Raw genomic sequence first — 113,892 nt, 5'->3', positions numbered from 1 at the left:
AGCTTGCCGGTGATCATCAGCCCCCAGGTCGCCGCGTTCACGAACAGCGACGGCGCGTGGCCGACGTGCGAACGCCAGTCGCCCTTGCTGATCTTGTCGCGGATCAGCGCATCGCGCGTCGCGCGATCGGGAATGCGCAGCAGCGCTTCGGCGAGGCACATCAGCGCGACGCCTTCCTGGCTCGACAGCGAGAACTCGTGGATCAGCCCCTCGACGCCGCCGCCCGAGCTCTTCTCGCGCAGCGCCTCGACCAGCTTCGTCGCGAGCGCCTGCGCGTCCGCCTGCAGGTTCGCGGGCAGGCGCGCCTGGCCGAGCAGGAACGGCACGCATTCCGGCTCGGGGCGGCGGTACGCGGCCGTGATCGCCGCGCGCAGCACCGATTGCGGCTGCACGTTCTGCGCGAACTCGAGGAACGGATGCGGCGAGTTGTCGTCGTCGCTGTCCGCGGCTTGACCGTCGGCGAGCTCCGTCACGCCGCTGTGGCCCGACAGCTCGGGCGGCAACTGGCCGTGCTCGATCCGCTCGAGATACGCGAAGATCGCCTGCTTGATCAGCCAGTGAGGAGTGCGCTCGAGACGCGCGGCAGCGTCCTTGAGGCGCGAGCGGAGAAGGTCGTCGACTTTGACGCCGAGAGTCGTGCTTGCCATGGTGGGTTCGTGCGCCGGTGCGAGCCCGGCAATGTGGTGTAAGAGGATGCGCGAAATCCTACGGCACGCAATAAAAAGGTGCAACCAAATTGAGAGGTAGGTTGCACCCATAAGTTAGTCAATATAATCAGCCACTTATGCGGTTGCAACCTAGGGGTTGCCCGTGGTCGGAGGCTCGGTGTTTTCCCTGATCGGGTCGGTTCGACGCGCGTGGGCAACCTGCGGTGTATAGAGCCGCGAGGGAAAACGGGTTGCACTGGATGGGTGGGTGGGGGCGCACGCAGGGGTGGAATGGACCTCCGGCAGCGGGATCGCGGATCGTGCCGGGCGTGGGCGTCGGGCGTCGGGCGTCGGGCGTCGGGCGTCGGGCGTCGGGCCTCGGGCCTCGGGCCTCGGGCGGCAAGCGGTAGGCGGTAGGCGGTAGGCGGTAGGCGGTAGGCGGTAGGCGGCTGGCGGCTGGCGGCTGGCGGCTGGCGGCTGGCAATGTCCCACACCGGTCGCCGCCGCGCCGCTCAGATATCCAGCGGATCGACCTCGACGCTCCACCGCAGCACGCCCTTCAGCGCGCGCAGCTCAGGCTGCCATGCGCGCAGCGCATGCTGCAGCGCCGCCCGCGACGCGCTTTCGAGCAGCAACTGCGCGCGATGGACGTTCGCGACCTTCACGATCGTCATCGGCACCGCGTCGTACACGGTCACGCGATCGGCGCCCGGCAGCCCCGGCAACGCGGCCGCGGCCTGCTGCAGGAACGCGAGCGCCGCGTCGAGCGTGCGCCCTTCGGCGCGCAGCAGCGCCTGGTAGACGAACGGCGGCAGGTGCGCGTCGCGACGCTCGCCGAGCGTCGAATTCGCGAAGCCCACGTAGTCCTGCCGCCCGAGCGCGTGGTACAGCGCGTGACGCGGGTAGCGCGTCTGCACCATCACCTCGCCCGGCAGCCCGGCGCGCCCCGCGCGGCCGCTCACCTGCATCAGCTGCGCGAACAGCCGCTCGCTCGCGCGGAAGTCGTGCGAGAACAGCGCGGTATCGGCATTGAGCACGCCGACGAGCGACACGCGCTGGAAGTCGTGCCCCTTCGCGATCATCTGCGTGCCGACCAGGATGTCGACTTCGCCCGCATGCACATCCGAGAACAGCGCCTGCGCGCTGCCCTTGCGGCGCGTGCTGTCCGCGTCGATCCGCAGAATCCGCGCGCCCGGCACGGCCTCGGTGAGCGCCTCCTCGATGCGCTGCGTGCCGCGCCCGAGCGGCGCGATGTCGACGTTCCCGCACTCGGGGCACGACCGCGGAATGCGCGCTTCCCAGCCGCAGTGATGGCAGCGCAGCGCATGCTCGGGCTTGTGCAGCACGACATACGCGCTGCAGCGCGGGCAGCCGGCCACCCAGCCGCATGCGTCGCACGCGAGCTGCGGCGCGTAACCGCGCCGGTTCAGGAACACGAGGCTCTGTTCGCCGCGTTCGAGCCGCGCCTTCAGCGCCGCGACGAGCGGCCCCGACAGCCCGCCCATCGACGCACGCCCGCGCCGCCGCTCCTCTTCGAGATCGATCAGCCGCACGGTCGGCAGCGTCGCGTCGGCCACCGCGCGACGCGACAGCGTGAGCCGCGTGTAGCGCCCCTGCTCGGCCTGCCACCAGCTTTCGAGCGACGGCGTGGCCGAGCCGAGCACGATGGTGATGCCGAGCTGCTTCGCGCGCCACACGGCCAGGTCGCGCGCCGAATAGCGCAGCCCTTCCTGCTGCTTGTACGCGGGCTCGTGCTCTTCGTCGACGACGATCAGCGCGAGCGTCGGCATCGACGCGAGCACCGCGAGGCGCGTGCCCAGCACGATCCGCGCGCGGCCCGTGTGCGCGGCGAGCCAGTTGCGCGCCCGCTCGCCTTCGGCGAGCCCGCTGTGCAGCGTGACGATCGCGTCGTCGGCGAGCGCGCCCGCGAAGCGCGCGCGAAACGCGGCCTCGAACTGCGGCGTCAGGTTGATTTCGGGCACGAGCACGAGCGCCTGCGCGTCCGGCCGCGCGTCGAGCAGCGATGCGAGCGCATGCAGGTAGACCTCGGTCTTGCCGCTGCCCGTCACGCCGTGCAGCAGGAACGGCGCGAAGCCCTGCGCGGCGCGGATCGCGTCGAGCGCCTCGGCCTGCTGGTCCGTCAACGCCGGCGGCACAGCGCGTCCACCGGTTGTCGACAGGTTATCCACAGGTTTGGCCACAGGCGCATCGGCCCAACCGATTTCCTCGACGTCGACCCAGCCGCGCGCCGCCCAGTCGTCGAGCGTCGCGGCCGCCTTCGGATGCAGCGCACGCGCGTCGGGCAGCGTCAGCGAGCCGGTGTCGACCAGCGCCTGCGCGAGCCGGCGCAGCGCCGCGCCGCGCGCAGGCAACGCATCGGGCAGCGCCGCGCGGCCGGCTTCGGTCGGCCGGTAGCGCACTTCCGGCGCGAGCAGCCGACCCCAGCGCCCGGCGTCGCGCAGCGCCTGCGGCAGCGCCGGCAACGCGACCTCGCCGCGCCCGCGCTGATAGTAGTCGGCGGCAAACGACACGAGCGCGAGCCAGTCCGTCGACAGCGGCGGCAGGTCGGCACAGATCGCGTCGACCGCGCGCAGCCGCGACGGCGGCACATCGGTGTGAGTGGTGACTTCGCAGACGAGCCCGACGGCCTGCCGCTTGCCGAACGGCACCTGCACGAGCGTGCCGGGCACGGGCGCTGGCTGCACGTCGCAGCGGTAGTCGAACAGGGTCGCGAGCGGATGGTCGAGCGCCACGCGCAGGTAGGTGCCGCTCATCGACACGCTCCGGCAACGGCGGCACGCAAGGGACGGACGGCTTGCATCCGCGCCCGCATCGCGACGGCGAACTTAAAGTAAAACTTCAGATTCGGCGCTAAGTTTTGGATTCGCATTAGGAATCGCCGTATACCCTGCCCAGCCTGTGGATAACTTTGTTGAGAACTCGCCGCTCAACGGCCGCAACGCGCGCGGGGCCGTGCTTTCCGCTGTTTTTCGCCGCTTGCCGCGGTGCCCCGCGAAGCCTTATTCCATAAGGCTGCTATTCAAATTACCCAACCATAGCGAGACAAATTGACCGATACGGGGCTCTACCGCGCTGCAACGTGGAAAATGTGTATAAGTCAAGTCTTGACAAGCACCGAATCGACAACGGGAGCGGGGTTGCGTCGTGTTTAGTTTCAAAAACGAAACACCGTCATTCTGCAGTGCAGCATGACGGCGCTTGCGTTCAGCCCGCTGCTCCGCTACGGATCGCGCGGCTGTGGGTATGCACTTCGTCGACGAGTTCGGCGACGTGATCGGGCGACGTGAATTGCGAAATACCGTGCCCGAGGTTGAACACGTGGCCCGGATGGTTGCCGTAGCTGTCGAGCACCGCGCGCGCCTGTTCGCGCACCGCGGCCGGCGGCGCAAACAGGATCGTCGGGTCGAGGTTGCCCTGCAACGCCACGCGCCCCGCGACGCGCTCGCGTGCGGCGCCGAGGTTGACCGTCCAGTCGAGCCCGACCGCGTCGACGCCGGTCGCCGCGATCTCCTCGAGCCACAGCCCGCCGCCCTTCGTGAACGTGATCACCGGCACGCGCTCGCCGTCGTGCTCGCGCTTGAGCTGCGACACCACGCGGCGGATGTAATCGAGCGAGAAGCGCTGGTATGCGCCGTCGGCCAGCGCGCCGCCCCACGTATCGAAGATCATCACGGCCTGCGCGCCCGCTTCGATCTGCGCGTTCAGGTACGCGGCCACCGCCTGCGCGTTCACGTCGAGGATCCGGTGCATCAGGTCGGGGCGCGAATACGCCATCGACTTCACCGTGCGGAAATCGTCCGAGCCGCCGCCTTCGACCATGTAGCACGCGAGCGTCCACGGGCTGCCCGAGAAGCCGATCAGCGGCACGCGCTGACGGCCCTGGCCGTCGGTGAGCGCACGGCGGATCTCGCGCACGGCGCCCGTCACGTAGCCGAGCGTCTCCTCGATGTCCGGCACCGCGAGCTTCGCGACGTCGGCCTCGGTGCGCACCGGATGCGCGAACTTCGGCCCTTCGCCGACCTGGAAGTCGAGGCCGAGCCCCATTGCGTCGGGAATCGTCAGGATGTCCGAGAACAGGATTGCGGCGTCGAGCGGGAAGCGCTCGAGCGGCTGCAGCGTCACTTCGGTCGCGTAGTCGGGATTCTTCGCGAGGCCGAGGAAGCTGCCGGCGCGCGCGCGCGTCGCGTTGTATTCGGGCAGGTAGCGGCCAGCCTGGCGCATCAGCCAGATCGGCGTGTAGTCGGTCGGCTCGCGCAGAAGCGCACGCAGGAAGGTGTCGTTGAGCAGGTTATGGGCCACGGTAGGAGCGACAATGCGAAGGCAAAGCGGCATTTTACCGGAGCGCGGCCGCGCGGCTGCGTATGCCGATGCGATGGCGGCCATATGACGCGCGCGATGGCTCCGTTATGATCGGACGCTGATATCGAACCGAACGAAGGAGGAGACCGATGAAGACATTCGCCACGCTCGCCGCAGCCGCATTGCTGTGCTGCACTGCCGCGCACGCGCAGACCGCGGCCGGCACCGCCACGACCGCGCCGGCCGCCGGCTCGCGGCTCGACGACGTGCTCGCGCGCGGCGCGCTGCGCGTGTGCACGACGGGCGACTACAAGCCGTATTCGTACTACCGCGCGGACGGCCGCTTCGAGGGCATCGACATCGACATGGCCGAATCGCTCGCGAAATCGCTCGGCGTGAAGACCGATTACGTGAAGACGAGCTGGCCGAACCTCACCAACGACTTCGTCGCGAAATGCGACATCGCGGTGGGCGGCATATCGACGACGCTCGAGCGCCAGAAGCGCGTGTTCTTCACGCAGCCGTACGTGGTCGACGGCAAGACGCCGATCGTGCGCTGCGCGGATGCCGACAAGTACCAGAGCGTCGCGCAGATCGACCGGCCCGAGACGCGCGTGATCGTGAATCCGGGCGGCACCAACGAGCGGTTCGCGAAGCAGTTCTTCACGCACGCGAACCTGACCGTCTATCCGGACAACGTGACGATCTTCAAGCAGATCCTCTCCGGCAAGGCCGACGTGATGGTGACGGATGCGTCCGAGACGCAGCTGCAGCAAAAGCTGAATCCGGGCCTCTGCTCGGTGCATCCGGACAAGCCGTTCCAGTTCGGCGAAAAGGCGTACATGGTGCCGCGCGGCGACGTCGTGTTCCAGCAGTACGTCGACCAGTGGCTGCATCTCGCGCTGTCCACCGGTGAATATCAGGCGATTTCGGACAAGTGGTTGAAGTAATCGGACGCGCGTCTCGGCGGCCGATAACGGGCACCGACCCCGCAGTCGCCGGGTGCCGACATCTCGTCTGAGGTGGCGACCGGCATGCCGCCGTTACACCTTCCCTTCGCGCCGCCCCACCCGCCACCGGCGCAAAACCCGCCGGATTGGCCGATCGGCCGACTTTCGCGCGTTCCGATCACGTTTCAAAATCTTTCTGACGAATGACTCGTCATGCGCGGTATCGATCGCGCCGTGCACTTTCTCGCGTGAAAATCGGCAATTCATCGCGTCCGATACGCGTGAAAAACGCATCGTGCGCATGCCTTGAAAACGCGGCGGAAAATATGGGTAAAAATGACCTTTTTCAGGACCCCGAAAACAGCAAAAAATCCCGGAAAGCCTTATCTGGCGGGCGTTACAACCTGAAACACTTTGTTACCGCGACGGGTCATTAATTCGCCCACAATGGGCCTCAACGGTTTCAACACGGATGCGGTCTCGTGTGCCAAGTGTGAGCGGACGCGAAGCGCTGCGAGCCAGTCGGTCACGTACCGAAGCCCTTCCGAGGGGCATCCCTGTTGGAGTCGTTTCCGGCCCCCCGCCGGATCCGGTTTCATCTTTGGTCTCCTCGCGCTAACCCCGTAGCGTGTGGTTTTTAGCGGGCTAATAAGCCCGCTTTTTTTCGTCCATCGAAAACGTAGCGACCTGCCTAGGGCGGCCCGCAGGCCGCCACGTTTCTCCCGCATTTTCGCGCACCGTCCCGCTTCAAGCGGTCTTCTGCACGGCGAGCTTCAGCTCCTCGATCATCCGGTCGCGCATCACGAACTTCTGCACCTTGCCCGTCACCGTCATCGGTAGTTCGTCGACGAAGCGGATATAGCGCGGAATCTTGTAGTGCGCGATCTGCCCGTTACAGAACGCGCGCACGTCGTCCTCGGTCATCTGCTCGTCCGCGCGCAGCACGATCCACGCGCACAGCTCCTCGCCGTACTTCGCATCGGGCACGCCGAATACCTGCGCGCTCTGGATCTTCGGATGGCGGAACAGGAATTCCTCGATCTCGCGCGGATAGACGTTCTCGCCGCCGCGAATCACCATGTCCTTCAGGCGGCCGACGATGTTGCAGTAGCCGTCCTCGTCGAGCGTCGCGAGGTCGCCCGTATGCATCCAGCCGTCGACCAGCACCTCGCGCGTCTTCGCGTCGTCGTCCCAGTAGCCGAGCATCACCGAATAGCCCTTCGTGCACAGCTCGCCCGTCGCGCCGACCGGCACGATGTCGCCGGCCGGATCGACGATCTTCACTTCGAGATGCGGCTGGATGCGGCCGACCGTCGTCGTGCGCTTTTCCAGCGGATCGTCGGTCGAGCTCTGGAACGACACGGGGCTCGTCTCCGTCATCCCGTACGCGATCGTGATTTCAGAAAGATGCATCTGCGACACCACGCGCTTCATCGTCTCGATCGGGCACGGCGAGCCGGCCATGATCCCGGTGCGCAGCGTCGACAGGTCGAATTTCGAGAATTCCGGATGGTCGAGCTCCGCGATGAACATCGTCGGCACGCCATGCAGCGCGGTGCAGCGTTCTTCGGCCACCGCCGCGAGCGTCGCGACCGGGTCGAACGCTTCGCCGGGAAACACCATCGCGGCGCCCTTCGACACGCAGGCGAGCACGGCCAGCACCATCCCGAAGCAGTGATAGAGCGGCACCGGGATGCAGAGCGAATCCTGTTCGGTGAAACGCATCGCCATCGCGATCGAGCGCGCGTTGTTGACGACGTTGCGGTGCGTGAGCGTCGCGCCCTTCGGGCTGCCGGTCGTGCCGCTCGTGAACTGGATGTTGATCGGATCGTTGGCCGTGAGCGTCGCGCCGATCGCATCGAGCAGCGCGGAATCGACGGCCTGGCGGCCGCGCGCCATCACGTCCGCGAAGCGGAACATGCCGGCGGGGGCCGCGTCGCCCATCGACACGATCGTGCGCAGGCTCGGCACGCGCGCCGCATGCAGGTCGCCCGGCGTCGCGCTCGCGAGTTCCGGCGCGATGGTCTGCAGCATCTCGACGTACGCGGACGTCTTGAAGCGCTCGGCCGCGATCACGGCCTTGCAGCCGACCTTGTTCAGCGCGTATTCGAGTTCCGACAGCCGGTAGGCCGGATTGATGTTGACGAGCACCGCGCCGATCCGCGCGGTCGCGAACTGCGTGAGCAGCCATTCGCTGCGGTTCGGCGACCAGATGCCGACGCAGTCGCCCTTCACGATCCCGAGTGCGGCGAGCCCTGCCGCCAGCACGTCGACCTCGTTCGCGAACGCGCGCCAGGTCCAGCGCACCTGCTGCTCGCGGAACACGACGGCCGGACGGTCGGGAAAGCGGCCGGCCGTGTCGAGCAGGAACCGGCTGATCGTCGCTTCGGATAGCGGCACGTCGGTCGCGCCGCGCACGTACGACAGTCCGTTTTCGGGCGCGATCAGCGCCCCCTTGCCAAGGTCTGCTGCCATCGATGTCTCCGTCCGTTTTTGTCTGATCGGCCCGCGCGCGCCTGCTGCGCCCGCCTGCTGCGCGCGCCTCCGCCGCAACGACCGCGCGACGGGCGGCCTCACCGCGGATGATGCCGCGCTCCGCTGACGACACTCTGACATCGAATCGCGACGGACGGGTGAAATAGCACGACCGGACGACATGATCCGGCCCGCAAAAAGACAGACGAAAACGGCGGGCGAAAAAAAAGCAGCCCGAAGGCTGCTTTCTTTCGCGGGATACGCGGCGCGGCTCAGTGCCGGCTGCGGATCTTCGCCAAACGCTGGATCGCTTCGAGCTGCGCCATCGCGGTCGCGAGCTCGGATTGCGCCTTTGCGAGGTCGAGGTCCGACTTCGCGTTCTGCAGCGTTTCCTCGGCACGCTTGCGCGCTTCCTCGGCTTTCGCCGCGTCGAGGTCCTTGCCGCGGATCGCGGTATCGGCGAGCACCGTCACGGCGCCCGGCTGCACTTCGAGAATGCCGCCCGCGACGAACACGAATTCGTCGTTGCCGCCCTCGACTTCGATGCGCACCGCACCCGGACGAATCCGCGTGATCAGCGGCGTGTGACCCGGCAGAATACCCAGCTCACCCGTTTCGCCCGGCAGCGCGACGAATTTCGCCTCGCCCGAGAAGATCTGCTCTTCCGCGCTGACGACGTCTACTTTGATGGTTGCCATATCGAACTCCTGTCGATCGGAGTTAGCGCTTTAGCGCTTACTCCGATCCCATGCACGGCGGGTTGAGCGTATTGCGGTCGGTGCGTGTGGCTGGCGCATAAGTCACGACTGACTCATGCAACCAGCCGGCACGCGCCAGCATGCTACTTACTCAAGCCCTTACTGGATCTTCTTGGCCTTTTCGAAGGCTTCGTCGATCGTGCCGACCATGTAGAACGCCTGTTCCGGCAGGTGGTCGCACTCGCCGTCGACGATCATCTTGAAGCCGCGGATCGTTTCCTTCAGCGGCACGTACTTGCCCGGCGAGCCCGTGAACACTTCAGCGACGTGGAACGGCTGCGACAGGAAACGCTGGATCTTACGCGCACGTGCGACCGACAGCTTGTCTTCCGGCGACAGTTCGTCCATGCCCAGAATCGCGATGATGTCGCGCAGTTCCTTGTAGCGCTGCAGCGTCTGCTGAACGCGGCGGGTGATCGAGTAGTGCTCTTCACCGATCACGTTCGGGTCGATCTGGCGCGACGTCGAGTCGAGCGGGTCGACCGCCGGGTAGATACCCAGCGAAGCGATGTCACGCGACAGAACGACGGTTGCGTCCAGGTGGCCGAAGGTCGTCGCCGGCGACGGGTCGGTCAAGTCGTCCGCAGGGACGTACACGGCCTGAACCGACGTAATCGAGCCCTTCTTGGTCGACGTGATGCGCTCTTGCAGCTTGCCCATTTCTTCAGCCAGCGTCGGCTGATAGCCCACTGCCGACGGCATACGGCCGAGCAGTGCCGACACTTCGGTACCGGCCAGCGTGAAACGGTAGATGTTGTCGACGAAGAACAGCACGTCGAGGCCTTCGTCACGGAAGTGCTCGGCCATCGTCAGGCCGGTCAGCGCGACGCGCAGACGGTTGCCCGGCGGCTCGTTCATCTGGCCGTACACCAGCGCGACCTTGTCGAGAACGTTCGAGTCCTTCATTTCGTGGTAGAAGTCGTTCCCTTCACGGGTACGCTCGCCCACGCCCGCGAACACGGAGTAACCGCCGTGCTCCTTCGCGATGTTGTTGATGAGCTCCATCATGTTGACGGTCTTGCCCACGCCTGCACCACCGAACAGGCCAACCTTGCCGCCCTTCGCGAACGGGCAGATCAGGTCGATGACCTTGATACCCGTTTCGAGCAGTTCGGTCGACGGCGACAGTTCGTCGAACGCCGGTGCCTTCTGGTGGATCGAACGCGTCACGTCGCTCTCGATCGGGCCGGCTTCGTCGATCGGACGGCCGAGCACGTCCATGATACGACCGAGGGTCGGCTTGCCGACCGGCACCGAGATCGGCTTGGCCGTGTTCTTCACGGTCAGGCCGCGGCGCAGGCCGTCGGATGCACCCAGACAAATGGTACGGACCACGCCGTCGCCCAGCTGCTGCTGGACTTCGAGCGTCAGTTCCGAGCCATCGAGAATAAGCGCGTCGTAGATCTTCGGCATGCTGTCGCGCGGGAATTCCACGTCGATAACGGCGCCGATGCACTGTACGATCTTGCCTTCTACCAAAGCAGCAGTACTCATCGCTTTTCCTTTAAATACCTGATTCTTTACTCGCGCAAAGGCGCAGTTGTCGTCCCGGGCGCGCGCTTAAACAGCGGCTGCGCCGCCGACGATCTCCGACAGTTCTTTCGTAATCGCGGCCTGGCGGCTCTTGTTGTACACGAGCTGCAGTTCGCTGATCACCGTCTTCGCGTTGTCGGACGCGGCCTTCATCGCGACCATGCGCGCCGATTGCTCGGACGCCATGTTCTCCGCGACGGCCTGGTACACCAGCGCCTCGACGTAACGCACGAGCAGTTCGTCGACGACTGCCTGCGCGTCCGGCTCGTAGATGTAATCCCACGACGTCGACGGCGTGCCGTCATCCGCATCGAAGTGGTCCGACGACAGCGGCAGCAGTTGCTCGATCACGGCTTCCTGCTTCATCGTGTTGACGAAGCGCGTGTACGCGATATAAACCGCCGACAGCTTGCCTTCCGAGTACAGATCGAGCTGCGTCTTCACGGCGCCGATCAGCTTGTCCAGGTGCGGGGTGTCGCCGAGGTGCACGACCTGCGACATCACCTTCGCGCCGAAGCGGTTCAGGAACCCGAGGCCCTTGCTACCGATCGCGGTAGCTTCGACCTTCTGGCCCTTCTCTTCCAGCTCCTTGAACTTCTGCACCGTCGCACGCAGCACGTTGGTGTTCAGACCGCCGCACAGACCCTTGTCCGTCGTGACGAGGATGATGCCGGCCGTGTTCACGCCTTCGTTCGCCACCATGAACGGGTGGCGGTACTCCGGGTTCGCACGGCTCATGTGCGCGGCGATGGCACGGACCTTGTCTGCATACGGACGAGCGGCGCGCATGCGTTCCTGCGCGCGACGCATCTTCGATGCGGCCACCATCTCCATCGCCTTCGTGATCTTGCGCGTGTTCTGCACGCTCTTGATCTTGCCGCGAATTTCCTTCATTCCAGCCATAGCTTGCTCCTTTGCGCCCCGAGTTAGTGCTTTACTCGGGGCTCATGCATCGCTCACCGAAGCGGCGCGGGCGCATCAGCCCCCGCGCGGCCTCAGTGTGTCACTCGCGGATCAATAGGCACCGGACTTCTTGAAGGATTCGATCGCCGCGCGCAGCGCGCCTTCGTCGTCCTTCGAGAGATCCTTGGTGTCTTCGATGCGCTTGATGAGGTCAGCGTGGCTGGTCTTCAGGTTGTCGCGCAGGCCCTTCTCGAACGGCAGCACTTGCTTGACGTCGAGATCGTCGAGGTAGCCGTTGTTCGCGGCATACAGCGACACGGCCAGTTCCCAGACCTGCAGCGGCTGGTACTGCGGCTGCTTCAGCAGTTCCGTCACGCGGCGGCCGCGCTCGAGCTGCTTGCGGGTCGCTTCGTCGAGGTCCGATGCGAACTGCGCGAATGCGGCCAGTTCACGGTACTGCGCGAGGTCGGTACGGATACCGCCCGACAGCTTCTTCACGACCTTCGTCTGAGCGGCGCCACCGACGCGCGACACCGACACGCCGGCGTTGATTGCCGGGCGGATGCCTGCGTTGAACAGGTCGGTTTCCAGGAAGATCTGGCCGTCGGTAATCGAGATCACGTTCGTCGGAACGAACGCGGTCACGTCGCCTGCCTGCGTTTCGATGACCGGCAGCGCCGTCAGCGAGCCGCTCTTGCCCTTCACTTCGCCGTTCGTGAACTTCTCGACGTACTCTTCCGACACGCGAGCCGCGCGCTCGAGCAGACGCGAGTGCAGATAGAACACGTCACCCGGGTAAGCTTCACGGCCCGGCGGGCGGCGCAGCAGCAGCGAGATCTGACGGTATGCCCAAGCCTGCTTGGTCAAGTCGTCATAGATGATCAGCGCGTCTTGGCCGCGGTCGCGGAAGTATTCGCCCATCGTGCAGCCGGCGTACGGTGCCAGGTACTGCATCGCGGCGGAATCCGACGCCGAAGCGGCGACGACGATCGTGTATTCCATCGCGCCCGTTTCTTCGAGCTTGCGAACCACGTTCATGATCGACGAAGCCTTCTGGCCGATCGCGACGTAGATACAGATCAGGTCCTTGCCCTTCTGGTTGATGATCGCGTCGAGCGCCACCGCGGTCTTGCCGCACTGACGGTCGCCGATGATCAGCTCACGCTGGCCACGGCCGATCGGCACCATCGCGTCGATCGACTTGATGCCCGTCTGCACCGGCTGCGACACCGACTTACGCCAGATCACGCCGGGGGCGATCTTTTCGATCGCGTCGGTCAGCTTGGCGTTGACCGGGCCCTTGCCGTCGATCGGGTTGCCGAGCGCGTCGACCACGCGGCCGACGAGTTCCGGACCCACCGGGACTTCCAGAATGCGGCCCGTCGTCTTGACGACGTCGCCTTCCGAGATGTGTTCGTATTCGCCGAGAATCACCGCGCCGACCGAGTCGCGCTCGAGGTTCAGCGCGAGGCCGAACGTGTTGCCCGGAAACTCGAGCATTTCGCCCTGCATCACGTCCGACAGGCCGTGGATACGCACGATACCGTCGGTCACGGAGATCACGGTGCCCTGGTTGCGAACGTCTGCGCTCGCTTCAAGGCCCTGGATCCGGCTCTTGATCAGCTCGCTGATCTCAGAGGGATTGAGTTGCATTATTCGCTCCTGATAGTCAATTCTGTTGCGTGCCGGCGTGGCGCTCAGGCGGTCAAGGCAGCCTGCATCGATGCGAGACGCGCGCGAACCGAGGTGTCGAGCACTTCGTCGCCGACCGTCACGCGCACGCCGCCGATCAGCGACGAATCGACTTCGACCGTCGGTTTCAGCTTGCGCTTGAACTTGCGTTCGAGGCCAGACACGAGGCTTTCGAGATCCGAGCCGTTCAGCGGGAACGCGCTCACGATCTCGGCGTCGGCTGCGCCTTCACGTTCGTTCTTGAGCGCCTCGAACTGCTCGGCAATTTCCGGCAGCAGCGCGATGCGATGATTGTCGACCAGCATCTGCACGAAGTTCTTCGCTTCGGCGCCGGCCGCGACCGGCGACTTCACCGCCGCAAGCAGCAGCTCGGCTACTTGCGTGCGCGTCACCTTCGGGCTCGACGCGACCGACAGCACTTCCGGCAGACGCGCAACCTGGGCCAGCTCTTGCACGAGCGTGGACCAGGCGGCGATGTCACCTCCCTCGGCCACGCGGAACAGCGCTTCTGCGTAAGGGCGGGCGATGGTTGCAAGTTCGGCCATGATCAGAGCTCGGCTTTCAGTTGATTCAGCAGTTGGGCGTGGGCCGTTTGATCGACTTCGCGCTTCAGGATCTGCTCGGCGCCCTTCACGGCCAGCGAGGCGACTTCGCCACGCAGCGCTTCGCGCGCCTTCACGATTTGCTGTTCTGCTTCCGCCTTCGCCTGGGCGACGATGCGGGCGGCTTCAGCCTGGGCGTTGGCCTTGATTTCCTCGGCGACCGCCTGCGCACGCTTTTCAGCGTCGGCGATGCGCTGCTGGCCGTCGTTGCGGGCCTGCGCGAGTTCCTGGTCCACGCGCTTGTGCGCTGCGTCGAGTTCCGCCTTGCCCTTCTCGGCGGCGGCGAGGCCGTCGGCGATCTTCTTCGAACGTTCGTCGAGGGCGTTGATCAACGGCGGCCACACGAATTTCATCGTGAACCACGCGAGGACCAGGAACACGACCATTTGCGCAAACAGAGTTGCGTTGAGATTCACGGTGTTTCCTTATCTGCTATTCCGGAAAAATGAAACGGTAAGGCGCTCATCGAGTTGCATTCGATCAGCGCCCCAAGTCTCCGTTCCGCCCTGCGCCGGCTCACGCCGGACGCATATTTCCGAGGAACCTTAGCCTGCGACGAGCTTCGACAGGAGCGGGTTCGCGAACGCGAACAGCATTGCGACACCCACGCCGATCAGGAATGCAGCGTCGATCAGACCAGCCAGCAGGAACATCTTCGTTTGCAGCGGGTTGATGAGTTCCGGCTGACGTGCGCAGGCTTCGATGTACTTGCCACCCATCAGCGCGATACCGATACAGGCGCCGATTGCACCCAGGCCGATGATGATGCCGATACCGATGGCGGTCAGACCCTGGATGTTGGCGATGTAAGCTTGCATGATCACTCCTTTGTGAAAAGACTTGGAACTGAGATTTAAAAAACTAAAACGAAGACTCTTTCTTGCACGCCACGCTTAGTGCGTGTCGTGCGCCTGGCCGAGATACACCAGCGTCAGCATCATGAAAATGAATGCCTGCAACAGAACAATCAGGATGTGGAAGATTGCCCAGACGCTACCCGCGATCACATGACCAACGAAGCCGAGGAACGTTGCGTCGCCACCGAAGCTCCACATGCTGCCGAGCAGGGCGATCAACAGGAACAACAGCTCACCCGCGTACATGTTGCCGAACAGCCGCATACCGAGGGAGACGGTCTTTGCGAGATATTCGACGATGTTGAGCGCGAGGTTCGGGATCCACAGCAGCGGGTGGGCGCCGAACGGGGCCGACAGCAGCTCATGCACAAAGCCGCCCGCGCCCTTGATCTTGATGCTGTAGTAGATCATCAGGACGAACACGCCGAGCGCGATGCCGAGCGTGCCGTTCAGGTCGGCCGTCGGGACGATGCGATGGTGGGAAATCACGTCCGACAGACCGAGCAGGCCGATCACGCGGCCCGGCAGGTCGACCGGGAGGAAGTCGAGGGAGTTCATCAGCGCGACCCACACGAACACCGTGAGGGCGAGCGGCGCGATGAAGGTGCGATTGCCGTGGACGATGGCCTTCGACTGGTCTTCGACCATTTCGACGAGCATCTCGATCGCGCACTGGAAACGGCCCGGCACGCCCGACGTCGCCTTGCGAGCGGCCAGACGCAGCAGGAGGATCGTCACGATGCCGCAGACGATCGACCAGAACAGCGTGTCGATATTCCAGACGTGGATGTCGAAAATCGACGTCTGATGCGAGGTGGAGAAATTCTGCAAGTGGTGCGCAATGTACTCGGACGGATCCGGACCACGCGTGCCTTCGCTAGCTGCCATATCGTTAATGCCACCCAAATTGTCGAAAATCGTTTTGCCCCGTTCCGCAACACGCTATTGCGGGAACGGGCCGGTGCGGTTCGTTGTCGAAACCGCACGCTGCTTGTTCCTTACCGCCAGGCCAGCGCGATCCAGTACGTCTTCAGCACGACGAGGTACGTGACGAGGAACGGCACCCAGTGCACGCCGGCCCAGCCGAACGCCACTGCGGTGAACATCCCGACCGTCAGAGCCAGTTTCAGGGCTTCGCCCATCACCCAGCTCATCACGGTGGCCGAGCCACCTGCCTTCAGTCGTGCCACGAATACCGCACTGGGCACCCAGCCGATCGCTCCGCCCAGAAACGCGGATTGCGCAGCGGCGCCCGGCGACTTCGAAAACAGCCACCACGCCAGCGTTGCAACCAGGGACAGGACCACTTGCGCGAACACCACCTTGTAGGGGGTCACGCGCGAGGGCTTGCTCACGTTCGGACCGAACAGCCTTTCGGCCTCGGTCCGCGTCAGCGGAACGATGTTGTCATCTTCTTGCTGCTCGACATCCCAGTCATCGTCGGATTCACGCCGCTCGCCGGCCGCCGAAGCGGTGCGTTGCGTGCGCTGATCATCGTGCCTGTCGTTCGGCGCCTGACCCGCCATCGCAATCTTCCGCAGAATCCTTGAACCCGACCCCAAGCTTTCTGAAAGCTTTCAGGGGTGCCTAGCTAACAAATCCGGGCGATTGTAAGCGATAGTTGCAAGTGATTCAAGGCTTTAGACGCGACAAAAACCTGCATAAAACGACGCCTCATGATGTGAAAAAACACCCGATTCGACGACGTACGATGACAGTTGTAAGGTCGGTTTTTCGCACCGGCATTTCTTGCGTGAAAAAGTCCGGTGATGGAGGAAATGCGGGGAAACGATGGCCGCTGCGGGCCAGGAGGAAGCGGCGCGATCGCCGCCGGGAATTCGCTGCAATTCAGCGATCGGGAATGACTCGGCGCGACACACTGGAACAAGCAAAACGCCGCGACCGAACCACCGCGCACGGCGCGCGAAATTCGCCCGGATGCTCGCGCATCGATTCATCCAATCAGTTGTCACGCCGCCACAGATGTTCGACTGTGGATTGCAGCGCTTATCAACAGCCCTCGATCACCGCGAACGCTGTGCGCCCTGCCCGCCACCCGAACGGCACGCCTGTGCCGCATGCGCCGGCCTCGCTCAACCGTGCATGAGCAACCACGCGCCGAACGCCGCGCTCACCAGCGCGAACGGAATCGAAACGAGGTGGAACGGCAGCCACATGCGCGGCTCCTTCGCGAGACGCACCGCGATCAGGTTCGCGAGCGAGCCGATCGCGAAACCGAAGCCGCCGACCGATACACCGAAGGCAAGCGCGCGCCAGTCGTGCGTGAACTCCGACAGCAGGATCGCGGCCGGCACGTTGCTGATCACCTGAGACAGCACGGCGCCGGCGGCATAGACGCGCAGCGGCGAATCGAGTTGCGCGTGTGCAATCGCGTCGTGCACCACGGGCAGCGCAGCCGCGCTGCGCAACACGACGAACATCAGCACGAAGATCAGCAGCAGCAGCCAGTCGATCTTCAGGACTGCGTCACGTTTGACGGCGAGCAGCACGATCGCGACACCGACGAGGCCCGGCAGCGGATGGTGCGCATCGGCGAGCAGCACGAACGCGGCGAACAGCACCGCCGCGATCAGCGCGTGCATGCGTTGGACGGGAAAAGCGGCAGCGTCGCCGGACAGGTCGAGCGGCTTCGCGCGAAACATCAAGGCGGTCAGCACGAACAGCAGCGCCATCAGCGCGAGGGCGAGCGGCCCGAGCGCGACCACGAAGCGGCCGAACGACACGCCGCTCAATTGCCACAGGAAAAGATTCTGTGGATTGCCGAGCGGTGTCGCGACGGACCCCGCATTGACGGCCAGCGCGACGACGATCACGAGCCGCCGGAACGGCAGCGGTGTCAGCGCGCGCAGCGACACCATCAACGGCACGACGACAAACAGCGCGACGTCGTTGGTGAGCCACATCGACAACACCGCGGCGAAGCCGACGAGCAGCATCGCGAGCCCGCGCTCGGAATGCACGTGATGCACGATGCGATGCGCGAGCCACATCAGGCAGCCGGACAGCTCGAGCGCCTTGGTCAGCATCAACAGGCCCGCGAGCGTCGCGACCGTCTGCCAGTCGACGCGATCGGCAAGTATCGAAAATGGTTGCGGACGCACCCATTGCAGCACGATCAGGCCAAGCGCGAGCACCGACAGTACCGGTTCCTGCGCAAGCCAGCCGAGCCACCGGCGCGGCGCCGGTGTGCCCATCTGTTCCATGGGTTGCCCGTTACTCTTCGGTCGCGACGTTGCCGCGCAGTCGCGCGAGAATACCCTCGAGCGCGTCGAGGTTGCCGAAGTCGATCAGCACCTGCCCTCGCCCGCGACGGCCGAGCTTGATCTTCACCGTCGACGCGAGCAGGTCGGACAACTCCTCTTCGAGGCGACGCGTATCGCGACCGCCATCGTCCTTCGCACGCGCCTTCACGGCCGGCGCTTCCTTCGTCGTGTGCGCGACGAGCTTCTCGGTCTCGCGCACCGACATGCGCTTGTTGACCACCTGATGCGCGAGCGTGATCTGCGTGGCCGCATCGACGGCGAGCAGCGCACGCGCGTGCCCCATGTCGAGATCGCCGGCCAGCAGCATCGTCTGCACCGGCGACGCGAGATTCAGCAGGCGCAGCAGGTTCGATACCGCGCTGCGCGAACGGCCGACCGATTCAGCGGCCTGTTCGTGCGTGAAACCGAATTCGTCGATCAGGCGCTGGATGCCGTGCGCCTCTTCAAGCGGATTCAGGTCCTCGCGCTGGATGTTCTCGATCAGCGCCATCGCGGCGGCAGCCTGATCGGATACGTCCTTCACGAGCACCGGCACTTCATCGAGGCCGGCCAGGCGCGCCGCGCGGAAACGCCGCTCGCCCGCGATGATCTCGTATTTGTCTGATGAAATGGGCCGTACCAGGATCGGCTGCATCACGCCCTGGGCGCGAATGCTTGCCGCGAGCTCCTGCAGGCTGCCCTCGTCCATCCGCGTGCGCGGCTGGTACTTGCCGGCCTGCAGCTTGCCGAGCGCGAGCGTGTTCGGTGCCCCTTCGATCTTCACCGCTTCGGTGATATCGGCACTGCCGCCGAGCAGCGCTTCGAGGCCACGTCCCAAGCCCTTCTTCTTTGGTACCGCGTTCATGTCTTTCTTCCTCGCTTCGCTCATGTCCGGATCACGACACCTCGAACGCGCGCACGCGCTCGATCATCTCTGCCCCGAACTGGATATACGCCTGCGCACCGCGCGAACTGCGGTCGAACACGACGCCCGGCAACCCGTAACTCGGCGCTTCCGCCAGGCGCACGTTACGCGGAATCACCGCGTCGAACACCTTGTCGCCGAAGTGCGCTTTCAGTTGATCGGAGACTTGCTGCTGCAGTGTGATGCGCGGATCGAACATCACGCGCAGCAAGCCGATGATCTTCAGGTCGCGGTTCATGTTCGCGTGAACCTGCTTGATCGTGTTGACGAGGTCCGACAGCCCTTCCAGTGCGAAGTACTCGCACTGCATCGGGATCACGACGCCATGCGCCGCGCACAGCCCGTTCAGCGTCAGCAGCGACAGCGTCGGCGGGCAATCGATCAGCACGAAATCGTAGTCGTCGGCCACGTGCTCGAGCGCGGCCTTCAGGCGGCGCTCGCGGTTGTCGATGCTGATCAGCTCGATCTCGGCGCCGGACAGCTCGCGGTTCGCGGGAAGCACGTCGTAAGTGACACCTTCCGGACGCACGCGCGCGTCGGTCACCGACACGCCGTCGATCAGCACTTCGTACACGGTCGCTTCGCAGGCGGCCTTGTCGATCCCGCTGCCCATCGTCGCGTTGCCCTGCGGGTCGAGATCGATCAACAGGACTCGTTGCTCCTGCGCTGCAAGGCTTGCGGCGAGATTGACCGATGTCGTCGTCTTGCCGACGCCCCCCTTCTGGTTCGCAACGCAGAAGATCTTTGCCATCGTTGGTGTGTTCCCTTTACCTTCAAACAAACGGCGCGCTACTGCGCGCCTTCAATTCGCGTCGTCGACGGCCACTTCGAACAGATGCCGCTCCGCATCGAGCATCGGCACCGCCAGCCGGATCGTCTGCTTCACGCGGCTACCTTCCGGCAACCGCGCAATCTCGTCGTCCGGGTGAACGCCCTTCATCGCCCAGATCGACCCGCCCGGCGCAACCAGATGTCGAGCAAGTTTAACGAAGTCGGACAGGTCCGCGAAAGCGCGGGATACGATCATGTCGAATTTTTCCGGCACGTCGACACCCGGCTGCAGCGATTCGACCCGCCCGGTGACGACCGACAGGTTCGCGAGCTTCAGCTCCGCGCGCATCTGCGTCTGGAAGGCAGACTTCTTCTGCACGATATCGTTCAGCGTGATCTGCCAGCCCGGCTCGACGATCGCCAGCACGATACCGGGCAGCCCGCCGCCCGAGCCGACGTCGAGCACACGCGCCGCTGCACGGCCGCGCAGATGCGGGACGATGGAAAGCGAATCGAGAATGTGCTGGATCAGCATCTGCTTCGGGTCGCGGATCGCGGTCAGGTTGTAGACCGCGTTCCACTTGCCGAGCAGCGCGACATAGTCGAGCAGCTGGTTGCGTTGTGTATCCGTCAGCGTGAGGTCGAGTGCCGCCGTACCTTCGACGAGCATCTGTTCCAGTACGTCCCGATTAACCGCCGGCGCGCGACGCGCCGTCATTGTTGCGTCGGGACGCTGCCGTCCCCCTGCTCCGCGGCCTCTGCGGCCGTGCCGTTACGACGGCCCAGGCCGCGACGCTTCAGGTGCACCATCAGCAGCGAGATGGCCGCGGGCGTGACGCCCGAGATGCGCGACGCCTGCCCGATCGTTTCCGGCCGGAACTCGTTGAGCTTCTGGCTCACCTCGAACGACAGACCGCGGACTTCGCGGTAGTCGATGCCGTCCGGCAGGCGCGTGTTCTCGTTCGCGTCGTTGCGCTCGATCTCGGATGCCTGACGCTCGATATAGCCCTGATACTTGATGGCGATCTCGACCTGCTCCTTGATCTGCTCGAGCAGCACCGGATCGTCCGTCAGCGGCTCCGCAGGGCCGCACTCGCCGCCCTTCAGCCCGCACACGCCGTCGTAGCTCACGCCCGGGCGCCGCAGCAGCTCGGCGAGACTGTATTCGTGATCGATCGCCTTGCCGAGCAGCGCGGTCGCCTCTTCCGCCGGCAGCGTCTTCGGCGTGACCCACGTCGACTTCAGGCGTTCGGTTTCACGTGAAACAGCGTCGCGCTTCCGGCTGAAGGCGTCCCAGCGCGCGTCGTCGACCAGCCCCAGTTCACGGCCGATCTCGGTCAGGCGCATGTCGGCGTTGTCTTCGCGCAGGCTCAGGCGATACTCGGCCCGGCTCGTGAACATCCGGTACGGCTCGGCCACGCCGCGCGTGACGAGATCGTCGACCAGCACGCCCAGATAGGCCTGGTCGCGACGCGGGCACCATGCATCCTTCTCTTGCACGTAGCGGCCCGCATTGAGGCCGGCCAGCAGACCCTGCGCAGCCGCTTCCTCGTAGCCGGTCGTGCCGTTGATCTGGCCCGCAAAGAACAGCCCGTTGATCGCCTTCGTCTCGAGCGACGCCTTCAGTGCACGCGGGTCGAAGTAGTCGTACTCGATCGCGTAACCGGGGCGCAGGATGTGTGCATTCTCGAGGCCGCGCATCGAATGCACGAGCTCGAGCTGGACATCGAACGGCAGGCTCGTCGAGATCCCGTTCGGGTAGAACTCGTTGGTCGTCAGCCCTTCCGGCTCGAGGAAGATCTGGTGCGATTCCTTCGACGCGAACCGGTGGATCTTGTCCTCGATCGACGGGCAATAGCGCGGCCCGACGCCTTCGATCACGCCTGTATACATAGGCGAACGGTCGAGACCGCCGCGAATGATGTCGTGCGTGCGCTCGTTCGTATGCGTGACCCAGCACGGCAGCTGCTGCGGATGCTGCTCCGCGCGGCCCAGGAACGAGAACACGGGAATCGGATCGAGGTCGCCCGGCTGCTCGTCGAGCTTCGAGAAGTCGATCGTGCGGCCGTCGATACGCGGCGGCGTACCGGTCTTCAGGCGGCCCTGCGGCAGCTTCAGCTCCTTCAGGCGCGACGACAGCGACACGGCCGCCGGATCGCCAGCGCGACCGCCTGTGTAGTTGTTCAGGCCGACGTGGATCTTGCCGTCGAGGAACGTACCGGCCGTCAGCACGACTGCGCGAGCGCGGAAGCGGATGCCGATCTGCGTGACGGCGCCCACCACGCGGTCGCCTTCGACCATCAGGTCGTCGACGGCCTGCTGGAACAGCCACAGGTTCGGCTGATTTTCGAGCCGGTGGCGGATCGCGGCCTTGTACAGGATGCGATCGGCCTGCGCACGCGTCGCGCGCACGGCCGGGCCCTTCGACGAATTGAGGATCCGGAACTGAATACCGCTTTCGTCCGTCGCGGCGGCCATTGCGCCGCCCAGTGCGTCGACTTCCTTGACCAGATGGCCTTTGCCAATGCCGCCGATCGACGGATTGCAGCTCATCTGCCCAAGCGTTTCGATGTTGTGGGTCAGCAGCAGTGTCTTTGCGCCCATACGGGCGGACGCCAGCGCGGCTTCCGTGCCGGCATGACCGCCGCCGACGACGATGACGTCAAATTCTGTGGGAAAAAGCATGGTGGATTCCGTACGCAGAGCTGCGCACGAACCTATCAGAGAAATGTATGGGCCGAATTATAGCGGGTTCGCTTTTCACCCGAAGGCCGTCCGAATGGTAGGGTCTGTGCATTTCGGCATTTTTTTAGGTGGGGACAGGCGAATTGCCGCGCCGGGTCTGCTTCGGCGGTGCGTACGAGCGTTCAACGCACATCGTCCTGCCTGTGCAAAAGCCGGGTTGATAGTCGCGCCCGCAAGTGTGGAACCCTAAACTGACCCATGCCTGTGCCAAGCCCAACACTCCGACCCCGACACCCTGTGCCCTCTTCCTCACAGCATTTCTGTCGGTTGTCCCGGGACTTATCCACTGAAGTGCGACGCATCGTCGGCCTGTGGAACAAGCCTGAGCAGCGCCGCACAGAGCTTCCGACTATTCCGGCGCGACTTATCCCCCGGTCCCGAACCGGCGATGTATCGAGCCTCCTCGCGACCTCGCAAACAAAAACGGCGTGTTTCACGTGAAACACGCCGCCCGTTTCCCGCCCACCGCCCCAACAATCAAGCCGTCTTCTTCGCCAACCCGAGATATGTCTCGATCACACGCGGGTTCTGCGCGAGCTCGGCCGCCGGCCCTTCCAGCGCAAACTCGCCCGTCTCCAGCACATAGCCGTAGTCGGAGATCTGCAGCGCCGCCCGTGCGTTCTGCTCGATCAGCAGCGTCGCAACGCCGGTGCCGCGCAACGCGCTGATGATATGAAAGATCTCCTTCACGATCAGCGGCGCCAGCCCGAGGCTCGGCTCGTCGAGCATCAGCAGGTCGGGCTTGCCCATCAGCGCACGGCCGACCGCCAGCATCTGCCGCTCCCCGCCGGACAGCGTGCCGGCCGCCTGCCTGCGGCGCTCCTTCAGCCGCGGAAACAGCGCGAACACGTGATCGAGCTGATCGAGGAAATTCGCTTCCCCAGCCAGCTTGCGCCGATATGCGCCCAATATGAGGTTGTCCTCGACCGTCATCGTGCTGAACAGCTCGCGCTTCTCCGGTACGAGGCACATCCCGCGTGCGACGCGCTGCTCGACCGGCAACGCGCCGACATCGTTACCGCGATACACGACCGCGCCCGACGCGTGCCCCGTTACCGGCAGCGCCCCCATGATCGCGTTCAGCAGCGTCGATTTACCGGCGCCATTCGGGCCGATCACGCTGACGATCTGCCCCGCCCCGACCTTGATTGCGGCACCGTGCAGCGCCTCCACCTTCCCGTACCGCACCGCCAGCCCGCGCACTTCGAGAATCGGCATCGTCGTGTCCGTCATCACTCCACCCCGCCCAGATACGCTTCGAGCACGGCCGGGTCCTGCTGCACATCCTGCGGCAGCCCTTCCGCGATCCGCGTGCCGAACTCCATCACCACCAGCCGGTCGGTGAGGTTCATCACGAAATCCATGTCATGTTCCACGAGCAACACGCTCATCCCTTCGGCCTTCAGCCGCCGCAGCAGATCGGCGAGTTGCTGCTTCTCCTGGTAACGCAGGCCCGCGGCCGGCTCGTCGAGCAGCAGCAACGTCGGATCGCAGCACAGCGCCCGTGCGATTTCGAGAATCCGCTGCTGACCGAGCGCGAGGCTGCCCGCTTCGTCGTACATGTGCTTCTCGAGCCCGACGCGGCGGATCTGGCGCGCGGCTTCGGCCAGCAACTGCGCTTCCTCGTGTGCATTGAGCCGCGCGATGCTGCGCCACACGCCCGTATGACCGCGAAGATGGGCGCCGATCGCGACGTTCTCGAGCACCGTCATCGCCGGCAACAGCTTCACGTGCTGGAACGTGCGACCGATGCCGCGGCGGACGATCTGACGCGACGTCAGCCCGTCGATGCGCTCGCCACGAAACGTGATCGCACCGCCGGTCGGCTTCAGCACGCCGGTCACGAGGTTGAACGTGGTCGATTTGCCCGCGCCGTTCGGGCCGATCAGCCCGATGATCTGCCCGGCTTTCACGTCGAAGCTGACGTCGTTGACGGCCACCAGCCCGCCGAACTGCTTGCGTGCGTTGTCGACGACGAGCAGCGGCTCGCCGGCCACGGGCTTCGCGCGCTGCGGCAGCGGGTCAGCCTGCTCCGGCACATGCGCGCGCGGCCCGCGCGGGAACAGCTTCGCGACGAACGGCCATACGCCCTGGCGCGCGTACTGCAGCAGCAGCACCATCAGTACGCCGAACACGATGATCTCGAAGTTGCCTTCCGAACCGAGCAGCTTCGGCAGCAGCGTCTGCAGGTAGTCCTGCAGCACGGTGAGGATCGCCGCGCCGAGCACTGCGCCCCACACGTGCGACACGCCGCCCACCACCGCCATGAACAGGAATTCGATCCCGTGGTTCAGGCCGAACGGCGTCGGGTTCACCGCGCGCTGCAGGTGCGCGTACAGGAAGCCCGATACCGCCGCGAGCACGGCCGCGTAGACGAAGATCACCACGCGCATCCACGCGGTGTTCACGCCCATCGCCTCGGCCATCACGCCGCCGCCGCGCAGCGCGCGAATCGCGCGGCCCGGGCGGCTGTTGAGCAGGTTCTGCACCGACACGATCGCGGCCAGCACCACCGCCCAGATCAGGAAGTACAGGCTGCGGCCGCTTTCGAGCGGGATGCCGAACAGGTTCAGCGCCGGAATTCCGTTGATCCCGTCGTACTTGCCGAGCAGTTCGAGGTTGCCGAACAGGTAGAACAGCGCGAGGCCCCACGCGATCGTGCCGAGCGGCAGGAAGTGCCCGGACAGCCGCATCGTCACGGCGCCGAGCACGAGCGCGACGAGCGCCGTCAGCACGACGCCGACGATCAACGCGAGCCACGGCGACACGCCGTACCGCGTCGTCAGGAGCGCGGTCGCATACGCGCCGATGCCGACGAACGCGGCCTGCCCGAAGCTCGTCATCCCGCCGACGCCCGTCAGCAGCACGAGCCCGATCGCGACGATCGCATACAGGCCGATGTAGTTCAGCAGCGTGATCCAGTACTCGGGCACCTGCAGCGCGCCGGGCAGCACCGGCAGTGCGAACAGCACCACGAGAAACAGCCAGAAGGTCTTGTTGCGTACCATCGTCTTCATCGCGTCACTCCTCTTCCTCTTCCGCATGCGGCGTCACGAAGCTCCGCCACAGCAGCACCGGAATGATCAGCGTGAACACGATCACCTCCTTGTATGCGCTCGCCCAGAACGACGAATACGATTCGAGCACGCCGACGAGCAGCGAGCCGGCGGCCGCGAGCGGGTAGCTGACGAGCCCGCCGATGATCGCGCCGACGAAGCCCTTCAGGCCGATCAGGAAGCCCGAGTCGTAGTAGATCGTCGTCAGCGGGCCGACGAGGATCCCGGACAGCACGCCGAGCCCGGCCGCGAACGTGAACGCGAGCCGCCCGGCTTCGGTCGTGCCGATGCCGACGAGCTGCGCACCGAGCCGGTTCACCGACGTCGCGCGCAGCGCCTTGCCGGCGATCGTGCGGCCGAAGTACACGTAGAGCGCGCCGATCAGCACGAGCGCCGTGACGACGACCAGGATGCTCTGCACCGACACCGTCATGCTGCCGACCGCGAGCGACGCGTCCGAGAACCCGTTGGTGCGCGAGCCTTCCGCGCCGAACATCACGAGGCCGAGGCCGACCATCGCGAAATGGACGGCGACCGACACGATCAGCAGCAGCAGCGTCGTGCCTTCGGCGATCGGCTGGTACACGAGCCGGTAGACGAACGGCCCCATCGGCACGACGATCGCGAGCGTCAGCGCGATCTGCGCGAGCATCGGCATCGGCTGCGCGGCAAAGCTGCGCGTGATCGCGAACACCGCGAGCGGCAGCAGGATGTAGCGGCTGCCGAGCGTCGCGAGCGTGCGGCCGAGCTGATGGCGGCGTTCGCGATGCCGGATCAGGCCGCCGGCTTCGAGCAGGAAGCACGCGATGCCCATCACGAACAGCAGCCAGCAGGTGGCGGGGAATTTCTGCGCCTGCAACGCGGCCAGCGTCAGCGCACCGTAGGCGACGAATTCGCCCTGGGGAATGAAGATCACCCGCGTGACGGAAAACACCAGCACGAGCGCCAGCGACAACAATGCATAAATGGCGCCGGTCGTGATGCCGTCTTGCGCGAGGATCGCCGCAATCGAGAGATCCATACGTTTCGTGTATCGAGAGAATGCTGCGGAGAAACGAAAGGCGGAAACGGCCGGAGCGCGCGCGACGCGATCGGCACGTCGCGCGCCATGCGGCGGGCCCCGGTGGTTCCAGGCGGCACGGGTGCGGCCCTGGGGCACACTACCCTGCCGACGGCACACGCGGCGCCATTCGCGCCGCGCACGCCGGTTTCACGTGATGCTTACTCGGCCTGCAACTTCCACTTGCCGTCGACGATCTGCACCATCACGCGCGCACGCGTGTCGAAGCCGTTGTGATCGGTCGCCGTCATGTTGATCACGCCGTGCGAGACGGGCAGGTCCTTCACGCTCTCGAGCGACGCGCGCAGCGCTTCGCGGAACGCCTCGGTGCCCGGCTGGCCCTTCTTCAGCGCTTCCGGGATCGCCCGCTGCAGCAGCAGGCCCGCATCCCACGCATGGCCGCCGAACGTCGCCAGCGAACCGGCGCCGTACGCCTTCTCGTACGCGGCCTTGTAGCCGAGCGCCGGCTTCTTCACCGGATTCGAATCGGGCAGCTGGTCGGTCACGAGCACGGGGCCGGCCGGCAGGATCTCGCCTTCGCAATCCTTGCCGCACACGCGCAGGAAATCGTTGTTCGCGACGCCGTGCGTCTGGTACACCTTGCCCTTGTAGCCGCGCTCCTTCAGCGTCTTGGCCGGCAGCGCCGCCGGCGTACCGGAGCCCGCGATCAGCACCGCATCCGGGTTCGAGCCCAGCAGCTTCAGCACCTGCCCCATCACCGACGCATCGGTCCGGTTGTAGCGCTCGTTCGACACCAGCTTCAGCCCGTTCTTCGCGGCCGCCGCGTCGAACGTCTTGTACCAGCTGTCGCCGTACGCGTCGGCGAAGCCGATGAAGCCGACCGTCTTCACGCCGTGCTTCGCCATGTAGCCGGCGATCGCGTCGGCCATCAGCTGGTCGTTCTGCGGCACCTTGAACATCCACGCGCGCTTCGCGTCCATCGGCGCGATGATCTGCGCGCTGGCCGCGAGCGAGATCGTCGGCGTCTTGCCCTGCGACACGGGATCGAGCATCGCGAGCGAGTTCGGCGTGACGGACGAGCCGATGATCGCGTCGACGTGGTCCTCGTCGATCAGCTTGCGCACGTTCTGCACCGCGCGGCTCGTGTCGGAGGCGTCGTCGAGCACGATGTACTGGACGCTCTTGCCCGCGATTTCCTTCGGCAGCAGCGCGATCGTGTTCTTTTCCGGAATCCCGAGCGAGGCGGCCGGCCCGGTGGCCGACAGCGTCACGCCGATCTTGACCTGCGCCGACGCCGTGGCCGCCGCACACACGAGGCCCGCGGCAAGCAGGGCCTCCATCCATCGATTCATCTTCATTTTCGTTGTCTCCAAACGCTGCTCGAAAAAACCACGGGTCGCTCGGGCGACGCCCGGCCCCCCAAACAAGTTAATAATTTAACTATCTCGCCTGACCGCGCCTACGCTCGTTTTCCCGCGACACGCCGCCACGCGCCGCGCACCGATTGAAACGGCCGTTCGGCCGTCACGATGCGCAGCAGCGGTGTCGTCAGGATGAAGAAAGCGAAGAAATGAGGAAGCGCGCGGAAGAACGTTGCGCGCGCATCGATGGTCGGCACGCATGGCGAGCGATGAAACATCGGGAAGCCGGCCACTCATGCGAGTGTGAACGCGAATGCGGATGCAGATACGGATGCGAGCGCAACGACCCGCACTGGCGCCGGGACGCGCATACAGGCCGCGGAGCGGCTCGGGAATGCCGCGATGACCCGTCGCCCACCCCAAGACGAACAAACGGCGCCCGCCGCCTCTCCTGCCCCGATCCATTGTGCTGCGCTGCTCATCCAACCGTACTCCCTCTTCTGCATTGTGCTTGTAGGAGAACTGCCGACCGATTTTCCCGACCGCACGGTCGGCGAAAGCCGAGTGTAACGGACGCATTTCGCGCACGCCAACCGGGTAAGCCCGGAGCGCCTGTGCAGGATGGCGCATCGGCTGCGAACGGATCGCGGGAAAGGGAAAAACGGGGGACGCGGCGAAGCGCGGAAAAGACGCGGTGCGAATGCAAACGCGGAAGGTGGCCGTCACGCGGGCCGATGCACCATCGAGGGAATCCGTGCACGCAAATGAAAAAGCGCTGTTGGATTCCGTCCAACAGCGCTTTGGGGTCCGGGCACTTTGTGCCTCGATTGTCTCCTCGTTCTCCACCTGCAAATTCGTTTCGCGGTGCATCAGAACTAGGGTGAATCTTAAAGAGGCTTAAGCACCACGACAACTTAGCATTTACCCCTATGGTGCATCGCCGCACGAAAATGGGGCACCAGCCTGCCGCGCGACGCCGGCCCGAACCCGCTGCGACGCCCTTCCCGGGCGGGCGAGATGGTGCTTCGCATCAACGCGGGCGACGCGCACGGCATGCTCACGACGAGGCCCTGAGCGGCTTGATCCGCGCGACCATCTCGCCGACGATGCCGCGCCGGAATGCCAGCACGCAGGCGATGAAGATCAGCCCGGTGACGATCGTCGTCGATTCGCCGAGCGAATGGAACCACGCGACGCCCGTCGTCGACGCGAGCCATTCGCCGATGTCGCCGAGCCGGTCTTCCAGCGCCACGATCAGCGCGGCGCCCAAGAGCGGCCCGAACAGCGTGCCCATCCCGCCGACCAGCGTCATCAGCACGACGAGGCCCGACATCGTCCAGTGCGCGTCGGACAGCGTCTCGAAGCCGAGCACCAGCACCTTCAGCGAACCGGCCAGCCCCGCGAGCCCGGACGACAGGATGAACGCGAGCAGCTTGAAGCGGTCGGTGTCGTAGCCGAGCGAGATCGCGCGCGCTTCGTTTTCCTTGATCGCGACGAGCACCTGGCCGAACGGCGAGTGCACGATCCGCACGATGAACGCGCACGCCGCGACGATCACCGCGAGCACGACGTAGTACAGCGCGACGTCGTTCGACAGGTCGACGAGCCCGAACAGGCGCCCGCGCGGCACGCCCTGCAGGCCATCCTCGCCGTGCGTGAACGGCGCCTGCAGGTAGATGAAATAGACCATCTGCGCAAACGCGAGCGTGATCATCGCGAAGTAGATGCCCTGCCGGCGAATCGCGAACAGGCCGACGACGAGCCCGAGCAGCGTCGCGGCGAACGTCCCGACGAGCACGCCGAGCTCGGGCGTGAAGCCGAGCGTCTGGATCGCATAGCCGGTCGCGTAGCCGGCGGTCGCGAGGAACATCGCATGGCCGAACGACAGCAGCCCCGTATAGCCGATCAGCAGGTTGAACGCGGCCGCGAACAGCGCGAACGTGAGCACCTTCATCACGAACACCGGATACGCGCCGATGAACGGCGCGGCGAACAGTGCGGCGAGCAGCACGCCGTAGAGCACTTTTCTCTGCATCATTTTTCCTTGCCGAACAGGCCCGCCGGGCGGATCAGCAGCACGATCGCCATGATCACGAACACGACCGTGGCCGATGCTTCCGGATAGAACACACGCGTGAAGCCCTCGATCACGCCGAGCAGCAGCCCGGTGATGATCGAGCCGAGAATCGAGCCCATCCCGCCGATCACGACCACCGCGAACACGGTGATGATCATCGGCTGGCCCATCAACGGCGACACCTGGATCACCGGCGCGGCGAGCACGCCCGCGAACGCGGCGAGCGCGACGCCGAAGCCGTAGGTGAGCGTGATCATCATCGGCACGTTCACGCCGAACGCCTCGACGAGCTTCGGGTTCTCGGTGCCCGCGCGCAAATACGCGCCCAGGCGCGTCTTCTCGATCACGAACCAGGTCGCGAGACACACCGCGAGCGACGCGACGACGACCCACGCGCGATAGTTCGGCAGGAACATGAAGCCGAGATTGGTCGCGCCGGACAGCTGCGACGGCACGTCGTACGACTGGCCGGACGATCCGTAGACCGACCGGAACACGCCTTCGACGACGAGCGTGAGGCCGAACGTGAGCAGCAACCCGTACAGATGATCGAGCTTGTACAGCCAGCGCAGCATCGAACGCTCGACCGCGATCCCGAACGCACCGACGATGAGCGGCGCGAGCACGAGCATCGCCCAGTACGGCAGCCCGAAATACGACAGGCCCATCCACGCGAGCATCGCGCCCAGCATGAACAGCGCGCCGTGCGCGAAGTTGATCACGTTGAGCAGCCCGAAGATCACCGCGAGCCCGAGGCTCAGGATCGCGTAGAACGAGCCGTTGACGAGCCCGAGCAGCAACTGGCTCAGCATCGCCGGCAACGGAATGCCAAAGATTTCCATCGACTTAGCCGTCAGAATGAGTTTCGTTGCGTACGCAACGTTCATGCAGCGCGCATGCGGGCGGCGCAGCGGGCACATCGCTGCAGCCGCCACCGTGCGGCGCGCCCGTGCGCGCCGCTACGCGATGCTTACTTCCACAGCGCGCAGCGCGTTTCCTGCTTGGTGCCGAACGCCTGTTCGCCCGGAATCGTCGCGAGCACCTTGTAGTAGTCCCACGGCTCCTTCGATTCCGACGGCTTCTTCACTTCCATCAGGTACATGTCGTGGATCATGCTGCCGTCCTGGCGGATGTAGCCCTTCGCGTAGAAGTCGCTGATCTTGATCTTCTTCAGCTCGGCCATCACCTTGTCGGAGTCGGTCGTCCCGGCGGCCTGCACGGCCTTCAGGTACGTCGTCACCGACGAGTAGTCGGCCGCCTGCAGGCTCGACGGCATCTTCTTCATCTTGCCGAAGTAGCGCTGCGCCCACTGGCGCGACGCCGCGTCGCGGTTCCAGTACCAGCTGTCGGTCAGCACGAGGCCTTGCGTCGTTTCGAGGCCGAGGCTGTGCACGTCGTCGATGAACATCAGCAGCGCGGCGAGCTTCATCGTCTTCGTGATGCCGAACTCCTTCGCGGCCTTGATCGAGTTGATCGTGTCGCCGCCGGCGTTCGCGAGGCCGAGGATCTGCGCCTTCGACGATTGCGCCTGCAGCAGGAACGACGAGAAATCCGACGCGGACAGCGGGTGGCGCACCGCGCCGAGCACCTGGCCGCCGTTCGCCTTCACGACGTCCGACGTGTTCTTCTCGAGCGCCTTGCCGAACGCGTAGTCGGCCGTCAGGAAGAACCACGTCTTGCCGCCCTGCTTCACCACCGCCGAACCGGTGCCCTTCGCGAGCGCCATCGTGTCGTACGCGTAGTGGACCGTGTACGGCGTGCACTGCTCGTTGGTCAGCGTGTCGGCGCCCGCGCCGATGTTGATGTAGACCTTCTTCTTCTCGCCCGCGACCTGGTTCATCGACAGCGCGGTGGCCGAGTTCGTGCCGCCGACCAGCAGGTCGAGCCCGCCGCGGTCCATCCATTCGCGCGCCTTCGACGCGGCGATGTCGGCCTTGTTCTGGTGGTCGGCATAGACGACCTCGATCGGCTTGCCGAGCACCTTGCCGCCGAAGTCCGCGACCGCCATGCGGATCGCCTCGAGACCGCCCTGCCCGTCGATATCCGCGTAAAGCCCCGACATGTCGGTGATGAAGCCGATCTTCACGGTATCCGCCGCGTGGGCGGCGCCGGCGGTGAACGCGGCGGTCGCGAGCGCGAGACAGGCCTGTGCGAGGGTCTTCATTTTCATTGACGTCTCCTGTTGTTCTGATGCGTTGTGGTTGTTCGAGGGCCGCCACGGCTAGCGGCAAGGGAAACGGGGCGGCGTCACACTCCGAGCAGGTCGTGCAGGGTCGGCATCTTGCCTTCCAGTTCGGATGCGCGGAAATGCTCGACGATGCTGCCGTGCTCCATCACGTAGAAGCGGTCGGCGAGCGGCGCGGCGAAGCGGAAATTCTGTTCGACCATCACGATCGTGTAGCCGCGCGCCTTCAGCGCGACGATCATCCGCGCGAGCGCCTGCACGATCACCGGCGCCAGGCCTTCGGAGATCTCGTCGAGCAGCAGCAGGTTCGCGCCGGTGCGCAGGATCCGCGCGACCGCGAGCATCTGCTGCTCGCCGCCGGACAGCCGCGTGCCCTGGCTCTGCCGGCGCGACGCGAGGTTCGGGAACATCGCGTAGATCTCGTCGAGCGACATCGCGTGCTCGACCGGCCCGATCAGCGGCGGCAGCATCAGGTTCTCCTCGCACGACAGGCTCGAGAAGATCCCGCGCTCCTCCGGGCAATAGCCGATGCCGTAATGCGCGATGCGGTGCGTCGCGAGGCCGATCGTCTCGTGGCCCGCGACCTTGATCGACCCGCTGCGGCGGCCCGTGAGGCCCATGATCGCGCGCAGCGTCGTCGTGCGGCCCGCGCCGTTGCGGCCGAGCAGCGTGACGACCTCGCCGCGATGCACGGTCAGGTCGACGCCGTGCAATATGTGGGATTCCCCGTACCAGGCCTCCAGGCCCGTGATCTCCAGCGCAGGCGTACCGCTCTCGACGCCGCTCAATTCGCGTTCCTCCCGTTCGCTGTGCTTCATGCGTGCGCCCCCGCGAGCGCCGCATCGGCACTGCCCATGTAGGCCTCGATCACGAGCGGATTCTTCGATACTTCCGCATACGAGCCTTCGGCCAGCACCTCGCCGCGTTGCAGGACGGTGATCGTGTCGGAGATCCCCGCGATCACGTTCATGTTGTGTTCCACCATCAGGATCGTGCGGCCGCTCGCGACCTTCTTGATCAGCGCGGTCACGCGGTCGACGTCCTCGTGGCCCATCCCCTGCGTGGGCTCGTCGAGCAGCATCAGTTCGGGTTCCATCGCCAGCGTCGTCGCGATCTCGAGCGCGCGCTTGCGGCCGTAGGCGAGCTCGACGGTCGGCACGTGCGCGAAATCGGTGAGGCCGACCTGCGTGAGCAGGTCCATCGCGCGATCGTCGAGCCGCTTCAGCGTGCGCTCGCTGCGCCAGAAATGGAATTCGGTGCCGAGTGCCCGCTGCAGGCCGATGCGCACGTTCTGCAGCGCGCTCAGGTGCGGGAACACGGCCGAGATCTGGAACGAGCGGATGATGCCGCGCCGCGCGACCTGCGCGGGCCGCTCGTCGGTGATGTCGATGCCGTTGAAGACGATCTGGCCGGCCGTCGGCGTCAGAAATTTGGTGAGGAGGTTGAAACAGGTGGTCTTGCCCGCGCCGTTCGGCCCGATCAATGCGTGGATCGCACCGCGCCGCACACGCAGGTTGACGCCGTTCACGGCGGTGAAGCCCCTGAATTCCTTCGTCAGTCCGCGTGTTTCCAGAATCGTGTCGCCGAGAATCATGTTCCCTTCCGTACGAAGTCAGGCGAAGCACCGGGAAGCCTGGCGCGAGCGCCGCGAACAGGTCAGCGGATCAGCGGTCTGCCCCCGGGCGCCGTGGTACGCCTCGAGGGTGGTCTCCCGCGCCGACGCGTATGCACATTGCGCAACATTGTCGCGCCGTTGGTGCAGTGCAATCATCGGGATTTGCACTTATAGGGGTGACCGCCCTATCGGACGCGACTGCACGCGGTTTCTCGCCGTGCTTTTTTGACACGTGCATCATCATGCGTTGACCTGCTGCAGCACGTGGCATGCAAGCGCCGAAAAAAAACCGCGCAACGGCGCGGCTTGCACGGATCTTGCCGTCGAGCGGAAGCGCCGGCAGCTTGTTTCGCATAGCGAATCAGCGGGCGTTCGCATGACGGCCCGCTGGCGCACATGTCAGCGGGCCGTCATGCAGCCGTCGCCGCGGCCTCGGTTCGCACCGACGTCGTTTCGCGCGCCGCCCGGAGGTCGGCACGAATCATGTCGCTCGCGCGCTCGGCGATCATCAGCGTCGGCGAATTGGTGTTGCCCGACGTGATGAACGGCATCACCGACGCATCGACGATCCGCAACCCGGCGATGCCGCGCACGCGCAGCCGGCTGTCGACCACCGCGCGCGCGTCGTCGGCGCGCCCCATCCGGCACGTGCCGACCGGGTGGAAGATCGTCGTGCCGACGGCGCCGGCCGCGTCGATCAGCTCGGCTTCGGTCCGGTACTGCGGGCCCGGCAGGATTTCCTCGGGGCGGTAGCGCGCGAGCGCCGGCGCGGACGCGATCCGGCGCGTGAGACGCAGCGCGTTCGCGGCAACGTGCCGATCGTGATCGGTCGACAGATAGTTCGGCGCGATCGCCGGTGCGGTGCCCGGATCGGCGCTCGTGACGTGCACGCTGCCGCGCGAGCTCGGCCGCAAATGGCAGACCGACGCCGTAAAGGCGTTGAAGCCGTGCAGCGGCTCGCCGAAGCGTTCGAGCGACAGCGGCTGCACGTGGTACTGGAGATCGGGGCGCGTGAGTGCGGGATCGTCCGGATCCGATTTCGCGAACGCGCCCAGCTGCGACGGCGCCATCGACATCGGCCCGCGCTGCAGCAGCGCATATTCGGCGCCGATCATCAGCTTGCCCCACCAGTGCGCGGACAGCGTGTTGAGCGTGCGCACGCCGTCGACGCGAAACGCCATCCGCAATTGCAGGTGATCCTGCAGGTTTTCGCCGACGCCCGGCAGATCCTGCACGACGTCGATACCGAGCGCCTGCAGCCGCCGGCCGTCGCCGATGCCCGACAGTTCGAGCAGTTGCGGCGAATTCACCGCGCCCGACGTCAGCAGCACTTCCGCCCGCGCGCGCGCGACGTAATCGGTGCCGCCGCCGTGGTACTCGACGCCGACCGCGCGCCGCCCGTCGAAGATCACGCGCTGCGCATGCGCGCCGGTGATCACGGTCAGGTTCGGGCGCGCCATCGCGGGCCGCAGGAACGCCTTCGACGTATTCCAGCGCACGCCGCGCTTCTGGTTCACCTCGAAATAGCCGACCCCGGTATTGTCGCCGCGGTTGAAATCGTCGGTGGCGGGAATGCCCGTCTGCTGCGCAGCCTGCGCGAACGATTCGAGGATCTCCCAGCGCAGCCGCTGCTTCTCGACGCGCCAGTAGCCGCCCGCGCCGTGCGCGTCGCTCGCGCCCGCGTGGTGATCCTCGCTGCGCTTGAAGATCGGCAGCACGCTGTCCCACGACCAGCCGGCATCGCCGGTTTCCTGTGCCCAGTTGTCGTAGTCCTCGCGCTGGCCGCGCATGTAGATCATCCCGTTGATCGACGAGCAGCCGCCGAGCACGCGGCCGCGCGGATACGACAGCGCACGGCCGTTGAGCGCCGCTTCGGGCTGCGTCTTGTACAGCCAGTCGGTGCGCGGGTTGCCGATGCAATACAGATAGCCGACCGGGATATGAATCCAGTGATAGTCGTCCTTGCCGCCCGCTTCGAGCAGCAGCACGCTGATGTCGGGATCCTCGGTCAGGCGGTTCGCGAGCACGCAGCCCGCGGTGCCCGCGCCGACGATCACGTAGTCGAATTCGCCCTCGAGCGTGCGTTGAGTACTCACGGCGTGTCCCCTTCTTGCTTGTTGTGCACCGCGCGGCGCGATGCCGCGCGCATTTTCAGCATAGTGCGTCGCGTCGGGCGCCGCACTGGCGGCCCCAGCGCCACGACCCGATGAAGCGTACTCCCGCGCGCGGCCGCCGATCCAATGAGTTATGCTGAACTGCGTTATAAGCCGCGCTCATATCACGACGATGGATCTCACCCTGCTCCGCGCATTCGCGACGGTCGCGCGCGAAGGCAACCTGACGCGCGCCGCCGCGCAGTTGCACCTCACACAGCCGGCCGTCAGCCTGCAGATCAAGCATCTGCAGGAAACGCTCGGCGTCGCGCTGTTCACGCGCACGTCGCGCGGGCTCGCGCTCACGCGCGACGGGCAGACGCTGCTGCCGCATGCGGAACGCGCGCTCGCCGCGGCCGCCGACGTGCAGCGCGCCGCCGCCGCGCTGCGGCACGAGGTGCGCGGCCGGCTGCGGATCGGCACGATCCTCGATCCGGGGTTCCTGCGGCTCGGCGGTTTCCTGCGCGCGCTGGTCGAGACCCATCCGCAGATCGAGACCGCGCTGCGGCACGGGATGTCGGGCTGGGTGCTCGAACAGGTGCGCGCGCAGGCGCTCGACGTCGGCTACTACATCGGCCGGCCGGGCGACGACGATCCGCTCGACGGCGCGCTGTTCCACACCGTCACGCTCACGCATTTCCAGTACCGCGTGCTCGCGCCGGCCGGCTGGAAGGAGCGCGTGCAGCGCGCGCACGACTGGCGCGCGCTCGCCGCTCTGCCGTGGATCTGGACGCCGCCGGCGTCCGCGCACCACCGGCTGCTGTCGCGGCGTTTCGCGAAGGCCGGCGCGCAGCCGGTGAAGGTCGCCGAGGTCGACCAGGAGCAATCGATGCTCGACCTCGTCAAATCGGGGATCGGGTTGACGCTCGCGCGCGATTCGACTGCGCTGGCCGAAGCGCACGCGCACGCGCTGACGATCGTCGAACGCGTGACGGTGCCGACCGAACTGACGTTCGTGACGCTCGCCGAGCGGCGCGACGAGCCGGCGATCGCGGCCGCGCTGCGGCTGATCGAAGCGCAGTGGGCGATATGAGCGTGGCTGATGTCGATGCGGGCGGCCGCGCACCGGGCGTCGACGCCTGACGCACCGCCGGTCGCCCGTCTGCAACCGACGCCATGCGAGCAAGCGCATGCAGGCGACAAGGGATAAGGGAACCGGCGACGCATCCGGATCGCCCGCCCCGCGTCGTATCGCCGCGTCCGTGCCGCGTCCCGTCCGCTCGTCACGCCGCCTTCGCAGGCTTTTTGCTAGATTGTGCGTTCGCACACCGCGAGACCCCGATTGAAGGAGACCCGCATGGCCCGCAACATCGAGATCAAAGCCCGCGCCCGTGAATTCGACCGGCTGCGCGAACAGGCGGCCCAACTCGCGACCGAAGCGCCGTTGTTCTACCGCCAGCAGGATTTCTTCTACGACGTGCCGCGCGGCCGGCTGAAGCTGCGCCGCTTCGAGGACGGCACGCCGGCCGAGCTGATCTTCTATCAGCGCGATGACCGCGACGGCCCGAAGGCGTCGTACTACACGCGCAGCCCGGTGACGAACCCCGACGCGATGCATTCGCTGCTCGCGACCGCGCTGACCACGCGCGGGATCGTGACGAAGGAGCGGCACGTGTACCTCGCGGGCCGCACCCGCATCCATCTCGACCGCGTCGACGGCCTCGGCGATTTCATCGAGCTCGAAGTCGTGCTCGGCCCGGACGACGACGAAGCCGGCGGCGAAGCCGAAGCGCACGAGGTGTTCGCGAAGCTCGGCGTGGCGCAGGACGATCTCGTCGCGGTCGCGTACGTCGATCTGCTGAACGCCGACACCCAGCCCGAAACGGCCTGATCCGGCCCCACCGAAGGCGACGCCGCGGGGGCCGCCTTCAGCGCCAGCGCCACTACTGCCTCCCCGTCACGCGGCGCCGGGCGCCAGGTGCGCGAGCGGCAGTGCACCGTTGCGCTTGAAGGTCGTCAGCACGATGTTCGAGCGCACGCTGTCGACGCCCGGCACCCGCATCAGCTTCTTCATCACGAACTGCGACAGCGCGTTGAGATCCGGCGCAACGATCCGCAACAAATAGTCGGCATCGCCGACCACCGCATGGCATTCGAGCACTTCGGGCAGCACGTCGATCTGCTGCTGGAACTGCTCGATGATCGAATCGCCGTGATGCTTGAGCTTCAGGCTCGTGAACGCGGTCACGCCGAGCCCGAGCTTTTCGGGCCGCAGCATCACGCGGTAGCCTTCGATCACGCCGGCCGCCTCGAGCCGCTGCAGCCGCCGGCCGATCTGCGACGGCGACAGCGGCACCTGCTCGCCCAGTTGCTGATGCGTCGCGCGACCGAAGCGCTGCAGCACGTCCAGCAGCGCGAGATCGAAGTGATCGAGTTCCAGCATGAGCATTCTCCGCATTGATTCGCTATTTGATGCGCGATTATCGCATCATCCGGCAAATCGACGCCAACTATGCGCCCAATCCGCGCGCAGCCCGCTCTACACTTGCATGGTTCCAACCACAGCGTGCAGAGCCTGATCATGTCCACCGTCGTCACCGCGAAACTGCAGGAGCAGTTCGACGCGGGCCTCGAAACCCGCGCCGATTTCACCATCGACCAGCCGCTGCAGCGCTACGGCCAGGTCGACCACGCGGTGTGGCAGCAGCTCTATGCGCGCCAGTCGGCCCTGCTGCGCGGCCGCGCGTGCGATGCGTTCGTCGCCGGGCTCGGCAAGATCGAGCTGCCGGCCGATCGCGTGCCGTCGTTCGCCGACGTGAACCGTCAGTTGAAGCCCGCGACCGGCTGGGAAATCGTCGCGGTGCCGGGCCTCGTGCCCGACCGCGTGTTCTTCGCGCATCTCGCGAACCGGCGTTTCCCGGTCACCTGGTGGATGCGCCGTCCCGACCAGCTCGACTACCTGCAGGAACCCGACTGCTTCCACGACCTGTTCGGCCACGTGCCGCTGCTGATCGACCCGGTGTTCGCCGACTACATGCAGGCGTATGGCCGCACCGCGCTCGCGGTCGCCGACGACGAAGCGGCACTGGCGCGGCTCGCGCGCCTCTATTGGTATACGGTGGAATTCGGGCTGATCCGCGACCCGCGCGGCACGAACGGGCTGTCGATCTACGGCGCCGGGATCGTGTCGAGCAAGGGCGAAAGCCTGTACAGCCTCGAAAGCGCGGCGCCGAACCGGCTCGGGTTCGACCTGGAACGCGTGATGCGCACGAAGTACCGGATCGACACGTTCCAGAAGACCTACTTCGTGATCGACGATTTCGCGCAGCTGTTCGCGCTCGCCGACGTCGACGGCCGCGCACTGGCCGACCGGCTCGCGGCGCTGCCCGAATTCGCGGCCGGTGCAGTGCGCGAGACCGACCGCGTGCTGCATCGCGGCACGGGCGAAGGCTGGCCCGACGACGCCGACGCGTGACACGCCGGGCGCCGCGGTGCCGACCGCCGGCCGCCCGTCACCCTGTCCGCAACTATGAAACAATGAACGATGCCGGCTTCGCCGCGCGGCGCAGCCGCGCGCGGGCGCCGTTACCGAACGAGAGGTGCAAGATGATCCACAAGCTCACATCCGAAGAACGCAAGACCCGGCTCGAAGGCCTGCCGCTCTGGACGGCCGTGGCGGGCCGCGACGCGATCCAGCGCCGCCTGCGCTTCGCCGATTTCAACGAGGCATTCGGCTTCATGACGCGTGTCGCGATCAAGGCGCAGGAGATGAACCACCATCCCGAATGGTTCAACGTGTACAACCGCGTCGACGTCACGCTGTCGACCCACGACGCCGACGGCCTGACCGAACGCGACATCGAACTCGCGCGGTTCATCGACGGTGCCGCCGCGCACGCGCAACCGGGCGCCTGAGTCCCGCCTCTACCGCCGCGCATCTTTCGGTGCGCGGCGCGTCAACTTTTCATTTCGATGAACGTTTTCTAGGATGTACTGAGCGAAAGCCTTCAGCTTTCCAAGCCATCCTTAAGGCGCACGTAAGTCTCGTACGCTTTCCGCGCTTTGGGGTCCAATCCTTCCAGTTGCAGCGCGCTTTCGCGCTGTACAATCAGCAGCGCATACGGCTTGGAGAGCGCGCTGGCCTCTTCGCAGAGTTTGAGTTCGTCGCCGCTCGACGGCGAGCGGGCGCGCCAGAAATTGATCGCGGCTTCTAGGTCGTGGATCGAAATATCGGACATGATTGGATTTAATCGTTCGCTGGCCGCCATGCTTGATGTCAGGCGATGCGGCGCCCCTGTGGAAACGGCTTCGTGCTGTCCGCGTGCCTGAACCGCCAACCCATTGTACTTGAGCGAACTTCATGCGACTCCTTCTGATCGAAGACGACCGCCCCATCGCACGCGGTATCCAGAGCAGCCTCGAGCAGGCTGGCTTCACCGTCGACATGGTGCATGACGGCATTTTTGCCGAACAGGCGCTGGCACAGAACCGCCACGAACTCGTGATCCTCGACCTCGGCCTGCCGGGCATCGACGGGATGACGCTGCTCACGCGCTTCCGCCAGACCAACCGCCACACGCCGGTCATCGTGCTGACCGCACGCGACGAGCTGAACGACCGGATCCAGGGCCTGAACTCCGGCGCCGACGACTACATGCTCAAGCCGTTCGAGCCGGCCGAGCTCGAAGCGCGCATCCGCGCGGTGATGCGCCGCAGCGGCCCGCACAGCGACATGCCGCGTCCCGAAGTGTCGCTCGGCGGCGTCCGCCTGTCGGGCGTCGACCGCCGCATCTTCAACGACGACAAGCCGCTCGAACTGTCGCCGCGCGAATTCGCGGTGCTCGAGATGCTGCTGCTGCGTCACGGCCGCGTCGTCAGCAAGGCCCAGTTGCAGGATCACCTCACGCACTTCGGCGGCGATCTCGGCGACACCGCAATCGAAGTCTACGTGCACCGCGTACGCAAGAAACTCGAACAGTGCCGCGTCGAAATCGTCACGGTGCGCGGCTTCGGCTACCTGCTGCAGGAAATCCGCCAGACGGCGAGCGTCTGAGCGACGCCGCGCGCCGGCCGGCCACGTGCCGCCGGCGCATGCGTGCTGCTCCGCGTCGCCGCTCCCGGCGCACGACCGCGCCGCTCCCCGTGAGCGGCGCTTATCCATTTGCCCGTCGAAATGTCTCCTGATCCGGCTGTGACCACCAGCCTGCGCCGCTCGCTGCTCCGGCGCCTCGCCGCCCCGCTGTCGATGCTCGCGCTGATGAGCGGCCTGATCGCCTACTGGCTCGCGTGGCAATACACGCAGCACGTGATCGACCGCTCGCTCGCCGATCTCGCGACCGCCATCTCCAAGCAGATCCAGATCGCCGGCCCCGACGCGCAGTTCACGGTGCCGCCGCTCGCGCAGGCGATGTTCTCCGATCCGGCCGAAGCGCTGATTTACCGGATCAGCGACGGCGAGGAGGAACTCGCCGGCGATCCGAAGCTGCCGCTGCAGGGCATCAACGTACGCCGCATGCATCACGCGTACGTGTTCGAGGCCGAATACGACAACCGCGCGGTGCGGGTCGCGCAGGTGCGCGTCGACAACGTCGAAGGCGGCCGGCCGATGGTCGTCGAAGTCGCGCAGCCGGTGCGGCACCGCTACCGGATCGCGGCCGAATTCCTCGTCGCGATCATGATGCCGCTGCTGCTGCTGCTGCTCGCGGGCTGGGGCATCGTGTGGCGCGTCGTGAACCAGCAGCTGGGCCCGCTCACGCATCTCGCCGATTCGCTGAACCGGCAGACCCACACGTCGCTGGAACCGGTCGACGAAACCGACGTGCCGCTGGAGATCCGGCCGCTGACGAGCGCGATGAACGCGCTGCTCGGCCGCCTGAAGACCGCGCTCGACGCGCAGCGCAAGTTCATCGCCGATGCCGCGCACCAGTTGCGCACGCCGCTCACCGCGGTGAAGCTGCATGCCGAACAGGCGGCCGTCGCGCGCGACCCGCACCAGACCTTCGCCGCGGTGCGCGAGCTGCGCGCGGCCGCGGACCGCGCGGTGCGGCTGTCCAACCAGTTGCTGTCGCTCGCGCGTGCCGAGCCGGGCGAACAGGCCGCACGCTTCGTCGATGTCGATCTCGCGGCGATGGCGTTCGAGACGGGCGCCGAATGGGTGCCGCGCGCGCTTGCGTCGCATGTCGACCTCGGCTTCCAGCGCAGCGACGATGCGGGCGACGACGAGAAGCTGATCGTGCGCGGCAACCCGGTGCTGCTGCGCGAGGTGATCGCGAACCTGCTCGACAATGCGCTGAAGTACGTGCCGCTCGCGCGGCCGGACGGCGCACGGATCACGGTGAACGTCGCGCGCGCCGCGCTCGAGGACAGTCAGCCGGCCGCCGAGATCGTCGTCGAGGACAACGGCCCCGGCGTGCCCGCGAACCAGCAGGCCGACCTGTTCAAGCGCTTCTTCCGCGGCGACGCGCAAAGCGGCAACGGCGTCGAAACAGGCGCCGGGCTGGGGCTCGCGATCGTGCACGACATCATTGCGATGCACGGCGGCACCGTGTCGTACGAGGATGCACCGGAAGGCGGCTCGCGCTTCGTGGTGCGGGTGCCGCTCGCCGCGCGGACGGAGCAGCCGGCCAGCGAAACGCCGGCTGCGGCGCCGACGCACTGAGCGATGCGCGGCGGGCAGCCGCCGGCCCGTTGACCGGGCGGCCCGCCGGAGCAGGAATGGAAAGACGGCAGCGAATGACGGGCCGCCACGACGCGGCAACCGTCGGCTGAAACGACAGCGGCAGCGCGCGATGCGCTGCCGCCGGCCTTACTTCTTGCTCTTCTTGTCCTTCGAACCGGACGCGGACTTGCCGTCCTTCTTCTTTTTCTTCTTCCCGCCTTCGTCGGACGTCGCGAGCAACGTGCCGCGGCACGACGCCGCACCGCAGTGGCACGCGTATTCGCGCTTGAGCTTCTTCGTCAGCTTCGCGTCGATCACGAGGCCGTAGTCGTAGAACAGCTCCTCTTCCGGCCCGATGTCGCGCAACGCGTGGATGTACACGCGGCCTTTGACTTCCTCGGCTTCGCAGTTCGGCGCGCATGAATGGTTGATCCAGCGCGCGCTGTTGCCGTCGATCTTGCCGTCGATCACGCCGCCTTCGTCGAGTGCGAAGTAGAACGTATGATTCGGCTCGCTCGGGTCGTGCGGATGGCGGCGCAGCGCTTCCTTCCACGAGATTCGCTCGCCCTTGTATTCCACTACGCGCTCGCCGGCCTTGATCGGCGCCACGGCGAACACGCCCTTGCCGTGTACTCCCGAGCGGCGCACCGCGATCCTGCGTGAACTCATCGAACCAATCCTTGTGAAGACGACTTGAAGGGAAGCGGCCGCGATCGCGGCCGGGCGCCGCGCCAAACGAAAACGCGGCACCGGTCGGTGCCGCGTCGGGGCATGCGGCGAATCATCCGCATCCTACACGTTCGATATTGCTTCGTTCAACATCGCGCGCAATATTGCGCGATGCGCTCAGCGCTGGCCGAATGCGACGTCGCCGAACAGCGCCTTGTGCTCGCGCGGCTGCGAGCGCCAGTATTGCGGCGGCGCCGTCACCTGCGCGCCGAGTTCGGCCGCCGCGTGCCACGGCCAGCGCGGGTCGTACAGCATCGCGCGCGCCATCGCGACGAGATCGGCATCGCCGGCCTCGATCAGCCGGTTCGCATGCTCGGGGTCGTTGATCAGGCCGACCGCGATCGTCGGCATGCCGACCGCCCGCTTCACGGCCTGCGCGAACGGCACCTGGTAGCCGGGCGACAGCGGAATCTTCTGCAGCGGCGACACGCCGCCGGACGACACGTCGATCCAGTCGCAGCCGCGGCGCTTCAGTTCGTGCGCGAACGCGATCGTATCGTCGAGTTCCCAGCCGCCTTCGACCCAGTCGGTCGCGGACACGCGCACGCCGACCGGCCGGTCTTCCGGAAACGCGGCGCGCACGATCTCGAAGATCTCGAGCGGAAACCGCATCCGGTTTTCGCGCGAGCCGCCGTATTCGTCGGTGCGCCGGTTCGCGAGCGGCGACAGGAACTGATGCAGCAGGTAGCCGTGCGCCGCGTGTACTTCGATCGCATCGATGCCGAGCCGCGCGGCCCGCCTGGCCGACGCCGCGAAGGCTTCGCGGATGCGGTTCAGGCCCGCGGCATCGAGCGCGAGCGGCGGCGTCTCGCCGTCCTTGTGCGGCACGGCCGACGGGCCGTGCGGCAACCAGCCGCCGTCGGCCACCGGCACGAGCTGGCCGCCTTCCCATGGCGCCGCGCTCGACGCCTTGCGCCCCGCATGCGACAACTGCATCGCGACGCGGACCGGCGAATGCTTGCGGATCGCGGCCAGCACCGGCTCCAGCGCGGCTTCGGTCACGTCGTCCCACAGGCCGAGGTCGCCATGCGTGATACGTCCGTCGGGTTCCACCGCGGTCGCTTCGATGCACAGCAGCCCCGCGCCCGACAGCGCGAGATGGCCGAGGTGAATCATGTGCCAGTCGGTCGCTTCGCCGCGTTCGGCCGAGTACTGGCACATCGGGGAAATCACGATCCGGTTCGGAAGAGTCACGCCGCGCAGCGTGAACGGAGAAAACAGCGCAGTCATGGAAGCCGCTCGCCAGGAAAGGGAAAGAGCGGACGAGCGTAGCACGCACGCCTGAACCGTGCAGACGGCGCGATCGGCAGTAAGCGGATGGTCAGGTATGGCCGGCCGGATGCCGGCAGTGCGCGGAATGGGCGGTGTACGGCGATGCGCCGGCCCGCAACGGATGCAGGCCGGGCCCAACCTTCGCAGCGGGCGGAGCCGCCCGCGACGTCAGAGCCCGACGCTGCCGAGCCACTCCGCGAACATGTGCCGTGCGGCCGTCTCGAGCACGGGGCCATGCTGCGCGGTATCGGCACGCAACTGGCGCGCGTCGACGCCGGGCGTCGCGGCGATTTCGCCGGCGTTCGCGATCAGCCACGGTTCGAAGCGATCGGTACGGATCTCGGGATGACATTGCAGCGCCAGCACGTGCTGCCCCCAGGCGAATGCCTGGTGGCGGCAGGCCGGCGTCGACGCGAGATGGATCGCACCGCCCGGCAGGTCGAACGTATCGCCATGCCAATGCAGCATCGACGTCGTCGCGCCGTCGAGATGGCGCAGCGGCGACGCGCGGCCGGCGTCGGTGAGCGTCAGCGGCGCCCAGCCGAGTTCGTGCTGCGCGGCCGGATAGACACGCGCCCCGAGCGCCCGCGCGATGAACTGCGCGCCGAGGCAGACGCCGAGGATCGGCAGCCCCGCGTCGATGCGCTGGCGCACGAGCGCCAGCAGCGGCGCGATCGTCGGATACTGCGCATCGTCGTACACGCTGAGCGGCCCGCCGAGCACGACGAGCAGCGACGGCTCGAGCACGTCGAGCACCTCGACCCGCGACGATCCGACATCGACATAGCGCACCCGTCGACCGCGTTCGCCGAGCACCTGCTCGAAGCTCCCGAGATCCTCGAAATGCACGTGGCGGATCGCCACGACTTCAGCGTTCATCATCGGCCTCCCGGTCGATCGACGGACGTCAGCCTGCGAAGATCTTCCAGGTCTTCTTCTGCGTCGCCGCGTCGGCTTCTTCCTGCACCGGGCAGTCGAGACGCAGATCGCTGTCGGACATCGAGATGTCGAGCGCCGCGCAGTGATGCACGGTCTTCTTCGACAGCTTGCCCGGCTGGAAGTGGGCGCACGTCAGGCACATGCGCTGCGGCGGCGTCGCACCGGCCACCTGCAGCTCGCGCAGCGTCTTCAGCAGCGCGCGATACAGCGTGCCCTGCTCGTCCGCGCCGAGCTTGCCGACCGCTTTCGTCAGGAATTCAGGCCATTGCAGCGCCTTCTTCGCGGCCGTGCGGCCACGCGCCGACAGGCGTACGGCCAATGCCCGGCCGTCGTCCAGCGCACGGCGCTTCTCGACGAGCCCCTTCGTCTCGAGCGTGCTGACCGCATCGCTCGTGGTGGCCGCGGTGAGCTGCGTCTCGCGCGCGATCTCGCCGAGCCGCATCGGGCCCTTGCGCTGCAGCAGCAGCACGAGAATCTCGCCCTGCGTCGGCGTGAGGCCAGCGCCTTCCGCCCAATCCCATGCCTCGCTCCGCATGGCCGTGCTCAACCGCAGCAGGCTGTGGGTCACACGTCCCGAAGCCTGGTTCCCGTAAACGCCTTCGCTCATAGTCTTTTCGCTTTGCCGCCGCCCGGATGGCCGAGCGGCCGTAGTGTGGAGATCGAATCTATCTCAAAAACAGACGCACGCTCTCGAGTGCGTCAGCACGGCCGTCGCGAGGCACACGCGGCGGTCGCGTTCGCGGCGACCAGAGACACACGCATCGTTTCCGGTGTCCGCAAAGCCGACATTCTAAGCGAGAGCGGAAAATCGCACAGCTAAGTTATCCCCTGCACTCTGTGGAAAATCGCTGGATAACCGCATTTTTTCGTTGTGCGCGCAATGTCGCGCACCCGCGAAACGGGGCGCGCCGGCATTTTCCTGTTCGGATCGGCCATCGGCCGCACGGTAATGATCCACCGGGTTATCCCACCCGCAGAGCGTTGACTTTGCAGTGGAATATCGGGTTATCCACAGATTTTGAGGACGCCTGCCGATGATTTCGGCGCGACACGACGCCGACTGCCGTTCAGCGAATGGCAGTGCAGTCGATCCCGCAATCTGCAAAACATTTTTTCACCCACGCCAACGTAAGCACTGCTGCCGGACCGTCTCGTTCAGCGATTTTTCCTGTTTGAAAACGGTTCTCAACCACGATGCGTCGTTCACGCGCGCCTTCGCGAGCGCGCCGATCTCGTCGAGCGCCGCGCGCGAACCGAGCGCGGCCGCATGCGGCGCGATCCGGTCGAGCGTGTCGAGGATGTCCTCCGCGATCGTGCGGCGCTCGCCCGTCTGAGGATTCACGCAGGTGCCCTCGAGCCCGAAGCGGCACGCTTCGAAGCGGTTGAACGTGTAGACCAGGTAATCGTCCTCCGACAGCTTCAGCGGCCGGTCGGTCAGCAGGTAGCGAGCAAGTGTCTGGATGTAGCAGGCGATCGCCGCCGCGCGATCGACCGACAGCGGCGTGTCCATCACGCGCACCTCGATCGTGCCGTAGCCGGGCTTCGGCCGGATGTCCCAGTAGAAGTCCTTCATCGAGTTGACGACGCCCGTGTTCACCATCTTCGTGAAGTACTCCTCGAAGCTGTCCCAGGTCAGCACGAACGGCGCGCGGCCCGACAGCGGGAACGCGAACACCGAATTCAGGCGCGCCGAATGGAAGCCCGTATCGACGTTCTGCACGAACGGCGACGACGCGGACAGCGCGATGAAGTGCGGAATGAAGCGCGACATCGAGTGCAGCAGGAACAGCGCGCTGTCGGGATCGGGGCAGCCGATGTGCACGTGCTGGCCGAACACGGTGAACTGCTTCGCGAGATAGCCGTACAGCTCGGAGATGTACTGGAAGCGCGGCGCATCGTAGATCTGCCGGTCGCTCCATTGCTGGAACGCATGCGTGCCGCCGCCGGCCAGCCCGACGTTGAGCTGGTCGGCCGCCTTCACGAGCACGTCGCGGATCGCATGCAGCTCGCTGACGGCCTGCTCGTGCGAATGGCAGATGCCGGTCGACAGCTCGATCATGCTTTCGGTGATTTCCGGCGTGATGTTGCCGGGAAAGGTCTCGCCCTGGATCAGGCGCATCAGGTCGGATGCCGCTTTGGTCAGGTCGTAGTTGTGCGTGTTGACGACCTGGATCTCCAGTTCGACGCCGAACGTGAACGGCTCGGAATTGACGAAGGTTTCGAGTGCCATGGCAGGTTCCGGAATCAGTTGCTGTCGCTGCGTTCGCCGACCGCCGACAGGCAGCGGTAGACGACGAACGGGCTGACGAGCTGCAGGATCACGATCGAGCACATCACGATCGCGCGCAGGTGCGGGTCGAAATTCGGATAGAGCTGGTAGGTATCGTCGACGAGCAGGTACGACAGCGCGGACATCGGCGTGAGCGCGATGCCGAGCGCGACGCCCTGCTTCATCCCGAGACCGCTCGGCTTCGCGAACGCGACGACGCCGGCCAGCTTCGCGGCGAGCCGCGTAACGATCAGCACGATCGCGAGCAGCCCGCCGAGCGCGATGTCGCCCCACGTGAACGACGTGAGCGTCAGCACGAACAGCACCACCGTCAGCAGCCAGCCGGCCGTGCCGAAGTGCTCGGGCCACAGCTGCGGCCGCGCTTCGAGGTTCTTCACGATGATGCCGGCGAGCAGCAGCGTGAGCAGCGTCGACAGCTTCAGCGCCTGCGCGACGGCGATCGCGAGCATCACGAGCCCGAACAGCGCGACGAACGAATGCTCGTCGCGCATCGTCGCGTTCATGTGACGGAACAGGTAATTGCACGAACGCGCGACGAGATACGCGACGATGAACGAACCGGCGAGCAGGTAGAGCGGTTGCAGGATCGTCGCGAAAACGTTGCCGTACGCTTCCTGGTGCAGCCAGCTCGTCACGAGCTTGGTCAGCACGATCGCGTACACGCTGTTGAGCGCGGTGAGCGTGATCAGGCGTTGCGACACCTGCCCTTCCGCACGCAGTTCGGTCTTGAGCTGGATCACCATCGACGGCGACGTCGCGATCGCGATCGCCGACAGCACCAGCGCGACCATCCCCGATACGCCGAGCGCGAGCATCACGAACAGCACGAGCACGAACGTGAGCGTGGCTTCCGCGAGGCTCGACGCGACGAGCCACGGATTGCGCCGGATCCAGCGCAGGTCGAGACGGCTGCCGAGTTCGAACAGCAGCAGGCCGAGCGCGACGTTCATCAGCAGCCGCGAGGTTTCGTCGGTGCTCGTGTCGATCACGCCGAATCCGAACGAACCGGCAATCAGGCCGATTACGGCATAGCCGGTGATGCGCGGCAGGCGCCACGCGCGGTAGCACAGCTCGCCGCACAGGCCGGCTGCGAACAGTGCGAGCCCGGCCCAGAACACGGCATCCGGCGCGAGCGGCCAGTTGGGCAGGAATGAGAACGCCGACTTCATCGTGGTGACTTCTCCTTTGGAAGCAACCGCCAGCGACGCGGGGTCAAGCGTCAGAAATGGATGCGCGCCGGCTGGGTATCGCCCCGAATGTGATTGTTGTGCTCGACGATGGCGGTACATGGGGTCCGCCTGTTCCGCCACAGGGCGGAACGTCGTTCAGGTTGCCGATCTGGATTGTCGGCCTGGTGTGTGAACGGACTGCGCAGTCTCGAAGATTCAGATTCGAAATCGTGCCGACCGTTCCATTGAAGCATGTCCGGCGCTTGGCCGAACGAACGCGAAGGAAACCGATTGTGCCACAGCTTTTTCGCTCCGGAACCGATTGAATCGACTCGCGGCGCTGTGCGGCCCCCAGGTCTTTGGTTTCAAAGGTTTACTTGTATATATACGTAGTAGAAGTTAACAAAGGACGCACAGTTCTGTGGATAACTCCGGTTTACGCTGGCAGATCAAGGTGTTGGCGAAACCATAACCGGTTGCACAGGCTGTTCGTGCACAGACATTTGAGTTGAGCAACTTTCGGGCCGATTCACAGCTGTGCCGAGTTGCCCAGTTTACGTCCACTGTGATTACACACGAAGTGCGTGCGGATTTCGCAAGGTTATCCACAGCATTGCGTGGATAACCTTGCGCAGGAAAATCGGGAAACTGTGAGGAGGTGCACGCCCGGTCAGCCCGTCGAACCGACGCGGCGTGCGCGCAGTGCGCGGATCAGGAAGCGGGCGGGATCGACCGCGTCGGCGAGTTCGCGCTCGAGCGGCCACGGCTCGCCTTCGAGTTGCGAGGCGATCAGCTCGGCGCCGAGCGCAGCCCACACGAGGCCGCGCGAACCGAAGCCGAAGGCGCCGTAGAGGCCGGGCATGCGCGGCAGGTCGCGTGCCTGCGCACCGCCCAGCGCGCGTGCGTTCGCGGTGGCCTGCGCTTCGTCGGCGAGCGGGCCGACGAGCGGCAGGCGGTCGCCGACGACCCAGCGGAACGCCACGCGGCCGCGCAGCGTGGCGGGATCCGGCAGGTCGCCGATCAGGCCCGGCAGCAGGTGCCGCACGCGGTCGAGGTTTTCGGCGTGGCCGGCCGCGCGCATCGCGGGGTCGGTGTCGTCGGGTTCGAACGTGGCGCCGATCAGCAGCGTGCCGTCGTCGAGCGGGACCGCGTAACCGTCGCCGATCGTCGGGCACGGCAGCGGCGCCGTCGTGCCCGGCGGCAACAGCGTGAGCTGGCCGCGTACCGGTTGCAGCGCGACATGCTGCAGCCCGGCAAGACGCGCGGCGTCGCCCGCGTTCGCGAGCACGACGACGGGCGCATCGGCCAGCGTGGCGCCGGTATCGTCGAGCGCATGCCAGGTGTCGCCCCGCCGTTCGAGCCGTGCGACGCAGGTGGACGCAAGCAGGCGCACGCGCTCGCCGGCCGCCGCATATTGCGCGGCGCACAGCCCGGCCGGCCAGACGGCGCCGCCGTGCGGAAACAGCAGGCCGCCATGCGCGACCGGCAGATTCAGGTGTGCACGCGCGGCATCGGCATCGAGCAGCGTCACGTAGTCGGACGGCGCGCCGAACGCATCGAACGCGTCGCGCATCCGCGCGAAATCGTCGGCCGATTCGGCGAGATGGATCATCCCGTGCGTGCTGTGTGCGAACGCATGCCCTGCGCGTTCGAGGGCGCGCCAGCGTGCGATCGCGTGCAGGAAGCCGCCGCGCGTGAGCCGGCTCGCGACGTTGTCGTCGCGCGTCATCAGCGGGTGGAACACCCCGGCCGGATTGCCCGACGCTTCGCTCGCGATCCGTTCGTGCCGTTCGATCAGCGTGACGTCCCAGCCGCGCGCGGCCAGGCGTTCGACCACCGCGCAGCCGGCGAGGCCCGCGCCGATCACGATCGCACGGCGCGCTGCAACGGGCAGTGCACGCGGCGGCTCGTGCCGGCGCGCGCGCCAGCGCGGCGCATATTCGCCGACGAGACGATCGTCGACTTCGCGGCACGTGAAACCTGTTTCGCCGAGCGCGTGTTTCACGTCGTCGGACTTTGCATGCGTCGCAAACGTCGCGTGTTCGCCGGCGATTTTCGCGAGTGCGCGGACGCCGTCGTTCGATGCCGCGGCGCCGTCGAGAAAAAACGCATCGGCGCGCGCGACGAGCTTCTTCAACAGGTCGATCGCATCGCCGAACGCGAGCGTGAGCACCACGCGCCCTTCGTCGAATTCGAGCCGGTGCAGGCCCGGCACGAGTATCGGCCATGCATCGATCAATGCATCGACGTCTGCCGATATGGTTGTGTCTGCAACCATATGCGAAACCGCGCGGCGCAGGTCGTCGCGCGAGAACGGGTGCGGTTCGACCGCGACGACATGCAGCCGTTCGCAGCGTGCAGGATCGTCGCGCCACGCGGCCCATGCCGCAAGGAAGCCGGCGCCCGCGCCGAATTCGGTTGTGACGATCGTGAACGTTCGGCGGCGCTGCCAGCGCGCGGGCAGCCCGTTGCCCGCGACGAACGCGCGATGCGCGTGCGCGAGCGTGCCGGATGCACCGCGATGAAGCTCGCCGAACTCGGGCGAGACGAGCGTGCCGTCGTCGCGAAACGCGAGCGTGGCGGAAACAAGTCGGTCGGGCATGCGAAACAAAAAACGTGGCAGCCAAGCCTGGCAAGGGATTGCGGGAGGCCGTCCGAACGGCCGTTGGAAAAGGGCAACGGGGCGACGTACGGGCGGACCACGCTGCGTATCCTGTCCGGTTGGCGCAGGTCAAAAAACGGGCAATCGACGATTCATTCGGCGAAATACCGATGAAAATCTTTGAAACCCTTGTCGTTATTGGGTTTGCGCTGCGCTATCATAGCAACGCCGTACCGCGGGGTGGCCACCGGCAAGCCGGAGGGCGCGTCGCGCGGGCCAGGATTCGGCGCTGTGTCGTCGGAGTCTGACTCTCGACGGCACGGTTCGCGCACGTATAATCGGCGCGTTCGCGCTGTTCGTGTCAACCTAACCTGATAAAGGAACCTTAATGAACAAACAGGAACTGATCGACGCCGTCGCCGCCCAAACGGGCGCCAGCAAGGCTCAAACCGGCGAAACGCTGGACACGCTGCTCGAAGTCATCAAGAAGGCCGTGTCGAAGGGTGATGCGGTTCAGCTGATCGGCTTCGGCAGCTTCGGTTCGGGCAAGCGCGCAGCACGTACGGGCCGCAACCCGAAGACGGGCGAAACCATCAAGATCCCGGCAGCCAAGACGGTCAAGTTCACGGCTGGCAAGGCGTTCAAGGACGCCGTCAACAAGCGTTAAATCCGCGCCTGTTCCAGAAAAAAACCCGCCTTTCGGCGGGTTTTTTGTTGTGCGCGCGCGGCATTTTCGCCACAGTCCGCGCCGCTCTTGCAAAAGTTAACGGTTACTTTTACAAGCCGTTACAACGCGATCACGCGTGCACGATTTGCGTGTCGCCATGATCGTCGTCGTCGTGCGAATCGACATCCCACGCGGGGAACGGATCGTCGAACGCGGCCCATCCCGCCGCGCCGAGTGCGAACTCCGCATCGGTCAGCAGGCACGCGTCGAGTTTCGCGCGCCAGGCATCGGCGTCGAGCGCGATGCCGATCAGCACGAGTTCCTGCCGGCGATCGCCGACCGTGCGATCGTCGAGATCGCCCAGCCATTCGGTGCGGATTTCGGCGAGCAGCTCGTCGTCGTCCGGCCATTCCGCGCGATCCTGCGCCGCCCACCACAAACCCGCCGGCCCGTGCCGGCATACGCCGCCCGCCTGCGACAGCGAACCCGCGATGTCGTTGCGCGTCGCGAGCCAGAAGAATCCCTTGCTGCGCAGCACGCCCGGCCACTCCTGATGCAGCAGCGCCCAGAGTCGTGCCGGGTGAAACGGCCGGCGCGCGCGGTAAACAAAATTGCCGATCCCGAATTCGTCGGCTTCGCCGTGCACGTGCGCATGATGGTCGTCATGGCAGTCGGGGTCGTCGCAATGCGTGTGGCCGTGGTCGAGCGACGTGAGCCAGCCCGGCGCGTTCGCGGCTTCGTCGAAATCGAAGCGGCCGGTGTTCAGCACTTCGTCGAGCGGCACGTTGCCGAACGTCGACACGACCTGGTGCGCGCGCGGATTGAGCCGCGCGAGGATGTGCTGCAGGCGCGCGAGATCGTCCGCGCCGACCAGGTCGGCCTTGTTGATCACCAGCACGTCGCAGAATTCGATCTGCTCGATCAGCAGCTCGACGAGCGTGCGGTCGTCGTCTTCCGACGCGGCGATGCCGCGCGTCGCGAGTGCGTCGTCGGAGCCGTAGTCGCGCAGGAAGTTGTACGCGTCGACCACGGTGACGAGCGTGTCGAGCCGCGCGATGGCCGACAGCGACGCGCCGTCGTCGTCGACGAACGTGAAGGTTTCGGCGATCGGCATCGGCTCCGCGATACCGGTCGATTCGATCATGATCGCGTCGAAGCGGCCTTCGGCGGCGAGGTTGCGGATCTCGATGAGCAGATCGTCGCGCAGCGTGCAGCAGATGCAGCCGTTCGACATTTCGACGAGGCGCTCCTCGACGTGCGACAGCGCCTGCGCATCGCGCACGAGCGACGCGTCGATATTGACCGCCGCGAGATCGTTGACGATCACCGCGACTTTCAGGCCCGCGCGGTTCGCGAGGACGTGGTTGAGCAGCGTGGTCTTGCCGGCGCCGAGGAAACCGGACAGCACGGTGACGGGCAACGGCTGTTTCATTGCCGGATTCATGATGATATGCACCAACGGAAAAGATGAAAAAGCGGCCGCGGCGCCCTGCCGGGGCGCGATCGGCCCGCACGCGGGCGAAACGGCGGCGTCAGCCCGCATTGTGCATCAAACGCGCGCCGGCCGGCCGGCGCGGCGTCAGCCGGCGATGCGGCGCGGAATCACTGAGCGGCCTGCGTGGCCTGAGCAGCCTGGGTGGCCTGAGCGGGCGGCAGCAGCTTCCACTGCGTCAGGATCCCGGCGATCTGCCGCGCGTACTTGTCGCGCAGCGACGGCGTTTCCGAATGATAGGCGCCGACCGCCTGCCACGTGTTGCCGTAGCGGTTCATCTTCTGTTTGAGATGCCACGCGGCGATGTACACGTTCTTGCACGGTTCCATCAGCGTGTCGCGGCCGATCCCGTAGCGCGACAGCGTCGGCAGGTGGATCGAATTGATCTGCATCAGGCCGTAGTCGACCGAGCCGTTCGTATTCTTGTTCAGCGCAGCGGGCCGGTTGCGCGACTCCTGCCACGCGATCGCGCGCAGGATCAGCGGATTGACCTGCTGGTATTTGGCCGCTTCGTCGAAACAGTCCGCGCGTGCGTTGCCGCTGGCGAACCACGCGCCGGCGGCGATCAACGCGATCGAAGCGAACCGTCTGTTCATCGTGCGGAAAAGAAAGGGAATTGCGCGAAGCTCGGGAAAACCCGTGCCTGTTATTCGTGCGACGAGAAACGTGCCGCCCGTATCATACCGGCAGACCGCCGGATTGCGACAGGCAGGAATACGGCAGCCCGGTTATACCGCATTTCCGTGTCGGTTCATCGCGAAATGGGGGCGACGGCAGCGGCGACGGCCGGCATGCGGAGTGTGACGCCGATCCTTACATATTGCATACGATTCACCGGATACATGTCGTATGTGAGACAGTCTTCGGATCAATGTGATATTTCGGACATGAAAAACTGCTAATGTCGCCTCTTTCGGACTTGGATCCCAGCACTACCGCCGGAAGTGGCCTGAGCCGGCATCGACCCATTCATCCATGACAAGAAATCGCTTCGTTATGCGGCGTATCGCCACGACCCTGCTCGTGGCCGGCATCATCGTCTCGCAGGCCGCCTACGCTCAGGTCACGCTCAACTTCGTGAATGCGGATATCGACCAGGTCGCGAAAGCGATCGGCGCCGCGACCGGCAAGACCATCATCGTCGACCCCCGTGTGAAGGGGCAGCTCAATCTCGTGGCCGAACGACCGGTGCCGGAAGACCAGGCGTTGAAGACGCTGCAGTCGGCGCTGCGCATGCAGGGCTTCGCGCTCGTGCAGGATCACGGCGTGCTGAAGGTCGTGCCGGAAGCCGACGCGAAGCTGCAGGGCGTGCCGACCTATGTCGGCAACGCGCCGCAGGCGCGCGGCGACCAGGTGATCACGCAGGTGTTCGAGCTGCACAACGAATCGGCGAACAACCTGCTGCCCGTGCTGCGGCCGCTGATCTCGCCGAACAACACGGTGACGGCCTACCCGGCGAACAACACGATCGTCGTGACCGATTATGCGGACAACGTGCGCCGCATCGCGCAGATCATCTCGGGCGTCGACAGCGCCGCGGGCGCGCAGGTGCAGGTCGTGCCGCTGCGCAACGCGAACGCGATCGACCTCGCCGCGCAACTGCAGAAGATGCTCGACCCGGGCGCGATCGGCAACAGCGACGCGACGCTGAAGGTATCGGTCACGGCCGACCCGCGCACCAACTCGCTGATGCTGCGCGCATCGAGCGCGTCGCGCCTCGCGGCCGCGAAGCGCCTCGTGCAGCAGCTCGACGCGCCGAGCGGGGTGCCCGGCAACATGCACGTCGTGCCGCTGCGCAACGCCGATGCGGTGAAGCTCGCGAAGACGCTGCGCGGGATGCTCGGCAAGGGCGGCAACGACAGCGGCTCGTCGGCGTCGTCCAACGATGCGAACAGCTTCAACCAGAGCGGCGGCTCGTCGTCGAGCGGCAACTTCTCGACCGGCACGTCGGGCACCCCGCCGCTGCCGTCGGGCGGTCTCGGCGGTTCGTCGTCTTCGTCTGCATATGGCGGCGGCGGCTCGTCCGGCGGTGGCGGGCTCGGCACGGCCGGTCTGCTCAGCGGCGACAAGGACAAGGGCGACGACAACCAGCCGGGCGGGATGATCCAGGCCGACTCGGCGACCAACTCGCTGATCATCACCGCATCCGATCCGGTTTACCGGAACCTGCGCTCGGTGATCGACCAGCTCGACGCACGGCGTGCGCAGGTCTATATCGAAGCGCTGATCGTCGAGCTGAACTCGACGACGCAGGGCAACCTCGGCATCCAGTGGCAGGTCGCGAGCGGCCAGTTCCTCGGCGGTACGAACCTGAACCCCGGGCTGGGCCTGGGCAACAGCATCATCAACCTGACGGCCGGCGGGGTGGCCAACGCCGCTGGCGGGATCACCGGCGGCGGGCTGGCCTCCAATCTCGGGCAGTTGTCCCAAGGGCTGAACATCGGCTGGCTGCACAACATGTTCGGCGTGCAGGGGCTCGGTGCACTGCTGCAGTATTTCGCGGGCGTGAGCGACGCGAACGTGCTGTCGACGCCGAACCTGATCACGCTCGACAACGAGGAAGCGAAGATCGTCGTCGGCCAGAACGTGCCGATCGCGACCGGTTCGTATTCGAACCTGACGAGCGGCAACACGAACAATGCGTTCAACACCTACGACCGTCGCGACGTCGGCCTGACGCTGCACGTGAAGCCGCAGATCACCGACGGCGGGATCCTGAAGCTGCAGCTCTACACCGAGGATTCGGCGGTCGTCGCGGGTACCACGAGCGCGCAGACCGGCCCGACCTTCACGAAGCGCTCGATCCAGTCGACGATCCTTGCCGACAACGGCGAGATCATCGTGCTCGGCGGCTTGATGCAGGACAACTACCAGGTATCGAACAGCAAGGTGCCGCTGCTCGGGGACATTCCGTGGATCGGCCAGCTGTTCCGTTCGGAATCGAAGGTGCGCGCGAAAACCAACCTGATGGTGTTCCTGCGCCCGGTGATCATTTCCGATCGCGGCACCGCGCAGGAAGTCACGGCCAATCGTTACGACTACATCCAGGGTGTGACGGGCGCGTACAAGTCGGACAACAACGTGATCCGCGACAAGGACGACCCGGTCGTCCCGCCGATGCCGCTGGGCCCGAGCCAGGGCGGTACGCCGGCCGGCAACCTGTTCGATCTCGACAAGATGCGTCGCCAGCAGTTGCAGCGCCAGGTCGCGCCGGTGCCGGCCCAGCCGTTGCCGGAGGCCACGCCCGCGCAGCCGCAAAGCGTGCCGCAGCAGGCGGTGCCGCAACAGCCGCTGACCACCGCACCGGGAGCCTCGCAGTGAGCGACGTGCTCGCGTCTTCCGCCCACGACGGCGCGCCGGGTGAACGGCAGCCGCCGTCGCCGCTCGCCGCGCGCCTGCTGCCGTACGGCTTCGCGAAGAGCGGCCAGGTGCTGATCGCGCACCAGCTCGACGACACGCTCGAGGTGTGGATCAGCGAACGCACGAGCGACGCCGCGCTCGCGGAGATCGCGCGCAACTTCGGCTCGATCGCCGTGCATCGCGTGCCGGCCGACGAGCTCGCGCAGGCGATCAACCAGGCCTACGCGCGCCAGGACGGCAGCGCCGCGCAGGTGGTCGGCGAGGTCGAAGGCGAAGTCGACCTGTCGCGGCTGATGCAGGACATCCCCGAGGTCGAGGACCTGCTCGAATCGGAAGACGACGCGCCGATCATCCGGATGATCAACGCGCTGCTCACGCAAGCGGCGCGCGAACAGGCGTCGGACATTCACATCGAGCCGTTCGAGAATGCGTCGGTCGTGCGCTTTCGCGTCGACGGCACGCTGCGCGACGTCGTGCGCCCGAAGAAGGCGCTGCACGGCGCGCTGATTTCGCGGATCAAGATCATGGCGCAGCTCGACATCGCGGAGAAGCGCCTGCCGCAGGACGGCCGCATCACGCTGCGCGTCGGCGGCCGGCCGGTCGACGTGCGGGTGTCGACGCTGCCGACCGGGCACGGCGAGCGCGCGGTGCTGCGTCTGCTGGAAAAGGATGCGAAGCGCCTGAACCTCGAAGCGCTCGGGATGGGCCGCGACACGCTCGTCCAGTTCGACAAGCTGATCGCCCGCCCGCACGGCATCGTGCTCGTCACGGGCCCGACCGGCTCGGGCAAGACGACCACGCTGTACGCGTCGATGTCGCGGCTCGAAACCGCGACGACCAACATCATGACCGTCGAGGACCCGATCGAATACGACCTGTCCGGCATCGGCCAGACGCAGGTGAACGAGCGGATCGGGATGACCTTCGCCCGCGCGCTGCGCTCGATCCTGCGCCAGGACCCGGACGTGATCATGATCGGCGAAATCCGCGACCTCGAAACCGCGCAGATCGCGGTGCAGGCGTCGCTGACGGGCCACCTCGTGCTCGCGACGCTGCACACGAACGATGCGGCGTCCGCCGTCACGCGTCTGACCGACATGGGCGTCGAGCCGTACCTGCTCGCGTCGTCGCTGCTCGGCGTGCTCGCGCAGCGCCTCGTGCGCCAGCTGTGCCCCGTCTGCAAGGAAGAGCGGCACGAGGAAGGCCGCACCGTGTGGCATCCGGTCGGCTGCGACAAGTGCGGGCATTCGGGCTACGCGGGCCGGCGCGGCGTGTACGAACTGCTGCTGGTCGACGATTCGATCCGCGCGCTGATCCACCGCAACGCGGCCGATGCGGAGATTCTCGCCGCGAGCCGCGCGGAAGGCATGCGCACGCTGCGCGACGACGCCGAGCGCTGGCTCGCGGCCGGCGCGACGTCGCTCGAGGAAGTGCTGCGCGTGACGGGAGGCGCATAGCGCGATGCCGGCATTCCGTTTCGAAGCAATCGATTCGGCGGGACGCGCGCAGAAAGGCGTGATCGATGCCGACAGCGCGCGTGCCGCGCGGGGCCAGCTGCGCACGCAGGGGCTTACGCCGCTCGTCGTCGAGCCGGCCGCCAGCGGGACGCGCGGCGCGCGCTCGCAGCGGCTCGCGTTCGGCCGCAAGCTGTCGCAGCGCGAACAGGCGATCCTCACGCGCCAGCTCGCGAGCCTGCTGATTGCGGGGCTGCCGCTCGACGAAGCGCTCGGCGTGCTCACCGAGCAGGCCGAGCGCGACTACATCCGCGAACTGATGGCCGCGATCCGCGCGGAAGTGCTCGGCGGCCATTCGCTTGCGAATGCGCTGGGCCAGCATCCGCGCGATTTTCCGGAAATCTACCGGGCGCTGGTCGCGGCCGGCGAGCACACCGGCAAGCTCGGCATCGTGCTGTCGCGTCTCGCCGACTACATCGAGCAGAGCAATGCGCTGAAGCAGAAGATCCTGCTGGCGTTCACGTATCCGGGCATCGTCACGCTGATCGCGTTCGGCATCGTCACGTTCCTGCTGAGCTATGTCGTGCCGCAGGTCGTCAACGTGTTCGCGAGCACGAAGCAGCAGTTGCCGGTCCTCACGGTCGTGATGATGGCGCTGTCGGAATTCGTGCGGCACTGGTGGTGGGCGATCCTGATCGCGGTCGCGCTCGTCGTGTGGTTCGTGAAGGCGACGCTGTCGCGCGCCGGGCCGCGGCTCGCGTTCGATCGCTGGGTGCTGACCGCGCCGCTCGCGGGCAAGCTCGTGCGCGGCTACAACACGGTGCGCTTCGCGAGCACGCTCGGCATTCTCACCGCGGCCGGCGTGCCGATTTTGCGCGCGTTGCAGGCGGCCGGCGAGACGCTGTCGAACCGCGCGATGCGCGCGAACATCGACGATGCGATCGTGCGCGTGCGCGAAGGCTCCGCGCTGTCGCGCGCGCTGAACAACGTGAAGACGTTTCCGCCGGTGCTCGTGCACCTGATTCGTTCGGGCGAGGCGACGGGCGACGTGACGACGATGCTGGATCGCGCGGCCGAAGGCGAAGCGCGCGAGCTGGAGCGCCGCACAATGTTCCTGACGAGCCTGCTGGAGCCGCTGCTGATCCTCGCGATGGGCGGCATCGTGCTCGTGATCGTGCTGGCCGTGATGCTGCCGATCATCGAGCTGAACAACATGGTGCAGTAACGGCCTGGCATTCGGCAGGCCGCTACCGTTCAACGCATGTAGATCGCGGGGGACGGCGTGTTCGCCGGCAGTTGGACTTCGGTGCGGGCGCCGTTGCGCTCGACGATGATCGAGCGGGGGCGGACTTCGGCGAGTTTCGCGCCGGACGTCACGTCCGCGCCGAGCGACACCGCACGCGGCGGTTCGCCGCCGATGCCGACGATCGCCGCGCCGCCGTGATCGAGCGCGAGAATGCCGAACAGGTGGATGTCCTGCACGGGATTCTTGTCGAGCTGACCGCCGAAGAGCGCGGCGGCGTCCTCGGTGCGGATCGGCAGCCGCGCGGCGGCGGCGGGCAGCGGCGCTTCGCGGGCCGACAGCGTGACGACCCAGTAGGTGGCCGTCGCGCACAAACCCGCGAAGAGGGCGAGGGAAAGGATCCGGATCGAGAGCGCGTTCATGCGCGCTATTGTACGGATGTATATGAAATTTGCGTTGGGTGAAAGCCCTCGGCGATGCGCGCCTTACAATGCGTGCTCCGCGCCCGCGGTATCGGAAGGTTGCCGTCAGGCAATCGTCCCGAATGCGCCGGGTGCGTCACTCAATCGACGACATTTTTTGGAAAGAGGTAGTCAGTCATGCAAACGTGGATCACTCGCCGCAACGCGGCCGTGCGTCGTCAGCGCGGTTTCACGCTGATCGAGATCATGGTGGTGGTCGCGATCCTCGGGATCCTGGCGGCGCTGATCGTGCCGAAGATCATGAGCCGCCCGGACGAGGCGCGCCGCATCGCCGCGAAGCAGGACATCGGCACGATCATGCAGGCGCTCAAGCTGTACCGTCTGGACAACAGCCGCTATCCGACCCAGGAGCAGGGCCTGAACGCGCTGATCCAGAAGCCGACCACCGATCCGATCCCGAACAACTGGAAGGACGGCGGCTATCTCGAGCGCCTGCCGAACGATCCGTGGGGCAACGGGTACAAGTACCTGAACCCGGGCGTGCACGGCGAGATCGACGTGTTCAGCTACGGCGCCGACGGCAAGGAAGGCGGCGAAAGCAACGACTCCGACATCGGCTCGTGGCAATGAGCCGGCGCTGATCGACCCGACGTTTCATTCCCGTTCTTCATGCTCGCCATTCGCACGACCTCCCGCTGCGGCCGCGATTGCCGTGTGCGTCGCGGTGCGGTGCCGTCCGTACCGGCAGGTGCCGATGGCGGCTTGACGAAGCACCGCGCGGCGCGGCGTCGCGCGCGCGGCTTCACGCTGCTCGAAATGCTGGTCGTGCTCGTGATCGCGGGGCTGCTCGTGTCGCTCGCGTCGCTGTCGCTGACGCGTAATCCGCGCACCGACCTGCGCGAGGAAGCGCAGCGCATCGCGCTGCTGTTCGAGACGGCCGGCGACGAAGCGCAGGTGCGCGCGCGGCCGATCGCATGGCAGCCGACCGCGCACGGTTTCCAGTTCGACGTGAGCTCGCCCGACGGCTGGCGCACGCTGCGCGACGACCTGCTGCGCCCGCGCGACTGGGACGGCGGCGTGACGGGCGCGGACATCGATTACCCGGGGTCGGACACGCGCGCGAACCGCGTCGTGTTCGGCACCGAGAGCATCGACACGCCGGTGCGCGTGACGCTGCATTCGGCCGCCGGCAGCGCGACGATCGTCGGCACCGGCAACGGCCGCTACGAGGTGCAATGACGATGCGTCGTCGCCTGCCCTTCCCCATTTCTTCCTCCCGCGGCTTCACGATGATCGAGGTGCTGGTCGCGCTCGCGATCATCGCGGTCGCGCTCGCCGCGTCGATCCGCGCGGTCGGCACGATGGCGACCAACGCGTCCGAGCTGCATCGCCGGCTGCTCGCCGGCTGGAGCGCCGACAACGCGCTCGCGCAGCTGCGCCTCACGCATGCGTGGCCGGAGGTCGGCGAACAGAGTTTCGACTGCTCGCAAGGCAACGTGCAGCTCGTCTGCACGCAGCGCGTGAGCACCACGCCGAACCCGGTGTTCCGGCGCGTCCGGATTTCGGTGAGCATGCCCGGTCGTTCCGGCGTGCTCGCGCAGATGGTGACGGTGGTCGCGAATGAAACCAGCCGTCCGCTCTGACGCGCCGATGCGACGCCCGTCCGCCCCCTCGGCCCGCCCCGCCGCCCGCGGCTTCACGCTGATCGAGCTGATGATCGCGATCGCGATCCTCGCGGTGGTGGCGATCCTCGCGTGGCGCGGGCTCGACCAGATCATGCGCGGTCGCGACAAGGTCGCATCCGCGATGGAAGACGAGCGCGTGTTCGCGCAGATGTTCGACCAGATGCGCATCGACGCGCGGCTCGCCGCGACCGACGACGAGGCCGGCCAGCCGGCGATCGGCGTCGCCGGCAATACGCTGCAGATCGTGCGCGCACTCGACGTGCCGGGCGTCGCGCCGCGGCTGCAGGTGGTCCGCTACCGGATCGCCGGCGGGCGCGTCGTGCGCTATGCGTCGTCGCCGATCAACGACACGAACCGGCTGCGCACCCTGCTGAAGGACAGTAGCGTCGAAGGCTGGAGCTGGGTCGCGCTGATGGGCGGCGTCGGCGCGATTGACGCGAAGCTGTACGTGCCGCGCGTGGGCTGGACCACCAACCTGCAGACGGCCGACGAAGCGCTCGCGCAGAACAACGACGCGCTCAAGGTGCCGCAGATCGGCAACGCGCCGCCCGCGCGCGCGGTGACCGGGCTGCAGGTCAGCATCGGCGCGACGTCGCTGCGCGTGCCGGTCACGCGCATCTTCCTCGTCGGGGAATGACGATGCGTGCGCGCCCTTCCCGCCGACTGCCTGCCCGCCGCCAGCGCGGCGCCGCGATCATCACCGCGCTGCTCGTGGTCGCGCTGTCGGCGATCCTCGTGTCGGGGATGCTGTGGCGCCAGCAGGTGCAGATCCGCCGCATCGAGAACCAGCGCACGATCGCGCAGGCGCAGTGGGTCGCGCGCGGCGCGCTCGACTGGACCCGGATGATCCTGCGCTCCGAAGGCGACACGGCGCCCGGCATCACGTATCTCGGCGGGATCTGGGGCGTGCCGATCGCGAAGACGAAGCTGTCGGATTTCCTCGGCCGGATCGGCGCACCCAACGATAGCGGCAGCGAAGACACCTATATCTCCGGCTCGATCGAGGACGCGCAGGCGAAGTTCAACCTGCGCAACCTCGTGTCGTCGCCGGCGCCCGGGGTGCTGCAGTTGAACGTCACGCAGATGCAGGCGTTCCAGCGCCTGCTGACGACGCTCGGCTACGACGCCGCGTTCGCGAAGCGCATCGCGCTGCAGGTGCGCGCGGGCCTGCTGCATTCGGCCACGCGGTTCCAGATGCCGAACCTGCCCGGCGGCGGCGGTACCGCCGCGAACGCCGCGACCGCACCGGTGACGAGCGGCGACATGCAGGGCAGCGGTTTCACCGACGATCCCGGGATGGCCGGCGGCGACCGCGGGCCCGCGCCGCTGATGATGACGCGCGTCGGCAGCCTGCTCGACGTCGACGGCGTGACGCCCGAAATGGTCGCGCGGCTGCGCCCGTTCGTCACCGTGCTGCCGACCACGACGCCCGTGAACATGAACACCGCGCCGGCCGAAGTGATCGCGGCGCTGGTGCCGGGGATGAGCGTGTCGTCCGCGCAGGCGCTCGTGTCGCGCCGCGAGACGGTATTTTTCCGGAACGTCGGCGACGTGCAGCTCGCGCTGCGCGGCGCCGGCGCGCCGCCGAACGTGACGATCGACTCGAGCCTCGTCGACGTCAATTCGAGCTATTTCATCGTGCATGGCCGGATCCAGCACGAACGCGCGGAGGTCGACCGCACCTCGCTCGTGTATCGTGATCCGACCACGCACTCGACGCGGGTCGTGCGCATCCGCGACCAGCTATAACGACGCCAATCGGGAGAGGAGCTCTTGTGAGCACGTTGATTGTTTCTTTGCCGCCGCGCGAGCCTGCCGTGCCGTTGCAGGAATGGCAGTGGCCCGAGCTGCCGTTCACGCTCGTCGACAAGGCCGGCCAGGTGCAGCGCGCGGGCCGCGCCGCGCTGGCGCTGCTGCCGCGCGCGAACGCGACGGTGCTGATCGTCGCCGCGCGCGACGTGCTGCTGCTGGCCGCGACCGTGCCGCCGCTGAAGGGGCCGAAGCTGCGCCAGGCGCTGCCCAACATCGTCGAGGATCAGCTGATCCAGGATCCGCTCGGCTGCCACATCGCGCTCGACCCGGCCGCGCTGCCCGACGGGCGCCGCGTGCTGGCCGTCGTCGATCGCGCGTGGTTCCGCACGATCTGCGACGCGTTCACGGCGGCCGGCCACCGGCACCTGAGCGCGGTGCCCGCGACCCGCTGCCTGCCGGCGCCGCGCGCGCCGGCCGAAGCGGCATCCGCCGTGCCGGCCGACGGCGAGGCCCTCGATGCCGCCCCGCTTGCCGCGGTCGCGGCCGCGGCCGAGCTGCCTGCCCGCCCGGCGACGGTCGCCGCGGTGCTCGGGCTTGCGACGGCGGTCGAACCGGTGCTCGTCGAAGCCGGCGCGCTGCCGGCCGCGGCCGGTGCGCCGCGCCTCGAGCTGGCGGTCGCGCGCGGCGCGCTCGGCGAAGGTTTCGCGGCGCCCGCGTCGCGCGCGGCCGGCACGCTGGCCGCGCTCGCCGGCGGCGGTGACATCGAACTGTACGAACTCGGCGAACCGGGCGCGGAGCCGCGGCTCGCGTCGGTCAGCCGCACCGACGCGCCGCTGCTGGCGGGCGCCGCGCCGCTGTCGTTCGACACGTTCGCGCGCCGGGCGCTGACCGAGCCATTCGATCTGTGCCAGTTCGAATTCGAATCGCAGCCGTGGCGCTTCGACCGCGCGACGCTCAAGCGCCTGCGCGTGCCGATCGCGCTCGCCGCGGCGACGCTCGGCGTCGCGGTGATCGGGATGAACCTGCACTGGTGGAAGCTGTCGCGCGAGCGCGATGCGCTGTCCGCGCAGATCACCGAGACGCTCCTGTCCGCGTTCCCGAAGACGACCACCGTGCTCGACCCGCCCGCGCAGATGCAGCGTCAGCTCGACCAGCTGCGCCTCGCGGCCGGCGAGCTGTCGCCGAATGATTTCCTCGCGCTGTCGAGCGGCTTGTCGCGCTCGATGGGCGCGCTGCCGCTGAACGGCATCGCGTCGCTCGACTATCACGACCGGCGGCTCGACGTCGGCTTCAAGCCGGAGGTCAAGGTCGATCCCGATTTCACGCAGCGCCTCGCGCGTAACGGACTGTCCGGCGAAGTCGACAGCAACACGGGCAAATGGACGATCCGGAGCCGCTCATGAAAACCGAACAACTGAACCAGACGCTGGCCCAGTTCTGGGGCGAGCGCTCGCCGCGCGAGAAGACGCTGCTCGGCTGGGGCGGCGCCGTGCTGGCGATCGCGATCGCGTATTCGGTGCTGTGGTCGCCCGCGCAGGAAGGCCGCGCGCGGATCCAGCGCGAGCTGCCGACGATGCGTCAGGAACTCGCGCAGATGACCGCGCAGGCGAACGAGGCGAAGTCGCTCGCGGCTGCCGCGCAGGGCGTCGCGCCGACCGGCCTCGCGCTGAAGGACGCGCTGACCGCGTCGCTGTCCGATCACGGGCTGCAGGGCGCGCAGGTGCAGATCGTCGGCAACGGCGTGCAGATCCAGATGAAGAACGTGTCGTTCCCGGCATGGACCCAGTGGCTCGACGATGCGCGCCGGCAGTTCAAGGTGCAGGTCGGCGAAGCGCATGCCACGGCGCTGAAGGACGACGGCCAGGTGGACCTGACGGCCGTGATGCAACCTTCCGTCCAGAAATAGATGACGGCAGTGGATGACGCAAACGAAGGTCGGCCGATGCGGCCGTGGGCAAGGCGGCTCGTCGCCGTATTGCCGTGGGTGCTGGCAGGCGGCCTGGCGACCGCTGTGACGCTCGTCGCGCTCGCGCCGGCCGCGTGGATCGCGCCGCAGTTCGCGCGTGCGACCGGCGGCCACGTGAATCTCGTCGATCCGGACGGGTCGCTGTGGCACGGCTCGGGCACGCTGATGCTCGCGCCGGGCGCCGACCAGAGCGCGGCGACGCTGCTGCCGGGCCGGGTCGAATGGACCACGCACTTCTGGCCGCTGCTGACCGGGCGCGTGCAGATGCGCATGCGGCAGACGGAAGCGATGCCCGATGCGGTCACGCTCGATGCGACGTGGCGCGGCGCGGTGCTGTCGGCGGGCAAGATGGCCGTGCCCGCCTCGCTGCTCGCGGGGCTCGGCACGCCGTTCAACACGCTCGACCTGCAGGGCGACGTGCGGCTCGGCTGGAGCGACTGGCGGCTGTTCGGCAACAACGCGTTCGGCCAGTTGACGGTGACGATCGATTCGATGAGTTCGCGCGTGTCGCGCGTGAAGCCGCTCGGTTCGTACCGCGCGGTATTGCAGGCGAAGGGCGCGGGCGCCGATCTCGACCTGTCGACGACGCAGGGCCCGCTGTTCCTCGACGGGCACGGCAGCTTCGGCCCCGGCCAGGGATCGTTCCGCGGGACCGCGCATGCGGCGCCCGAGCAGCAGGCGAACCTCGCCGGGCTGCTGAACCTGCTTGGGCATCCGATCGGCAACAACCAGGTGTCGCTGATCTTCGGCGACGCGCAGCGCTGATTGCGCGCGTCGCCCGCTTCCCTTCCTACTTCTGCGCGAGCGGCGCGACGGCCGACGGTGCGGTGGCCGCGGGTGCGGCCGCACCGGACGCCGGCAAAGGCGCCGGCGCCGCCATGTCGCCGTTCTCGCGCGCCATCTCCGATACATTCCAGCCGCCGCCGAGCGCCTTCACGAGCCCGACCGACGACGCCATCCGCTGCCCAGCGATCGTCGCGAGCTTCTGCTGCGCGGTGAATGCGGTGGTCTGCGCGGTCAGCACGTTCAGGTACGCGACCGTGCCGGCCTTGTACTGGTTCGTGACGATCGCGAGCGCGTGCTCGGCGCTGTCGACGGCCTGCCGCTGCACGTCGATTTCCTGCGCGAGGATACGCTGCGACGCGAGATTGTCCTCGACGTCCTGGAACGCGGTGAGCACCGCGAGGCGATAGGCGGCGACGTCCTGGTCGTAGGTCGCGCGTGCGGCGTCGGTCTGCGCGGCGCGCAGCCCCGCGTCGAACAGCGTGGCCGCGAGTTGCGGGCCGACCGTCCAGAAGCGCGCCGGCAGCGTGAACAGCTGCGACCACACCGAGCTCTGGAAGCCGCCGGTGGCCGACAGCGTCAGGGTGGGGAAGAACGCGGCGATCGCGACGCCGATCTGCTCGTTCGCGGCCGCCGCGCGGCGCTCGGCCGCCGCGATGTCGGGCCGGCGCTCGAGGATCGCGGACGGCACGTCGACCGGCGTGATCGGCGGCTCGGCCGCGAGCGGGTTCGGCGGCAGCGAGAAGGTCGACGCCGGTTCGCCGATCAGCGTCGCGATCGCATGCTCGTACTGCGCGCGGGCGACGCCGTTGTCGATCTGCGCGGCCTGCGCGCTCTGCAGCTGTGTCTGCGCCTGGATCACGTCCGCGCGCGCGGCGACGCCCTGCGCGTACTGGTTCTGCGTGAGCTGCAGCGATCGTTCGTACGACTTCACGGTGTCGTCGAGCAGCTTTTGCAGCGCATCGGACGTGCGCAACTGGAAATAGGTCTGCGCGAGCAGCGCCTGCTGCGACAGCCGCGCGTTCGCGAGATCGGCCGCGGCGGCCGCTTCACCCGCGCGCTGCGCGCTGACGGTGCGGCTCACCTTGCCCCACAGGTCGGGTTCCCAGCTGGCGTCGAGGCCGACGCTGTAGCTGTTGTTGATCGACCCGGTCGACCCGCTGCCGAAATTCGACGACGAGCCCGACGACGTGCGCGGCGTCCGCACGCGCGAGCCCGATGCGGTCAGCCCGACGGTCGGGAAATACGCGGCGCGCGCCTCGGTGACGAGCGCGCGCGCCTGCCGGTAGGCGGCCGCCGATTGCGCGATGGTCTGGTTCGACGCGTTGAGCCTGCCGATCAGCGCATCGAGCTGCGGATCGTTGTAGACCGTCCACCACGCGCCGCGGTCGGCGCGATCGGCGGGCTGCGCGACTTTCCAGCCGGCCGGCGCTTCCTTGAAGGCGGCGGGGATCGACGTGTCGGGCCGGTGATAGTCGGGCCCGACGGCGCAGCCGGCGAGCAGCACGGCCATCGCAATGGCGACGGCGGCGCTCAGCGGGCGAACGGCGCGCGGGAGGGAGGCGTACGGCATGGTGGTTTTCCTGTCTGGGCGTGGCGGCCGGCGAGCGGCGCCGCGCGATGCGGTCGTCATGCCGCTGGCGGACAAATGGTAACTGACGGCGGGAAAGCTGCGCAGCCCTAAGGGTACGGTGCGCGGTGGCCCGGATGTGTTACCGGCGCGGCCGGCCGGTTTACCGGCCATTACGGCTCGCTTGCGGGAAAACGGACGTGCGGACGGCGGCCGCGCGTGACGCGGCCGGGATCAGGCGGGATAGTGGGGAAAGCGGGAGCGCTGCTGCGTCAGTGGCAGCGCACGGGCGCCGGGACGGGTTCGGCGGCGGCCCGCCATGTCGACGGCTCCGTCACGGCCGGCTGGCTCGTGCGGCGGGCGGCACCCTTCGCGTTGCGCTGCCGGCGATGATCGAACCATGCGAACCCGAGCGCCGCGAGCGAGCCGCCAGGCACGACCAGCATCGTCACGTACAGCGCGATCTTCCAGCCGCGGTGCGGCCCGGAGAACACATGATGAGCGGTATCGGTCAGGTTGCGGCGCAGCGCGCCGGCGGCATTTTTCAGGAACAGCATCGCGAACATCCTCGGGGTGCCCGGCAGCGCGGGCCAATCGGTCAGAACATAGTCTCCGGCAGTGCAACATGCACGTCGTAACTGGTTGACTCAAATAATATTGACTAAGCAATCATTTTTCAAGATACTGGGCGCGTTTTAACCCGAAACGCACTATTGCTGCGCGCGCAAGTATGACCGGCGGCCTCTACGATCCCGAGAACATCGCGCTGGAAACGAGCCTCGGCTATTACCTGTCGAAGGCGAAGCAGGCGCTCGTCGAGCGGATGGATCGCGCGCTCGAGCCGCTCGACCTCACCGCGCAGCAGATCGGCGTGATCCTGCTGCTGTCGCGCGGCTACGCGCGCACGCCGTTCGAACTGTCGCGCAAGATGTCGTACGACAGCGGCTCGATGACGCGCATGCTCGACCGGCTCGAACGCAAGGGGCTGATCGCGCGCGCGCGCAGCGAGCAGGACCGCCGGATGATCGAGCTGACGCTGACCGAGCGCGGCATCGAAGCCGCTCGCGCGCTGCCGTCGCTGGTCGCGACCGTGCTCAACGCGCAGCTCGAAGGCTTCTCGGCCGACGAACTCGCGACGCTCACCGGCCTGCTGCAGCGCTTCATCGCCAACGGGCCCGGTTCGACCGGCTGCCCGAAGCCCGACGAACCCGACTGCTGATGCGCGCGGAGCCCCTCATGTCTAGGTTAAACATCCGCTTATTTCTCTGTCTGGGCAGAAGATGACGAGGCACGCGCTCCGCTTTTTCCCTTTTTCATTCCACCCGGCCGGGCCGCGCTGCGTCGCGCGCCCGTGCGTTGTGCCGGCGCGTCGTACGCGCCGCGTCTAGGAGATTCCGATGTCCGCCACCACGGCATCCGCCCCCTCTCCCGCTGCCGCACCCGCGCCGCTGACCGGCGGCGCGCTCGCGCTGCTGACCGTCGGGCTCGCGCTCGGCACCTTCATGGAAGTGCTCGACACGTCGATCGCGAACGTCGCGGTGCCGACCATCTCGGGCAGCCTCGGCGTCGCGACGAGCGAAGGCACGTGGGTGATTTCGTCGTACTCGGTCGCGTCCGCGATCGCGGTGCCGCTCACCGGCTGGCTCGCGCGCCGGGTCGGCGAGGTGCGGCTGTTCACGCTGTCGGTGCTCGCGTTCACGATCGCGTCGGCGCTGTGCGGCCTCGCGACCAACTTCGAGACGCTGATCGCGTTCCGGCTGCTGCAGGGCCTCGTGTCGGGGCCGATGGTGCCGCTGTCGCAGACGATCCTGATGCGCAGCTACCCGCCCGCGAAACGCGGGCTCGCGCTCGGGCTATGGGCAATGACGGTGATCGTCGCGCCGATCTTCGGCCCGTTATTGGGCGGCTGGATCAGCGACAACTACACGTGGCCGTGGATCTTCTACATCAACCTGCCGATCGGCGTGTTCTCGGCGACCTGCGCGTACTTCCTGCTGCGCGGCCGCGAGACGAAGACGTCGAAGCAGCGGATCGACGCGATCGGCCTCGCGCTGCTCGTGATCGGCGTGTCGTGCCTGCAGATGGTGCTCGACCTCGGCAAGGACCGCGACTGGTTCAACTCGACGTTCATCGTCGCGCTCGCGCTGATCGCGGTCGTGTCGCTCGCGTTCATGCTCGTATGGGAGGCGACCGAGAAGGAGCCGGTGGTCGACCTGTCGCTGTTCAAGGACCGCAACTTCGCGCTCGGCGCGCTGATCATCTCGTTCGGCTTCATGGCGTTCTTCGGCTCGGTCGTGATCTTCCCGCTGTGGCTGCAGACGGTGATGGGCTACACGGCCGGCAAGGCCGGCCTCGCGACCGCGCCGGTCGGGCTGCTCGCGCTCGTGCTGTCGCCGCTGATCGGCCGCAACATGCACCGGCTCGACCTGCGGATGGTCGCGAGCTTCGCGTTCATCGTGTTCGCGGGCGTGTCGCTGTGGAACGCGACGTTCACGCTCGACGTGCCGTTCAACCACGTGATCCTGCCGCGGCTCGTGCAGGGTATCGGCGTCGCGTGTTTCTTCGTGCCGATGACGACGATCACGCTGTCGAGCATTTCCGACGAACGGCTCGCGAGCGCGTCGGGGCTGTCGAACTTCCTGCGCACGCTGTCCGGCGCGATCGGCACCGCGGCCAGCTCGACGTTCTGGGAGAACGACGCGATCTACCATCATGCGCGGCTGTCGGAATCGGTGAGCGTCTATGCGCAGAACACGACCGACTACCAGGGCGCGCTCGCGCAGCTCGGCATCGTCGGGCAGACGGCCAATGCGCAGCTTAATCAGCTCGTCACGCAGCAGGGCTTCATGATGGCGACCAACGACTTCTTCCGCCTGTCGGCGGTGATGTTCATCGCGCTCGCGGCGCTCGTGTGGATCACGAAGCCGAAGAAGGGCGCGGGGCCGGCGATGGGGCATTGAGGACACGCCGGGCGGCCATTATGGCCGCCCTTTTTGTTTCACCGTTCGCTTCAACGCCCCGCGCGGCCCTCACTCCCTCGCCCGCAATCCCCCAAACGCCAGATCGTCGGCCGGCGCGAGCGGCAGCGTCGCCCGCGCGACGTCGAGCCACGCCCGCGCCGCGTGCGACAGGTAGCCCTTCTTCAGCCAGCCGAGCGCGATCGCCCACGTGATTTCCGGCTCGACGATCGGCCGGCACGTGAACTGGCCCGCGTCGAGCCGCCGGCAATACGGCTCGGGCAGCAGCGCGATGCCGACGCCCGCATGCACGAGCGCGGCCATGAAATCCCAGTGGCCGCTGCGGCTCACGATCGACGGCGTGAAGCCGGCCTGCCGGCACGCATCGAGCACCGCATCGTGCAGCGCGAGGCTTTCCGCGTAGAACACGAACGATTCGCGCGCGAGATCCGCGAGCGGCACGGTCGGGTGGTCCTCCCAGCGCGACTCGCGCGGCGCGACGAGCCACAGCGGCGCGCGCACCATCGGCAGCCGCTCGAACGTGCCGGGATCGACCGGCTCCAGCAGCCCGCCGAGTTCCAGCTCACCCGACGTCAGCGCGGCCTCGATCATCCGCGCGCCCTGCTCGAACAGCTTCAGCTCGATGTTCGGATAGCGCTGCTTGTACGCGGCGATGATCGGCGTGAACAGCGAACCGCCGAGCGGCGGAATGCCGATCGTCAGCTCGCCGCGCCCGAGCGTGCCGAGATCGTTCAGCTCCGACTGCAGCTGCGCCTGCGCGGCGAGCACGTCCTGGCCGCGCTGGAACACGATCCGCCCGGCGTCGGTCAGCACCATCTGGCGGCCGTCGCGCAGCAGCAGCGGCGAACCGATCTCGTCTTCCAGCGCCTTCACCATCTTGCTGATGGTCGGCTGCGTGACGAACAGCTTGTCGGCCGCCGCGGTGAAGCTCTGCTGGCGAACCACCTCGACGAAGTACCGCAGCGCGCGCAATTCCATCGAACACTCCCCAGATTGGTGCAGCAACACTCAAACGAATTCCGAATTGGAATGACAAGGATAGAGACAAGTCATTTTATTTATGGTTAGGGGAAACCCTATACTTGCGCCATTGACAGAAACATCTGTATGGAGCCCCGCCATGAACAAGCCGACCGCTACTGCTGCCGCCCGCCCTGCCGCTTCGGGCAGCCTCGCGCACACGGGCCGGATCGTGCTGCAGGCCGCCGCGCTCGGCGTGCTGTGGATGGCGGTCGACTGGGCCGTGCGCAAGGTCGGGCTGCCGATTCCGTCCGGCGTGATCGGCCTCGCCGTGCTGCTCGTGCTGCTGTTCTCGGGCCGCGTCGCGCCGGCGTGGGTGAAGGACGGCGCGAACTGGCTGCTGTCCGACATGCTGCTGTTCTTCGTGCCGGCCGCCGTCGCGGCCGTGCAATACGGCGGGCTGTTCCGCGAGGACGGCTGGCGCATCGCGCTGGTGATGCTCGCCGGCACCGCGTTCGTGATGGTCGCGGTGGCCGTGGCGGTCGATCTCGCCGCGAAGCTCGAACGCCGGCTCGCCGTGCAACGCGTGTTCGCCGAGCGCCGCCGGATGCGCCTGAGCGCCGTCGCGCACTGAGCCGGAGCCGCCCATGCTCGCTGCGCTATCGAACCTGCCCGCCGACCGCGTGAATACTGCGATCTCCGTCGGCTGCTTCGTGCTGACGGTCGTGCTGTATTTCGCGTCGAAGCGGCTCTACGCGTACAGGAAGACGCTGCTGTTCTCGCCGCTCGTGTTCGTGCCGGGCGTGCTGGTGCTGCTCGTGCTGCTGACCGGCATCCCGTATTCGGTCTATTTCCGCGACACCCGCTGGCTGATGTGGCTGCTCGGCCCGGCGACGATCGCGTTCGCGGTGCCGATCTACGAATATCGTGACCTGATTCGCCGCCACTGGCTGTCGCTGTCGGTCGGCGTCGCGGTGGGGATCAGCGCAGGCGTATGCGGATCGCTGCTGCTCGCGAAGCTGCTGCACCTGTCGCCCGAACTGCAGCGCTCGCTGATGACGCGCTCGGTGTCGACGCCGTTCGCGCTTGCCGTGTCGGACAAGATCCACGCGCCGAAGGACCTTACGGCCCTCTTCGTGATCGCGACCGGCATCTGCGGAATGCTGCTCGGCGAACTGGTGCTCGCGCTCGTGCCGATGCGCACGCGGCTCGCGCGCGGCGCGCTGTTCGGCGCGGCCGCCCACGGCGTGGGCACCGCGAAGGCGCGCGAGATCGGCAACGAGGAAGGCGTCGTGTCGAGCCTGACGATGATGATCGCGGGCGTCGCGATGGTGCTGATCGCGCCGCTGCTGTCGCTGCTGCCGATCTGACACCCGAGGGGCGGGCACCGCTGCCCGCCCTGCCATTCTGCCCGCCCGCTCCGTCTGACGACCCGGTTCCCGCAGGCCGCACTCCGCGCCCGCCTCCCGCCTGACCGTTTTCCCCGCCGTTCCTGCCCGGCATCGAGCCGATACCGCGCCGACGCCCGGCCGACCATCGGGACAATCGGCTGAGATAGCCGCAATTCCCCCCTCTTTTCCGCCCATCGGCCTCGGCCCGGATGCCGAACAATGCATGCTACGAGACATCACGCACGCATTCACATGGCCACGACTGCAACCCCGACCGCCGACAAGCCGGCTTCGTCCGGCAAGTTCAAGCGCATCGCGCTCATCGCCGTCATCGCGCTGGGCGCGGCTGCCGCCGCCGCCGGCGGCATGTACGTGTTCCTGAGCAAGGCAGGCGTCGGCCATGCGAGCGCACCCGCCGAGCCGGCGCCGCTGGCCGCGCCGGTGTTCTTCGCGCTCGACCCGCTGACCGTGAACCTGCAGTCCGACGACGGCGCGCAGCACTACCTGCGCGTCGGTCTGTCGCTGAAGCTCACCGACCCGAAGGCGCAGGAGCAACTGACCGCGCGGATGCCGGAAATCCGCAGCCGGATCCTGCTCGCGCTGTCGAACAAGCATCCCGAGGAGCTCGCGACGCCGGACGGCAAACGTTCGCTCGCGACCGAGCTGCGGGATCTGATCGAGCAGCCGACGCAGCCGGGCAACCAGCGCGCGAAGGTCGACGACGTCCTGTTCACCGAGTTCGTCGTCCAGTAACGCGGCCGCGAAAGGAGCGCGTATGGGTCACCAGGAGTTCATGTCCCAGGAGGAGGTCGATGCCCTCCTCAAGGGCGTCACGGGCGAAACCGATGCAGTCGACGAGCAGCGCGACACATCGGGCGTCCGCCCCTACAACATCGCGACGCAGGAGCGAATCGTCCGCGGCCGGATGCCCGGCCTCGAGATCATCAACGACCGCTTCGCGCGCCTGTTGCGGATCGGCATCTTCAACTTCATGCGGCGCACGGCGGAAATCTCCGTCAGCCAGGTGAAGGTGCAGAAGTACAGCGAATTCACCCGCAACCTGCCGATCCCGACGAACCTGAACCTGGTGCACGTGAAGCCGCTGCGCGGCACGTCGCTGTTCGTGTTCGACCCGAACCTCGTGTTCTTCGTCGTCGACAACCTGTTCGGCGGCGACGGGCGCTTCCATACGCGCGTCGAGGGCCGCGATTTCACGGCCACCGAGCAGCGGATCATCGGCAAGCTGCTGAACCTCGTGTTCGAGCACTACACGGCCGCATGGAAGAGCGTGCGGCCGCTGCAGTTCGAATTCGTGCGCTCGGAGATGCACACGCAGTTCGCGAACGTCGCGACGCCGAACGAGATCGTGATCGTCACGCAGTTCTCGATCGAGTTCGGGCCGACGGGCGGCACGCTGCACATCTGCATGCCGTACTCGATGATCGAGCCGATCCGCGACGTGCTCAGCTCGCCGATCCAGGGCGAGGCGCTCGAAGTCGACCGCCGCTGGGTGCGCGTGCTGTCGCAGCAGGTGCAGGCCGCCGAGGTCGAGCTGACCGCGAATCTCGCCGAGATCTCGTCGACGTTCGAGAAGATCCTGAACCTGCGCGCGGGCGACGTGCTGCCGCTGGAGATCGAGGACACGATCACCGCGAAGGTCGACGGCGTGCCGGTGATGGAATGCGGCTACGGAATTTTCAATGGTCAATATGCGTTGCGCGTGCAGAAGATGATCGGCGCGAGCGATTCGATGAAGGAAGGTGGATATGAGTGAGCTGAACCAGACGCCCGACGACGACATGCAGGCGATGGCCGATGCAGCCCTCGCGGCGTCGGCCGCCGACGCGAAGGCGCCGGCCGCGGCCGACGAAGATCCGGGCATGGACGATTGGGCGGCCGCGCTCGCCGAGCAGAACGAGCAGCCGGTGCAGGCGGGTGCGACGGGCGCCGGCGTGTTCCAGCCGCTGTCGAAGGCCGCGGCGAGCTCGACGCACAACGACATCGAGATGATCCTCGACATCCCGGTCAAGATGACCGTGGAGCTCGGCCGCACGAAGATCGCGATCCGCAACCTGCTGCAGCTCGCGCAGGGGTCGGTCGTCGAGCTCGACGGCATGGCCGGCGAGCCGATGGACGTGCTCGTGAACGGCTGCCTGATCGCGCAGGGCGAAGTCGTGGTCGTCAACGACAAGTTCGGCATTCGCCTGACCGACATCATCACGCCGGCCGAACGTATCCGGAAGCTGAATCGGTGAACGTCGTGAAGTCCGGCCACCGCTTGCGCAACGCGATTGCAGCGGCGGCTACGATCGCTGCCGCATCGCTCGCGTGCGCGCCGGCCGGCGCCGCCGACATGAACGCGGTCAACCATGCCGGTTCGATCGCGTCGAGCGTGACGGTCGGTTCGGCCGCGCCGTCGCTCGGCATCGGCGCGGTGCTGCAGACGCTCGTCGGGCTCGCGGTCGTGATCGGCCTCGTGTTCGCGTGCGCATGGCTCGCGCGCCGCTTCGGCTTCCAGCCCGCGCGGCGCGGCGGCCCGCTGAAGGTCGTGTCGAGCGTCGGGCTCGGCGCGAAGGAAAGCGCGACGATCGTCGAGATCGGCGACACCTGGCTCGTGCTCGGCGTCGCGCCGGGCAACGTACGCCTGCTGCATACGCTGCCGGCCGGTTCGGCGGCGGCCGCGACCGCGGGCTCGACCTCGGCCGACGCGTCCGCCGGCGGCAATGCGTCCGACGCCGGCCTGCCCGGCACGTTCGGCGCGCGGTTTCGCGACGCGCTCGCGGGCGAAGCCGCAAAACGCCTTGGTCGCGGCAAGGACCGCTGACATGGCGCCGCGCCCTCTTTCCGACCTCGCATTCCGATGAAACACGCATTCCTGCGGTGCGCGGCGCGCGTCGCGCCCGTGCTGATCCTCTGTCTCGCCCCGGCGCTTGCCTACGCGCAGGCGAACGGCCTGCCCGCGTTCAACGCGAGCCCGGGCCCGCACGGCGGCACCACCTATTCGCTGAGCGTGCAGACGATGCTGCTGCTCACGATGCTGTCGTTCCTGCCGGCGATGCTGCTGATGATGACGAGCTTCACGCGCATCATCATCGTGCTGTCGCTGCTGCGCCAGGCGCTCGGCACCGCGACGACGCCGCCGAACCAGGTGCTCGTCGGCCTCGCGATGTTCCTCACCTTCTTCGTGATGTCGCCGGTGCTCGACCGTGCGTACAACGACGGCTACAAGCCGTTCTCCGACGGCTCGATGCCGATGGAGCAGGCCGTGCAGCGCGGCGTCGCGCCGTTCAAGACCTTCATGCTGAAGCAGACCCGCGAGACCGATCTCGCGCTGTTCGCGAAGATCTCGAAGGCCGCGCCGATGCAGGGCCCCGAGGACGTGCCGCTGTCGCTGCTGGTGCCCGCGTTCGTCACGAGCGAGCTGAAGACCGGCTTCCAGATCGGTTTCACGGTCTTCATCCCGTTCCTGATCATCGACATGGTCGTCGCGAGCGTGCTGATGTCGATGGGGATGATGATGGTGTCGCCGTCCACCGTGTCGCTGCCGTTCAAGCTGATGCTGTTCGTGCTGGTCGACGGCTGGCAGCTGCTGATCGGCTCGCTCGCGCAGAGCTTCACGTAAGCGGAGGAACACGCGCGATGACGCCCGAACAAGTGATGACGCTGGCGCACCAGGCGATGATGGTCGGCCTGCTGCTCGCGGCCCCGCTGCTGCTGGTCGCGCTCGCGGTCGGCCTCGTCGTGAGCCTGTTCCAGGCCGCGACGCAGATCAACGAAGCGACGCTGTCGTTCATCCCGAAGCTGCTCGCGGTCGCCGCGACGCTCGTGATCGCCGGCCCGTGGATGCTGACGACGATGCTCGACTACCTGCGGCAGACGCTGCTGCACGTCGCGACGCTCGGCGTCGGCTGAGCCGCGCGTCCGGCTCCGTTCCACGACGATGTTCTCGGTCACCTATGCGCAGCTCAACGGCTGGCTGACGGCTTTCCTGTGGCCATTCGTGCGGATGCTCGCGCTCGTTGCGACGGCGCCCGTCGTCGGCCACGCGGCGGTGCCGGTGCGCGTGAAGATCGGCCTGGCCGCGTTCATGGCGCTGGTCGTCGCGCCGACGCTCGGCGCGATGCCGGACGTCACCGTGTTCTCCGCGCCGGGCATCTGGATCCTCGTCACGCAATTCCTGATCGGCGCCGCGATGGGCTTCACGATGCAGATCGTGTTCGCGGCCGTGGAAGCGGCCGGCGACTTCATCGGGCTGTCGATGGGCCTCGGCTTCGCCACCTTCTTCGACCCGCACACGAGCGGCGCGACACCGGTGATGGGCCGCTTCCTGAACGCGGTCGCGATGCTCGCGTTCCTCGCGGTGGACGGCCACCTGCAGGTGTTCGCGGCGCTCGCCGCGTCGTTCCAGTCGCTGCCGGTGTCGGGCGACCTGCTGCACGCGCCGGGCTGGCGCACGCTCGCCGCGTTCGGCGCGACCGTGGTCGAGATGGGGCTGCTGCTCGCGCTGCCGGTGGTCGCGGCGCTGCTGATCGCGAACCTCGCGCTCGGCATCCTGAACCGCGCGGCACCGCAGATCGGCGTGTTCCAGGTCGGCTTTCCGGTGACGATGCTCGTCGGGCTGTTGCTCGTGCAACTGATGGTGCCGAACCTCGTGCCGTTCGTGTCGCACCTGTTCGACATGGGGCTCGATGCGATGGGGCGGGTGCTGATTGGGTGGCGGTGACGGGTGGCGTTGTCATTGCTAACGAGGCGCAACAACTCCGCGATTCAGCGGATATCAAAAAATAAAGCGCAACAAAGCCGCAATTTTTTGCAGGATCATTTACCGGATTGTGGCCTGCGGCAGAAGCACGGAATGCATCGCGCCGGGCCTTGGTTGTGCAATTGCCTGCCCTGATCGCAGATCAAGTGCCTATCGCTCCTCGCACGACGCATATGGAATGTCGGCATGCAAGTGAAGGTCACTCTGATACCGGAAGTCACTCGGTCCTTGCGCGCAGCTTATAACGTAGCAAATACCATGTATGCAACGTGTACACAGATAGTGTCGTCTATGTCCATGATAAATTTTATTCATAAAATGCTGAGGTCGTGGATTGTGAATCGAACACTAATGGCTTTATATTTCATTTGCTCAAGGCCAATCTCTTTGACGAGATAATTTTTTTACATACTCGATCATTCCAATGTCGGATGCTGCAACAGTTTGCGATCTTATGCTCTCAATATATTCAGTGATATTTTGAGGGTTGCGAATCTCCTGATTTACATCTTCGATAATTTTCTCCATATTGAAAATTCGCATATCATGAAGAGGAAATGAAGTCCGCAAAGTCTCGCTGTTCTTCAATTTGGTTTTCACTATCCAATCGATGTAGTCCAGGCATTTATTTGTGTGAATACCAGCCGCAATATGAAACGTTGGCTCACCAAGGGCCGTTGCCGAATGCCACCATCCGCGAGGGATATAGACAATGTCCCCCTCTTCCAGAGTGAAATCCAACTCGGGAAGACTCGGACGGAGGTGTTTTTGGTCCCTGCTGGTTTGCCCTTCAATTGGTAGTTTGAATGTTGAATTGTAAATCTTCCAATTTTTTCTTCCAATTAGCTGCACCGCAAAAACATCGTGCGTGTCCCAGTGATCACCAAAGGATCCTTGTTTTCCGAAGGAGAGATAGCCATTTGCCACAACGCTCATTGACAAAAAATCGGAGATCTGTTGGCATATATTTCTGATCTTGAGGGACAGCGATTCTATTCTATTAAAAACCAATGTGGCTCCGCTATCGAAATGGCGATGGATTTCGGTCGCGTTCAACTGGCTTTTCAAAACACCAACCTCAATGCACTTCCATTCGTAGCTCTCGGGAGAAAGATACTCTGTTCCAGAATGAATCTTGATTTTTAATGGACTAGATTGGCTGGCATATATTGACTCATCGACACTAAGCCAATCGAATCTGCAGCCTGATGCAGCACCTCGAAATAACGCCGGCTTTTTTTCAAAGAAACTCTTCAGAAACTCTTCTTTTTCGATTGGAAAGTTGATCATCGCAAGAGGTAATTTATATAGGCGATACATCAGACCCGTTACGCGGGCCTGATGTATTAATGTTGAGCCAATTGGTCAGCCATCGCCGTCTTCGCCCCAGTTGGGATACATGGTTGACGACGACGAGTCGGGTGCCCAACAGGTTCCGTTTGCATCTACCCAGCCGTTCATTTTCGTGCCGCGTAAGTCAACTACATTGCTCGACTCCGCCTCCTCAGATAAGTCTAGGCCACCAAAAATTTTTTCTGCGTCAGATTTCGAAATAATTCTCACGGTTCATTTTCCTTGGTTTTGCAACCGAATTTACTTATCCTGTACAACACGTCGAAAATATTCTCCTTTAACAACAAATCTCCCCTCATAACTGAAACCTTGATCGACGGCGGGAATTCGTCCTTGTGTTTTTTAAAAGATTGGCGATCAATTTCTCGCAGACCACACATGGCATACATTTTTGATTCAATGGTCGCGCCCTTTGATTCCAATATTTCTTCGAAATATGATTTTGCATTCGATGTTTTCATTATTCTTCTGTACATCTCCTCTTGCGGGCTGATATGGCCAGCAAATCCGATCAAGCCCAGAGAGAATACGCTGGTTTTCTCGAAATCGTCAGTAGAGTCCGCTTTCGAATGACGCATGCTTGATGCAAATAAATTTACGAAAATTAAAAAAGCGACAATCTTTCTATCCATTAACTCAACTCCGGTCGCAAGGTGGTTTCGATGGCGAAATCGAAAACATTCCTTTGATTCGGTCTCTTGCAAAAATTAGTCTTACTAGTGCATCGCGTCTATAGCAAAAAATCCAATTGTTGCCGTGCCGGTGTTTGCCGTGTCGGGAGTAATCATCTCCCTCCCTATTCGATCTTATCGACATGGGCCTCGGTGCGATGGGGAGCGTGCCAATCGGCTGGCGATGACGTGCTGGTTATTCGTCCAGAGGCACAGGCGCCGCCTCGACCGAGTCATCAAGATTTCGTGTGGGTTCAGGGCCTATTCATCCGGCCAGTTGGCGACGAATCTACCGATTGATCAGGGAATGATGCGTTCGCGTCAGATGAGGATACTTGCCAGCGTGTTGCGGGCAGCATGGGCAGTGGCGACGACCAAAAAGGGACGGCCACCGGGGTAATCACGCAGCACGAAGACCGTCGCGAAAATCAGCCCGCCCCATAAAGCGACTGCCACGTACAGGACGCTGTAGCCGTGCGCTGCACCGAACACAAGAGCGGAAGCACCAGTCGCTGACCAAGCGCTTCCCCCGAATGTGCGGCGAATCAACCGAATAGGAAGCCATTGGAAGAGAAATGTTTCCACTATCGGTGCAGCGAGAGAGCCAACAAACAGGCGAGTCAATAGGTCGTACTTCACTATTTCAGGCAGCGCACCGGAGGAGGGGCCTAGTGGAAGTCCGAATACAAATTGGCCACCCCAGACAAAAACGCCGGCGATGTATGTGAGACTGCACGTCAGAAGCGCGGAAACGAGCACCGGGCTACGCGAGATAGTGCGAATCACGCTGTTATTAGGGCTGTCTTTCATTGCGATTCACACCAATTCAGAGGGAAATCTTTCGATAAAATTTCGAAAATATCCGCTCGATAGTTTTTGGTATAGCTCAGGCCTGCTTCTGCCCGACACTCCAAAGTGTCAAAAACCACTGGCCGTCCGCGTCGTTTCCTTGGTTGTTAAAGTCACCCATAGCATTGCACATGGTTATATCGTTGACTTCCTTTTTATTTCTGGAAATAGTGAAACATCCAATTTTTGCTGAAGTCGCCGCTTGCCGAAAAACAGGTGGACGTCCACATCCGCCAACATGGGATCACTCGTGCCGCCGTCGCAACTAACGAGGTTTGTAAACGGTCGATTGGTTAGCTGGTGACGGCATATCGTTCCGACCGGACTTCCTCGGCGTTCCCCCTGCAGACGCGCATACCTCTGCTTTACGCAGCGTGCCGCTATTTCCGCTCGGTACTCAGTCGCATTCCATTCGCAACCGCGCAGGCACCGGCCGGAAATTGGACGAACGACGATATCGTGCCGTCATGCAGTCGTGAATAATTCTCTACTTTGCGGCGTAACTTCGCCGCGGTTCCCGCGACCGACAGGTAGCGCCGCGCACAGGTAGATGCTCTCGACACGATCCTTCCGGCTGATGGCCATTCTCGGCTGGCTCGGTGCCGCATGGCCCGCTCACGCAGCCAACCTGCTCGACGCGGTGAACGCCGCGCGGCGCTTCGATGCGAGCATCAGCGCGGCGCGCAACGCGCAGCTCGCCGGCCGCGAGAAGCGCTGGCAAGGTCTTGCAGGCCTGCTGCCGCGCGCCGAGCTCAGCGGCGGCTACACGAAGCAGGACCAGCCCACCGCAGCGTATGCGGCAGCGGTCCGCCGTCACAGCGCTTCCGCAACCGTCACGCAGCCGCTGCTCGATCTGTCCCGCGTCGCCAATTTCAAGCGCGGCGGCACGCTCGCCGATCAGGCCGACATCGAGTACGAGAAGGCGTCGCAAACCCTGATTACCGATGTCGCCAGCGCCTATTTCGACGTCCTGTTCGGACGCGAAGTGCTGCAGGCCGCCGAAGCCGCGCAGCAGGCGTTCCATAAGCAACTCGACCAGGCGCAGGCCGCGCTGAGAATCGGCGACGGCACGCGGACTGACGTCGACGAGGCGCGCGCAAATCTCGACGAAGCGCTGGCGCGCACGGTGAGCGCGCAAACCGATCTAGCAATCGCGAGCGGCACGCTGCAGCGGATTACCGGGTTGACGGCGGCAGAGTTGTCGCCGATCTCGTGGCAATGCGCGCCGCAGGCCGCGCCGGTCGATCTCGCGACCGCGATGGACAACGCAGCCCGCGACAACGTCGACGTGCGGATCGCGGGCAAGCAGCTCGACCAGTCGCAGGCCGACATCGTCGCCGCGACGGGCGCACACCTGCCGGTCGTGAACCTGCAGGCGAGCTTCGGCACGAACTGGAGCCGCGGCGCCAACGAGAACGGACTCGACACTGTGTTCGGCACGACGTCGAAAACCCGTTCGTCAATGATCGGCGTGACGGTCACGATCCCGCTGTTCGCCGGCGGCGGCGCGCTGTCGGCGAGCCGCGAAGCCTACCGCCGGCGCGACCAGGCACGCGACGCGCTCGAGGATGCGCGCCGCAAGGCCCGCGAGCGCGCCCGTGCGGCCTATCTCGGCATCACCAACGGCGTCGCGCTGATCCGCGCGCAGGAACGCGTGCTCGCGTCGGCCGACAGCAAGATGAAATCGACCCGCCTCGGGCGCGAAGTCGGACTGCGCACGCAGATCGACGAACTGAATGCCCAGCAGCGCTATTTCGAAGCGATCCGCGATCTTGCCGACGCCCGCTACCGCTACCTCCGTGCGCGGCTGCAACTGTCCGCCGCGCTCGGCACGCTCGGCGACGACGACGTGGCCGGCATCGGTTGCCGCGCTAACGGCCCAGCGCCTGCCGCTGGGATCCGATCATGACCGATTCCTTGTTCCGCCAGGAAGCGCTCGACGCGACCCGGCACAAGCTGCTGGGTACCGTCAGCCTGTACTCGCCGCCCTGGCGCTGGCTGATGATCGGCGTCGCGACCGCGTTGACGTTGGTAGTCGTCGCGTTTTTCGTATTCGGCAGCTACACGAAACGCGAGCGCGTGACCGGTCAGCTGTTGCCGGCGACGGGGCTGCTGACGGTGGCACCGCCGTTGACGGGCACCGTGGTCGGCACGCGGGTCCGCGAAGGACAGACGGTCGCGGCCGGTGCGGAACTGCTGGCGATCTCGGCCGAAGTGGCGACCGAACTTGGCGGAACGCGCGAAACGGTCGCCCGGCAATTGAAGTTTCAGCGCTCGCGCCTGGAGGCCGATCTGACTAGCCAGTCGCAACTGAGCGGCGAAGCGCAGCGCGGCCTGCGGACGCGCGCGGCGGCATTGGACGACCAGCTCACACAGATCGCACGGCAGAACGCGCAGCGGCTGCGCCAGGCCGAACTCGCTCAACGCCAGCTCGACAAGCTGCAGTCGATGCGTGAGCAGGGCTATGCATCGAACAGCCAAGTCGAGCAGCAGGAAGGCGTGCTGCTCGACGCGCAGGCGCGGCTGCAGGAACTCGCCCGCCAGCGCCTCGACGTCGGCCAGCAACTCGACCAGACCCGCCAGCAGTTACGCGAGCTGCCGCTCACCACCCGCAATCAGCAGAACGACATCCAGCGCAAGCTCGCGGACGTCGATCAGTCGATAGCCGAGAACGAAGCGCGTCGCACGGTCATCCTGCGCGCACCGCAGGCGAGCGTCGTCGCCGCGCTGCTCGCGAAGCCCGGGCAGATCGTCAACGCGGGCCAGTCGGCGGTGTCGCTGTTGCCGCAAGGCGCGCCGCTCGAGGCGCAACTGATGGTGCCGAGCCGCGCGATCGGCTTCGTGCGCGCCGGCGCGCGTGTGGTGCTGCGCTACGAAGCGTACCCGTTCCAGAAATTCGGCCAGCAGTACGGGCGCGTGACCGAGGTGTCGCGTACCGCGCTGTCGCCGCAGGAAGTCGCGAACCTGACCGGGCACACCAATGTGCCGGAGCAGCTATACCGCGTCGTCGTCGCGCTTGATCGCCAGGACATCGTCGCGTACGGCAAGCACGAGGCGCTGCGGCCCGGGATGGCGCTCGAGGCCGACGTGCTGATCGACCGGCGCCGGCTGGTCGAGTGGGTGCTCGAGCCGCTGTATGCGCTCGGCAGCCGCGTGTCGAGCTGATGCGCGCCCTCAATGCATTCGTTACGGAGCCCGTTCAATCATGAAATGGATCGATGCGTTGCAATTCGGCTGGCGCCGCCGCCTGCCGGTGATCCTGCAGACGCAGGCGGCCGAGTGCGGGCTCGCGTGCGTCGGGATGGTCGCGAGCCATTTCGGCCACGACCTCGACCTCGTCAGCCTGCGCCGGCGCTTCAGCCCGTCGCTGAAGGGGGCGACCCTCAATGACGTGATGCTGATCGCATACCGGCTCGGCCTCGCTTCGCGTGCGTTGCGGCTCGAACTCGGCGAACTGAGCAAGCTGCACCGCCCGTGCATTCTGCACTGGGACATGAATCACTTCGTCGTGCTGAAGTCGGTGTCGCGCGGCCGGATCACGATCCATGATCCGGCACGCGGGCGTCGCGACGTGCCGTTCTCCGAAGTGTCCCAGCACTTCACCGGCGTCGCGCTGGAGCTGATGCCGTCGCCGTCGTTCGAGCGCATCCAGGCGCGCGAAGCGATCTCGATGGCGAAGCTCGTCGGCAACGTCACGGGCATCCGCGCGACGTTCGCGCAGGTGCTGCTGCTGTCCGCGGCGCTGGAAGTGTTCGGCATCGTCACGCCGTTCTACATGCAGTGGGTGATGGACCAAGTACTGGTGTCGGCCGATGCGGACCTGCTGACGCTACTCGGCATCGGCTTCCTGCTCGTCGTGCTGTTTCAAAACGCGGTGTCGGCGTTGCGCTCATGGGTGGTGACGTGGTTCTCGAGCTTGCTCTGCGTACAGTGGACTGCCAACGTCTGCGCGCACCTGCTCAGGCTGCCGATGGCGTATTTCGAGCAGCGCCACATCGGCGACGTCGTGTCGCGATTCAGTGCGATCAATACGATCCAGGCGACGCTGACCACGCAGTTCATCGGCGCGCTGCTCGACGGCGTGATGGCGACTGCAACACTTGCGATGCTGTTCGTCTACAGCCCGGCACTCACGTGGCTCGTGCTCAGCCTGTTCGCTGTGTACGGCGCGATCCGGTGGATCGCGTACCGGCCGTTCCGGCAGGCGAACGAGGAACAGATCGTGTATGCGGCGCGCGCCCAGTCGAACCTGCTCGAATCGATCCGCGGCGTGCAGGCGATCAAGCTTGCGAACAAGCAGGAAGCGCGCGTCGCCACCTATGCGAACGCGGTAGTCAATTCCACCAACAAGCATGTCGCGATCCAGCGGCTGTCGATCGGCTTCTCGACGCTGCATGGCGTGATTTCCGGTGCGGGCCGCGTGGTGCTCGTCTGGCTCGCGGCGAAGCAGGTGCTCGACGGACAGTTCTCGGCCGGAATGCTGGTCGCGTTCGTCAGTTTTGCCGACCAGTTCATGGCGCGCGGCGCCGGGCTGATCGGAACGCTGATCGACTTCAGAATGCTGCGCCTGCACGGCGAGCGTCTCGCCGACATCGTGCTCACCGACGTCGAGGGCGACATGGAGGCAAAGATCAGCCGATCGACGGACGTGAGCCGTGCGGCACCACCCACGATCGATGTACGCGACGTGCATTTCCGTTATGCGGAAACGGAGCCGTGGGTACTCGACGGCTGCTCGTTTTCGATCGCCCAGGGTGAGTCGGTTGCGCTCATCGGTCCGTCGGGCCAAGGCAAGACGACGATGGCGAAGCTGCTGCTCGGCCTGCTGACGCCCGAGCATGGCAGTGTGCACGTCGATGGTATCGACATCCGTAAGCTCGGCCTGCATCCATATCGCGACCGGATCGGCTGCGTGATGCAGGACGACATCCTGTTCGCCGGCTCGATTGCCGACAACATCGGCTTCTTCGATCCGCAGCCCGACGACGCGCGAATCGAGGAAGCCGCGCGGCACGCGCAGATTCACGACGACATCGTCGCGATGCCGATGGGCTACCGGAGCCTCGTCGGCGACATGGGGTCGTCGCTGTCGGGCGGGCAGCGCCAGCGCGTGCTGCTCGCCCGCGCCTTCTACCGCCGGCCCACGATCCTCGTGCTCGACGAAGCGACGAGTCATCTCGACACCGACCGCGAATCCCTGATCAACGACGCGGTGCGTGACATGAACGTCACGCGAATCATCATCGCGCACCGGCCCGAGACGATCCGGAGTGCGGATCGCGCGATCGAAATTGCACATGGCTGCACACGCGAACTGGATATCGACGCCTTGTTCCCGACACAGCCCGCATAGCATATGCGACACGAATGCTCGCTACGCGCGGCGCGGAGGGACGGCCGACGCCGATCCGGCCCATGACGATCGGCAACATGCAACTTCATGGCCTTGGAGCTTCCCATTCAGCCCCCTCGACGATTGAAACAGGTCGTGCCAAAGGCGCGGCGACGTTCACGGTCACCTGCCGGCAGTAAACCTCGTCAAATCAGCCCGCTTTCGTACGCGTAGCGGATCAGATTGGTATTCGTATCGGCCTGCAGCTTTTTCATCGCCGTGTATTTCTGCGTCGACACAGTACTGACGGAGCGGCCGAGCTTCTCTGCAATGCTCGCGAGCGAGTGGCCTAACGCGAACAGGCGCACGACATCAAGCTCCTTCTGTGTCAGCCTTGGGAGTGTATCGCGGCCGCTCGCGCCGGATTGCTCGACGATCGCGCGGACTGTCGGCGAAAAATACCGCGTTTGGGCGGCGCGCGAGTGTCGGCACGCACGTACGATCTCGTCGATCCCGTCTTCCTTGCTGACGATGGCTTTCACACCCAGTCGCAGCGCGGCCGCGAAGATGCTCGGATTTTTTTGCGCGGTCAGCATCACGCATTGCGCACTCGGCGCGACGTCGCGCAGCTTGCGCAGCAACCTCAGGCCGTCGATCGGTTTGTCGCCCCGATTCATCGAATAGTCGACGACGATGAGATCGACCGGGGAGCGCGTCAATGCGTCGATCAGCCCCTCCCCGCTATTGCAGCAATGCGAGATGAGGAAATCCGGTTCCCATTGCGGCAGGCGCTTCAGCATTTCGATCACGACTGGATGGTCGTCGGCAATGGCGATGGTGGTTAGACTCATTGGATCGTCGAAATGAAATATCAAGTCAGAAAGCGAACCGAACAGATTACGAGAAATCAGAGTCGGCACTTGGGCAACGCGATGCGTCCTCATCGACCAACGCTTTTGTCGTGATGTCGTACTTCCGTAATTGGTCTGGGCGCAATGGATGATTCTCTTCGTGCTTGCCAAAGCGTAATGCCGAGAAATCGGCATAGATAGGCCTGTTGCCATTCCAACCTGCGGCGCAATCCGGCTGGGGGGCGCTCTTCGAGTATTCGCGTTGGATTCGTGGAAAACCCCTAAACGAATCGCCAACCCGCGAAAGGTTGCAGAAGGTTTCGCCTCCCTATACTCGTTAAGACGATGCAGCAAGCATCGCGCCATACGAATACAACGAAGGAGACAACCCGATGCGACCCATCCTGCGCACCCTCGCCGTGGCAGCCAGCCTGAGCTGCACGCTTGCCGCGCACCCCGCTTTCGCCGACGACGGCGGCAAGATCACGATCATGGTCGGCGGGATCGCGAAGCTGATCTACCTGCCCGCGCGCCTCACGCAGGAGCTCGGCTACTTCAAGGCCGAAGGGCTCGACGTCGAGCTGCTGTCGCAGCCGGCCGGCGTCGACGCCGAGAACGAGCTGCTCGCGGGCGCCGTGCAGGGCGTCGTCGGCTTCTACGATCACACGGTCGACCTGCAGAGCAAGGGCAAGGACGTGAAGGCGATCGCCGTGCTCTGCCAGGTGCCGGGCGAAGTCGAGATGGTGTCGACCAAGGCCGCGCCGACCTTCAAGTCGATGGCCGACGCGAAGGGCAAGACGCTCGGCGTGACGGGCCTCGGCTCGTCGACGAGCTTCCTCACGCAATATCTCGCGCTGCAGCACGGCGTGCCGTCGACGCAGTACACGATGCTGCCGGTCGGCGCCGATGCGAGCTTCATCGCCGCGATCAAGCAGGGCCGTATCGACGCCGGGATGACGACCGAGCCGACCGTGTCCGCGCTCGAGAAGATGGGCGACGCGAAGGTGCTGGTCGACATGCGCACCGTCGACGGCACGCGCGCCGCGCTCGGCGGCACCTACCCGGCCGCAAGCCTGTACGTGCAGTCGGCCTGGGCCGATGCGCACAAGGCGGAAGCGACCAAGCTCGCGCACGCTTTTGCCAAGACGATGCAGTTCATCCACACCCACAGCGCCGAGGAAATCGCCGCCAAGATGCCGGCCGACTACCAGAAGGACAAGGCGCTGTACGTATCCGCGCTGAAGGCGTCACTGCCGATGTACACCGCCGACGCGAAGATGCCGGCCGACGGCCCGGCGATCGTGCTGAAAGTGCTGTCGGCGTTCAATCCGTCGGTGAAGGGCAAGCACGTCGACCTGGCGCGCACCTACACGAACGATTTCGTGAACGCGAAGTAATCGATATCGGTCAAGGCGCCGGCGGCGGCGATCCCGCCGCCGTGCGTGCCCCGTTCCGGCCCGGTTGACCGGCCCGGCGCCGCCACGATGCGACGCCCTCTTCACCCGCAGGACAAACGCGATGAACCAGGCAGTTTCCCCGAGCACACCGGCGATCGAGTTTCGCAATGTGTCGTGCCGCTTCATTTCGCCGGAAGGCAAGGCCACCGTCGCGCTGCGCGACTTCAGCATGAACGTCGCACGCGGCGAATTCATCGCGATCGTCGGCCCGACCGGCTGCGGCAAGTCGACCACGCTGAACCTGATCACCGGGCTGCTCAAGCCCGTGTCGGGCGAAGTCCGCGTGATGGGCCGTCCGGTCGACGGGATCGACCCGCGCATCGGCTTCGTGTTCCAGGCGGACGCCGTGTTCCCGTGGCGCAACGTGATCGACAACGTCGCGGCGGGCCCGCTGTTCCGTGGCCGCTCGAAGGACGTTGCGTACGCGCAGGCCGAGGAATGGATCCGCAAGGTCGGCCTCGACAAGTTCACGAAGCACTACCCGCACCAGCTCTCGGGCGGGATGAGAAAGCGCGTCGCGCTCGCGCAGACCTTCATCAACCAGCCGGAAATCCTGCTGATGGACGAGCCGTTCTCCGCGCTCGACATGCAGACCCGCACGCTGATGCAGGACGAGCTGCTGCAGCTGTGGTCCGCGAACAAGGGCTCGGTCGTGTTCGTCACGCACGATCTCGAGGAAGCGATCGCGCTCGCCGACCGCGTATTCGTGCTGACCGCGCGCCCCGCGACGCTCAAGCGCGTGGTCGAGATCGACCTGCCGCGTCCGCGCGTCATGTCGGAAGTGCGCTACGACGCGCGCTTCATCGAGATTTCCAGGAACATCTGGCACGACCTGCGCGAAGAAGTGCAGATCGGCTGACGCATAGGCCGCACGGCAAGCCATGGCAACAAACAGCAAGGACAGGAGCATGACCGACATGACGCTTCCCACCACCGCCCTTCCGGCGACCACGCTCGAGGACGACGAGCGCGCCGCGCAACGCCGGCTGCGCCGCCGGCGCAACCTGATCGTCACGCTGCGGATCGCCGTACTCGTGATCGTGCTCGGCGGGTGGGAACTCGCCGCACGGCTGAAGTGGATCGACCCGTTCTTCTTCTCGATGCCGTCGCTGATCTTCGACCAGCTCCAGGACTGGTTCGTAAACGGCACGTCGCAGGGCCCGCTGCTCACGCAGGTGTGGGTCACGCTCGAGGAAACCGGGATCGGCTTCGTGATCGGCTCGGTCGCCGGCGTGATCTGCGGGATCGTGCTCGGCCGCAACAAGCTGATGGCCGACGTGTTCGGCCTGTACATCCAGATCGCGAACTCGATTCCGCGCGTCGTGCTCGGCTCGATCTTCGTGATCGCGCTCGGCCTCGGGATGGCGTCGAAGATCGCGCTGGCCGTCGTGATGGTGTTCTTCGTCGTGTTCGGCAACGCGTTCCAGGGCGTGCGCGAAGCGGATCGCTACCTGATCGCGAACGCGCAGATCCTCGGCGCGTCCCGCCGGCAGATCACCACGTCGGTCGTGATCCCGTCCGCGCTGAGCTGGATTCTCGCGAGCCTGCACGTGAGCTTCGGCTTCGCGCTGGTCGGCGCGGTGGTCGGCGAATTCCTGGGTTCCAAGCAAGGGATCGGCCTGTTGATCTCCACCGCCCAGGGCGCGTTCAACGCGAGCGGCGTGTTCGCGGCGATGATCGTGCTGGCCGTGGTCGCGCTCGCCGCCGACTACCTGCTGACGCGGATCGAGAAGCGGCTGCTGAAGTGGCGCCCCGCGGCGTTCTGAACGCCGTCGATCGCCGCCTGACATGACACACACGACCGCGCCGGCGACCCCGGCGCGGTTCGGTATTTCGGAGAAGGAGCGCAACAGGATGGCGCACAGCCTGCGCGGGCGGCTGCTGTGGTGGCTGCTGCTGCCGCTCGCGGTGTTCGTGCTGATCGCGGGCGCGATGTCGTACGACACCGCGCGGACCACGGCCGCGCTCGTGCAGGACAGCGCGCTCGTCGCGTCCGCGCGCACGATCGGCGAGGACGTCGAATGGCGCAATGGGCGGCCGGCGGCCGACGTACCGCCGGCGGCGCTGGAGATCTTCGAATCGCCGTCGGGCGACTCGGTGTTCTACAAGGTGATCGACGGTCACGACCGCCTGCTCGCCGGCAATCCGGCGCTCGACCTGCCCGCGCGGCACGGCATCGAGCCGACGCTGTACGACACGTCGCTCGACGGCGTGCCGCTGCGCGCGGTGGCCTACGACCGCCAGCTGTACGACGAGGGGCAGGTCGAGACGGTCACGGTGGTCGTCGCGAAGACGACGCGTTCTTACGGCGCGATGGTCGCGACGATCTGGCGGCCACAGCTCGTGCGCCTGTCGCTGATGCTGATGCTCGCGGTGGCGCTCGTCTATCTCGGCCTCACCTTCGAGCTGCGCCCGCTGATGAAGCTGAAGGACGACGTGGCCGACCGCGGGCCGATGGAGCTGGAACCGATCCGCCCCGAGCGGCTGCAGCACGAGCTGCGGCCGATCGTCGACGCGATCAACCAGTGCATCGCGCGGCTCAACATGCATACGGCCACGCAGCGCCGCTTCATCGCGGATGCCGCGCACCAGTTGCGCACGCCGATCGCGGTGCTCGATACGCAGATCCAGTACGCGCAGCAGCGCGGTAACGGCGATCCGGACCTGGCCTCGGTGCTCGACAGCATGCAGCGCAGCAGCCGCAAGATGGCCGACGTGACCGACAAGCTGCTGCTGCTCGCGCATGCGGAAGCGACGCCGCCGACGCTGCTCACGCATCGCGTCGATCTCGCGGCCGTGGTGTCGAGCGTGCTGGAAGAGACGATCGTGCTCGCGCAGCGGCGCGACATCGATCTCGGCGCCGATCTCGGCGAGCGGCTCGACGTCGCGGGCAGCGACAGCCTGCTCACCGCGCTGGTGATGAACCTCGTCGACAACGCGGTGCGCTACACGCAGCCGGGCGGCTGCGTGACGGTCTGCGCGCGGCGCGACGGCGACGCGGTCGTGCTCGACGTGGTCGACGACGGCCCCGGCATCCCGGCCGAAGCGCGGCCGCACGTATTCAAGCGGTTCTACCGCGTGTCGGCCGATACCGAGGGCTCGGGCCTCGGGCTCGCGATCGTCCGCGAGATCGCGCAGGCGCACGGTGGCAGCGCGTCGCTCGCGCCGGGGCCCGGGAATCGCGGTATCGTCGTGACCGTGCGGCTGCCCGCTTTCGATTGAAGAGAACGCCGTCATGAAACTTTTGCTGGTCGAAGACAATGCCGAGCTCGCGCACTGGATCGTGAACCTGCTGCGCGGCGAGGATTTCGCGGTCGATTGCGTCGGCGACGGCGAACGGGCCGACACGGTGCTCAAGACCGAACGTTACGACGCGGTGCTGCTCGACATGCGGCTGCCCGGCATCAGCGGCAAGGAGGTGCTCGCGCGGCTGCGGCGCCGCAACGACAACGTGCCGGTGCTGATGCTGACCGCGCACGGCTCGGTCGACGACAAGGTCGACTGCTTCGGTGCGGGCGCCGACGACTACGTCGTGAAGCCGTTCGAGTCGCGCGAGCTGGTGGCGCGCATCCGCGCGCTGATCCGCCGGCAGGCCGGCGTCGGCACGACGCAGCTCGTGTGCGGCGATCTCGTCTATGCGTTCGGCACGCGCGAATTCCGCTGCGGCGACGCCGTGCTCGCGCTGCGCCGCCGCGAGCACGCGATCCTCGAAACGCTGATGCTGCAGCAGAACAAGACAGTGTCGAAGGCGCGGCTGATGGACAGCGTGTTCGCGCTCGACGACGAGCCGAGCGCCGACGCGATCGACATCTACATCCACCGGCTGCGCAAGCATCTCGCCGGCAGTACGGCCGAGATCATCACGCTGCGCGGGCTCGGTTACATCCTGCGGATGAAGAGCACGCACGATTGACGCGGCACGCATCCGCTCCCTCTCATATCGATTCGCAGAACGAATCGTTGTCGAGTCCCGCCCAGTGCCCGGCGGGACCGCTTCCGACCAGCTGCCCCTTCCACGATTATTGCGCGTTCGGTGTTTTCACCGATCCGATTCTTTCCGCCGGGAAAGCGGCGTGAAGGATTGCACCCTCTACGATGCTACGCGTCGGCCCTCTTGCTGTGGCCGGCAGGAGTCGGCATACATTACGTACTGCCAACGACAAGATTTCAATGCGGCAGCTCGGAGGAGACGATCTTGAAACGAAAAACCCTTGCCCTTTCCATCGCGGCGGCAGGCCTGTGCGCCGGCCCCCAGGCGCATGCGCAATCCAGCGTGCAGCTCTACGGCCTGATGGACCTGAGCTTTCCGACCTACCGGACCCACGCCGACGCGAATGGCAAGCACGTGATCGGGATGGGCAACGAAGGCGAGCCGTGGTTCAGCGGCAGCCGCTGGGGCCTGAAAGGCGCTGAAGACATCGGCGGCGGCACGAAGATCATCTTCCGCCTCGAAAGCGAATTCGTGGTCGCGAACGGCCAGATGGAAGACGAAGGCCAGATCTTCGACCGCGACGCGTGGGTCGGCGTCGAGGACGAGCGCTTCGGCAAGCTGACGGCCGGCTTCCAGAACACCATCGCGCGCGACGCGGCGACGATCTACGGCGACGCGTACGGGTCCGCGAAGCTGTCGACCGAGGAAGGCGGCTGGACCAACTCGAACAACTTCAAGCAGATGATCTTCTACGCGGCCGGCCCGACCGGCACGCGCTACAACAACGGCGTCGCGTGGAAGAAGCTGTTCAGCAACGGCATCTTCGCGAGCGCCGGCTACCAGTTCAGCAACTCGACCTCGTTCGCGACCGGCTCCGCGTATCAGGCCGCGCTCGGCTACAACGGCGGCCCGTTCAACGTGTCGGGCTTCTACAACCACGTGAACCATAACGGCTTCAGGAATCAGACGTTCTCGGTCGGCGGCAACTACACGTTCAGCATCGTGCGCCTGAATGCCGGCTACTTCCGCTACAACGGCGATCAGGGCGCGCTCGGCCAGCGTCACGACGATTCGTGGACGGTGTCGATGAAGATCGCGCCGAAGGGCGCGCTCGACTACGAGCTCGGCTACCAGCAGATGCGCATCAAGAACGCCGCGAACAACGCGGACGGCTTCACGCCGAACGCCAACCTCGGCGCGTTCAGCCTGACCAACGGCGTCGCCAACGGCTTCAAGGAGACGATCTACGGGTCGGTGTTCTACCACCTGAGCAAGCGCACCGAGGTGTACCTGGCCGGCGACTACATGAAGCTGCACGGCGGCTACACGGTGTCGTCGACGTTCGGCGCGAAGAACCAGCTCGAACTGACGTCGGGCATCCGCACGCGTTTCTGACCCTGCGGCCGGGGCGCGTCGCGCCCCGCCGTTCCTCTCCATTCGGGATTTCTCCATGCGGGCACGCCGGCGCACTGCGCCGACCGTGCCCTTTTTTTCGTCCTTGCCGCGGCGGCGCCGAATGCCCGCCGCACGGCCGCCGGCCGGCCTGTGCGACAACCGGCCCGAACCCGCTCGCGGCCCGTCCGGCGGGCGATCGCGGCCGACGCCCGCCCGCTCGCCTCACATCGGCGCTTGACCTGCGCCGACCGACTCGCTAGCGTTTCGGGTTTGCCCGGGCGGCCATTGCCGCCGGTGCCGTGAGCGCGCCCGACGTCCTGGCGCGCGCGGCCGGGCTCCGATGGAAAAGACGATGCAGAAACTCGATGCGGCCAGCCCGCAGGCGATGTCGACGGATTTCACCGCCGACAACGTCGCGCGCCTGAAGGCGCTGTTCCCCGAACTCGTGACCGAAGGCCCGGACGGCGCGTCGGTCGACGTCGACGTGCTGAAGGCGCTGGTCGGCGAACGCACGGTCGGCGACGCCGACGAGCGCTACGGCTTTCACTGGCACGGCAAGCGCAGCGCGCGCCAGGCCGCGCTCACGCCGTCGACGGGCACGCTGCGGCCCTGCCCCGACGACAGCGTCGCGTGGGACGACACGCGCCATCTGGTGATCGAGGGCGACAACCTCGACGTGATGAAGCTGCTGCACAAGAGCTACGCCGGCAAGGTGAAGCTCGTCTACATCGATCCGCCGTACAACACCGGCAGCGATTTCGTCTACCCGGACGACTTCAGCGACAGCATCCGCCACTACCTGTCGATGACGGGCCAGGCCGACGGCGGCGTGAAGCGCAGCACCAACACCGAGGCGAACGGCCGGTTCCATACCGACTGGCTGAACATGATGTATCCGCGCCTGAAGCTCGCGCACGCGCTGCTGTCCGACGAGGGGCTGATCGCGGTGCACATCGACGAGCACGAAGTGCATGCGCTGGTGCTGATGCTGCGCGAGATCTTCGGCGAGGAAAACGAGCTCGGCGTGGCCGTGTGGGACAAGCGCAACCCGAAGGGCGACGCGCGCGGCGTCGCGTACCAGCACGAATCGCTGGTGCTGTTCGCGCGCAACGCCGAGACGCTGCTCGAACAGGCGCCGCTCAAGCGCCCGAAGCGCAACGCGCAGCGCATGCTCGACGCCGCGCACGACGCGGTGTACCGCAGCGGCAACCCGAAGGACGCGCAGAAGGCGTACCGCGCGTGGATGAAGGCACAGACCAACCTGTCCGGCGGCGAGGTGATGTACGACCGGCTGTCAGCGGAAGGCCGCGTGTACCGCCTCGTGTCGATGGCCTGGCCGAACAAGAAGAAGGCGCCGGAAGAGTATTTCACGCCGCTGATCCACCCGGTCACCGGCAAGCCGTGCGCGATGCCGGCGCGCGGCTGGCGCAACCCGCCCGCGACGATGCAGGCGCTGATCGAGCGCGGCCAGATCGAATTCGGCCCGGATGAAACCACGCAGCCGCAGCGGATCTACTACCTCGACGAGAACATGTACGAGAACGTGCCGTCGGTGCTGCCGTTCGCCGGCTCCGACGACGCGCTGCTGAAAGCGCTCGGCATCCCGTTCGACCTGCCGAAGCCGGTCGACTTCGCGGCGGCCGTGATCGGCTGGTGCACGCGCGGCGACGACATCGTGCTCGACTGCTTCGCGGGCTCCGGCTCGACCGGCCACGCGGTGATGCAGGTGAACGCGACCGACGGCGGCGCGCGCCGCTACATTCTCGTGCAGCTGCCCGAGACGCTCGACCGCCGCGACAAGACCCAGCTGGCGGCCGCCGATTTCTGCGCGAAGCTGAAGAAGCCGCTGACGCTCGCGGAAATCACGAAGGAACGCCTGCGCCGCGCCGCGCAGCAGGTCGCGCGCGACTATCCGGAAAGCTATGGCGACCTCGGCTTCCGCGTGTACCGGCTCGACACGACCAACGTGATCGAGTGGGACCCGCGCCGCGACGACTTCGACCATGCGCTGTTCGCGTCCGTCGAACACGTGAAGACCGGCCGCACCGAGGACGACCTGCTCGCCGAGCTGACGCTGAAGCTCGGCCTCGACCTGTGCACGCCGGTCGAGCATCACGCGGTGGCCGGCAAGACGGTGCACCTGATCGGCCGCGCGATCGTCGCGTGCTTCGACGCGCGCATCTCGCGCGACGACGCGGGCCCGCTCGCCGACGGCATCGTCGATCTGCTGGACGCGAGCGGCGCGTCGCGCGACGTCACGTGCCTGTTCCGCGACAGCGGCTTCGTCGACGACGTCGCGAAGCTCAATCTCGCCGCGCTGCTCGAACAGCACGGCGTGAAGCGCGTGCGGAGCCTGTGATGCGGCTGCATTTCGAAGCGGATCTCGACTACCAGCGCGAGGCGATCGACGCCGTCTGCGACCTGTTTCGCGGCCAGGAATCGTATCGCGGCGACTTCAGCGTGCTCGCGAACGCCGCGCCCGGCACGACGGCCGCAGCGCAAGGCTCGCTCGGCTTCGCGGTATCGGAGCAAGGCGTCGGCAACCGGTTGTCGCTGACTGACGACGCGCTCGCGCGCAATCTCGCCGACGTGCAGCTGCGCGGCGGGCTGCCGCCGTCCGGCCTGCCCGGCTCGCGCGACTTCACCGTCGAGATGGAGACCGGCACCGGCAAGACCTACGTGTACCTGCGCACGATCTTCGAGCTGAACCGCCGCTACGGCTTCACGAAATTCGTGATCGTCGTGCCGTCGATCGCGATCAAGGAAGGCGTGCACAAGACGCTGTCGATCACCGAGGATCACTTCCGCGCGCTGTACGCGGGCGTGCCGTACGACTATTTCCTGTACGACTCCGCGAAGCTCGGCCAGGTGCGCCACTTCGCGGCGAGCGCGGCGATCCAGATCATGGTGATGACGGTCGCCGCGATCAACAAGAAAGAGATCAACAACCTCTACAAGGACAGCGAGAAGACCGGCGGCGAGAAGCCGATCGACCTGATCCGCGCGACGCGGCCGATCGTGATCGTCGACGAGCCGCAGAGCGTGGACGGCGGCCTCGAAGGCCGCGGGCGCGAAGCGCTCGCCGCGATGGCGCCGCTCTGCACGCTGCGCTATTCGGCGACGCACGTCGACCGTCACCACATGGTGTACCGGCTCGACGCGGTCGATGCGTACGAGCGCAAGCTCGTCAAGCAGATCGAGATCGCGTCGGCGATCGTCGAGGATGCGCACAACAAGCCGTACGTGCGGCTCGTCGGCGTGTCGAACCGGCGCGGCGCGATCAGCGCGCGCATCGAGCTCGACGTCGCGACGACGGCCGGCGTGAAGCGCCAGATCGTGTCGGCCACCGACGGCGACGATCTCGAACGCCTGACCAAGCGCGCGCTGTACGCGGGGCTGCGGGTCGGCGAAGTGCATGCGGTCAAGGGCGCCGAGTATGTCGAGCTGCGCCATCCGGAAGGCGAGGCGTTCCTGTCGCTCGGCGAGGCTTTCGGTGACATCGACACGCTCGCCGTGCAGCGCGAGATGATCCGCCGCACGATCCGCGAGCATCTCGACAAGGAATTGCGCCTGGCCGAGCGCGGCGTGAAGGTGCTGTCGCTGTTCTTCGTCGATTCGGTCGAGCGCTATCGCCGCTACGACGAGAACGGGATGCCGGTGAAGGGCGACTACGCGCTGATCTTCGAAGAGGAATATGCGCGCGCGGCGCGCGTGCCGGCCTACCGTGCGCTGTTCGACGGTGTCGACGTGGCGCTCGAAGTCGAGCGTGCGCACAACGGCTACTTCTCGATCGACCGCAAGGGCGGCTGGACCGACACGAGCGAGAGCAGCGCCGCGGCCCGCGAGAACGCGGAACGCGCGTACGGCCTCATCATGCGCGAGAAGGAAGCGCTGCTGTCGTTCGACACGCCGCTGAAGTTCATCTTCTCGCACTCGGCGCTGAAGGAAGGCTGGGACAACCCGAACGTGTTCCAGATCTGCACGCTGCGCGACATCCAGACCGAACGCGAGCGCCGTCAGACGCTCGGCCGCGGGCTGCGCCTCGCGGTCGACCAGGACGGCGAACGCGTGCGCGACGCGGGCGTGAACACGCTCACCGTGATCGCGACCGAGCGCTACGAGTCGTTTGCAGAGAACCTGCAGAAGGAAATCGAGGCCGATACGGGCATTCGTTTCGGGATCGTCGAGGAACACCAGTTCGCGGCGCTGCCGGTGCAGGAAGACGACGGCCCCACGCATGCGCTCGGCATCGAGCTATCGCGCGTGCTGTGGAACCATCTGCACGAGCAGGGCTACGTCGACGCGCAAGGCAAGGTGCTCGACCGGCTGAAGGATGCGCTGCGCCAGAGCGCGCTCGTGCTGCCGGATGCGTTCGAGCGGCTGCGCGCGCCGATCGTCGCGACGCTGCGCAAGCTGTCGGGCCGCTTCGCGGTGCGCAACGCCGACGAGCGCCGCGCGATCGCGTTGCGGCGCGATGCGTCGGGCAAGGCCGTCGTGTTCGGCGAGGATTTCCGCGCGCTGTGGGATCGCATCCGCCATCGCACCGTGTACCGCGTCGAGTTCGACAACGCGAAGCTCGTGCGCGACTGCACGGCCGCGTTGCGCGACGCGCCGGACATCGCGCGTGCGCGGCTGCAGTGGCGCAAGGCCGAGATCGACATCGGCAAGGCCGGCATCGAGGCGATCGAGGTGGCCGGCGCCGGCACGGTGCTGATCGACGAAGGCGAGCTGCCGCTGCCCGACCTGCTCACCGAGCTGCAGGACCGCACGCAGCTCACGCGCCGCTCGCTCGCGACGATCCTGGCCGACAGCGGCCGGCTCGACGATTTCCGCGTGAATCCGCAGCAGTTCATCGCGGTCGCGGCCGATGCGATCAACCGCTGCAAGCGGCTCGCGCTCGTCGCGGGCATCGCGTACCGCAAGCTGGGCGAGCGCCACGTGCATGCGCTCGAATCGTTCGAGAGCGAAGCGCTGACCGGCTACCTGCGCAACCTGCGGCCGGACGCGCGCAAGTCGATCCACGAAGCGGTCGTGTGCGAGACGGACGCCGAGCGCGCGTTCGCCGACGCGCTCGAAGCGCACGACGGCGTGAAGCTGTACGCGAAGCTGCCCGCGTGGTTCCGCGTGCAGACGCCGCTCGGCAGCTATCACCCCGACTGGGCCGTGCTTGCGGAACAGGACGGTGGCGAGCGGCTGTACTTCGTCGTCGATACGCCGAATGCCGACGGCCACGTGCCGAGCGAGCACGAGCGCGCGAAGCTCGCGTGCGGCGAAGCGCATTTCCGTGCGCTGACCGATGGCGACGGCGCGGCGCGCTTCGTGCGCGTCAGGCAGGCCGACGCGCTGTTCGAACCTGCGGCGCCGCTGGCAGGCGCGGGGCGGTGAGACGAAGGGCGGCGATGAGCCGCCCTTTTTACTGGCGTGTGCCCCGCGTCCTTATCGACCCGCGCCTCGCCCATTCCTCACACCGGTTTTCGTTCCGTCATCCGCGTGACAGCAATCCGCATTCTCACGGGCGGGCGACGCAGTTACGGCTGGTTGCAAATCGGGTCGGCACCATGTTTTCGGCCGACAGCCACGTTGCGTTTTCACCATGAAAAAGGGCGCCGAAGCGCCCTTCTCGTGCATTCACAGGCTGCGCTTACAGCGTGCGGCCGAATGCGTTGCGATGCGAATGATGCGTGGACGTCGACGCATGCGCGGTATGGCCATGCGCGTGCGAGTGACCACGACCCGGTTGCGCGCCGGCGCGATCGGCGATCGTGTCGGAACGGTCGGCCGCGCGCGCCAGGCCCTTGTCGCGGTCGCCCGCGTGCATGCCGTTCGAGTTGCTCAGCGCCTGGCCGCTCATGTGGCCGCCCGACATGCCGCCTGCGTTGCCGCCCGAGCCGCCTGCGCCATGACCGCCACCGTTGCCCCCGCCGTTGCCGCCAGCCGCCGCATAGGCAGACACTGAGCCGAGCGCGAGCAGCGCGGCCGTCAGGACGGACAGATATCGTTGCTGTTTCATCTTGTGCTCCCTGGAGCGCGTGGGTGTGATTGCATTTTATGAACGCGCGAAATTCGCGCCGCACGACGTTGTAAATGATCGTAACGACGCGTGCGGCACGCATTCGTCGGATCAATCCGGGGCGTGCATGAACGCGGGAACGAAGCCCCGGAGCGACGCCACGGCATCGCCCCGGTGACGAGGTCGCTTACTGCGCCGGCTGCATGCCTTGCGCGACGGCCTTGTGCTGCGCGGCCTGCTCTTGCGCCTGCTTCTTCGCCATGTGATGGCCGACGATACAGCCGCCGACCGCGCCGACCACGGCGTGGTGCCCCGCATAGTGGCCGGCCACACCGCCGACCACCGCGCCCTTCATGCAGCCCGCCGCGTGCGCGCTGCCGATCGTTGCGAGTGCAACGACGGCGGCGGTGGCGCAGGTCCTGATGGGTCGAATCGACATCATGCGATCACTCTCCTCTTGTGGTGATCAACCGGACCGCTCAATGCCAGCGGTCGCCGCGCCAGCCGCCGCGGTCGCGCCACTCGTGCTCGCGCCATTCACGGCGGCGCCACTCGTGTTCGCGCCATTCGCGCTGACGCCAGCCGTCGCCGCGCCAACCGTCGTCGCGATAGCCGACCGGCGCATACATCACCGGCGGAGGCGGCGCCACGTAGACGGGCGCCGGCGCCGTGTAGACGCCCGGCACGCCGATGCCGACCGACAGGTCGACGTGGGCCGACGCGACGCTCGAGGCTACCAGCGCCGCTACACCGAGAACTGCACCGAGAATAAGTTTCTTGCTCATTTCGCGACTCCCTGCACGTGTCGTGCGTCATGTGACTACGGTTCGGAGTCTAGGCACCGGACGCTGACACAGGTGAAACGGGTATGCGAGACAGGTAACGGACGTTTACGGGTGCCCGCAAAGCCTTATGGCGCAAGGAAGAGGCGGCATTCCAGACACCGTTGCAGCGATGCATCGGGTCGGTAAAAAGGGGATTTTCGGCACGAAACCGGCGATCGGATCGAACACACCGGTATGCAAGAGAAGCGAACCGCCCTCACCCCGCGGCGCGAGCGGTTCGCAGCAGCGCGCGTTACGCGCGGATATCGTCGACGCTGCGCAGCCAGTGCACGCTGAACAGGTTGTCCGCGTCGGTCCACACGGTATCGGGCTCGAACCCGGCGCGGCGCGCGATCGCGTGGAAGCCGTCGATCGTGAACTTGTGCGAGTTCTCCGTGTGGATGCGCTCGCCCGCTTCGAAGCTAAACGCGTGGCCGCGCACGTGCACGGTCTGCGCGACGTCGCTGACGAGATGCATCTCGATGCGCTGCCGCTCGCGGTCGTAGAACGCGCAGTGCGAGAACGCGTCGACGTCGAAATCCGCGCCGAGTTCCGCGTTCGCGCGCACCAGCAGGTTCAGGTTGAACTGCGCGGTCACGCCCTGCGCGTCGTTGTACGCGTGATGCAGCGTGCGCTCGTCCTTCACGAGATCCGCGCCGACCAGCAGGCCGCCGCCGCGCAGCAGCCGCGCCGCATCGCGCAGGAACGTGTCGGCTTCTTCCGGTGAGAAGTTGCCGATCGTCGAGCCGGGAAAGAAGCCGATGCGCCGCCGCGGCGTTTCGGTCAGCTCGGCCAGTTGCTCGGCCTTCGTGTAGTCGGCCGCGAGCGGTGCGACGTCGAGCCACGGATAGGCCGAGCGCAGCCGCGCGGCCGCGCCGTGCAGGTAGTCGGCCGAGATGTCGACCGGCACGTAGCGCGCCGGCGCGTTCGCGTAGTTGCCCGCGAACGCGTCGAGCAGCACGCGGATCTTCTCGAGCGAACCCGCGCCGAATTCGACGATGTCCGCATGCGGGCCGACCCGCCGCACGATCTCGGCCGCGCGGTCGCGCAGGATGCCGAGCTCGGTGCGCGTCGGGTAGTACTCCGGCAGTTCGCAGATGCGGTCGAACAGCGCGGAGCCGGCCGCATCGTAGAAGTATTTCGGCGAAATGCTACGCGGCGTGCGCGACAGTCCGTCGATCAGGTCGCGCTCGAACGCGCTCGGCCGCGAATCGCGGGCGGGTTGCAGGCCACCGCTCGTGGCCGTCAGGTCAGACGTCTCGCGCAAGTCGCACTCCCGTGAATTGCCAGCGTGCCGCCGGCGGAAAGAAATTGCGGTACGTCGGCCGTTCGTGCCCGGGCGGTGTCGCAATGCTGCTGCCGCGCAGGACCTGCTGGCCGACCATGAACTTGCCGTTGTATTCGGCCGCTACCCCGGCGAGCGGCCGAAAGCCCGGATACGGCTCATAGGACGAACGCGTCCACTGCCAGACGTGCCCGAGCATCTGCCGGATGCCGTCGGTCGCGAACGCGGTTTCCCATTCGAATTCGGTCGGCAGCCGCGCGCCGGCCCATTCCGCATACGCGGCCGCCTCGTAGAAGCTTACGTGGCACACCGGCGCGTCGGGCGCGAGCGGTTCGACGCCGTGCAGGCCGAAGGTGCGCCGCACGCGTGTGGCGGCCGCATCGTCGTCGTCCGGCATCCAGTACGCGGGCCCTTGCCACCCTTCCCGCTGCACCGTGGCCCAGCCGTCGGACAGCCAGAATTCGGGGCGCGTATAGCCGCCGTCCGCGACGAACGCCGCGAATTCCGCGTTCGTCACGAGGCGGTTCGCGATCTCGTACGGCCGCACGAGCGCCGTATGACGCGGCCGTTCGTTGTCGAACGAGAACGCATCGCCGTCGTGGCCGATCTCGACGAGCCCGCCCGGCTGCGGCAGCCAGCGCAACGGGCCGGCGTCGCCCGCGGCGAGCGTGCCTTCCGCATCAGCACCGGTGCGCGGCCGGAACGCCGGCCGCAACGGGTTGCACGAGAACGCATGCAGCATGTCGGTGACGATCAGCTCCTGATGCTGCTGCTCGTGATGCAGGCCGAGTACGAGCTCGGGCGCGATCGCATCGAGCAGCGCCGCATCGGCGTCGGCCAGCGCGCGCAGCATCGCGTCGTCGACGTACTGCCGGTACGCATGCACCTCGTCGAGCGACGGGCGCGTGAGCAGCCCGCGCTGCGGCCGCGGATGGCGCGGGCCGAGCGCTTCGTAATAGGAATTGAAGAGGAACTGGAATGCGTCGTCGAACGGCGCGTAGCCGGGCACGCGGCGCATCAGCACGACGGTTTCGAAGAACCAGGTCGTATGCGCGAGATGCCACTTCGTCGGACTCGCGTCGGGCATCGACTGCACGGCCTGGTCTTCGGCGGACAGCGTCGCGGTCAATGCGACGCTGTGGGCGCGCACGTCCTGGTAACGGCGCTGAAGCTGTGATGCAAGGAGGCTCATCGGTTTACCGTTCACGTCGCGATTCGCTGCGTTGCGTTGCCGGAAAAGGGAAAGCCTTGCGCTGGAGTGCGCGCGGCTGACGTGCGATTTGCTGCTGCGTCGTCGGGCAGCCGGCGCGCGCGCCGGGCCGCTGGTGCGGCTTCACTTCATCTGCCCGTGCAGAACAGTATGGGCCAGAAATGTGAACGTCGCGAATCGGATTTTGGATGAAACGAAGGCGAAAGAAAAATGAAAGCATTCTCGATTGGGGCGTCGCACGCGTCACGAACCGTCGGCAGCCGTCGTGGCAGGGTTCGACCGACGAGTGCAATGCGCGTGCCCGCGGCTGCGTACTACTGACGTCCGGTGACAGCCGCACGCCGTGCGTGAAAGGTCGATGGCGCATGTTCGTCGGAGAAGCCGCGTCATGCAGCCGATTCGTCAGTCGATATCGCGTCCTTCTCGGTGCCCCGCTCAACGGCTCCGCCCTTCGCGTGCCGTCGCTTTCTTCTCCGGCCGCAAAAAATTTTTGCATCGATGTCACACCCGCGGGGGGCTCGCTCGTCATATCAGCGGAACCCACACGAAAGGAGAAGGAACCATGACTGCGAAACTCAATCCGTTTGCCGCCGCTCCCGCGTTGATGAAGAGCTGGATGACCGTGTCGGTCGCCGCTGCCGGGAGCCTCGAGCCGACGCTGATCGAGCTGGTCAAGATCCGCGCGTCGCAGATCAACGCGTGCGCGAACTGCCTTAACATGCACACCGTCGAGGCGCGCGAGCAAGGCGAGACCGAGCAGCGCATCTACCTGCTGGCCGCGTGGCGCGAAGCGCCCTGCTACACCGACCGCGAACGCGCGGCGCTCGGCTGGACCGAGGCGCTCACGCGGCTGTCGGAGGGCCACGCGGCGCACGAAGCGGCCTATGCGGCGCTGAACGACCATTTCAGCGAGGAGGAACAGGTGAAACTCACGGTGATGATCAACGTGATCAACGGCTGGAACCGGCTCGCCGTCGGCTTCGGGCTGTGGGTCGACCCGGCCGACGCGAAGGCCGCCGCCGCGAAGATGGTGGCCTGATGCCGAACCTCGACCCGGCCAACAGCAGCACCGACGAACGGGCCGACGCGGCGGCGAGCTTCGATCCGCTGCGTCGCACGCTGATCCGCGTCGCGTACCGGATGCTCGGTTCCGTCGCGGACGCCGAGGACATGGTGCAGGAGGCGTTCATCCGCTGGATGGACGTCGACCGTACCGACGTGCGCGTGCCCGAGGCGTTCCTGCGCCGCATGGTGATGCGCATGTGCCTAGATCAGCTGAAGTCCGCGCGGCACCAGCGCGAGACCTATATCGGCCCGTGGCTGCCCGAACCGGTCGTCGAGGAAGACGAACAGGACGACGTCACGCTGCCGCTGCTGCTCGCGCTCGAACGGCTCTCGCCGCTCGAACGCGCGGCGTTCCTGCTGCACGACGTGTTCGGCCTCGAATTCGACGAAGTGGCCACGACGATCCAGCGCGACCCGGCCGCGTGCCGGCAGCTCGCCGCGCGGGCTCGCACGCACGTGCGCGAGGCGCGACCGCGTTTTCATGTCGAGAAGCAGCGCGGGATCGAACTGGCCGAAGCGTTCTTCGCGGCATCACGCAGCGGCGACATGCGCGCGCTCGGCGCGATGCTCGCCGAGGACGTGAGCCTGCATTCGGACGGCGGCGGCAAGCGCACGGCGGCCGGCAAGCCGGTGTTCGGCTTCGAACTCGTGATGCGGGTGCACGCGTACCTGGCCGAGCTGTTCGCGACACATGCGTCGAAGCTCGTGCGGGCCGGATTCATCAACGGGCTACCGGGTTTCGTCACGCTGGAAGCCGACGGCGAGCTGCAGACGACTGCGCTCGAGATCGACGACGGGAAGATCGTCGCGATCTATGTCGTGCGCAATCCTGACAAATTGAAGCATCTGCATTGACGGCGGCGCGAGCATGCGCCGTGTGCCGTGGGGATGCATGGCGACGGCGCCGTCCGCCCTCTTCTTTCTGCCCTGCGTTTGCCGATCGCCGGCGACCGCGATCAGTACATCGCGCCTCCGGCGTTGCCGATCATGAACAGCAGTACGCCGAGCAGCGGCGTCGCGACGGCGAAACCGACCGCGGCCAGCCGGTTCGTGCCGCCTTGCGCCTCGAGCAGCGCGAGAAACGATTCGCGGGACGTCGCGTTCGGGCGCAGTTTTTCGATCTGGCGCTCGACGTGCCGCTTGTAGAGGCTGTTCCCGCACCAGCCGAGCGAGACCGCGATCCCGATGGTGATCGGGTCCAGCGTGCTCGATTCGAAGTATGTCGGGAAGTACAGCAACTCGAGCAGCGTGATGCCGAGCGTGGCGGCAAGCACGGCGGCCGCCTGCCAGTACATGCATCGGTACGCCATCCAGACCGGGCCGAGGAAGCACGCGGCCCAGTTCCACGACTGCCGGCTCTTGCGCGAATCGGCGGTCGCCCATTTTCGTTCGTACCAGGCTGCCTTCGTGCCGACGTAAGCGGCGATTTCGTCGTTGCTTGCGGACGATGCGGCGGTCGTGACCTCGGACATGATCGTGTGCTCTCAGTCGCGCGGATCGCGCGTCGTTGTTTTGATGAGATGGAGATCGAGCGACGGTCGGAACAGCCGCGTCGATGCGCACACGATTCTACGCGCCGTGCAGCGGCAGTTGTGTGGCGGATCGGATGGTCGATGACGATGCGATGCCGGGCCGCGTATCGCGCAACGCGTCGGGGCTTCATGCGTTGTTTTACGTTGTTTCGGACCGGAAAAGAAAAACGCCACGCGAAGTTGCCGCGTGGCGTTTGTATGTTTGGCGAGCCGCGTTGCCTGTAGGCAAGTTGTGCTGCCGGACCCCTTCATTTTGTTCGTTGGTAGGCTCGATTGGATTCGAACCAACGACCCCCACCATGTCAAGGTGGTGCTCTAACCAACTGAGCTACGAGCCTAAGAAGCCGCGAATTATAGAGAGGGTTTTGGGGGAGCACAAGCCCCTTCGTGAAAATTTTTTGAATCGGGCCGTGCGGGGCTGACGATCGATGTGGCCTGGTGATGCCCGCAGCGTTGGCTTCACCTGTTTGCATCACAGCAAAACGCGTCGATGCGCGGTGATGTTATCCACATTGCCCTCTGGATAACCATCCGGCAAGCCTCTGGATTCACAGTGGAGCGATTGAGGATATGTCGGCGCGGCTGTGAATCGACGAAAAGTTGTTCTGTGCTGCCGGGCGCTGTTCACGTCGCACACCCAGGGTTATGCATTTCGCTTCGCGCTGAGAATTCAGTGCGTTACAGAGGTTATCCACTGTGACGCACAGGGCTTGTTAACTATCACTACGTATATATACGAACCCTGTTAACACCTTTGGATAAGCACAGTCCGTCGACTGTGATCCGCCCAGGATATGCACTGCGTGCAGCGGGCAGATGAACGAAGCGGAACGCTGTGAAGCGCTCGAGCAATGCGTGAGCTGTCATGTCTGTAGAATCGCCGGCGAACGGGCTCGCGGCACATGACTGATTCTTCGTTGACCCGGCTCGACGCGCCCCCGATATCGACACCGTCGTGCATCGGATGCAGCGAGATCCGGGCGATATCGTGTTCGAGCAACGCGTGTCGATACCGGAAGCGGAGGTGCTGTGTTGCCGCTACAAGGGCGAGCGATTCGACGTGAAGTTCGATTTCGACTACGGGGTGTCTGTTGATCGTGTCGGCATGCTGTCCGGCGAGGACGTCGCGAAGATCGTTGGATAGCTCACGATGGAGGCAGGGTGATCACAGCGGATGACACTCGACGAAGCGCGCAATGAAGACGCCTGGCGATGAGATGCTGGTGACGGACATTGCTGGCCACGTTGCGGTTGTCGTGACCGACGCGGCGACTGCAGCCGATGAACTGGTGAGGTTGGGCTTCGCCCGGCAAGCCGATCGCTGAGAACGTGCGATCGCGGACGGCAACGATCGCCAGGCGCTCGTTGCCGCGCTCATCGATCTCGATGCGCTGTTCTCCGCGGGCCGCGACTGGAGCCCACAGGCACTCGTCGAGTATTACCGGGAGATCGGCGTCGTTCGAAGCGGGTACCGTTCGATTGCATGGCGCGGGCCGGCGCAATACGTCATCGAACGGCATGACTGAATCACGCGAGGCAACGCGATGACGTAGCCACCGATAACGACGAGCGACACGATGAAACCGAAGCAAGACCCGGGCGCCCCGAGTGCTACCCGCAACCGGAGCCGGTAATGGGACCGATCATGTGCCATCGGCACGGATACGATAACGGGATCACGACGTCGACGGGCATCGCCGCGCGCATCCGGCAGCGCGGACAGTTTTTGCCCGGCGAACTCGCGAAGGTCTCGCTCGACCGGCCGAAATACAGCCGTGAAATGTGGATGCTGCGCGCCGAACTCGACGCGCACGAGGTCGATGCGACCTTCGTCGACAGCGTTGCGCACGTGAAGGCGTTTCCGAAGATTGCGGCGCTGGAGCGCTTGCGGGAGCATATGTGTTCGGCATGCCTGGACGAGCTGCTCGTGCGCTCGGGCGAGGCGCCCTATAAGCCGACGACGAAGGAGCAGGCATTCGATACGTCCGTTGTCGCGGCGGACGCAAAATGGCCGTCGAATCACGCGCAATGCGAGCTACACGGATTGATCTTGCCGACGCGCACGTCGCCGGATATCGAAGCCGCGATCCTGTCGATCGACGTGATCCGCGACGATTGCCATGTCGTGCAGGTGACGGATGGCAGCATGAAGCACGAACCGAAGCACTGGTTCGACGAAGCGTTTCTGCGCAAGGTGCTCGGGCCGGATATCGACATCGTTGAATCGACGTTCCGCATCGACGATCGGGCGACGTTCGTGAGGCTGCGGGACGCCGGTGAGCGTGTGTGTCCGGTATGCCTGCGGGAGGTGTTGAAGCGCAGCGGCCTGGACCGCGACGACACGCCCACATGAGCGCAACGGAGCAATCGTGACGGACACGTTCAAGCAGTACGACATGACGGACGACGCCACCCGGCGCAAGATCTTCTGGCTGCTTCAACGCCTGACGAGCCTGTCGCTCTGGACGCGCAAGCGCGATGCGTTTGCGCGATTCGCGAACGCGTACGAGCATGCAGTGAACACGTGGCCCGATGACGATCCGGATGCCATCCAGGACACCCACTTTCCGATCATCGCCGACATTCTCGCCGCTTACGATCGAGGGCTGACCGAGCTGGCCCGAGGGAACCGGCTCGGCTGGCGGAGCGGTGGGCCGTTCGAGCACGTGTACCGGCAATATCACCTCTTGGACGCGTATTTCTACCCTCATCCCGATTACTGGGATCGCGGTGGGCAGATTGCCCCATACCCGCCGAAGATCGACGCGCTGGCCCGACTGCTGCATGCATCGGAATACCAGATGGAGTATGCGCCGCTCGATTCGGGCGATCGATTCGGCAGCCTCGCACCACTGCGCTCGGCAAGACGGCTGTTGTCCCCGGATGCCTATGAGCGCAACTTCCACACGCTTTCGTACCCGGTGTTTCCGGAGGCGCTGCCCGCGGTTCCGCAAGCGGTGGGCCCGATCATCTGGACCGGCCGCAAAGTGCCTTGCGACGGCATCTGGGAGCCTGTCGTCGTCGAGTGGTCGAGGCGGCCGGGCATCATGCCGATCGTCATGCCCAGTTTGCGTAATGGAGGTTGCTTCAATTATTTCATTCGGGGCACGCGTGCCCCGAACCTCACGGATGATTTTCCGGGATTGCTCATCCCGACGTGCTGGCGATTGCTGTGGGAAGACCGGCGTTACGCGGACGGCGTCATTCCCGACGAGTCGCAGTATTTCCTTGAGCCGCCGCATGTATTGGACGCGAACCAGACCCGGACCCAGACCCGGTGAGATTCGGAGAACGCGATGAGCACATTGAATTTCGGCACGCTCGACCGGTGTTCGGTCACGCTCAACACCGCGACGTTGCTCGGCCTGAAGGCGGCCTACGAAGACTTTGCGGCGACCGGGCAGGATCTGCACAACTTCGAGATCTGCATCACGGACAAAAGGGCATCCACGGTGGATCCGGGGCCCGACGACGATGTCATCACCATCACGTTCATGGCGAAGCTGATTCCCGGCATGCGCGGGCTGGGCAATGCAAACCGGCTTGGGAAGTCGATCCACTACGTGATCGCGCCGGAAACTGGAGAGATTCTCGGGATATTCGGGACGAAGTGACCCGAAGTGCGGGCGGCGCTGTGTGGATAACCGACCCGAGAAACAGATCCAAACACTGTGCGCTCGATCGGTGAGCGTCGACGCGAATCATGCAAGATACGTTGCCTGGATAGCGTGTCGCTCGACACCGATGGGGATAATCGATTGCTTTACCTCGCGATCGAATGGATCAACGATCCCGTGGGCTTCAAGGTCACGTGGACCAACATCGACGGTGCGGGCCCGGTGACCCGCGAGTACCGCTACGAAGGTAGTACGTTCGTGGAGCGCAAGAAATAGCCGCATGTGGACAACCGGCACACCGATCCAGTTGAAACCCTGTGCATCCGACAGGTGAGGATCCCGGTTTCGATGGACTCGTCGGTCTGAATGCCTTGTCCGGCAAGGCTTCGCCGACAATGAAAGAGGGAAGTGAACAAATCGCCGGCGACGTCCGGAAGTCGAGGGCCTTGTGGATATCGTCGACCCCAAGCCACTCGAAAGCCTGTGCATTCAACTGGTGAAGGCAGTCGAACCCGGGGAGACGGCCAGGTCAATCACCTGGGTTTGTGGATATCGACGCTCAAAACAACCCGAAACGCTGTGCATGCCGAAGGCGAGCGAACCGACCGAAGTCAGCATGCGGCACCGCCATGATCGATGTGGATATCCCGTTCCGCGGCGACTCGAAACCCTGTGATTTTAAAGGTGAGGGCGCCGGCGTGGTTTCGATGTGAATAACAGCCAGGGAAAGTCAGTCGAAACACTGTGCATCCGAGTGGTGAGCGTGAACCGGTTCAAGCCCGCCGAGCCGCCCCGCAAAGGGCGCTGGCGGCCACCACCAACCGCCAACCGGGCGCGCATCGTACCACTTCAAGTCTGCTGATCGAGCGCCTGCACGACCGCCTTCTCCCCGACGCTCCCGGCCGGCCCGACCACCGCATAATTGAGCCCGTTCACCGATCCGTACCGCGCCAGCAACGCGCCATCCACGCGTTGCCCGGCCGGCAGCAGCCGATGTTCCGATTCCGCCGGCCGGAGATAGAAGCTCAACGTCCGCCCCGCGTCATCCTGATAGAGCACCATCGCGGCCGTGGCCCCGCTGTCCGTCGTGAACAACCGTCCGCCAACCGGCATGAACCCCGCCGTGCTCAAATCCGGCAGCTTCGCCGCAGCCCCCACGCGCCGGGTGAGCCACCCCTGCAAATCGCCCGCACCGGTCGGCCGGTAATCGACCTTCGCCGTCTGATCGACCACCATCATTCGGTAAGCCTCGACCGCATCGCTCATCGGCGCGATGGGCGGCGCCGCATGCCACCCGCGCGCTTGCCATCCGCCGAACGTCCCCAGCCCGACGCAGAACACGAACGAAGCCGCCATTGCGAACCGCATCCGCGAGCGTTCGGCCCGCCGGCCGCGAATCGCCGCCGGGTCCAGCGCGGGGTTGTCCGCCGGCATCCGCACGCTCTCCAGCGCGGCCCGCAACCGCTGCGCGTCCTGCTGCCATTGCTTCACCTGTTCCGCGCGCGCCGGATGCAGCGCGAGATAGCGCTCGACCGCGGCACGCGCATCGTCGTCGAGCTGGCCGTCGACATAGGCCTGAAGGTCATGTTCGTTCGGAGGCGTGTTCATTTTTTCATCAACCGCAAGGAAGGAGCAGGAAGTTCGCCGTCGCTGAGCTGGCGCAGCGCCTGGCGCGCGCGGGAGAGCCGCGACATCACGGTGCCGATCGGCACGTCGAGCAGGTCAGCCACTTCCTGATAGGTGAAGCCTTCGACCGCGACGAGCAGCAGCAGGCTGCGCTGCTCGTCCGAGAGCCGGCCGAACGCTTCGAGCGTCGCGCGCGCCGCGAATTCGCGTTCGGCGGACGGCCAGTGCGCTTCGTCGTCGTCGCGGATGCGGCCGAGCAGCCACGCGTAGCGCTTCGCGCTGCGTTTGCCGTCGAGAAATTGCCGGTACAGGATCGTGAAGAGCCAGCTGCGCAGCGACGCGTCGTCGCGACGGCTCGTCCAGCGCGATAGCGCGCGCTCGAGCGTCGACTGGACGAGGTCGTCGGCCGCGTGAACGTCGCGCGCCAGCCAGAGCGCGAAGCGTCGCAGCCTGGGGATGAGTTCGCGCAATGCTTCGTCGTCGAGGGCGGTGGAGGGCATGGCCGGGCCGGTTGCCGAAAGGGTCGTAGATGCCGCGTAGGACGCCGGCCGGCATCGGTTATTCCCTCCAGCATACGAAAAAACTTTTCGTGGAATAAAGCGGTGCGGGCGGCGTCCTACGCGCGTTCGACAATGATCTGACGATCGGGAGTGCATTCATGAAGCAATCTTCCTCTTCTTCGCCGCAGCGCGAGCCCGGGCGCGGATGGTGGCGCTGGGCCGTGATCGGCGGCGCGGTGGCCGGCGCGGCCGCGGCGTTCGGGTATGCCGGCGGGTGGCTCGCGCCGGCGCGCCTTACCCCGCACCGGCTCGTCGACGCGCTGCAGACCAACAGCGGTATCCATCCCGGCTTCCGGCGCAATCACGCGAAGGGCGTGTGCGTGACGGGCTATTTCGAAGGCAACGGCGCCGCGAGCGCGTATTCGGTCGCGCCGTTCTTCAAGGCGGTGCGCACGCCGGTGGTCGGGCGTTTCGCGTTGCCGGGCGGGAATCCGTACGCGCCCGACAGCAGCGTGCCGATCCGCAGCCTCGCGCTGAAGCTCACTGCGCCGGACGGCGAGCAATGGCGAACCGGGATGAACGCGATGCCGGTGTTTCCGGTGGCGACGCCGCAGGCGTTCTACGAGCAGACGCTCGCGACGCGGCCCGATCCGAAGACGGGCAAACCCGATCCGGCAAAGGTGAAGGCGTTTTTCGGCGCGCACCCGGAAGCGGCTGAGTTCCTGAAGTGGGTGAAGAGTGCGAAACCGAGCGCGAGTTACGTCACCGAAAGCTATTACGGGCTGAACGCGTTCTACTTCGTCGACGCGGCCGGCAAGCGCCACGCGGTGCGGTGGCGCGTCGTGCCGGAGCAGACGGCTGGCGCCGGCGACGTCGCGACGGCCGCGGATCCGAACGTGCTGCAACAGGACGTGACGCAGCGCATCGCGGCCGGTGCGCAGAAGTGGAAGCTGCTGGTCACGCTGGCGGAGCCCGGCGACCCGGTGGACGACGCGACGAAGATCTGGCCCACGCAGCGCACGACGATCGATGCGGGCACGCTCGTGCTCGACCGCGTGGAGGCGCAGGACAGCGGCCCGTGCCGCGATGTGAATTACGACCCGACGGTGTTGCCGCAGGGGATTCAGGTGTCGGGCGATCCGTTGCTGGCGGCGCGCTCGGCCGCGTATGCGGATTCGTATCTGCGGCGCACGAGTGAAGAGGCCGGCGTGGCAGGCGTGGCGCGATTGAGTGGGGAGGGACGGTAATGAAGGCTTCGACGACGTTTAGCTTGCCGGCGCGGGTGCTGCATTGGGTGATGGCCGCGATGATCCTCGCGATGCTGTTCATCGGGGTGGGGATGGTGGCGTCGGTTTCCGCGCGGCACGAGATCTTGGTGGCGATTCACAAGCCCCTCGGTGTGGCGGTGCTGGTGCTGGTGTGTGTGCGGATCGTGGTGCGGATTCTGTCGAAGCCGCCGGCGTTGCCCGAGGATCTGCCGTGGTGGCAGAAGGTGGCCGCGCACGGGTCGCATCTCGTGCTGTATGCGCTGATGGTGGCGATGCCGCTGATCGGCTGGGCGATGTTGTCGGCTGGCGGATATCCGGTGACGCTGGGCGGCGGCGTGCAGTTGCCGGCGCTGGTGTCGGCCGATCCGGTGGCGTTCGCGTGGCTCAGGGTCGCGCACCGGGTGCTGGCGTATCTGTTCTTCCTGACGTTCCTCGCGCACTTTGCCGCGGCGCTGTATCACGGGCTGATTCGGCGGGACGGCGTGGTGAGGGCGATGGTGGGGCGGTGAGCGACGGAGCGTTGCATTCGATACGGCGGGGCTGTTCGCGGGCGACTGAGACTGCTCCTGCCGTGTCGCCTATATATGAGCACTAGGAGGTGCTCAGCGGTCCCCGCCATAGCATGTCAAAAATATTTCACAAAAGGGGTTGCGGAGACCGGGCCAGATGCATAGAATCACGCCTCTTTCGCGCTAACGGAAACGCAGCGCGAGGGGAGAAGAGAGAAGCGGTACTGTTGAAGTCGGTTTTATCGATTCCAGTGCACGCGAAATTAAACCGCAGTCGTCGCAACGAAGTAGTTAAAAAAGTTGTTGACGAGTTTTAAAAAACGGTTGATAATCTCGCTTCTCTGCTGCTGAAAACGCAGCGCTGCTGAGAAACTTCAGGTTCCTCGCAGAAATGCTCTTTAAAAATTAACAGCCGATAAGTGTGGGCGCTTGATGGAAGCGAGCTGATCCTCGGATCAGATAGCGAAAGTATCAAGAGTCTCACACTAAAGTAAGTCAGGTTTATGAAGTGATTCATATTCCTGTCAGCTTTGAGTGAGCGACCGGTTCGAAAGAACCGAAAACAGTAACAGGTTTAAACTGAAGAGTTTGATCCTGGCTCAGATTGAACGCTG

106 protein-coding genes and 1 tRNA gene (1 of these 107 only partly in view) are annotated in these 113,892 nt (G+C 66.0%); 50 read left to right on the top strand and 57 right to left on the bottom strand.

What is annotated here, in order from left to right; translation table 11 throughout:
* The 3 genes from putA to hemE all read right to left on the bottom strand — a co-directional run.
* On the bottom strand, positions 1–647 hold the 5' portion of the coding sequence (gene putA, locus HWX03_RS32115; protein ID WP_175874019.1) for a trifunctional transcriptional regulator/proline dehydrogenase/L-glutamate gamma-semialdehyde dehydrogenase. Its footprint begins 3,286 nt before the window's first position; the window shows 647 of its 3,933 coding nt (coding positions 1–647); it begins with the start codon at positions 645–647; its stop codon lies beyond the left edge, outside the window.
* Between the two features lie 512 nt (positions 648–1,159).
* On the bottom strand, positions 1,160–3,421 hold the full coding sequence (locus HWX03_RS32110) for a primosomal protein N' (RefSeq protein ID WP_175874018.1): 2,262 nt from the start codon (positions 3,419–3,421) through the stop codon (positions 1,160–1,162).
* Positions 3,422–3,872: 451 nt separating this feature from the next.
* Positions 3,873–4,967 carry a uroporphyrinogen decarboxylase gene (hemE, locus tag HWX03_RS32105; RefSeq protein WP_279609113.1) on the bottom strand — a complete coding sequence of 365 codons (1,095 nt, stop codon included), beginning with the start codon at positions 4,965–4,967 and terminating at the stop codon, positions 3,873–3,875.
* Between the two features lie 149 nt (positions 4,968–5,116).
* Here hemE and HWX03_RS32100 point away from each other — a divergent pair, with 149 nt between their 5' ends.
* Positions 5,117–5,917 (top strand): transporter substrate-binding domain-containing protein, encoded by an 801-nt coding sequence (locus HWX03_RS32100; RefSeq protein WP_175874017.1) that lies wholly within the window; start codon positions 5,117–5,119, stop codon positions 5,915–5,917.
* A 747-nt stretch (positions 5,918–6,664) separates the two neighbouring features.
* On the opposite strand, the gene HWX03_RS32095 is transcribed toward HWX03_RS32100, so the two are convergent.
* The 25 genes from HWX03_RS32095 to HWX03_RS31975 form a co-directional block, all read right to left on the bottom strand.
* Entirely contained in the window at positions 6,665–8,392 is a 1,728-nt protein-coding gene (locus HWX03_RS32095; protein ID WP_175874016.1) for an AMP-binding protein, read from the bottom strand.
* 272 nt (positions 8,393–8,664) lie between these two features.
* The gene (locus HWX03_RS32090) at positions 8,665–9,090 is read right to left on the bottom strand and encodes a F0F1 ATP synthase subunit epsilon (protein WP_006477288.1); all 426 of its coding nucleotides are present in this window, start codon (positions 9,088–9,090) and stop codon (positions 8,665–8,667) included.
* Between the two features lie 159 nt (positions 9,091–9,249).
* Complete coding sequence (gene atpD / locus HWX03_RS32085; protein WP_006477287.1) at positions 9,250–10,644, bottom strand: F0F1 ATP synthase subunit beta; 1,395 nt, start codon at positions 10,642–10,644, stop codon at positions 9,250–9,252.
* Positions 10,645–10,710: 66 nt separating this feature from the next.
* The gene (atpG, locus tag HWX03_RS32080) at positions 10,711–11,586 is read right to left on the bottom strand and encodes a F0F1 ATP synthase subunit gamma (protein ID WP_174432120.1); all 876 of its coding nucleotides are present in this window, start codon (positions 11,584–11,586) and stop codon (positions 10,711–10,713) included.
* Positions 11,587–11,697: 111 nt separating this feature from the next.
* Positions 11,698–13,239: a F0F1 ATP synthase subunit alpha gene (gene atpA / locus HWX03_RS32075; protein WP_174432119.1), complete on the bottom strand. Its 1,542-nt coding sequence runs from the start codon at positions 13,237–13,239 to the stop codon at positions 11,698–11,700.
* A gap of 44 nt (positions 13,240–13,283) precedes the next feature.
* Entirely contained in the window at positions 13,284–13,823 is a 540-nt protein-coding gene (locus tag HWX03_RS32070) for a F0F1 ATP synthase subunit delta (RefSeq protein WP_126359026.1), read from the bottom strand.
* Between the two features lie 2 nt (positions 13,824–13,825).
* Entirely contained in the window at positions 13,826–14,296 is a 471-nt protein-coding gene (locus HWX03_RS32065) for a F0F1 ATP synthase subunit B (protein ID WP_006751767.1), read from the bottom strand.
* A 129-nt stretch (positions 14,297–14,425) separates the two neighbouring features.
* Positions 14,426–14,698 (bottom strand): F0F1 ATP synthase subunit C, encoded by a 273-nt coding sequence (gene atpE, locus HWX03_RS32060; RefSeq protein WP_021160442.1) that lies wholly within the window; start codon positions 14,696–14,698, stop codon positions 14,426–14,428.
* Between the two features lie 75 nt (positions 14,699–14,773).
* Complete coding sequence (gene atpB / locus HWX03_RS32055) at positions 14,774–15,625, bottom strand: F0F1 ATP synthase subunit A (protein WP_050015830.1); 852 nt, start codon at positions 15,623–15,625, stop codon at positions 14,774–14,776.
* A 110-nt stretch (positions 15,626–15,735) separates the two neighbouring features.
* On the bottom strand, positions 15,736–16,263 hold the full coding sequence (locus HWX03_RS32050) for an ATP synthase subunit I (RefSeq protein WP_175874015.1): 528 nt from the start codon (positions 16,261–16,263) through the stop codon (positions 15,736–15,738).
* Between the two features lie 567 nt (positions 16,264–16,830).
* Positions 16,831–17,961 carry an SLC13 family permease gene (locus HWX03_RS32045; protein ID WP_175874014.1) on the bottom strand — a complete coding sequence of 377 codons (1,131 nt, stop codon included), beginning with the start codon at positions 17,959–17,961 and terminating at the stop codon, positions 16,831–16,833.
* A 10-nt stretch (positions 17,962–17,971) separates the two neighbouring features.
* Positions 17,972–18,865 (bottom strand): ParB/RepB/Spo0J family partition protein, encoded by an 894-nt coding sequence (locus HWX03_RS32040; RefSeq protein WP_174388700.1) that lies wholly within the window; start codon positions 18,863–18,865, stop codon positions 17,972–17,974.
* Positions 18,866–18,896: 31 nt separating this feature from the next.
* A complete protein-coding gene (locus HWX03_RS32035) occupies positions 18,897–19,676 on the bottom strand; it encodes a ParA family protein (RefSeq protein WP_174388699.1) in 780 nt (259 codons plus the stop codon).
* Positions 19,677–19,727: 51 nt separating this feature from the next.
* A complete protein-coding gene (gene rsmG / locus HWX03_RS32030; RefSeq protein WP_175874013.1) occupies positions 19,728–20,414 on the bottom strand; it encodes a 16S rRNA (guanine(527)-N(7))-methyltransferase RsmG in 687 nt (228 codons plus the stop codon).
* Complete coding sequence (mnmG, locus tag HWX03_RS32025) at positions 20,411–22,381, bottom strand: tRNA uridine-5-carboxymethylaminomethyl(34) synthesis enzyme MnmG (RefSeq protein ID WP_175823384.1); 1,971 nt, start codon at positions 22,379–22,381, stop codon at positions 20,411–20,413. The genes rsmG and mnmG overlap by 4 nt, the downstream gene beginning before the upstream one ends.
* A 537-nt stretch (positions 22,382–22,918) precedes the next feature.
* Entirely contained in the window at positions 22,919–23,674 is a 756-nt protein-coding gene (locus HWX03_RS32020) for an ABC transporter ATP-binding protein (protein ID WP_175874012.1), read from the bottom strand.
* Positions 23,674–25,458 (bottom strand): branched-chain amino acid ABC transporter ATP-binding protein/permease, encoded by a 1,785-nt coding sequence (locus HWX03_RS32015; protein ID WP_175874011.1) that lies wholly within the window; start codon positions 25,456–25,458, stop codon positions 23,674–23,676. The genes HWX03_RS32020 and HWX03_RS32015 overlap by 1 nt, the downstream gene beginning before the upstream one ends.
* 4 nt (positions 25,459–25,462) lie before the next feature.
* Positions 25,463–26,518, bottom strand: a complete 1,056-nt coding sequence (locus HWX03_RS32010; RefSeq protein WP_175874010.1) for a branched-chain amino acid ABC transporter permease — start codon at positions 26,516–26,518, stop codon at positions 25,463–25,465.
* A gap of 200 nt (positions 26,519–26,718) precedes the next feature.
* Positions 26,719–27,876: an ABC transporter substrate-binding protein gene (locus tag HWX03_RS32005; RefSeq protein ID WP_174432111.1), complete on the bottom strand. Its 1,158-nt coding sequence runs from the start codon at positions 27,874–27,876 to the stop codon at positions 26,719–26,721.
* A 1,060-nt stretch (positions 27,877–28,936) separates the two neighbouring features.
* Positions 28,937–29,914 (bottom strand): branched-chain amino acid ABC transporter permease, encoded by a 978-nt coding sequence (locus tag HWX03_RS32000; protein ID WP_175823388.1) that lies wholly within the window; start codon positions 29,912–29,914, stop codon positions 28,937–28,939.
* Positions 29,914–30,798 carry a branched-chain amino acid ABC transporter permease gene (locus HWX03_RS31995; RefSeq protein WP_174432109.1) on the bottom strand — a complete coding sequence of 295 codons (885 nt, stop codon included), beginning with the start codon at positions 30,796–30,798 and terminating at the stop codon, positions 29,914–29,916. The genes HWX03_RS32000 and HWX03_RS31995 overlap by 1 nt, the downstream gene beginning before the upstream one ends.
* 128 nt (positions 30,799–30,926) lie before the next feature.
* A complete protein-coding gene (locus HWX03_RS31990) occupies positions 30,927–32,126 on the bottom strand; it encodes an ABC transporter substrate-binding protein (RefSeq protein WP_175874009.1) in 1,200 nt (399 codons plus the stop codon).
* A 77-nt stretch (positions 32,127–32,203) separates the two neighbouring features.
* Positions 32,204–32,959, bottom strand: coding sequence for an ABC transporter ATP-binding protein (locus HWX03_RS31985; protein ID WP_175874008.1), 756 nt, complete (start codon positions 32,957–32,959; stop codon positions 32,204–32,206).
* Entirely contained in the window at positions 32,956–33,735 is a 780-nt protein-coding gene (locus HWX03_RS31980; protein WP_027783147.1) for an ABC transporter ATP-binding protein, read from the bottom strand. Before HWX03_RS31980 ends, HWX03_RS31985 begins: the two co-directional genes overlap by 4 nt.
* Before the next feature lie 431 nt (positions 33,736–34,166).
* The gene (locus tag HWX03_RS31975; RefSeq protein ID WP_175874007.1) at positions 34,167–35,852 is read right to left on the bottom strand and encodes a choline dehydrogenase; all 1,686 of its coding nucleotides are present in this window, start codon (positions 35,850–35,852) and stop codon (positions 34,167–34,169) included.
* Positions 35,853–36,042: 190 nt separating this feature from the next.
* Between HWX03_RS31975 and HWX03_RS31970 the strand changes: the two genes are divergently transcribed.
* Positions 36,043–36,942, top strand: a complete 900-nt coding sequence (locus HWX03_RS31970; RefSeq protein ID WP_175874006.1) for a LysR family transcriptional regulator — start codon at positions 36,043–36,045, stop codon at positions 36,940–36,942.
* A gap of 264 nt (positions 36,943–37,206) precedes the next feature.
* Positions 37,207–37,740: a class IV adenylate cyclase gene (locus HWX03_RS31965; protein WP_174432104.1), complete on the top strand. Its 534-nt coding sequence runs from the start codon at positions 37,207–37,209 to the stop codon at positions 37,738–37,740.
* Positions 37,741–37,806: 66 nt separating this feature from the next.
* Here the strand turns inward: HWX03_RS31965 and HWX03_RS31960 are convergent, their stop codons facing one another.
* Entirely contained in the window at positions 37,807–38,292 is a 486-nt protein-coding gene (locus tag HWX03_RS31960; RefSeq protein ID WP_050016018.1) for an Lrp/AsnC family transcriptional regulator, read from the bottom strand.
* A 138-nt stretch (positions 38,293–38,430) separates the two neighbouring features.
* Between HWX03_RS31960 and phhA the strand changes: the two genes are divergently transcribed.
* Positions 38,431–39,324 carry a phenylalanine 4-monooxygenase gene (gene phhA / locus HWX03_RS31955; RefSeq protein WP_217445659.1) on the top strand — a complete coding sequence of 298 codons (894 nt, stop codon included), beginning with the start codon at positions 38,431–38,433 and terminating at the stop codon, positions 39,322–39,324.
* Positions 39,325–39,386: 62 nt separating this feature from the next.
* On the top strand, positions 39,387–39,764 hold the full coding sequence (locus HWX03_RS31950; RefSeq protein ID WP_279608059.1) for a 4a-hydroxytetrahydrobiopterin dehydratase: 378 nt from the start codon (positions 39,387–39,389) through the stop codon (positions 39,762–39,764).
* Positions 39,765–39,856: 92 nt separating this feature from the next.
* Here the strand turns inward: HWX03_RS31950 and HWX03_RS31945 are convergent, their stop codons facing one another.
* On the bottom strand, positions 39,857–40,087 hold the full coding sequence (locus HWX03_RS31945) for a DUF3717 domain-containing protein (RefSeq protein WP_006401493.1): 231 nt from the start codon (positions 40,085–40,087) through the stop codon (positions 39,857–39,859).
* Between the two features lie 122 nt (positions 40,088–40,209).
* Here HWX03_RS31945 and HWX03_RS31940 point away from each other — a divergent pair, with 122 nt between their 5' ends.
* Both HWX03_RS31940 and HWX03_RS31935 read left to right on the top strand, forming a co-directional pair.
* Positions 40,210–40,902: a response regulator transcription factor gene (locus HWX03_RS31940; protein ID WP_006401494.1), complete on the top strand. Its 693-nt coding sequence runs from the start codon at positions 40,210–40,212 to the stop codon at positions 40,900–40,902.
* A 120-nt stretch (positions 40,903–41,022) separates the two neighbouring features.
* Complete coding sequence (locus HWX03_RS31935; RefSeq protein WP_175823393.1) at positions 41,023–42,507, top strand: sensor histidine kinase; 1,485 nt, start codon at positions 41,023–41,025, stop codon at positions 42,505–42,507.
* Positions 42,508–42,654: 147 nt separating this feature from the next.
* Here the strand turns inward: HWX03_RS31935 and HWX03_RS31930 are convergent, their stop codons facing one another.
* The 7 genes from HWX03_RS31930 to mnmC all read right to left on the bottom strand — a co-directional run bounded on the left by HWX03_RS31930 (position 42,655) and on the right by mnmC (position 51,508).
* Entirely contained in the window at positions 42,655–43,176 is a 522-nt protein-coding gene (locus HWX03_RS31930) for an SET domain-containing protein-lysine N-methyltransferase (RefSeq protein ID WP_174388681.1), read from the bottom strand.
* Positions 43,177–43,353: 177 nt separating this feature from the next.
* The gene (locus tag HWX03_RS31925; protein ID WP_175874004.1) at positions 43,354–44,466 is read right to left on the bottom strand and encodes an NADH:flavin oxidoreductase/NADH oxidase; all 1,113 of its coding nucleotides are present in this window, start codon (positions 44,464–44,466) and stop codon (positions 43,354–43,356) included.
* Positions 44,467–44,676: 210 nt separating this feature from the next.
* On the bottom strand, positions 44,677–45,387 hold the full coding sequence (locus tag HWX03_RS31920) for a glutamine amidotransferase (protein WP_175874003.1): 711 nt from the start codon (positions 45,385–45,387) through the stop codon (positions 44,677–44,679).
* A 28-nt stretch (positions 45,388–45,415) separates the two neighbouring features.
* The gene (locus HWX03_RS31915; RefSeq protein ID WP_175874002.1) at positions 45,416–46,054 is read right to left on the bottom strand and encodes a MarR family winged helix-turn-helix transcriptional regulator; all 639 of its coding nucleotides are present in this window, start codon (positions 46,052–46,054) and stop codon (positions 45,416–45,418) included.
* A gap of 507 nt (positions 46,055–46,561) precedes the next feature.
* Positions 46,562–47,677, bottom strand: coding sequence for a YbdK family carboxylate-amine ligase (locus HWX03_RS31910; protein WP_059829849.1), 1,116 nt, complete (start codon positions 47,675–47,677; stop codon positions 46,562–46,564).
* Between the two features lie 14 nt (positions 47,678–47,691).
* A complete protein-coding gene (locus HWX03_RS31905; RefSeq protein WP_175874001.1) occupies positions 47,692–48,906 on the bottom strand; it encodes a cation:proton antiporter in 1,215 nt (404 codons plus the stop codon).
* Positions 48,907–49,576: 670 nt separating this feature from the next.
* On the bottom strand, positions 49,577–51,508 hold the full coding sequence (gene mnmC, locus HWX03_RS31900; RefSeq protein WP_175874000.1) for a bifunctional tRNA (5-methylaminomethyl-2-thiouridine)(34)-methyltransferase MnmD/FAD-dependent 5-carboxymethylaminomethyl-2-thiouridine(34) oxidoreductase MnmC: 1,932 nt from the start codon (positions 51,506–51,508) through the stop codon (positions 49,577–49,579).
* A gap of 388 nt (positions 51,509–51,896) precedes the next feature.
* On the opposite strand from mnmC, the gene HWX03_RS31895 reads away from it, so the two are divergent.
* Positions 51,897–52,175, top strand: a complete 279-nt coding sequence (locus tag HWX03_RS31895) for an HU family DNA-binding protein (RefSeq protein WP_006401505.1) — start codon at positions 51,897–51,899, stop codon at positions 52,173–52,175.
* Between the two features lie 130 nt (positions 52,176–52,305).
* Here the strand turns inward: HWX03_RS31895 and HWX03_RS31890 are convergent, their stop codons facing one another.
* Both HWX03_RS31890 and HWX03_RS31885 read right to left on the bottom strand, forming a co-directional pair.
* Complete coding sequence (locus HWX03_RS31890; RefSeq protein WP_279612258.1) at positions 52,306–53,619, bottom strand: GTP-binding protein; 1,314 nt, start codon at positions 53,617–53,619, stop codon at positions 52,306–52,308.
* Between the two features lie 158 nt (positions 53,620–53,777).
* A complete protein-coding gene (locus tag HWX03_RS31885; RefSeq protein ID WP_175873998.1) occupies positions 53,778–54,263 on the bottom strand; it encodes a lytic transglycosylase domain-containing protein in 486 nt (161 codons plus the stop codon).
* A 379-nt stretch (positions 54,264–54,642) separates the two neighbouring features.
* On the opposite strand from HWX03_RS31885, the gene gspD reads away from it, so the two are divergent.
* The 3 genes from gspD to gspF are packed head-to-tail and all read left to right on the top strand — an operon-like array spanning position 54,643 to position 59,706.
* Positions 54,643–56,988 (top strand): type II secretion system secretin GspD, encoded by a 2,346-nt coding sequence (gspD, locus tag HWX03_RS31880; RefSeq protein WP_175823401.1) that lies wholly within the window; start codon positions 54,643–54,645, stop codon positions 56,986–56,988.
* Complete coding sequence (gene gspE, locus HWX03_RS31875; protein ID WP_175873997.1) at positions 56,985–58,484, top strand: type II secretion system ATPase GspE; 1,500 nt, start codon at positions 56,985–56,987, stop codon at positions 58,482–58,484. The genes gspD and gspE overlap by 4 nt, the downstream gene beginning before the upstream one ends.
* Before the next feature lie 4 nt (positions 58,485–58,488).
* Positions 58,489–59,706, top strand: a complete 1,218-nt coding sequence (gspF, locus tag HWX03_RS31870) for a type II secretion system inner membrane protein GspF (protein ID WP_175873996.1) — start codon at positions 58,489–58,491, stop codon at positions 59,704–59,706.
* Between the two features lie 29 nt (positions 59,707–59,735).
* Here gspF and HWX03_RS31865 read toward each other — a convergent pair whose 3' ends face one another.
* Positions 59,736–60,146 carry a general secretion pathway protein GspC gene (locus HWX03_RS31865; protein ID WP_174432091.1) on the bottom strand — a complete coding sequence of 137 codons (411 nt, stop codon included), beginning with the start codon at positions 60,144–60,146 and terminating at the stop codon, positions 59,736–59,738.
* A 177-nt stretch (positions 60,147–60,323) separates the two neighbouring features.
* Between HWX03_RS31865 and gspG the strand changes: the two genes are divergently transcribed.
* Genes gspG through HWX03_RS31825 form a run of 8 tightly spaced genes read left to right on the top strand, consistent with a single transcriptional unit; the run spans position 60,324 to position 66,314 of the window.
* Positions 60,324–60,776, top strand: a complete 453-nt coding sequence (gene gspG, locus HWX03_RS31860; RefSeq protein ID WP_175823404.1) for a type II secretion system major pseudopilin GspG — start codon at positions 60,324–60,326, stop codon at positions 60,774–60,776.
* A 39-nt stretch (positions 60,777–60,815) separates the two neighbouring features.
* The gene (locus HWX03_RS31855; protein ID WP_174432090.1) at positions 60,816–61,385 is read left to right on the top strand and encodes a GspH/FimT family pseudopilin; all 570 of its coding nucleotides are present in this window, start codon (positions 60,816–60,818) and stop codon (positions 61,383–61,385) included.
* Positions 61,386–61,387: 2 nt separating this feature from the next.
* Positions 61,388–61,789 (top strand): type II secretion system minor pseudopilin GspI, encoded by a 402-nt coding sequence (gene gspI, locus HWX03_RS31850; RefSeq protein ID WP_175874064.1) that lies wholly within the window; start codon positions 61,388–61,390, stop codon positions 61,787–61,789.
* Positions 61,767–62,468 (top strand): prepilin-type N-terminal cleavage/methylation domain-containing protein, encoded by a 702-nt coding sequence (locus tag HWX03_RS31845; protein ID WP_175873995.1) that lies wholly within the window; start codon positions 61,767–61,769, stop codon positions 62,466–62,468. The genes gspI and HWX03_RS31845 overlap by 23 nt, the downstream gene beginning before the upstream one ends.
* Before the next feature lie 2 nt (positions 62,469–62,470).
* Positions 62,471–63,580 carry a type II secretion system minor pseudopilin GspK gene (gene gspK / locus HWX03_RS31840; protein WP_175873994.1) on the top strand — a complete coding sequence of 370 codons (1,110 nt, stop codon included), beginning with the start codon at positions 62,471–62,473 and terminating at the stop codon, positions 63,578–63,580.
* Between the two features lie 26 nt (positions 63,581–63,606).
* Positions 63,607–64,986, top strand: a complete 1,380-nt coding sequence (gene gspL / locus HWX03_RS31835; protein ID WP_175873993.1) for a type II secretion system protein GspL — start codon at positions 63,607–63,609, stop codon at positions 64,984–64,986.
* The gene (locus HWX03_RS31830; protein WP_175823408.1) at positions 64,983–65,489 is read left to right on the top strand and encodes a type II secretion system protein M; all 507 of its coding nucleotides are present in this window, start codon (positions 64,983–64,985) and stop codon (positions 65,487–65,489) included. The genes gspL and HWX03_RS31830 overlap by 4 nt, the downstream gene beginning before the upstream one ends.
* A gap of 36 nt (positions 65,490–65,525) precedes the next feature.
* Positions 65,526–66,314: a type II secretion system protein N gene (locus HWX03_RS31825; RefSeq protein ID WP_175874063.1), complete on the top strand. Its 789-nt coding sequence runs from the start codon at positions 65,526–65,528 to the stop codon at positions 66,312–66,314.
* Positions 66,315–66,339: 25 nt separating this feature from the next.
* On the opposite strand, the gene HWX03_RS31820 is transcribed toward HWX03_RS31825, so the two are convergent.
* Together HWX03_RS31820 and HWX03_RS31815 are read right to left on the bottom strand one after the other, a co-directional pair.
* The gene (locus HWX03_RS31820; protein WP_175873992.1) at positions 66,340–67,905 is read right to left on the bottom strand and encodes an efflux transporter outer membrane subunit; all 1,566 of its coding nucleotides are present in this window, start codon (positions 67,903–67,905) and stop codon (positions 66,340–66,342) included.
* Between the two features lie 269 nt (positions 67,906–68,174).
* Complete coding sequence (locus tag HWX03_RS31815; protein ID WP_175873991.1) at positions 68,175–68,459, bottom strand: multidrug ABC transporter ATPase; 285 nt, start codon at positions 68,457–68,459, stop codon at positions 68,175–68,177.
* A gap of 173 nt (positions 68,460–68,632) precedes the next feature.
* On the opposite strand from HWX03_RS31815, the gene HWX03_RS31810 reads away from it, so the two are divergent.
* Together HWX03_RS31810 and HWX03_RS31805 are read left to right on the top strand one after the other, a co-directional pair.
* Positions 68,633–69,121, top strand: a complete 489-nt coding sequence (locus HWX03_RS31810; RefSeq protein ID WP_175873990.1) for a MarR family transcriptional regulator — start codon at positions 68,633–68,635, stop codon at positions 69,119–69,121.
* A gap of 178 nt (positions 69,122–69,299) precedes the next feature.
* Entirely contained in the window at positions 69,300–70,862 is a 1,563-nt protein-coding gene (locus HWX03_RS31805) for a DHA2 family efflux MFS transporter permease subunit (RefSeq protein WP_175873989.1), read from the top strand.
* A 69-nt stretch (positions 70,863–70,931) separates the two neighbouring features.
* Here HWX03_RS31805 and HWX03_RS31800 read toward each other — a convergent pair whose 3' ends face one another.
* A complete protein-coding gene (locus HWX03_RS31800; protein ID WP_175873988.1) occupies positions 70,932–71,858 on the bottom strand; it encodes a LysR family transcriptional regulator in 927 nt (308 codons plus the stop codon).
* Positions 71,859–72,000: 142 nt separating this feature from the next.
* Between HWX03_RS31800 and HWX03_RS31795 the strand changes: the two genes are divergently transcribed.
* From HWX03_RS31795 to fliR, 9 genes are all read left to right on the top strand, one after another.
* Positions 72,001–72,474, top strand: a complete 474-nt coding sequence (locus HWX03_RS31795; RefSeq protein ID WP_174433866.1) for a CidA/LrgA family protein — start codon at positions 72,001–72,003, stop codon at positions 72,472–72,474.
* A gap of 13 nt (positions 72,475–72,487) precedes the next feature.
* Positions 72,488–73,210: an LrgB family protein gene (locus HWX03_RS31790; protein ID WP_175823414.1), complete on the top strand. Its 723-nt coding sequence runs from the start codon at positions 72,488–72,490 to the stop codon at positions 73,208–73,210.
* Positions 73,211–73,483: 273 nt separating this feature from the next.
* Positions 73,484–73,984: a flagellar basal body-associated protein FliL gene (gene fliL / locus HWX03_RS31785; RefSeq protein ID WP_175823415.1), complete on the top strand. Its 501-nt coding sequence runs from the start codon at positions 73,484–73,486 to the stop codon at positions 73,982–73,984.
* Positions 73,985–74,006: 22 nt separating this feature from the next.
* A complete protein-coding gene (fliM, locus tag HWX03_RS31780; protein ID WP_174389746.1) occupies positions 74,007–75,005 on the top strand; it encodes a flagellar motor switch protein FliM in 999 nt (332 codons plus the stop codon).
* Positions 74,998–75,486: a flagellar motor switch protein FliN gene (gene fliN / locus HWX03_RS31775; RefSeq protein ID WP_175823416.1), complete on the top strand. Its 489-nt coding sequence runs from the start codon at positions 74,998–75,000 to the stop codon at positions 75,484–75,486. Before fliM ends, fliN begins: the two co-directional genes overlap by 8 nt.
* Complete coding sequence (gene fliO / locus HWX03_RS31770) at positions 75,483–76,055, top strand: flagellar biosynthetic protein FliO (RefSeq protein WP_175873987.1); 573 nt, start codon at positions 75,483–75,485, stop codon at positions 76,053–76,055. The genes fliN and fliO overlap by 4 nt, the downstream gene beginning before the upstream one ends.
* A gap of 36 nt (positions 76,056–76,091) precedes the next feature.
* Positions 76,092–76,853 (top strand): flagellar type III secretion system pore protein FliP, encoded by a 762-nt coding sequence (gene fliP / locus HWX03_RS31765; RefSeq protein ID WP_175873986.1) that lies wholly within the window; start codon positions 76,092–76,094, stop codon positions 76,851–76,853.
* A gap of 17 nt (positions 76,854–76,870) precedes the next feature.
* A complete protein-coding gene (fliQ, locus tag HWX03_RS31760; RefSeq protein WP_006491272.1) occupies positions 76,871–77,143 on the top strand; it encodes a flagellar biosynthesis protein FliQ in 273 nt (90 codons plus the stop codon).
* A 28-nt stretch (positions 77,144–77,171) separates the two neighbouring features.
* Positions 77,172–77,954: a flagellar biosynthetic protein FliR gene (gene fliR / locus HWX03_RS31755; RefSeq protein WP_174433861.1), complete on the top strand. Its 783-nt coding sequence runs from the start codon at positions 77,172–77,174 to the stop codon at positions 77,952–77,954.
* A gap of 411 nt (positions 77,955–78,365) precedes the next feature.
* On the opposite strand, the gene HWX03_RS31750 is transcribed toward fliR, so the two are convergent.
* From HWX03_RS31750 to HWX03_RS31740, 3 genes are all read right to left on the bottom strand, one after another.
* On the bottom strand, positions 78,366–79,313 hold the full coding sequence (locus HWX03_RS31750; RefSeq protein WP_175873985.1) for a cupin domain-containing protein: 948 nt from the start codon (positions 79,311–79,313) through the stop codon (positions 78,366–78,368).
* Between the two features lie 239 nt (positions 79,314–79,552).
* A complete protein-coding gene (gene mchS3, locus HWX03_RS31745; protein ID WP_175873984.1) occupies positions 79,553–79,978 on the bottom strand; it encodes an MchS3 family protein in 426 nt (141 codons plus the stop codon).
* Between the two features lie 360 nt (positions 79,979–80,338).
* Entirely contained in the window at positions 80,339–80,827 is a 489-nt protein-coding gene (locus HWX03_RS31740) for a CPBP family intramembrane glutamic endopeptidase (protein WP_175873983.1), read from the bottom strand.
* 589 nt (positions 80,828–81,416) lie between these two features.
* Between HWX03_RS31740 and HWX03_RS31735 the strand changes: the two genes are divergently transcribed.
* The 3 genes from HWX03_RS31735 to HWX03_RS31725 are packed head-to-tail and all read left to right on the top strand — an operon-like array spanning position 81,417 to position 86,219.
* Positions 81,417–82,775, top strand: a complete 1,359-nt coding sequence (locus HWX03_RS31735) for a TolC family outer membrane protein (RefSeq protein WP_244132830.1) — start codon at positions 81,417–81,419, stop codon at positions 82,773–82,775.
* Complete coding sequence (locus HWX03_RS31730) at positions 82,772–84,031, top strand: HlyD family efflux transporter periplasmic adaptor subunit (RefSeq protein WP_175823421.1); 1,260 nt, start codon at positions 82,772–82,774, stop codon at positions 84,029–84,031. The genes HWX03_RS31735 and HWX03_RS31730 overlap by 4 nt, the downstream gene beginning before the upstream one ends.
* 40 nt (positions 84,032–84,071) lie before the next feature.
* Positions 84,072–86,219, top strand: a complete 2,148-nt coding sequence (locus HWX03_RS31725; protein WP_175873982.1) for a peptidase domain-containing ABC transporter — start codon at positions 84,072–84,074, stop codon at positions 86,217–86,219.
* A gap of 185 nt (positions 86,220–86,404) precedes the next feature.
* On the opposite strand, the gene HWX03_RS31720 is transcribed toward HWX03_RS31725, so the two are convergent.
* Positions 86,405–87,049, bottom strand: coding sequence for a response regulator transcription factor (locus tag HWX03_RS31720; protein WP_175873981.1), 645 nt, complete (start codon positions 87,047–87,049; stop codon positions 86,405–86,407).
* Between the two features lie 392 nt (positions 87,050–87,441).
* Here HWX03_RS31720 and HWX03_RS31715 point away from each other — a divergent pair, with 392 nt between their 5' ends.
* From HWX03_RS31715 to HWX03_RS31680, 8 genes are all read left to right on the top strand, one after another.
* Positions 87,442–88,446 carry an ABC transporter substrate-binding protein gene (locus HWX03_RS31715; protein ID WP_175823423.1) on the top strand — a complete coding sequence of 335 codons (1,005 nt, stop codon included), beginning with the start codon at positions 87,442–87,444 and terminating at the stop codon, positions 88,444–88,446.
* Between the two features lie 121 nt (positions 88,447–88,567).
* Positions 88,568–89,365 carry an ABC transporter ATP-binding protein gene (locus HWX03_RS31710; RefSeq protein WP_175873980.1) on the top strand — a complete coding sequence of 266 codons (798 nt, stop codon included), beginning with the start codon at positions 88,568–88,570 and terminating at the stop codon, positions 89,363–89,365.
* A 58-nt stretch (positions 89,366–89,423) separates the two neighbouring features.
* Entirely contained in the window at positions 89,424–90,272 is an 849-nt protein-coding gene (locus HWX03_RS31705) for an ABC transporter permease (RefSeq protein WP_174433859.1), read from the top strand.
* Positions 90,273–90,360: 88 nt separating this feature from the next.
* Positions 90,361–91,728 carry a sensor histidine kinase gene (locus HWX03_RS31700; protein WP_175873979.1) on the top strand — a complete coding sequence of 456 codons (1,368 nt, stop codon included), beginning with the start codon at positions 90,361–90,363 and terminating at the stop codon, positions 91,726–91,728.
* 13 nt (positions 91,729–91,741) lie between these two features.
* On the top strand, positions 91,742–92,419 hold the full coding sequence (locus HWX03_RS31695) for a response regulator (RefSeq protein WP_175823425.1): 678 nt from the start codon (positions 91,742–91,744) through the stop codon (positions 92,417–92,419).
* Between the two features lie 282 nt (positions 92,420–92,701).
* Positions 92,702–93,832 carry a porin gene (locus HWX03_RS31690; protein WP_175873978.1) on the top strand — a complete coding sequence of 377 codons (1,131 nt, stop codon included), beginning with the start codon at positions 92,702–92,704 and terminating at the stop codon, positions 93,830–93,832.
* A gap of 340 nt (positions 93,833–94,172) precedes the next feature.
* Positions 94,173–96,191, top strand: a complete 2,019-nt coding sequence (locus tag HWX03_RS31685) for a site-specific DNA-methyltransferase (protein WP_175873977.1) — start codon at positions 94,173–94,175, stop codon at positions 96,189–96,191.
* Positions 96,191–99,217 (top strand): DEAD/DEAH box helicase family protein, encoded by a 3,027-nt coding sequence (locus HWX03_RS31680; protein ID WP_175873976.1) that lies wholly within the window; start codon positions 96,191–96,193, stop codon positions 99,215–99,217. Before HWX03_RS31685 ends, HWX03_RS31680 begins: the two co-directional genes overlap by 1 nt.
* A gap of 256 nt (positions 99,218–99,473) precedes the next feature.
* On the opposite strand, the gene HWX03_RS31675 is transcribed toward HWX03_RS31680, so the two are convergent.
* The 5 genes from HWX03_RS31675 to egtB all read right to left on the bottom strand — a co-directional run bounded on the left by HWX03_RS31675 (position 99,474) and on the right by egtB (position 103,143).
* Complete coding sequence (locus HWX03_RS31675) at positions 99,474–99,842, bottom strand: hypothetical protein (protein ID WP_175823429.1); 369 nt, start codon at positions 99,840–99,842, stop codon at positions 99,474–99,476.
* A 187-nt stretch (positions 99,843–100,029) separates the two neighbouring features.
* On the bottom strand, positions 100,030–100,284 hold the full coding sequence (locus tag HWX03_RS31670) for a hypothetical protein (RefSeq protein ID WP_175873975.1): 255 nt from the start codon (positions 100,282–100,284) through the stop codon (positions 100,030–100,032).
* A 37-nt stretch (positions 100,285–100,321) separates the two neighbouring features.
* Positions 100,322–100,627, bottom strand: coding sequence for a hypothetical protein (locus HWX03_RS31665; protein WP_175873974.1), 306 nt, complete (start codon positions 100,625–100,627; stop codon positions 100,322–100,324).
* Positions 100,628–100,919: 292 nt separating this feature from the next.
* Positions 100,920–101,933 (bottom strand): L-histidine N(alpha)-methyltransferase, encoded by a 1,014-nt coding sequence (egtD, locus tag HWX03_RS31660; protein ID WP_174389763.1) that lies wholly within the window; start codon positions 101,931–101,933, stop codon positions 100,920–100,922.
* Positions 101,917–103,143, bottom strand: coding sequence for an ergothioneine biosynthesis protein EgtB (gene egtB / locus HWX03_RS31655; RefSeq protein WP_175873973.1), 1,227 nt, complete (start codon positions 103,141–103,143; stop codon positions 101,917–101,919). The genes egtD and egtB overlap by 17 nt, the downstream gene beginning before the upstream one ends.
* 580 nt (positions 103,144–103,723) lie before the next feature.
* Here egtB and HWX03_RS31650 point away from each other — a divergent pair.
* Positions 103,724–104,200 (top strand): carboxymuconolactone decarboxylase family protein, encoded by a 477-nt coding sequence (locus HWX03_RS31650; protein WP_175873972.1) that lies wholly within the window; start codon positions 103,724–103,726, stop codon positions 104,198–104,200.
* Positions 104,200–105,081 carry a sigma-70 family RNA polymerase sigma factor gene (locus HWX03_RS31645; protein ID WP_175873971.1) on the top strand — a complete coding sequence of 294 codons (882 nt, stop codon included), beginning with the start codon at positions 104,200–104,202 and terminating at the stop codon, positions 105,079–105,081. The genes HWX03_RS31650 and HWX03_RS31645 overlap by 1 nt, the downstream gene beginning before the upstream one ends.
* Before the next feature lie 101 nt (positions 105,082–105,182).
* On the opposite strand, the gene HWX03_RS31640 is transcribed toward HWX03_RS31645, so the two are convergent.
* Both HWX03_RS31640 and HWX03_RS31635 read right to left on the bottom strand, forming a co-directional pair.
* Entirely contained in the window at positions 105,183–105,698 is a 516-nt protein-coding gene (locus HWX03_RS31640) for a DUF2628 domain-containing protein (RefSeq protein ID WP_175873970.1), read from the bottom strand.
* A gap of 321 nt (positions 105,699–106,019) precedes the next feature.
* Positions 106,020–106,096 (bottom strand) — tRNA-Val (locus tag HWX03_RS31635).
* 626 nt (positions 106,097–106,722) lie between these two features.
* Between HWX03_RS31635 and HWX03_RS31630 the strand changes: the two genes are divergently transcribed.
* Positions 106,723–106,902, top strand: a complete 180-nt coding sequence (locus HWX03_RS31630) for a hypothetical protein (RefSeq protein WP_175873969.1) — start codon at positions 106,723–106,725, stop codon at positions 106,900–106,902.
* A gap of 1 nt (position 106,903) precedes the next feature.
* Here the strand turns inward: HWX03_RS31630 and HWX03_RS31625 are convergent, their stop codons facing one another.
* Positions 106,904–107,278, bottom strand: a complete 375-nt coding sequence (locus HWX03_RS31625) for a hypothetical protein (protein WP_175873968.1) — start codon at positions 107,276–107,278, stop codon at positions 106,904–106,906.
* A gap of 113 nt (positions 107,279–107,391) precedes the next feature.
* Between HWX03_RS31625 and HWX03_RS31620 the strand changes: the two genes are divergently transcribed.
* From HWX03_RS31620 to HWX03_RS37290, 4 genes are all read left to right on the top strand, one after another.
* Complete coding sequence (locus HWX03_RS31620; RefSeq protein ID WP_175873967.1) at positions 107,392–108,111, top strand: hypothetical protein; 720 nt, start codon at positions 107,392–107,394, stop codon at positions 108,109–108,111.
* Between the two features lie 16 nt (positions 108,112–108,127).
* Positions 108,128–109,039: an Imm72 family immunity protein gene (locus HWX03_RS31615; protein WP_175873966.1), complete on the top strand. Its 912-nt coding sequence runs from the start codon at positions 108,128–108,130 to the stop codon at positions 109,037–109,039.
* Positions 109,040–109,054: 15 nt separating this feature from the next.
* A complete protein-coding gene (locus tag HWX03_RS31610) occupies positions 109,055–109,372 on the top strand; it encodes a hypothetical protein (RefSeq protein WP_175873965.1) in 318 nt (105 codons plus the stop codon).
* A gap of 144 nt (positions 109,373–109,516) precedes the next feature.
* Entirely contained in the window at positions 109,517–109,651 is a 135-nt protein-coding gene (locus tag HWX03_RS37290; RefSeq protein WP_279612257.1) for a hypothetical protein, read from the top strand.
* Positions 109,652–110,224: 573 nt separating this feature from the next.
* On the opposite strand, the gene HWX03_RS31605 is transcribed toward HWX03_RS37290, so the two are convergent.
* Both HWX03_RS31605 and HWX03_RS31600 read right to left on the bottom strand, forming a co-directional pair.
* On the bottom strand, positions 110,225–110,983 hold the full coding sequence (locus HWX03_RS31605) for an anti-sigma factor (protein ID WP_175873964.1): 759 nt from the start codon (positions 110,981–110,983) through the stop codon (positions 110,225–110,227).
* A complete protein-coding gene (locus tag HWX03_RS31600; protein WP_174389772.1) occupies positions 110,980–111,501 on the bottom strand; it encodes a sigma-70 family RNA polymerase sigma factor in 522 nt (173 codons plus the stop codon). The genes HWX03_RS31605 and HWX03_RS31600 overlap by 4 nt, the downstream gene beginning before the upstream one ends.
* Before the next feature lie 158 nt (positions 111,502–111,659).
* On the opposite strand from HWX03_RS31600, the gene HWX03_RS31595 reads away from it, so the two are divergent.
* Both HWX03_RS31595 and HWX03_RS31590 read left to right on the top strand, forming a co-directional pair.
* Positions 111,660–112,748 carry a catalase family peroxidase gene (locus tag HWX03_RS31595; RefSeq protein ID WP_175873963.1) on the top strand — a complete coding sequence of 363 codons (1,089 nt, stop codon included), beginning with the start codon at positions 111,660–111,662 and terminating at the stop codon, positions 112,746–112,748.
* A complete protein-coding gene (locus tag HWX03_RS31590) occupies positions 112,748–113,278 on the top strand; it encodes a cytochrome b (protein WP_175873962.1) in 531 nt (176 codons plus the stop codon). Before HWX03_RS31595 ends, HWX03_RS31590 begins: the two co-directional genes overlap by 1 nt.
* Positions 113,279–113,892 lie beyond the last annotated feature (614 nt).

The sequence above is a fragment of the Burkholderia sp. BCC0397 genome (assembly GCF_902832865.1).
Classification (GTDB): Bacteria; Pseudomonadota; Gammaproteobacteria; order Burkholderiales; family Burkholderiaceae; genus Burkholderia.
The sequence above is the reverse complement of the archived record's forward strand: the minus strand, read 5'-3'. Positions and strand labels throughout refer to the sequence as shown.

Bases quoted from the DNA above. Each gene is read 5' to 3' on its own strand.
- HWX03_RS32110 (WP_175874018.1), bottom strand. From the start codon at position 3,421: ATGAGCGGCACCTACCTGCGCGTGGCGCTCGACCATCCGCTCGCGACC.
- HWX03_RS32100 (WP_175874017.1), top strand. From the start codon at position 5,117: ATGAAGACATTCGCCACGCTCGCCGCAGCCGCATTGCTGTGCTGCACT.
- HWX03_RS32095 (WP_175874016.1), bottom strand. From the start codon at position 8,392: ATGGCAGCAGACCTTGGCAAGGGGGCGCTGATCGCGCCCGAAAACGGA.
- HWX03_RS32090 (WP_006477288.1), bottom strand. From the start codon at position 9,090: ATGGCAACCATCAAAGTAGACGTCGTCAGCGCGGAAGAGCAGATCTTC.
- atpD (WP_006477287.1), bottom strand. From the start codon at position 10,644: ATGAGTACTGCTGCTTTGGTAGAAGGCAAGATCGTACAGTGCATCGGC.
- atpG (WP_174432120.1), bottom strand. From the start codon at position 11,586: ATGGCTGGAATGAAGGAAATTCGCGGCAAGATCAAGAGCGTGCAGAAC.
- atpA (WP_174432119.1), bottom strand. From the start codon at position 13,239: ATGCAACTCAATCCCTCTGAGATCAGCGAGCTGATCAAGAGCCGGATC.
- HWX03_RS32070 (WP_126359026.1), bottom strand. From the start codon at position 13,823: ATGGCCGAACTTGCAACCATCGCCCGCCCTTACGCAGAAGCGCTGTTC.
- atpE (WP_021160442.1), bottom strand. From the start codon at position 14,698: ATGCAAGCTTACATCGCCAACATCCAGGGTCTGACCGCCATCGGTATC.
- atpB (WP_050015830.1), bottom strand. From the start codon at position 15,625: ATGGCAGCTAGCGAAGGCACGCGTGGTCCGGATCCGTCCGAGTACATT.
- HWX03_RS32050 (WP_175874015.1), bottom strand. From the start codon at position 16,263: ATGGCGGGTCAGGCGCCGAACGACAGGCACGATGATCAGCGCACGCAA.
- HWX03_RS32045 (WP_175874014.1), bottom strand. From the start codon at position 17,961: ATGGAACAGATGGGCACACCGGCGCCGCGCCGGTGGCTCGGCTGGCTT.
- HWX03_RS32040 (WP_174388700.1), bottom strand. From the start codon at position 18,865: ATGAACGCGGTACCAAAGAAGAAGGGCTTGGGACGTGGCCTCGAAGCG.
- HWX03_RS32035 (WP_174388699.1), bottom strand. From the start codon at position 19,676: ATGGCAAAGATCTTCTGCGTTGCGAACCAGAAGGGGGGCGTCGGCAAG.
- rsmG (WP_175874013.1), bottom strand. From the start codon at position 20,414: ATGACGGCGCGTCGCGCGCCGGCGGTTAATCGGGACGTACTGGAACAG.
- mnmG (WP_175823384.1), bottom strand. From the start codon at position 22,381: ATGCTTTTTCCCACAGAATTTGACGTCATCGTCGTCGGCGGCGGTCAT.
- HWX03_RS32020 (WP_175874012.1), bottom strand. From the start codon at position 23,674: ATGACGGACACGACGATGCCGATTCTCGAAGTGCGCGGGCTGGCGGTG.
- HWX03_RS32015 (WP_175874011.1), bottom strand. From the start codon at position 25,458: ATGAAGACGATGGTACGCAACAAGACCTTCTGGCTGTTTCTCGTGGTG.
- HWX03_RS32010 (WP_175874010.1), bottom strand. From the start codon at position 26,518: ATGGATCTCTCGATTGCGGCGATCCTCGCGCAAGACGGCATCACGACC.
- HWX03_RS32005 (WP_174432111.1), bottom strand. From the start codon at position 27,876: ATGAAGATGAATCGATGGATGGAGGCCCTGCTTGCCGCGGGCCTCGTG.
- HWX03_RS32000 (WP_175823388.1), bottom strand. From the start codon at position 29,914: ATGCAGAGAAAAGTGCTCTACGGCGTGCTGCTCGCCGCACTGTTCGCC.
- HWX03_RS31995 (WP_174432109.1), bottom strand. From the start codon at position 30,798: ATGGAAATCTTTGGCATTCCGTTGCCGGCGATGCTGAGCCAGTTGCTG.
- HWX03_RS31990 (WP_175874009.1), bottom strand. From the start codon at position 32,126: ATGAAAATGAAGACCCTCGCACAGGCCTGTCTCGCGCTCGCGACCGCC.
- HWX03_RS31985 (WP_175874008.1), bottom strand. From the start codon at position 32,959: ATGAAGCACAGCGAACGGGAGGAACGCGAATTGAGCGGCGTCGAGAGC.
- HWX03_RS31980 (WP_027783147.1), bottom strand. From the start codon at position 33,735: ATGATTCTCGGCGACACGATTCTGGAAACACGCGGACTGACGAAGGAA.
- HWX03_RS31970 (WP_175874006.1), top strand. From the start codon at position 36,043: ATGGATCTCACCCTGCTCCGCGCATTCGCGACGGTCGCGCGCGAAGGC.
- HWX03_RS31965 (WP_174432104.1), top strand. From the start codon at position 37,207: ATGGCCCGCAACATCGAGATCAAAGCCCGCGCCCGTGAATTCGACCGG.
- HWX03_RS31960 (WP_050016018.1), bottom strand. From the start codon at position 38,292: ATGCTGGAACTCGATCACTTCGATCTCGCGCTGCTGGACGTGCTGCAG.
- phhA (WP_217445659.1), top strand. From the start codon at position 38,431: ATGTCCACCGTCGTCACCGCGAAACTGCAGGAGCAGTTCGACGCGGGC.
- HWX03_RS31950 (WP_279608059.1), top strand. From the start codon at position 39,387: ATGAACGATGCCGGCTTCGCCGCGCGGCGCAGCCGCGCGCGGGCGCCG.
- HWX03_RS31945 (WP_006401493.1), bottom strand. From the start codon at position 40,087: ATGTCCGATATTTCGATCCACGACCTAGAAGCCGCGATCAATTTCTGG.
- HWX03_RS31940 (WP_006401494.1), top strand. From the start codon at position 40,210: ATGCGACTCCTTCTGATCGAAGACGACCGCCCCATCGCACGCGGTATC.
- HWX03_RS31935 (WP_175823393.1), top strand. From the start codon at position 41,023: ATGTCTCCTGATCCGGCTGTGACCACCAGCCTGCGCCGCTCGCTGCTC.
- HWX03_RS31930 (WP_174388681.1), bottom strand. From the start codon at position 43,176: ATGAGTTCACGCAGGATCGCGGTGCGCCGCTCGGGAGTACACGGCAAG.
- HWX03_RS31925 (WP_175874004.1), bottom strand. From the start codon at position 44,466: ATGACTGCGCTGTTTTCTCCGTTCACGCTGCGCGGCGTGACTCTTCCG.
- HWX03_RS31920 (WP_175874003.1), bottom strand. From the start codon at position 45,387: ATGAACGCTGAAGTCGTGGCGATCCGCCACGTGCATTTCGAGGATCTC.
- HWX03_RS31915 (WP_175874002.1), bottom strand. From the start codon at position 46,054: ATGAGCGAAGGCGTTTACGGGAACCAGGCTTCGGGACGTGTGACCCAC.
- HWX03_RS31910 (WP_059829849.1), bottom strand. From the start codon at position 47,677: ATGGCACTCGAAACCTTCGTCAATTCCGAGCCGTTCACGTTCGGCGTC.
- HWX03_RS31905 (WP_175874001.1), bottom strand. From the start codon at position 48,906: ATGAAGTCGGCGTTCTCATTCCTGCCCAACTGGCCGCTCGCGCCGGAT.
- mnmC (WP_175874000.1), bottom strand. From the start codon at position 51,508: ATGCCCGACCGACTTGTTTCCGCCACGCTCGCGTTTCGCGACGACGGC.
- HWX03_RS31895 (WP_006401505.1), top strand. From the start codon at position 51,897: ATGAACAAACAGGAACTGATCGACGCCGTCGCCGCCCAAACGGGCGCC.
- HWX03_RS31890 (WP_279612258.1), bottom strand. From the start codon at position 53,619: ATGAATCCGGCAATGAAACAGCCGTTGCCCGTCACCGTGCTGTCCGGT.
- HWX03_RS31885 (WP_175873998.1), bottom strand. From the start codon at position 54,263: ATGAACAGACGGTTCGCTTCGATCGCGTTGATCGCCGCCGGCGCGTGG.
- gspD (WP_175823401.1), top strand. From the start codon at position 54,643: ATGACAAGAAATCGCTTCGTTATGCGGCGTATCGCCACGACCCTGCTC.
- gspF (WP_175873996.1), top strand. From the start codon at position 58,489: ATGCCGGCATTCCGTTTCGAAGCAATCGATTCGGCGGGACGCGCGCAG.
- HWX03_RS31865 (WP_174432091.1), bottom strand. From the start codon at position 60,146: ATGAACGCGCTCTCGATCCGGATCCTTTCCCTCGCCCTCTTCGCGGGT.
- gspG (WP_175823404.1), top strand. From the start codon at position 60,324: ATGCAAACGTGGATCACTCGCCGCAACGCGGCCGTGCGTCGTCAGCGC.
- HWX03_RS31855 (WP_174432090.1), top strand. From the start codon at position 60,816: ATGCTCGCCATTCGCACGACCTCCCGCTGCGGCCGCGATTGCCGTGTG.
- gspI (WP_175874064.1), top strand. From the start codon at position 61,388: ATGCGTCGTCGCCTGCCCTTCCCCATTTCTTCCTCCCGCGGCTTCACG.
- HWX03_RS31845 (WP_175873995.1), top strand. From the start codon at position 61,767: ATGAAACCAGCCGTCCGCTCTGACGCGCCGATGCGACGCCCGTCCGCC.
- gspK (WP_175873994.1), top strand. From the start codon at position 62,471: ATGCGTGCGCGCCCTTCCCGCCGACTGCCTGCCCGCCGCCAGCGCGGC.
- HWX03_RS31830 (WP_175823408.1), top strand. From the start codon at position 64,983: ATGAAAACCGAACAACTGAACCAGACGCTGGCCCAGTTCTGGGGCGAG.
- HWX03_RS31825 (WP_175874063.1), top strand. From the start codon at position 65,526: ATGCGGCCGTGGGCAAGGCGGCTCGTCGCCGTATTGCCGTGGGTGCTG.
- HWX03_RS31820 (WP_175873992.1), bottom strand. From the start codon at position 67,905: ATGCCGTACGCCTCCCTCCCGCGCGCCGTTCGCCCGCTGAGCGCCGCC.
- HWX03_RS31815 (WP_175873991.1), bottom strand. From the start codon at position 68,459: ATGCTGTTCCTGAAAAATGCCGCCGGCGCGCTGCGCCGCAACCTGACC.
- HWX03_RS31810 (WP_175873990.1), top strand. From the start codon at position 68,633: ATGACCGGCGGCCTCTACGATCCCGAGAACATCGCGCTGGAAACGAGC.
- HWX03_RS31805 (WP_175873989.1), top strand. From the start codon at position 69,300: ATGTCCGCCACCACGGCATCCGCCCCCTCTCCCGCTGCCGCACCCGCG.
- HWX03_RS31800 (WP_175873988.1), bottom strand. From the start codon at position 71,858: ATGGAATTGCGCGCGCTGCGGTACTTCGTCGAGGTGGTTCGCCAGCAG.
- HWX03_RS31795 (WP_174433866.1), top strand. From the start codon at position 72,001: ATGAACAAGCCGACCGCTACTGCTGCCGCCCGCCCTGCCGCTTCGGGC.
- HWX03_RS31790 (WP_175823414.1), top strand. From the start codon at position 72,488: ATGCTCGCTGCGCTATCGAACCTGCCCGCCGACCGCGTGAATACTGCG.
- fliL (WP_175823415.1), top strand. From the start codon at position 73,484: ATGGCCACGACTGCAACCCCGACCGCCGACAAGCCGGCTTCGTCCGGC.
- fliM (WP_174389746.1), top strand. From the start codon at position 74,007: ATGGGTCACCAGGAGTTCATGTCCCAGGAGGAGGTCGATGCCCTCCTC.
- fliN (WP_175823416.1), top strand. From the start codon at position 74,998: ATGAGTGAGCTGAACCAGACGCCCGACGACGACATGCAGGCGATGGCC.
- fliP (WP_175873986.1), top strand. From the start codon at position 76,092: ATGAAACACGCATTCCTGCGGTGCGCGGCGCGCGTCGCGCCCGTGCTG.
- fliQ (WP_006491272.1), top strand. From the start codon at position 76,871: ATGACGCCCGAACAAGTGATGACGCTGGCGCACCAGGCGATGATGGTC.
- fliR (WP_174433861.1), top strand. From the start codon at position 77,172: ATGTTCTCGGTCACCTATGCGCAGCTCAACGGCTGGCTGACGGCTTTC.
- HWX03_RS31750 (WP_175873985.1), bottom strand. From the start codon at position 79,313: ATGTATCGCCTATATAAATTACCTCTTGCGATGATCAACTTTCCAATC.
- mchS3 (WP_175873984.1), bottom strand. From the start codon at position 79,978: ATGGATAGAAAGATTGTCGCTTTTTTAATTTTCGTAAATTTATTTGCA.
- HWX03_RS31740 (WP_175873983.1), bottom strand. From the start codon at position 80,827: ATGAAAGACAGCCCTAATAACAGCGTGATTCGCACTATCTCGCGTAGC.
- HWX03_RS31735 (WP_244132830.1), top strand. From the start codon at position 81,417: ATGCTCTCGACACGATCCTTCCGGCTGATGGCCATTCTCGGCTGGCTC.
- HWX03_RS31730 (WP_175823421.1), top strand. From the start codon at position 82,772: ATGACCGATTCCTTGTTCCGCCAGGAAGCGCTCGACGCGACCCGGCAC.
- HWX03_RS31725 (WP_175873982.1), top strand. From the start codon at position 84,072: ATGAAATGGATCGATGCGTTGCAATTCGGCTGGCGCCGCCGCCTGCCG.
- HWX03_RS31720 (WP_175873981.1), bottom strand. From the start codon at position 87,049: ATGAGTCTAACCACCATCGCCATTGCCGACGACCATCCAGTCGTGATC.
- HWX03_RS31715 (WP_175823423.1), top strand. From the start codon at position 87,442: ATGCGACCCATCCTGCGCACCCTCGCCGTGGCAGCCAGCCTGAGCTGC.
- HWX03_RS31710 (WP_175873980.1), top strand. From the start codon at position 88,568: ATGAACCAGGCAGTTTCCCCGAGCACACCGGCGATCGAGTTTCGCAAT.
- HWX03_RS31705 (WP_174433859.1), top strand. From the start codon at position 89,424: ATGACGCTTCCCACCACCGCCCTTCCGGCGACCACGCTCGAGGACGAC.
- HWX03_RS31700 (WP_175873979.1), top strand. From the start codon at position 90,361: ATGGCGCACAGCCTGCGCGGGCGGCTGCTGTGGTGGCTGCTGCTGCCG.
- HWX03_RS31695 (WP_175823425.1), top strand. From the start codon at position 91,742: ATGAAACTTTTGCTGGTCGAAGACAATGCCGAGCTCGCGCACTGGATC.
- HWX03_RS31685 (WP_175873977.1), top strand. From the start codon at position 94,173: ATGGAAAAGACGATGCAGAAACTCGATGCGGCCAGCCCGCAGGCGATG.
- HWX03_RS31680 (WP_175873976.1), top strand. From the start codon at position 96,191: ATGCGGCTGCATTTCGAAGCGGATCTCGACTACCAGCGCGAGGCGATC.
- HWX03_RS31675 (WP_175823429.1), bottom strand. From the start codon at position 99,842: ATGAAACAGCAACGATATCTGTCCGTCCTGACGGCCGCGCTGCTCGCG.
- HWX03_RS31670 (WP_175873975.1), bottom strand. From the start codon at position 100,284: ATGATGTCGATTCGACCCATCAGGACCTGCGCCACCGCCGCCGTCGTT.
- HWX03_RS31665 (WP_175873974.1), bottom strand. From the start codon at position 100,627: ATGAGCAAGAAACTTATTCTCGGTGCAGTTCTCGGTGTAGCGGCGCTG.
- egtB (WP_175873973.1), bottom strand. From the start codon at position 103,143: ATGAGCCTCCTTGCATCACAGCTTCAGCGCCGTTACCAGGACGTGCGC.
- HWX03_RS31650 (WP_175873972.1), top strand. From the start codon at position 103,724: ATGACTGCGAAACTCAATCCGTTTGCCGCCGCTCCCGCGTTGATGAAG.
- HWX03_RS31645 (WP_175873971.1), top strand. From the start codon at position 104,200: ATGCCGAACCTCGACCCGGCCAACAGCAGCACCGACGAACGGGCCGAC.
- HWX03_RS31640 (WP_175873970.1), bottom strand. From the start codon at position 105,698: ATGTCCGAGGTCACGACCGCCGCATCGTCCGCAAGCAACGACGAAATC.
- HWX03_RS31630 (WP_175873969.1), top strand. From the start codon at position 106,723: ATGCAGCGAGATCCGGGCGATATCGTGTTCGAGCAACGCGTGTCGATA.
- HWX03_RS31625 (WP_175873968.1), bottom strand. From the start codon at position 107,278: ATGCCGTTCGATGACGTATTGCGCCGGCCCGCGCCATGCAATCGAACG.
- HWX03_RS31620 (WP_175873967.1), top strand. From the start codon at position 107,392: ATGGGACCGATCATGTGCCATCGGCACGGATACGATAACGGGATCACG.
- HWX03_RS31610 (WP_175873965.1), top strand. From the start codon at position 109,055: ATGAGCACATTGAATTTCGGCACGCTCGACCGGTGTTCGGTCACGCTC.
- HWX03_RS31605 (WP_175873964.1), bottom strand. From the start codon at position 110,983: ATGAACACGCCTCCGAACGAACATGACCTTCAGGCCTATGTCGACGGC.
- HWX03_RS31600 (WP_174389772.1), bottom strand. From the start codon at position 111,501: ATGCCCTCCACCGCCCTCGACGACGAAGCATTGCGCGAACTCATCCCC.
- HWX03_RS31595 (WP_175873963.1), top strand. From the start codon at position 111,660: ATGAAGCAATCTTCCTCTTCTTCGCCGCAGCGCGAGCCCGGGCGCGGA.
- HWX03_RS31590 (WP_175873962.1), top strand. From the start codon at position 112,748: ATGAAGGCTTCGACGACGTTTAGCTTGCCGGCGCGGGTGCTGCATTGG.